This is a genomic window from Burkholderia sp. CpTa8-5 (assembly GCF_017815045.1).
Taxonomy (GTDB): domain Bacteria; phylum Pseudomonadota; class Gammaproteobacteria; order Burkholderiales; family Burkholderiaceae; genus Burkholderia; species Burkholderia sola.
Genome location: NZ_JAGIQD010000002.1, coordinates 536,732 through 642,763, shown reverse-complemented (window position 1 = coordinate 642,763; position 106,032 = coordinate 536,732). Strand labels below are relative to the sequence as shown.

The window sequence follows — 106,032 nt, the reverse complement described above, 5'->3', positions numbered from 1 at the left end:
TCCTCCTGACGTCTTTAAAGTCAGGCGTCAGATTACGCAATCCCCCTCAAACGCTCCACGGTTTCCCGCGATGAACCTTTTTTTTCGCCTGTGCGCCGGCGGGCGTCGTAGCGACGATCGCACGGCGGCGCCCCGCTTTCGCCGAACGTCACCCGCCGGTATGCGGCTCGCGCGTCACGCCGCCTTGCTGCTTCGCACCTTCGCGCCCGCGGAGGAACCCGAGCGCGCGTTCTTCTTCAGATGCGCGCGGTTGTAGTCGATCGCCGCGCGCACGAGGTGCTTCAGCGCTCGCTTGTCGATCTTGTCGCCTTCGACGAAATCGATCGCGCGCCGCGCATTGCCTTCGAGGCCCGCATTGAACAGCCCGTCGGGATCGGGCAGGTGCGCGCCGTGCATGAACGTCAGCTTCACCTTGCCCTTGTGCGCGTTCGCGACCGCGATCATCCCGTCGCACGACCACACGGGGCTGCCCATCCACTTCCATTCCTCGACGATGCCTTCGTCCGTCGCGAGGATCGTCTGGCGAAGCTCGGCGAACGTCTTGCCACGCCAGTCGGTGATGCCGGCGATCAGTGCGTCGATGCGCTCGGACGGTTGCAGCTCCGTTGCACTCATGCGCGGGCCTCCGTTTGCGTGTCAGGACGCGACAACACCTGTTCGAGCGATTCGAAGAACCGTACCCAGCCATACTGCGCGCCGCGGTACGCCTGCTCCTGGTCGGGGCGGAAGCCGACCTGTTCCATACGCAGGTGCGTGCCGGCCGGCGTCGGCGTGAGCGTCCACGTGACGACGCTTTCGAGGCCGTGCGCCGCCCACGTATAGGACAGCGTACGGTGCGGCTCGATCGCGAGGACCGTGCAGTCGACCGAGCCCCAGTCCGCCCGGAAACTGAACGCACGGCCCGCGACGGGCTCGAAGTCGCTCTTCATCAGCCACGCCTCGATCAGGTGCGGTTGCGTGAGCGCGCGCCAGATCTTCTCCGGCGAATGGGGCAGTTCCCGGTCGACGACGACGGAGCGCGTTTCGGTAGTGGCTTGCGTCATTACTGGTCCATCCTTTTGAGCAGATCTTCGAGGGCATCGAACCGGCGCTGCCAGAAGCCCGCCATCTGGCTCGTCCAGTCGATCAACGGGGCCAGCGCTTGCGGCTGCGCGCTGTAATGCGTCTGCCGGCCTTCGTGACGGTCGTTCACGAGCCCGGCCTGCTTCAGTACGCCGAGATGCTTCGACACGGCCGGCTGCGACACGCCCGCATGGGCGGTCAGCGCGGCAACCGTCAGCTCGCCCTCCGCGCAGAGCCGCTCGAAAAGCGCGCGGCGCGTGGGATCGGCGAGTGTCCTGAAAAGCGTGTCCTGAGCTTTTTGCATGTCGTCCAAAATCCATAACCAACGGGTTATGTATTGAAGGATATCCGCTGATCGGCGCGCGTCAAGGCGGGATTTCATGAATGACGTGGCTCGATCCCGCGCGACCGGCGGGTTCGTCACACCGGCTCTCGTCCACGCCCAATTCGAGCATCTCCTCTAATCCGCGATGGCGACGCGCGATCCGAAAGCGGCCTGCAAGACTGGCCGATGCGCTGTTCCACAGTTCGGGAAACGTTCGGGGTCCGCCTGCCCCGTTGTTGTGCCCGCGCGAAGCGGTTCCTGACGAGTCGCTTCCAATGACCACATAGTGCGATACGGCGCGCCGCCATTGACACGCAAACGCCATGCATCCACGCGGCGCTTCCTTCCACGCCCGCTCACATTCCGATGCTGCAACGAACGACTCGTGCGTGCGAGCGACGCGCATTGTCGCGCCGCCGTGCCGCAAACCGGTTCCGCTCACCGGCTCCGCCATTACCGTCGCGCACGACGCCACGCGTGCAGTGATGCCCCCGTTGTCAGAACTGACAGCTATGGAAAATGGCAGCTACCCGAACGGCATCGACGCCCTACGCTCGTCACCGCTCGCGGCCCCACAAGGGCCGGGGGTTCCAGTAACGTCGCCTCTCCTAAAAAAGGACTCCCGATGAAAAGGAACGCCTGGTTTGCCCTTCCCCATCCGTCGCCCCGCCGCCTGGCGTGCGTGGCCCCGCTCGTGTTCGCCGCCGCCGCGGCGCACGCAGCGACGGATTGGGTCGATACCCATACGAAGGCCTTTCTGACCGGCCCGCAGTTGATGGCGCGCAGTGCGGCGCCATCGCTCGAACTCACGGCCGGCGAGACGACCAACGTCGTCGTCAGCCTGAAGCTGCGCAACGCCGCGCAGCTCAAGCAACTGGCACGCGACGTGAACCGGCCCGGCAGCGCGCATTACCGCCAGTACCTGACGCACGAGCAGTTCCTCGCGAACTACGCGCCGACCGACGCGCAGGTAAAGTCGGTCGTCGATTATCTGCACAAGAGCGGCTTCACGAATGTCGAGGTCGCGCCGAACCGGCTGCTGATCTCCGCCAGCGGCACGGCCGGCACGGTGAAGGCCGCGTTCAACACGTCGCTCGTGCACTTCGAGTACGCGGGCCGCTCGGGGTTCGCCAACACGTCGACCGCGCAAGTGCCGCGCGCGCTCGGCGACGTGGTCGGCTCGGTGCTCGGGCTGCAAAGTGTCGCGCGTGCACGGCCGATGCTGCGCATCGGCAACGTGGCGAAACCGCAGGCGCTCGCGGCCGGCACGGCGACGGGCCACTATCCGAAGGAATTCCCGGGCCTCTACAACGCGACCGGCGTGCCGACCGCGGCCGGCGTGACCGTCGGCATCATCACGATCGGCGGCGTGTCGCAAACGCTGCAGGACCTGAAGCAGTTCACGTCGAGCAACGGCTACGGCACGGTCACGACGCAGACGGTCAAGACCAACGGCACGGGCGGCAGCTATAGCGACGACCAGGACGGCCAGGGCGAATGGGATCTCGACAGCCAGTCGATCGTCGGCTCGGCCGGCGGACAGGTCGGCAAGCTGGTGTTCTACATGGCGGACCTGAACGCCGCCGGCAACACGGGCCTCACGCAGGCGTTCAACCGCGCGGTGTCGGACAACACCGCGAAGGTGATCAACGTGTCGCTCGGCTGGTGCGAAACCGATGCGGACGCGGACGGCACGCTCGACGCCGAGGAGCAGATCTTCACGACGGCCGCCGCGCAGGGCCAGACGTTCTCGGTATCGTCGGGCGACGAAGGCGTGTACGAGTGCAACAACCGTGGCTATCCGGACGGCTCGAACTACACGGTGTCGTGGCCAGCTTCGTCGCCGCACGTGCTCGCGATCGGCGGCACGACGCTCTACACGACGTCGGCGGGTGCGTTCTCGAACGAGACGGTGTGGAACGAAGGGCTCGATTCGAACGGCAAGCTGTGGGCGACGGGCGGCGGCGTCAGCACGATTCTGCCCGCGCCGTCGTGGCAGTCGGGCAGCAATCGCCGGTTGCCGGACGTCGCGTTCGACGCCGCGCAAAGCACGGGCGCGTACATCTACAACTACGGCCAGTTGCAGCAGATCGGCGGCACGAGCCTCGCCGCGCCGATTTTCACGGGCTTCTGGGCGCGTCTGCTCGCGGCGAACGGCACGGGCCTCGGCTTCCCGGCCGGCAACTTCTATGCGGACATTCCGTCGCATCCGTCGCTCGTGCGCTATGACGTCGTGTCGGGCAACAACGGCTATCAGGGGTATGGCTATACGGCGGCCACCGGCTGGGATCTGACGACCGGCTTCGGCAGCCTGAACATCGCGAACCTCAACCAGTTGATCAAGTCGGGCGGGTTCTGAGCGATGCATGAAGACCGGCGCGCGGCGATGGCTTGCCGCGCGCCGGTTGTAACTGCCCCGCGCTACTCCGTCGCCGGCTCCTCCACGCGTTCCGACACGACCGGCGCGCCGGCCCGATGCGACGGCGCGAACAGCCGAAGCCCGCTCGCGACGCTCGCCGCACCCGCGAAACCCGCACCGAGCATCAACGCAAGCGTCGGCCCGTGGCGGCCCGCGATCCCGAACGACAGCGCAACCAGCGCCGCACCCGTCGCCTGCCCGATCAGCCGCGCGGTCGCGATGATCCCGCTCGCGCCGCCGCTGCGTTCGGGCGGCGCGCTCGACATCAGCGCTTTCAGGTTCGGCGACTGGAAGAAGCCGAAGCCCGCTCCGCACAGCATCATTCTCCAGCCGATATCGACGACGCCCGGCGACACCGGCAGCGCGGCAAGCGACACCATCCCCGCACTCAGCAACGCGAGGCCGATCGCGCCGAGCAGCCCGGGCGGATAACGATCCGACAGCCGCCCCGCGATCGGCGCGGCGAGCGCGACGATCGCCGACCACGGCGTCATCAGGAATCCCGTCTCGACCGCGTTGCGATGCAGGACGGTTTCGAAATAGAACGGCAGCGACACGAACGCGAGCCCTTGCGCGGCGAACGCGCAGACGGCAGTCAGCGCGGACAGCGTGAACACGGGCCGGCGGAACAGGTCGACCGGCAGCATCGGCGCCGGGTGCCCGGCCTGACGGCGGATCAGCAGCCAGCCGAACGCGAACGCCACCGCGGCCGCCGCGAACACGACGGAGAGCGGCCCGCGCTGCGCAAATTCGCCGAGCGCGAAGATCAGCGACGCGAACGTGATCACGTTGAACAGCGCGGCCACCGGATCGAATGCATGCTTGCCGCGCGCCGTCCGCGGCAGCGACGGAATCGCCACCGCGAGCGCGAACGCGCCGAGCGGCACGTTCACCGCGAACAGCCACGGCCACGCGGCCACCGACAGGATCAGCGACGCGATCGTCGGCCCCACCGCGAACGACACGCCGACGACGAGCGCGTTGAAGCCGACGCCGCGCCCGAGCCGGTGCGCGGGAAACAGACCGCGGATCAGCGCGACGTTGACGCTCATGATCGCGCTCGCGCCAAAGCCCTGCACGATGCGCGCGGCCGTCAGCATCGGCAGTGTCGACGCGAGCGAACAGCCGAGCGACGCCAGCGTGAACACCGCCAGCCCGGCGACATACACGCGCTTGTGGCCGACGATGTCGCCGAGCGACGCGAACGGCAGCAGCGTCGCGACCATCGCGAGTTGGTACGCGTTGATGATCCACACGGACGCGGCCGGCGACGCATGCAGGTCGGTCGCGATGGCGGGCAGCGCGGTGTTCGCGATCGCGGTGTCGAGCGTCGCGAGCGCGACGGCCAGCAGCACGGCGGACATCGCACGCCAGTTGACGGCCGGCTCGTGCGCGCCGGCAGGGGAAGCGAATTCGGACAAGATGGGCTCGGCTGACGAGCGACGCGCGGCGTCGCGGATTGAGCAGCGCGGCGGCGTGCGTGCCGGACGGCAAGACCGGCGCGCGCGTTGCCGCGATCCGTATTGTTGCAGAGCCGCATCGAACGTGCAGGCGGCCGCTTCGTCAGTCAGCGAAACGAAAGCTTGCGGGATGCCGTGCCTGGCGCGCGGCATCGTTGAGCGCACAACGATCGACGATCCGGCGGCTGCCGGGCGGCCTGTCGGGCTCGCGCGCAGCGTCGTCGTGCGGCGCCGGGGGCCGGCCCGGCCGCGGCTGCCGGCGACGCCGTCGCGCCATCACGTCAGGTCGACCAGGTCACGACACCGCACGCCGCGCATTGCGGCCGCGCAGCCATTCGAGCGCGAGCAGCAGGCTCGTCGAGAAGATGATCAGGATCGTGGCGAGCGCAGCGATCGTCGGACTGATGTTCTCGCGGATGCCCGTGAACATCTGGCGCGGCAGCGTCGTCTGGTCGGCGCCCGCGAGAAACAGCGTGACGACCACTTCGTCGAACGACGTCGCGAACGCGAACAGTGCGCCCGACATCACGCCCGGCGCGATCACCGGCAGCGTCACGCGGAAGAACGTCGTAACCGGGTTCGCGCCGAGCGACAGGCTCGCGCGCACGAGGTTATGGTTGAAGCCTTGCAGCGTCGCGGCCACCGTCGTCACGACGAACGGCACGCCGAGCGCCGCATGCGCGGCGATCAGCCCCGTGTAGGTATTCGCGAGCCCGAGCGGCGCGAAGAACAGGTACATGCCGACGCCGACCACGACGACCGGCACGATCATCGGCGACAGCAGCACGGCCATCAGCAGCCCCTTGCCGCGGAAGTCGGCTTTCGTCAGGCCGATGGCCGCGAGCGTGCCGAGCACCGTCGCGACGACGGTCGCCGACGGCGCGACGATGAAGCTGTTTTTCGCGGCCATCCGCCATTCGTCCGATGCGAGCAGGTTCTCGTACCAGCGCGTCGAGAAACCCGGGATCGGATAGACGAGGAACGTGCTCGACGAGAACGACAGCGGCACGATCGCGAGCACCGGCAGGATCAGGTACAGCAGCGTCAGCACGACGAGCACGCGCAGCGCGACGTACCACGCGCGCTCGACGAACGACATGTGCGGCGCGAACAGCGGCCTGGCGAGTTTCATGGTCGGCATCCCCTTCCCGTTTCCCTGTGCCCGGCGCTCAGCCGAGGCTCACGTTGGTGCGCGTGAAGCGCCCGTACACCGCATACAGCACGAGCGTCGCCGCGAGCAGCAGCCCGCCGAGCGCACACGCCATGCCCCAGTTGATCGTCACGTTCGTGAAGTACGCGACGTAGTAGCTGACCATCTGGTCGTTCGGCCCGCCGAGCAGCGCGGGCGTGATGTAGTAGCCGATCGCGAGGATGAACACGAGCAGCGCGCCCGCGCCGACGCCCGGATAGGTCTGCGGCACGTACACGCGCCAGAACGCGGCGAACGGATGGCTGCCGAGCGACACGGCCGCGCGCTGGTAGGTCGGCGGAATCGACTTCATCACGCTGTAGAGCGGCAGGATCATGAACGGCAGCAGGATGTGCGTCATCGAGATATACACGCCGACGCGATTGAACAGCAGCGTCAGCGGATGCGAGATCAGCCCGCTGCCGAGCAGCGCCGTGTTGATCAGCCCTTCGCTCTGCAGCAGCACGATCCATGCGGCGACGCGCACGAGCACCGACGTCCAGAACGGAATCAGCACGAGGATCATCACGAGGTTCGCGCGCCGTTCCGACAGCGTCGAGATCCAGTACGCGAGCGGATAGCCGAGCAGCAGCGCGAACAGCGTGACGGCCACGCCGATCACGAACGTGCGGCCGAAGATCGCGACGTAGATCGACTGGTCGGGGTCGGCCTGCACGATGTGGCCGAAGCCGTCCTGCTTGTGGTCGAGCGCGGCGAGCAGATAGAACGGCGACACCTGGCTGCCGTTCTTCGCAATCGACTGCCAGTACGCGACGTCGCCCCAGCGCGCATCGAGATCGAGGAATTTCGCGCGCGTCTGCGCGGGCGTCAGCGCCGCGTCATTGTCGCCCTTCAGCGGCATCGCGCGCGCCGTCTTCGCGACGAGCGAGCGATAGCCGGGAATCTCGGTGTTCAGGCGCCGTGCGAGCGCACCCATCGCTTCGCTGTCGGCCACCTTCGTCATGTCGGCCGCGAGCGCGACATAGGCCGCATCCGCCGGCGGCGTCTTGCGATCCCAGCCCGACAGCGCGGCGACCGTGTTCGGCAACGCGGTCGCGATCTCCGGGTTCTGCACCGCGCGCGTGAGCAGCGTGCCGATCGGCACGACGAAAATCAGCAGCAGGAAAATCGCGAGCGGCGCGATCAGCAGCAGCGCCATCGTGCGCTTGCGGGACTCGGCGGCCTTCAGCTCGCGCTTGAGCGCGGCGGTCGACGGCGAGGAAGGCGCGATCGTCATCGTATTCAAGAGTTCTCTCCGGCCGGGCACGTTCCGGCGGAATGCCGCGCGGCGCGATCGACGCGTCGCGCGGCCGGTTGCATCACGACACCCGTGAGGATGCCTGACCGCTTACTTCGTTGCCCACGCGGCGAAGCGCTGTTCGAGCTCGTCGCTGTGGTCGGTCCAGAAGCCGATGTCCTCCAGTACCGCATTCTTGCCGTTGGCCGGCGAGTTCGGCAGGTTCGCGAGCGTCTTCGCATCGAGCGCCTTGATCGCGGCGACGTTCGTCGGGCCGTACGCGATGTGCTGCGCATACGCCTGCTGCGGCTTCGGCGTCAGCGAATACGCGATGTACTGCTCGGCCAGCGCCTTGTTCGGCGAGCCCTTCGGAATCGCCCAGTAGTCGAGGTCGTAGATGCTGCCGTTCCACACGACCTTCAGGTTCTTGCCTTCCTTCTGCGCGGCGTCGATGCGGCCGTTGTACGCGGTCGACATCACGACGTCGCCGGCGACGAGGAACTGCGGCGGCTGCGCGCCCGCTTCCCACCACTGGATGTACGGCTTCAGCTCGTCGAGCTTCTTGAACGCGCGATCCTGGCCGGCCTTCGTGCCGAGCACCTTGTAGACGTCCTTCGTCGCGACGCCGTCGGCCATCAGCGCGAATTCGAGGTTGTACCGCGCGCCCTTGCGCATCCCGCGCTTGCCGGGGAATTTCTTCACGTTCCAGAAATCGGCCCAGCCGGTCGGCGCAGACTTCAGCTTGTCCGCGTTGTACGACAGCGCGGTCGACCACACGAAGAACCCGACGCCGCATACCTGCGGCGCTTCCGGAATCAGGTCGGATTTCTTCGCGATCTTCGACCAGTCGAGCTTCTCGTACAGCCCTTCGTCGCAGCCGCGGTTCAGGTCGCCCGATTCGACTTCGACCACGTCCCAGTTGACGTGCTTCGCCTCGACCATCGCCTTCACCTTCGCCTGCTCGCCGTTGTACTCGACGGCCGTGACCTTGTTACCGGTCGCCTTCTCGAACGGCTGGTTGAACGCGGCCTTCTGCGCGTCGCCGTTCGCGCCGCCGAAGTTGACGACCGTGAGTTCGGCAGCGCTGGCCGATGCGCCAAACGCGACCAGTGCCAGCGCGAGCGCCGTACGGCGCGCGGTAAAGCTTGCTCGTTTCATGATGGTTCCTCTCCTCTCGTGGTGGAAGTGGGCATTGTTGTTGACGACGTGCTGCGGAAAACCGGGTAAACCATGCTCACGCGAACACGCGCAGGTGTTCGGGCGAGAACGCAAGCGAGACCGGTGCGCCGGGCGAGAACGCGTCGAGCGCGCCGGTGCCGAGCGGCACCTTCACGAAACATTCGTCCTGGCCGGGCAGTGCGCAGCGCATGCGTACGTGATCGCCGAAATAGATGAGGCTGCGCGCCTCGCCGCTCACGCAATTGGCGGCGGCGCCATTCGCGCCGTTCGAGCCATGTGCGGCGAGGCTCATGCGCTCGGGGCGGATGCAGGCGACGGCCGGCGCGCCCTCGGCGGCTTCGCCGATATGGCGGCCGACGAGCTTCGTGCCGTCGTCGAGCCGGAATTCGCAGAATTCGCCGTCGACGCGCGCGATGGTGCCGCGCAGCCGGTTGCTGTCGCCGATGAAGTTCGCGACGAATTCGTTGCACGGCGATTCGTACAGGCGGTCGACGGTGTCGAGCTGCTGCACGATGCCCTTGTCGAACACGGCGACGCGATCGGACATCGTCAGCGCCTCGCCCTGGTCGTGCGTCACGTACACGAAGGTCACGCCGAGCTTTTCATGCAGCGCCTTCAGTTCGTACTGCATGTGTTCGCGCAGCTGCTTGTCGAGCGCGCCGAGCGGCTCGTCCATCAGCACCAGCTTCGGCTCGAACACGAGCGCGCGGGCCAGCGCGATGCGCTGCTGCTGGCCGCCCGACAGTTGCGCCGGATAGCGTTTCGCGAAGCGTTCCATCTGCACCATCTTCAGCGCATGCGCGACGCGCTCCGCGCGCTCGCCGGCCGGCAGCTTGCGCACCGTCAGCGGATACGCGACGTTCTGCTCGACCGTCAGATGCGGAAACAGCGCGTAGTTCTGGAACACCATGCCGATGTTGCGCTTGTGCGGCGGCACGGTGTTCAGCAGCTCGCCGTCGAGGCGGATCTCGCCGCCGGTCGGGAATTCGAAGCCGGCCAGCATCATCAGGCAGGTCGTCTTGCCCGAGCCGGACGGCCCGAGCAGCGTCAGGAATTCCCCTCGGTGGATGTCGAGGTCGAGCGATTTGACGACCAGCGTCTCGCCGTCGTAGGTCTTCCGCACGCCGCGAAAGCTGACGATCACATCATCGGACTTCATCGTGGCTGTCCCCTTGCTGCGCAACAAAACGTTTTTGAGATGGACCCACTATACGGCCCGCACGGTTCTATACTAGGGAACCATTTCAATATTCCTAGTAGGACCACTTTGGATACCGTGATCCTCGCCGACTGGCTGTCCGCCCGTCTGGACCGCAGCTCGCCCGAACCGATGTACCGGCAACTGCTGCAACTGATGCAGCAGGCCATCCTGACCGGCGAATTGGGGCCCGGCACAAAGCTGCCGAGTTCGCGCACGCTCGCGGGCGACCTGTCGATCGCGCGCAATACGGTGCTGCACGTATACGACCAGCTGACGGCCGAAGGCTACGTGCTGACGACGACCGGCAGCGGCACCTACGTGGCCGACACGCGGCCGGACGCCGCCGCGATCCGCGTGCCGGGCGCCGCGCCGCCGGCGTCGGCCACTGGCGAACCGCCGCCGCCCGACGCGCAGCGCAGCCTGTCGATGCGCGGGCGGCAACTGGTCGAGCATGCGGGCGTGTCGCGGCGCCAGTGGGGGGCGTTCATGCCGGGCGTGCCGGACGTGTCGGAATTCCCGAGCCGCACGTGGAGCCGGCTGCAGGCGCGACTGTGGAAGGAAGCCAATCCGGAGCTGCTGACCTATGCGCCGGGCGGCGGCTACCGGCCGCTGCGGCGCGCGCTCGCCGACTACCTGCGCGTCGCACGCTCGGTCAAATGCTCGCCGGACCAGGTGATCATCACGACCGGTATTCATCAGTCGATCGATCTCGCGGTGCGGCTGCTGTCCGACATCGGCGATCGCGCGTGGGTCGAGGAACCGTGCTACTGGGGCGTGCGCAGCGTGCTGCAGGCGGCCGGCCTCACGCTCGCGCCGGTGCCGGTCGACCAGGAAGGGCTCGACCCGCGCGCGAGCGACATGCAGCATCCGCCGCGGCTCGTGCTCGTCACGCCGTCGCACCAGTACCCGCTCGGGATGGTGATGAGCCTCGCGCGGCGCCGCATGCTGCTCGAATATGCGCGCCAGCACCGCTGCTGGATCATCGAGGACGATTACGACAGCGAATTCCGTTACGGCAGCCGCCCGCTCGCGTCGCTGCAGGGACTCGACGAGGGGGGCCGCGTGATCTACGTCGGCAGTCTCGGCAAGATGCTGTTCCCGGGGTTGCGGATGGGCTACATGGTCGTGCCCGAGCATCTGGTCGACACCTTCCGCACCGGGCTGTCGGAGCTGTATCGGGAAGGCCAGCTGATGCAGCAGGCCGTGCTCGCCGAATTCATCATGGACGGTCACCTCACTTCGCACGTCAGACGAATGCGCACGCTGTACGGCGAGCGCCGGCAACTGATGATCGACGCGATCCGCGCGCGCTTCGGCGACGCGCTGCCGGTAATGGGCGACGAGGCCGGCCTGCATCTGGTGCTCGGCCTGCCCGACGCGTGCGACGATCGCGCGGTCACGCAGAGCGCATTCGACGCGGGCGTGATCGTGCGCCCGCTCACCAGCTACTACAGCAGCCTCGACACCGCGCGGCAGGGTTTGCTGCTCGGCTATGCATGCGTCGCGCACGAAGGCATTCGCCCCGCGTTCGACACGCTCGCCGATACCATCGAGCAACATCTGCCGCGGAACATCACGCGCGCCGCGTGAAGCCTGCCGCACACGGCGGCGCGCGGTTCGTCAATGCGCGCTGCCCGCGCCGCGATCGAGCGACGCCGCGCGCACGGCTTCGCCGGGCTTCGTGAACACACGCTGCCGCAACGCGGCAATCTGTGCGTCGCGATCCTGCGGCGACAGGCCGGCCGATTCGATCTGCGCACGCTGCGCCGCATAGTCCGCGTAACGGCCCTGCCACGACGCGTCGTCCTGCTGCATCTGCGCGACGCGCGCGGCGGCCTCGGGGCCGAGCGTCTGCGTCAGTTGCGCGCGCATCGCGTCAGGCGTCGCGCCGCGCTTCTGCAATTGCGCGATCTGGTCGATCGCGGCGCGTTGTTGGTCCACCCGCTGCTGCGCCGCGCGTTCGTCGGCCGGCATCTGCTGCTCGAGCGCCGCGAGCCGCTCGGCCTTCTGCGCATCGGTCAATGAGCGATCCTGAGTGATCTTCAATCGTGCGAGGTCGTAGCGCTGCCGCCACTGCTCCGCGCCGAAGAACGGCTGGCTCCAGTCGCCGAGCGTGCGATACGCGATCGACGCGCGCTGGTCGAGCGCGAGCTGCAACGCGCCCAGGTCGGACTTGTCGACCGCGCCGGCATCGCTCAATTTGGCGAGCGCATCGAGATACGCGCGATACCGGTGCCACACGTCGAGCGCCTCGGCCTGCGCGACCGTGCCGTCGAGCTGCGCGGCGATCTCGCGCACGACGAACGCATCGAGCGCCACCGCGCTCAGGTCGCTCTGCGCGGTCAGGCAATAGTCGAAGAAATCGCGCACCGCGCGCGACTTCGCAAGATGGCCGCCTGCATCGAGCGGCAGGCGCGGCGCGCTGGAACCGGCGAGCGACGTCGGCAGGTCCGTACTCGCCGGTACGGCCGGCTGCGGCGCGGCGGCCGCCACGCGGCTCGTCGCGGGTGCATCCGGCACGTCACCCGCGGCGCCCGTGCCGCGATGCGATCCCGCCGCGCTCCACATCGCGACGCCGGCAATCGCCGCCAGCCCCACGACACCATAGATCGCCGCGCGCCGCGCCAGCGGCGCGCGCCCTTCACGTGCCGCCATCGATCACACGCCCGCGATTTTCAACCGGTTCGCATGCGTGCGGATCACCGCGACCGGATCTTCCGCATACGCGCCGCGCACGCCGAGCAACTGGTTGATCTCGTCGATGTGGTTCCACTTGTAGCTCGTGCTCAGCACCTTGCCGTACAGCGCGCTGCACTTCGATACGAGCCCGTCGTTCTGGCCCGAGCCGCGGTTGATCATCACCGTACCGGTTCCATACAGCGCAAGCGTCGACAGATCGAGCGCGTTCGCCGGATCGATCACCGGAATCGTGCTCGTGTCCGTCGCGCCCGTCGCGCCGAGCACGGAAAGCGTCGGTTGGATCGCCGTGCCGGCCCACGAATACAGCAGATGCGTGTTGCCGCCGACGGTTTCGGTCGGTGCACCGGTCTGGCAACTCCCTGGCGCGCCGAGGCCCGCGCTCGGATAGTTCTGGTTGTAGGCGGCGGCCTGCGCGGTCGTCAGCGTCTTCAGTGCAGCGAGGGCATCCTGGTTCGTGTTGTGGCTGCTGTTCGTCAGGATCCCGAATACATTGACGAACGCGGCGATCACCGTCGAAGACAACCCGGTCGGATCGTATGCGAGCACGCCCTGCACGAAGTCGGCGAACTCGGAGCCGCGATGCGGCGTGCCGATCGTCGTCACCGACGCGACGAGATCGGGTGCGACGGCCGCGACATAGCGCGACGTCAGCCCGCCCTGGCTGTGCCCGACGAGATTGACCTTGGTCGCGCCGGTCGCCGCGAGCACCGTCTTCACGTAAGCGAGCAGTTGTTCGCCGCGCCCGTTCGGGCCGTCGTCGCTCTGGAAGCCCGACAGGTTCGCGACGTAGACGGTCGCGCCATGCTGCTGCAGGTCTTCCTGGATGCCGTACCAGTAGTCGAGTACGCCCGCATACTTGTCGGTGCCGGTCAGCCCGTGCACGAGAATGATTGGATAGCGCGTCGTCGCATAGTCGTCGGCGGGCGCGGTTGCCGCCATCGCCGTCTGCGTCGTCGCGAGCGTCGTCAGCGCGGTCGACGCCGCGAACGGCGCGACGCTCATCGCGCATGCCACTGCCCCTGCCATTACCCTGGAACGCATCGATCTGGCCATGCATGTTCTCCTGATTATTGTGCTGCCGGTGCGAATGACACCGGATCGACACGCACGCCGCATTGCGCGCACCGCGCGGGTCGAATGCGGGAGTGAAGCACGACTCGCGAACGTTTGCGCCCCGACTAGATACGGTTCTCTAATCGGTTGACGCGCGCCGCCCGTTCGGGCGGTGCGGCGTCCAGGCACGCGCATGCTGCGACGCACACGCGCGATGCACGCTACAGCTTCGCGCTCACGCGCACCCATGCGGTACGCCCCGGCTCCATCACCGGCGCGTTCGCCGGATAGCCGAAACCGGCATTGCCGGCGAGGTTCAAATGCTCGGTGTAGGCCTTGTTCAGCACGTTGTCGACGCCGACCGAGATCTGCACGGTCTTGCTGACGTTGTACTGCGTATGCAGCGACAACACGCCGAATCCGGCGCTCGGGCCGAAGTCCTTGCCGACCACGTTGCCCTCGTTCAGCGCATAGCGATGCTGCGGCGCAACGATGCGCCACAGGCCGCCCGCCGACCATGCGCCGCGCGTGTATTCGAGCCCGATGCGCGCTTCGAGCGGCGGCATCTGCGGCAGCGGATCGCCGCTCGCCACGTTGCGCCCCCACGCATACGCGAGCGACGTCTCGACGCGCAGCGGCGCGACCGGCCGCCACGACACGCCGGCTTCGCCGCCCATGATCTGCGCGTTGACGTTGGTGGCCTGCGTGGTCGGGCCCATCATGCCGGCCGCATAGTTGAACAGGATGAAGTCCTGGACGTAGCCCGCGTACGCGGACACCCACGCATCGACGCGGTCGCCCTTGTATTGCGCGCCGACGTCGAGCTGGGTGGTTTTCTCCGGCTGCACCGCCGAAAACGCGTTGACCGAACCGGCCGGCCCGCGCGTCGCGGAAAACAATTCCCAGTAGTCCGGATAACGCTCTGCGTGGCCGATCCCCGCGTACCATGTGACGGGCAGCGACGCGAGATCGCGCTCGTAGCGCACGAAGCCGCTCGGCAGCACCTTCATCCGATCGTCGTCGAACGTCGGATTCGGCTTGCTCGTCATCATCCCGGGCGTCATCGCGCGCTTGTCGCCTGCGCTCGCATAGTCGACGCGCGCACCGCCGATCACGCGCGCGACGTCGCTCGCATACCACGTCAGTTCGCCGAACACGCCCGCGTTCCACATCGTCGCCTGCGCATCCCACGGCTGGTTTCGGTAGTTCTGCCGCCCCATCGACGAACGCGAATCGAGCCGGTTCGACTGCGCATCGACACCCGTGACGAGCTTGACGTCGTCGCCGAAGCGCAACGTCGCGGCCGCACGCGCGCCGACCGTGCGGCGCCGCACGTCCGCGGCCATCCGCATCGGCATGCTGCTCGTCGGATCGGGCTGCCGCAACGTATAGTTGTCCATCACGTGATCGGCTTCGTTGTAGTACACGCGCGCCTCGATCCGGTCGAGCACGTCGCCGAGATGTCGCTTGTCGAACGACAGCCCGAACGTCTCGCGGCGGAAATGCGCGCCGTCCATCCCGCGGCCCGCATAGCGCGCATAGCCGTCGCCGGTGCCGGCGGTCAGCTCGACACGCGTATGGTCGTCGGGCGTCCAGCCGAGCGCGGCATCGGCGTTCCATTTGTCCCACTGCGACGGCACGGTGTGGCCGTTGCCGTCCTGGTAGTCCTGCGAATGCGCGTGGTTCGCGGTGACGCGGCCATAGACGTCCGGCGTGCCGGCGGTCAGGTCGAGGTTCTGGTCGTTGCGGCCGAACGATCCGCCGACGAGGCTGCCGTCGAAGCGCATGCCGGGGCGCTCGAAACGCGGCGTCACGCGTTCGAACAGCACGGTGCCGGCCGACGCGCCCGGACCGTACAGCACGGTCTGCGGCCCCTTCACGACGGTGACCTTGTCATAGCTTTCCGGCGCGATGTACGACGTCGGCGCATCCATCCGGTTCGGGCACGCGCCGAGCGTCGGCATCCCGTTCGCGAGGATGTTCAGCCGCGATCCGAACATCCCGCGCAGCACGGGGTCGCCGTTCGTGCCGCCGCTGCGGATCGACGTGAAGCCCGGAATCGTCTTCAGGTAATCGGCGCCGTCGCTGGCGGGCAGCGGCTGGCGCGGCGCCTTCGGATCGGTGACGACGACGAGCGGCGTCGACAGCGGCGACGCGACGACTTCGACGGGCGGCAACAGCATGGCCGCATCGCCCGTCGGCGCACCGGCAGCATGCGCGGTGTCGGCTGCGGCAGGGCCCGCGGTCAGCGCGCCGACGGCCAGCGCGCGAACGGTGAGTTTCAGCATGCGCGGCAAAGGCCGCGCACCGGCATTGCGTGGCGCACGCGGCGCACGCAACTGGAAATTGGTCATGATCGAAAGCCCGAGTGACGCCCTCCACGCGGCCTCGACGGTCGCACGGATATCGGCGGTGATAAGAACGGAAGAAACGCGTCAGGCGCGCTCGGGCGGTGCGCGCGGATAGGCGCGCGGATAACGGTCGCCGCGCGCCGCGACGGCAGGCGACGCGACGGCGGAAACGGAAACGACGGGAAGGGAGTCGACCGACACGGCGGCAGGCGCGCCGATGGCCGGGCTATGCGCGAAGAAACCGCAGTAGCCGCACGCGTCGAGATGCAGCGCATGATCGTGCATGCCGCGCGCATCGGACGGACGATGCGCGCCATGCTCGGTACTGCACACGATCGCCTCGGGCGTGGCCGCATGGGCGATACGCCACTGCGACACCAGCGGCGCCGCGATCGCGATCCAGATCGCGAGCAGGCCAAGCCAGGCAGTCAGGTGACGATGTCGGTGCAGCATGTACGGCAACGAGTCAGCGGAATGTAAAAAACAGCCGCGATGTTACAGAATGTTCAACGTGATGACCAGTGCGGGCGCACGGTAAACGAACCGGGGGCGCATGGTTGTCAACACAACCATGCGCCCCCGCGTGCTGCGCGTGCCGGCGGCCGGACGATCAGGGCATCATGCGGCGCAGCACGTCGTCGCGCCGGATGAAATGATGGTAGAGCGCGGCCAGCGCATGCAGGCCGATCACGAAGTAGAACGCATTGCCGATCAGCTCGTGCACCTCCTTGATCGTCGGCCGCAGCGCCTTGTCGGGGCCGAACAGCGTGAACGACACGCCGAGCCAGTCGAGCGACACCGGCTTGCCGCCCATGTTGATCGTCATGATGCCGAGCAGCGGCTGCGCGATGACGAACGCGTAAAGCGCAAAATGTGCGAGCTTCGACAGCCAGCGCAGCAGCGTCGTCTGCGGAATCGGTTCCGGCACGCGGCTGACGACGCGCCACAGCACGCGCAGCACCGACAGCACGAGGACGAACGTACCGGCCGTCAGGTGCACGCTCATCCAGAACGCCCGGCTGTCGCTGCCCTTCGGTCCGCGGATCTCGATGGCCAGGTAGGCCAGCGCAACCAGCAGGAAGATGGCCCAGTGGAAGAAGATCGCGGGCGAGCTGTAGCGCGTCTGTTTCGCGAGGATGTTTTTCATGCTTCGTCTCGTGTCGTATTCGGGGAGGGGCGCCCATTGCAAACGGCCTGCGCCCGGCAAAGCTGTGGCGATTGTAGCCGCACGGGCGTCCAGTTTTGTACGGCGCGGTCAAATATCCGATGAATCGTCGGCGCGCGCCGCGTGACGGCTTGCCCTATGGAAAATCCGCATCGCGCGGGCGGGCAGCTGTGGCACGATGAAGCTTTGGTGCGGCGGCGCGCGGGCATCATGAGCAAAGCGTTCTTCGTTGCGGCCTACCGGCTGATCGCCGCATTGCTCGCGGTGTCCACCACGCTGCACAGCGTCGCCGACTACTGGCGCCTGCCAAGCTTCCATCTCGGCAACTACCTCAGCTACTTCACGCAACTGAGCAGCCTCTACGCGGCCGCGATACTGGCCGCGGGGCTGTGGCGCATCGCGCGCCCCGGCTCGGCCCGCTACGAATCGATGCGCGGCGCTGCCGTGCTGTACGTGCTGATCACCGCGATCGTCTACGAGCTGCTGCTTGCGCGGCTCGATGCGCTGCTCCACGTCACGCCGGCGTTCAACAACTGGGTATTGCACCGGATCGTACCGCTCGTGATGCTGTGCGACTGGCTGTATGTCGAACCGCGCTCGCCGATTCCGCGCCGCAGTGCGTTCGCGTGGCTCGGCTTTCCGGTCGTCTATCTCGGCTATACGCTCGTGCGCGGCGCGGCGGAGAACTGGTACCCCTACCCGTTCGTCGATCCGCGGCCGCACGGCTACCTGCCCGTCGCGATCCAGTGTTCGCTGATCGCGCTCGGCGCGGTGGCGCTCGCGTTGTGCATTTGCTGGCTCGGTAATCATGCGAGACAGTCTGGCAGCGCGACGCTTAAGGAAGGATGAAGGCGGAAAGGTGAAAGAGGCGGGGGAGAAAGGTGGGAACGTGTGCGCCGCCCGGCGCACACGTGGCGATGCCGACGATCAGCCGCCGTTGCGCGGCAGGAAGTTCATCGGATCGACGACCTTGCCGTTCTGGCGGACTTCGAATTCGAACGTCGAACGACCGCTCGCGTCGGCGCCCATTTCGGCGACCGGCTGGCCCTGACGCACCGCGTCGCCTTCGTTGACGAGCAGCTTGCCGTTGTGCCCGTAGGCCGTGATGAGCCCGTTGTCGTGCTTCAGGATCACGAGCGGACCGTATGCCTTGACGCCGGTGCCGGCGTACACGACGCGCCCGTTTGCCGCGGCCCGCACCGAATGGTCGGGCCCGGATGCGGCGATCACGACGCCGCGCGTCTTGCCGGCCGAGAACGGTGTCGCGACGACGCCCGTGGCCGGCCATGCGAGCGAGCCCGGCTGGGCGGCCGCCGCGGGCGGCTGCCCGTACGAGGTCGCGGCCTGCGGCGGCGCGACCCGCAATACCTGGCCCGGCGACACGGCGTCCGTGGGCGCCATGCGGTTCCAGTTGGCGACGTCCTGCACGCGCTGCCCGTAGGCGTTCGCGATGCCCGCCAGCGTATCGCCGGGGTTCACGCGGTAATAACCGGCAATCACGCCCGGCGTCGCCGCCGACGTGGACGCCGGCTGGCGCGTGGGCTGCCAGCTGTCGGTCCACGGCGTCATCGTGCAGCCCGTCAGCGCGATGGCCGCGGCGACGAGCGCCGCCTGCGGCAGCCAACGCGTGAGCGCGTCGTGGATGGGAATAGTTTCTCTCAAGGGTCCTCCCGGATTTGCGTCGTTGCGCCGCCCACCGCCCCCCGGCGCGCGACGCACGATGTCCGGCCGAACGGCCGGATCAATCAGTATCCGACCGCTTTCGCGGCCGTCAGTTTCCACAGCGGAACGTGGTGCGAAGCGCTCATCGGCCCTTTTTCGCATCGTCCCGATCGGCAAAGATACCATTTGTCGCGGTCAAGGCTCCGACAGTTGCCTGATCCGGAAACAATCTTGCGGCGTCGCACGGGCGCCGGCGGCCTGCTGGCCGGGCCGGGCGGGCCGCCCAGTGGCTGCTCGCGGTTTGTCGCGGAGGCGCACCGCCGCCTGCCGTATCGGCGGCGTCATATTGTCCGCTTCGATCGCCGCCTATACTCGGTGATGCGCAGCGCGATCCAACGACAACGAGGACCATGACAATGAATAACGCGACGTTTCTCTCCGTGCAGCTCGACGCCGACGATTTCGCCGGTTCCAGCGGTCTGGTCGAATTGCTCAACCGGCACCTGCTGTTCGCGACCGACGTCGCCGAAGCGGCCGATGCGCTCGTCCAGTTGGCGAGCGTCACGCACCTGACCGGCGCCGCGCGTCACAGCGTCGAGCTGCCGGTCCTCGCGATCGAACGGCTGCGCGACGCGCTCGACACGCTGAGCGGTTACGACGAAACGTGGCTGCAGGTGCTGGAACCGGCGGAAGCGCTGTTCCGCGATATCGGGCGCGGCAGACGCCCGCTGCACTGAACGACGGCGCATTGCGCGCCGCCAATGAAAAAGCCCGTCGTTCCGCTATGCGGAACGACGGGCTTTCGTACGACAGGGGGTCGGATGCGGTCGCCAGCGCGGCCGTACCATTAACGACCCTTGTAGACCGGCGCGCCGTCAGCGATGCGCTTGACTTGCCAGCCGGTTTTGGCAGCAGCCGGTACGCCCGATTCCTGGCCGGCGGCCGGTTGTGCGCCGTAGCCGGTCGTATCGGCGGCGGCGACGTTCTGTTGCGGGTTCACACGCGCTTCAGCGGCCTGGATGCCTTCCGGGTAGTTCGTACGGTCGCTGCCCAGCTTGTAGCCGGCCTGTTGCAGTTGAACCAGTTCGGCCTTCACCTGGGCACGGGTGACGGGCGCGTTCTGTTGAGCGAACGAGACGGCGGGGACAGCGAGGACGGCAGCAGCAGCGAACGTTGCGATCAGCGATTTCATGATTACCTCCGGGATTTTTTTGCTCCGCCGCACACACCATGTCTGCAGCGATGGAACAGAGTTTAGTCCCGGCAGCACCTAGGGAAAACCATGAAAGAACGAAAACACTGTTTCCCCGGAGCCAACAATGCTGGCATCCGGGATGGAAAAACCCTATTCAGAGCATAGATTTTCGCAACAATGCTGCCCCCGCTCGCCGGTCAGGCCCAGTTCGCGTGGAAGCTGCCCGGCTTGTCGGTGCGCTCGAACGTGTGCGCGCCGAAGAAGTCGCGCTGCGCCTGCACCAGGTTCGCCGGCAGCCGCTCGGAACGATAGCTGTCGAAGTACGCGACCGCCGACGCGAACGCCGGGACCGGCACGCCGGCCTTCACCGCGGCCACCACGACGTCGCGCAGCGCGGTCTGATAGTTCGCGGCGATGTCCTTGAAGTACGGATCGAGCAGCAGGTTCGCGAGCGCCGGATCCTTCGCGTAGGCGTCGGTGATCTTCTGCAGGAAGCGCGCGCGGATGATGCAGCCCGCGCGGAAGATCTTCGCGATCGTTCCGAGATCGAGGTTCCAGCCGTATTCTTCCGACGCCGTGCGCAGTTGCGCGAAGCCCTGTGCGTACGAGATCACCTTGCTCAGGTACAGCGCGCGGCGCACCGCTTCGACGAACGCGGCGCGATCGCCGTCGAACGGCGCGGCCGCCGGGCCCGACAGGATCTTGCTGGCGGCGACGCGCTCGGTCTTCAGCGACGACAGCACGCGCGCGAACACCGATTCGGTGATGAGCGGCAGCGGCACGCCGAGATCCAGCGCGTTCTGGCTCGTCCACTTGCCGGTGCCCTTCTGCGCGGCGCGATCGAGGATCACGTCGACGAGGTGCTTGCCGGTCTCTTCGTCCTTCTTGCCGAAGATCTTCGACGTGATCTCGATCAGGTAGCTGTCGAGCTCGCCCTGGTTCCATTCGGTGTACACCGCCCCGAGTTCGTCGTTGGTCAGGCCCGCGACGTCCTTCAGCACCGAGTAGCTTTCGGCGATCAGCTGCATGTCGCCGTATTCGATGCCGTTGTGGACCATCTTCACGTAGTGGCCCGCCCCGTCCGGGCCCATGTACGCGACGCACGGCTCGCCGTCCGACGGCGCCTTCGCGGCGATCTGCTTGAGGATCGGCTCGACGAGATCGTACGCGTCGCGCTGGCCGCCCGGCATGATCGACGGGCCGCGCAGCGCGCCCTCTTCGCCGCCCGACACGCCGGTGCCGATGAAATGCAGCCCCGATTGCGCGAGTTCCTGGTTGCGGCGGATCGTGTCGGTGAAATGCGTATTGCCGCCGTCGATCAGCACGTCGCCCTTCTCGAGCAGCGGCTTCAGCGATGCGATCGTCGCATCGGTGGCTTCCCCGGCCTTCACCATCATCAGGATCCGGCGCGGCGTTTCGAGCGACGCGACGAATTCCTCGAGCGTATAGGTCGGCACCAGATTGCGGCCGGGGAATTCGGCGATCAGTTCGTCGGTTTTCTCGCGACTGCGGTTGAACACCGACACCGCGTAACCGCGGCTCTCGATATTGAGTGCGAGATTGCGGCCCATCACCGCGAGCCCGATCACACCGATTGCTTGTTTGCCCATTAGTCAATTCTCCGGAAAAAACGGGGCGCGACCCGAGCCGGGCCGCGCGCACAGGCGAAAGGATAGTGGAAACCCGGCGGCGCTGCCCGCTTGCGTGTCATTGCTCCGCGTGCGGCAGGCGCCGGAATGCGACGCTCAGGTTGTTCGCCGGCATCTCGACGACCTCGATGCAGTCGAGCCCGCGATCGAGCCCGAGTGCGACGACGGTCTCGAGATCGCGCACGCCCCACGACGGGTCGCGGCTGCGCAACTGCCGGTCGAAGGCCTCGTTCGACGCCGCCGTATGGCGGCCTTCGCGACGGTACGGGCCGTACAGGAACAGCACGCCGCCCGGCCGCAGCACACGCGACGCGCCCGCGAACAGCGCTTCCGTACAGGCCCACGGCGAGATGTGGATCATGTTGATGCAGACGATCGCGTCGAGCGCCGCGACCGGCCACGGCGTGTCGCGCACGTCGAACGCCAGCGGCCCGGCGACGTTCGCGAGGCCCGCATGCGCGACCCACGCGGCGATCGAACGCCGCGCGTGCGCGTCGGGATCGCTCGGCTGCCAGTGCAGGCCCGGCAACGCCTGCGCGAAGTGAACGACGTGCTGCCCGGTGCCGCTCGCGATTTCGAGCACGCTGCCGGTCGCCGGCAGCACGCGGCGGAGCACGTCGAGGATCGGCCCGCGATTGCGTTCGGCCGCCGGCGCCGACAGCCGCGCGGACGGATCGTGAGAAGAAGCGGCGCCGGTCACGATGCACGCTCCGCAGTGTCGCTGTTGCTGTTGCGCCCGAGCCCCAGCCGCGTCACCAGTGCGTCGAGCGCGGGTGCGCAACGCGCCTCGACCTTCAGCGTCAGCATCGGGTCGGCGCGCGTATGGCCGAGATTGAGTGCGGCAACCGGCTTGTGCTGCGCCTGCGCCCACACGCAGAACCGGTAGCCGGAATACACCATCAGCGACGAGCCGACGACGAGCAGCGCGTCGGCTGCGTCGAGCGCCTGCGACGCCAGCGCCACGCGCTCGCGCGGCACGTTCTCGCCGAAGAACACCACCGCCGGCTTCAGCAGGCCGCCGCACGCGGGGCACGCCGGGATGCGGAACGTATCGAGCGCGGCCCATTCGAGATGCGCGTCGCCGTCCGCGGCCGGCTCGGCCTGCGCGCCCAGCAGCTCGGGATTGTCGGCTTCGAGCACGGTCTGGATCGTCGCCCGCGCATGATGCGCGCCGCAGTCGAGGCAGGTCACGCCGTTGATGCCGCCATGCAGCTCGATCACGTCGTCGCTGCCCGCGCGCTGATGCAGGCCGTCGACGTTCTGCGTGACGAGACGCTCGATCCGGCCCGCGCCGCCGAGCCGCGCCAGCGCGACATGGGACCCGTTCGGCCGCGCGCGGCCGACCACGGGCCAGCCGATCATGCTGCGCGCCCAGTAGCGGCGCCGCGCGGCATCGGAGCCGAGGAATTCCTGGAGTTGGATCGGCGGCGAGCGCATCCATTGGCCGTTGCGGTCGCGGTAGCCGGGAATGCCGGAATCGGTGCTGATGCCCGCGCCGGTCAGTACGAACAGGCGCGGATGACGCTCGACGAACGCGTGCAGCGCATCGAGCGCGGCCGGATCGACGTCGGCGATGGAGGAGTCGGGCAAGGCTGTGTCGTTCATGTTGGCAACGTGATCGGTCGCGCGGGCAGGTCGTGCGCCCGCACGGGCGGCCACGCGCGCCAGCACATGATACAGAACGCCGTGCGATCGGGCGGGCTGCCGCCGCGGCTAGCCGCGGCACGCAACAGCACGCAAAAAGACGCCCATCGCCGCTCGGCGACGGGCGCTTCAAACAATTGATCCATCGGGGTAGTGGATCAACTGACAGCACAATGTTGCGACGTCCGTCATACCGCGATCGACGGACGCTCCCCCGGGACTTCACGTGTTCCGCACTGCCGCGCCCATCGGCGCGTCATCGGCTTTCCCGACCCGATCCCGTTCGTCGCGCTCGTCACGCCGATGTCATGCGCGGCGTGCAAACGCATTCGCCGCGCGACGGGGTGCGTTGCGCCATGGCTTGACGATTCGGGAACCAGGCCGCGGCCATCCGCCAGCGTTCGCGGTTCATCCTGGACGGCCGACCGACATTGGTCGGACGCGCGCGTCACCCATGCACGCCGTCGTTCAGAACGAACCCGATCGTTCGGATGGAACGGAAAGCCGCTCGCTCACGTCGCCGCGATCAGCGGCGAAGCGAATACCCTGGCAGGTCGGCGATTCATGTTTGCAACACGGCATGTTGCGTTTCGGTCTTTTTTCATTCTCTTGTCCCCGTCTTCGATACATCCGACCCACTGAAGCGATTGCCGGGCCAACTGCACCTGCAATCGCGCTCACGGCGCATACAACCATGCAAGGAGCGCACCATGCTTCATGCCGCAAGGCCGCGCGGGCACATCAGGGGCCGCGGGCAGGCATCGTGCCCCGTCAGAAAGCGCGAATGTTTCGAAACTGAAACGCACCGGCGGTGACGTCGGTATCGTCGGGTTGGCGCGTTGCAGGGCGGCCAGTCGCCTTACAATCGCCCCACGATTGGCGGCGCGCGTGCGCCCGGACTTGCCCTTTCCCGCGGCGCACCACCGCCCGACCGGAACCCGCACTCGCTGCCTGTCCGACACGAAGCACGGGCCGGATATCGACTACCGCATGCTGTTCTACGGCACCGATCGCGACAACCGCGCGTCGCAATGCGCGGCGTTCCGCCCGGGTCTCGCGTTGCGAAGCGGATAGCGCGGGGTTTGCGCCGTCCCGCTCGTGCATCGCGCAAACACGCTAGCATTCGGACACGGAGCGCCCGCATGCTTCCGCTGCCTCGCCGCCAAGGACCCGACATGACCCCACCCGCTTCCGCCCCTCCCGACGTCGCGCATCGCGTGTTCTCGTCCGGGAGGCTGTCGATCGGCCTCACGCTTCCGCTGCTTCGCGGCGGCCACATCGTCGCGGACTTCAACGAGCAACTCGAACTCGCCGCGCTGGCCGATTCGCTCGGCTTTCGCGCGCTGTGGATTCGCGACGTGCCGCTGAACAGCGCCGACTATCCGGACCCGGTCGGCCACCTCGACCCGTGGGTACTGCTCGGCGCACTGGCGTCGCGCACCCGCCGGATCGCGCTCGCCAGCGGCGCGATCGTGCTGCCGCTGCGTCATCCGCTGCATATCGCGAAAGGTGCGCTGTCGGTCGCGACGCTGTCGGGCGGGCGCTTCATCCTCGGGCTCGGCTCCGGCGACCGGCCACCCGAATATGCGGCGTTCGGCGTCGACGCGGAAACCCGGCGCGACCGCTATCGCGCGCACTGGGACGTCGTCGCGGCCGCGCTCGGCATGCCGTCGCGCGTGCTGCCCGACCAGACGCCACCCGATGCGCCCGCCTTCACGCTGCTGCCGCGCGACGGCGACGCGGTGCCGATGCTGGCGGTCGGCTCGGGCGGACAGAGCGTCGACTGGATCGCACGGCATTCGATCGGCTGGATGACGTATCACCGCGATCCGGATACGCAGCGCGCCCGCTATTCGATGTGGCGCGCGGCGGTCGAGCGGCTCGCGTCGCCGCAATTTCGCGCGTTCGGCGTATCGATGCGGCTCGATCTCGCCGCGCATCCGGATACGCCCGCCACCGCGCTGCCGCTCGGTTATGCGACCGGGCGCCGCGCGTTGGTCGATATCCTGCGGGACATGCGCGCGGCCGGGACGCACCATGTCACGCTGAATCCGGGATCGGACCGGCCGGTGCGCGACGTCGTCGAGGAAATCGCCGAGCATGTGTTGCCGGTCTTTCACGACGAACAAGCGTGATTCATCAGGAATCCCAATTCACATGATGCGACGCGAGCGCTGATCGTGGCCGGGCGAATGCTCCCGCAACGGCGCATCCCTGACAGGAATCGGCAACGGCGCGTTACAGACGCCTTACGACCGGGCCAACATGACGTTCCTGTCGATATCGGACGGTCGACCGTCTGTATCCGGCACACGGCTTGCCGGCATGTGCCGCCGACGCCCGTGCCGGCGCCTTCATGCCCGATTCAACTCGTCGACGACGGAACTATTCGGTTTCGATCGCGATCATGTTAACTTCCGTCCATCGTTCAGCCTGGCGGGCCGCGTGACGAGACGCACCCGCATGCCCATTCCATGCGACATATCCTCCTCGGCTGGCTGCTCGCCGCCGTCGTCTCGGCCGCTCACGCGGCCGCTCCCGCACCGGCCGCCGCGTCGGCCGCCTCCGGCGCCGCGCCCGCACTGACGCCGCAAGAGGCGCGGCAGGCACTGAATGTGCTCGAAAACCCGCGCGAGCGTGCGCAGGTCGAAACGACGCTGCGCGCGATCGCGGCCGTCGGCGCGTTGAGCGCACCCGCCGTGCCGGCAAGCGCGGCGCCGGCAGCCAGCGGCGCATCGGCTGCCGCGGCGCCGGCCGCGCTCACGTCGAACGGGCTCGCCTCGATGCTCGTCCGTCAGGGCTCGCGATGGGCCGCGCAGATCGGCAACGCGCTGCAGGAGTCGCTGCGCTCGCTGCTCGATATCGGTTCGGTGGGAAGCTGGTGGCGCGACACGCTCGTGCGCGCCGACGAGCGTGCGAACCTGACGCGCACGCTCGGCATCCTCCTCGCGGTGCTGCTGCCTGCGCTCGTCGTCGAATGGCTCGCGAAGCGGCTGCTGCGACGCGCACTGGCCGCGGTGGCCGCGCGCCGCGCGGCGCCCGATGCCGCCGCATCGGACGAGGACCACGCGCCCCCGCCGTCGCAAAGCCGAGGCCACGCCCGCCGGCACACCACGCTGCTGAACCGGATGCCGCGCGCACTCATCAGTCTCGCGCTGCGCGCGGTACCGCTGCTCGTGTTCGTCGGCGTCGCGAGCCTGACGATGTCGTTGCTCGTCGAAGCCGACACGCCGATCGAAGCCGCGCTCGAAGCGTTGATCGACACCTACGTGATCTGCCGGCTCGTCACGATCGTCAGCCGGCTGTTCTTCCAGCCCGACGCGCGGCAGTTGCGGCTGCTGCATATCAGCGACGCATGGGCCGCGTTCGCGCAACGCTCGATCGCGCGGATCGTGATCGCGGTCGGTGCATGCACGGCGGCCGTCGAGATCGCCGCGAACTTCGGCCTGACCGAAGCCGGCCATGTCGCGCTGCTGAAGGCCGTCGCGCTCGTCGGGCACGTGATGATCTCGGTGCTGATCCTGCAGTGCCGCCGGCCGGTCGCGGCACGCATCCGCGCCGCCGGCGCGGATCGTCCGACCTTCACCGTCGTCGGCAACGCGCTCGCGGACGCGTGGGCGCCCGTATCGGTCTTCATCGTGATGGCGCTGTGGTTCGTGTGGGCGCTCGACGTCCACAACGGCTACCGCGTACTGATCGCGCTCGGCGGCCGGTCGATCGCCGTGATGATCGCGATGCGGATGGTGTCGATCGTCGTGTTCGGTGCGCTCGCGCGGCTGTTCCAGCGCCGCGACGACGATCGCACGCTCGTTCATCTGCACGCATACCGCTACTACCCGCTGCTGCGCCAGATCGTGTCGGGCGCGATCGGCGTCGTGACCGTCGTGCTGCTACTGCAGATCTGGGGCGTGCCGATCTTCCGCGCATTCGAGACGGGCACGATCGGCCACCGGCTCGCGTCCGCGCTGGTGACGATCGCGATCGCGGCGATCGTCGCGCTCGTCGTGTGGGAAGCGGCCAACATCGCGATCGAGCGCCGGCTGCAACGCTGGACGCGCGAAGGCAACCTGGTGCGCGCCGCGCGGCTGCGCACGCTGCTGCCGATGCTGCGCTCGCTGCTGTTCGTGATGATCGCGCTCGTCGTCGTGCTGACGGGCCTCAGCGAACTCGGCGTAAACGTCGGCCCGCTGCTGGCCGGCGCCAGCATCTTCGGCGTCGCGCTCGGTTTCGGCTCGCAGAAGCTCGTGCAGGATTTCATCACCGGGATCTTCCTGCTGATGGAAAACGCGATGCAGGTCGGCGACTGGGTCACGCTCGCCGGCGTGTCGGGGACGGTCGAATACCTGTCGATCCGCACCGTGCGGCTGCGCGCCGGCGACGGGTCGCTGTACACGATTCCGTTCAGCTCGGTGACGACCGTCAACAACACGAATCGCGGGCTCGGCAACGCGGCCGTCAAGGTCAGCATCGCGTACGGCGAGGACGTCGAGCGCGCGATCGCGACGCTGAAGGAAATCGGCGCCGCGTTGCGCGACGATCCGAAGTACCACGACGGCATCCTGTCGGATTTCAGCTACTGGGGCATCGACCAGGTCGACGGCGCGGCGCTCGCGCTGGCCGGTCAGATCCAGTGCACGGACTCGGCGCGCTGGAGCGTGCAGCGCGAATTCAACCGGCGGATCGCGGAGACGTTCCTCGAACGCGGGATCCGGATCGCCAATCCGCAGCGCAGCGTCGTGGCCTATGCGGACGGGTCGCGACCCGTCGGCAGCGATGACAACGACGCGCGCCCAGACGCGCAGAATACCGCCGAACCGGCGGCCCGGCCGCCGTCGCCCGACGCAGCGGAGCGCAAGCCGAGATGATCGCGATCGCCCGGGGCCGGTGACCGGCGGCGCTCAACGCGCGGCGGGCTTCTTCACGCGCGCCGTGCTTTTCGCGGCGGGCGGTGCGGCCCCCGGCTTCGCCGCACGTCGTTTCGCCGCGGCACCCTGCCCGCGCTTCGCGGCGGTTTCCGGACCAGCGGCCCCCGCATCGCGCTGCGCATGCCATTGCTCGAGCAGCACGCGCGTCTGGTCGGCAATCGTGTCGGTCACCAACGCCGCGCGTTCGCCCTCGAACGCGTCCCATTCGAGCAACTGCAGCGCCGAACGCTGCGCGATGTGGAACACCGTGATCTGCCCGAACAGGCTCAGCGCGCGCAACCGCGTGACGGGATCGTCGGCCGGCCGCCCCGAGATGCGGCCGATCAGCTCCGCGCTCACGTCGTTCAGCGGCTTGCGCATGCGCTTCATCAGGATTTCGCTCGCGCTCGCCGGTTCCTGGCCGCCTTGCTCGCGCGCGAAGAACATCCGCTGGTTCATCGTCTTCGGCGCGGTGAACATTCGGTCCGACAGCGCCCGCAGCAGCCCGATGAACGCATCGATCAGCGCATCGACGCTCGCGTGGGCGTCGAGCATCGCACGCGCATGGCCGACCGCCGGCGCGAACACCTGCCAGCCGTGCTCGGCGATCGTCTCGACGCACGCGCGGTACACGCCTTCCTTGTTCTCGAAGTAGTACTGGAGCGCCGGCGCGTTCACGCCCGCCATCGCGGCGATCTCGCGCGTCGACGCGCCCGCGAACCCGCGTTCGCCGAACAGTTCGATCGCCGCCTCGATGATCCGCTGGCGCGTTTCGTCGCCGCGCGCGTAGCCGCCCGCCGACGTGCGGCGCAGCTTCTTCGCTTCGTTCATGCCTTCCTCGTCATTCGCTCGATCGACATTCTACTTGACACAATTTTATCAACTGGAATAATTCTTCCACTTGGAATAAATTGGATCCCGCATGTCGTCGCCACAAGACCCGCCACAGAAAGCAGATCGTCAGGAAAACGGAACAAAACCTCGCAACGGCGGAACGAGGCGGCGCGTCCTGCTCGCGGTCGCCGTGCTCGCGACTGTCGGCGGCGCGGTGTGGCTCGGCCGCTGGTGGACGGTCGGCCGCTTCATCGAAAGCACCAACGACGCGTACCTGCAGGCGGACAGCATGACCGCCGCACCGAAGGTCGCCGGCTACGTGACCGACGTCTACGTGCGCGACAACCAGCCCGTGAAGGCCGGCGATCCGCTCGTGCGGCTCGATGTCCGCCAGTACCAGGTGGCGCTCGCGCAAGCGCAGGCGACCGTCGACGCCCGTCGCGCCGATATCGCGCGCGCCGAGGCCGACATCAGCCAGCAGCGCGCGAATCTCGACCAGGCCGACGCGCAGGCGAAGGTGTCGCGCATCAACGCGCAGCATGCGAGCGACGAATACACGCGCTATGCGCCGCTCGCGGCGACCGGCGCCGAAACGCACGAACGCGTGGCAGACCTGAAGAGCACGCGCGACCAGGCGGCGGCGACGCTCGCCGCGAACAACGCGTCCATCGCCGCCGCCCGCACGCAGATCGCGTCGTTCACCGCGCAACTCCAGCAGGCGCGCGCGCAGCTCGAGGCCGCGCAGGCCAGCGCCGCGCAGGCGCAGCTCGACCTCGACAATACGATCGTGCGCAGCACGCTCGCGGGCCGCGTCGGCGACCGGACGGTGCGCGTCGGCCAATACGTGCAGCCCGGCACGCGGCTGCTGACCGTCGTGCCGGTCGATTCGATCTATCTCGTCGCGAATTTCAAGGAAACGCAGATCGGCAACATGCGCATCGGCCAGTCCGTCGAGCTGCACGTCGACGCGCTGCCGGACGGCCCGCTGTCCGGTGTCGTCGACAGCTTCGCGCCCGGCACCGGCGCGCAGTTCGCGCTGCTGCCGCCGGAGAACGCGACCGGCAACTTCACGAAGATCGTCCAGCGCGTGCCGGTGCGCATCCGCCTCGCCGCGAACGCTCGCGCGCAACGCATGCTGTTGCCCGGGCTGTCGGTGACGGTCGACGTCGATACGCGCTCGGTGCGCGACGAGCAGCATCATGGCTGATACGCCCGCCACGATACCCATGCCGCCGCACGAAGGCCGCGCGAGCGTGACCGACTGGATCGCGGTCGCGGCCGGCGCGCTCGGCGCGCTGATGGCGACGCTCGACATCTCGATCACGAATTCCGCGCTGCCGCAGATCCAGGGCGAAATCGGCGCGACCGGCACCGAAGGCACGTGGATCTCGACCGGCTACCTGATGTCGGAAATCGTGATGATCCCGCTCGCCGCGTGGCTCACGCGCGTGTTCGGGCTGCGCAATTTCCTGCTGACGAACTCCGCGCTGTTCATCGCGTTCTCGATGATGTGCGGCTGGTCGCATTCGCTGCCGATGATGATCGCCGGCCGGATCGGCCAGGGCTTCACCGGCGGCGCGCTGATCCCGACCGCGCAGACGATCATCCGCACCCGCCTGCCGCTGTCGCAGTTGCCGGTCGGGATGACGCTGTTCGGCCTGATCGTGCTGCTCGGGCCGCTGTTCGGTCCGGTGCTCGGCGGCTGGCTCGCGGAAAACGTGAACTGGAGCTGGTGCTTCTTCCTGAACCTGCCCGTGTGCCTGCTGCTGATGGCGCTGCTGGTGTTCGGCCTGCCGTCGGACCGCCCGCAATGGAGTGCGTTCTTCAACGCGGACTGGCTCGGCATCCTCGGCCTCGCGATCGGCCTGAGCTCGCTGACCGTCGTGCTCGAGGAAGGTCAGCGCGAACGCTGGTTCGAATCGCAGATGATCGTCACGCTAAGCGTCGTGTCGTTCGTCGGGATGGTCCTGATCGCGCTGTCGCAGCGCTTCGCGAAGCGGCCGATCATGCGGCTGTCGCTGATGCGCAACCCGCGTTACGCGAGCGTGATCGTGATCGTGTCCGCGGTGGGCGCCGGGCTGTACGGCGTGTCCTACCTGCTGCCGCAGTTCCTCGCGATCGTCGCCGGCTACAACGCGGAACAGGCCGGCGCGATCATGCTGCTGTCGGGGCTGCCGGCCTTTCTGGTGATGCCGATCCTGCCGCGCCTGCTCGGCAAGGTCGATTTCCGCATCCTCGTGATCACCGGGCTGCTGCTGTTCTGCCTGAGCTGCATGCTCGACATCAGCCTGACCGCGCAGAGCGTCGGCCACGATTTCGTGTGGTCGCAACTGATCCGCGGCCTCGCGCAGATGCTCGCGATGATGCCGCTCAACCAGGCGTCGATGGCGGCCGTCGCGCGCGAAGACTCGGGCGACGCGGCCGGGCTCTACAACATGGCGCGCAATCTCGGCGGCTCGATCGGGCTCGCGATCATCGGCACCGTGATCGACCGCCGCACGACCTTCCATACGGCCGTGCTGCGCGAATCGGTGAGCGCGAACTCGCTGATCGGTCAGGATCGCCTGTCGGCCTATGCGGCCAACTGGTTCGCGCACACCGGCGATCTCGCGTATTCGAACATGCGCGCGCTCGGCCAGTTCGCGCGGCAGATCCAGATCCAGGCCGTCGTCATGACCTATTCAGAAACCTTCTATCTGCTGGGCCTCGCGCTGCTCGCCTGCGTGCCGCTCGCGCTGCTGCTGAGAACGCCGCCGCGCGGCCCGCAACCGATGTCGTCCGGCCATTGACCCGTCATACGCGATGAAATCCTTCTCCCTGCCCCGCCGCCCCGTGCTCACCCTGTGCGCGGCCGCGTGCCTGCTCGCCGGCTGCACGGTCGGCCCCGACTATCGCGGCGCGCCCGCCGCGCCGGATGCGCCGACCTTCGTGCGTGCGCCTGCCACCGGCGTCGACACCGCCGCGCCCGCGCCGAGCGCGTGGTGGCACGCGTTGAACGATCGCCAGCTCGACGAGCTGATCGTTGCCGCGCTCGTGTACAACCCCGACCTGCACGCCGCGCAAGCGCGCTTGCGCGCGGCGCGCGCGCAGCTCTCGCAACAGCGCGCCGCGCAGATGCCGAAATCGTCGGCCACCGTCGCGGCCATCCGCATGCGCGAACCGGACGTCGGCGCGCTCGGCTCGCTGCTGCCGTCGAACGGCTCGGAACAATCGGGCGGCACGTCGCCGTCGCTCGGCGGCGAGGGCCCGCTGCAACTCTATTCGGCGGGCTTCGACGCGACGTGGGAAATCGACCTGTTCGGCGGCACGCGCCGCGCGGTCGAAGCCGCGTCCGCGCAAGCCGAGGCCGTCGATGCCGATCTCGCCGACACGCAGGTGTCGATCGCGGCCGAAGTCGCGAATGCGTACGTCGACCTGCGCGACCAGCAGCAACGGCTCGCGTTGTCGCGGCGCACCGCGCAATTGCAGCAGCAGATGCTCGAACTCACGCGGCAGCGGCGCGCGCGCGGCGTCGCGGCCGATGCGGACATCGAGCGGCTGACCACGCAGGTCGAGAACACCCGCGCGTCGTTGATCCCGCTCGATGCCCAGGTGACCGAATCGCTCGACCGGCTCGCGATCCTGACGGGCCGCGCGCCGGGCGCGCTGGACGCCGCGCTGTCGACTCCGGACGCCGCATTGCCGACGCTGCCCGGCAGCGTCGCGATCGGCGATCCGGCCACGCTGCTGAAACAGCGCCCCGACATCCGCGCGGCCGAACGCCGGCTCGCATCGAGCAATGCGCAGATCGGCGAACACGTCGCCGACTATTTCCCGAAGGTGACGTTGCTCGGCGATCTCGGCTTCAGCGCGACCGACCCCGGCCATTTGTTCCGCAAGCAGAATTTCACCTGGGTGGGCGCACCCTACCTGCAATGGAACATTCTCGATTTCGGGCGTACGCGCGGCGCGGTGCGCGCAGCCGAAGCGTCGCGCGACGAAGCGGAAGCGAATTATCAGAAGGCCGTGCTCGGTGCGTTGCAGGACGCCAATACCGCACTGCAGCGTTACGGGCATCAGCGCGAGCACGTCGTCGCATTGACGAAGGTGCAGACGTCGGCCGTGCATTCGCGCACGCTGATGGACCAGCGCTATCGCGCGGGCGTCGCGTCGATGATCGACCTGCTCGATACGCAACGCGAAGCGCTGTCCGCGCAGCAGAACGTGATCGCCGGGCAGGCCGAACTGATCAAGGACTATGTGTCGGTGCAGAAGAGCCTCGGGCTCGGATGGCAGGCAAGCGCCGGTTGACTGCGCGGCCGAAAATCATGCACGGCCGATACATCATCCTCATCGAAACAATCCGGCAATAACTCATTGCGCGCGCAACAATACGGCTTGGTTTCTTGCGCAACAAACAGGCTCGCACCGCATCGCCCCACGGCTATCGAAAACATATCGAATATCAATTAGCCAATCGTCTGACGATCTCTTCTAATTCAGTCGGCTTCCCCACCACCGATCGGATTCAAGGAGTTCCATCGTCATGTCCTCATCTTCCCATCGCGTGCTGCGGCACGCAGTCGCCGCGATCTGCGTCGCACTCTCCGCCTCTCCGTACGCCGCCGAACTCACGCGCGACACCGGCGCGCCCGTCGGCGACAACCAGAATTCGCAAACGGCCGGCCCGGCCGGCCCGGTACTGCTGCAGGACTCCGCGCTGATCGAGAAACTGCAGCGCTTCGATCGCGAACGCATTCCGGAACGCGTCGTGCATGCGCGCGGCACCGGCGCGTTCGGCGAGTTCGTGCCGAGCGCCGACATCTCCGACCTGACGAAAGCGAAAGTCTTCACGCCGGGCACCCGCACGCCGGTGTTCGTGCGCTTCTCCACTGTGATGGGCTATCGCGGCTCGCCGGAGCAGGCGCGCGACCCGCGCGGCTTCGCGGTGAAGTTCTATACGCAGCAGGGCAACTGGGACATGGTCGGCATCAACTGGCCGGTGTTCTTCATTCGCGACGGCATCAAGTTCCCCGACTTCGTGCACGCGAACAAACCGAGCGCCGTGACCGGCGTGCAGGACCCGAACCTCGCGTTCGACTTCTTCGCGCACACGCCCGAAGCGACCCACATGCTGACGCGGCTGTACACGGACGAAGGCATGCCCGATTCGTATCGCCGCATGGACGGCTTCGCGGTGCATGCGTTCAAGTTCGTCAATGCGCAAGGCGACGTGCATTACGTGAAGTTCCACTGGAAGAGCCAGCAAGGCGTGCACGGCCTGCGCCCGCAAGAAATCGCCGCATCGATCGGTCGCGACTGGAACCTGATGACGAACGATCTGTACGGCGCGCTGAAACAGGGCGATTTCCCGAAGTGGGACCTGTACGTGCAGGTGCTCACGCCGAAAGACCTGAACCGCTTCGACTTCGACGCACTCGACGACACGAAGGTGTGGACCGGCGTACCTGAACGCAAGATCGGCACGATGACGCTCAACCGCGTGCCCGACAACTACTTCCAGTCGACCGAGGAATCGGCGTTCGCGCCGTCGCGGCTCGTGCCGGGGATCGAACCGTCCGAAGACCGGATGCTGCAGGATCGCCTGTTCGCGTACGCCGACACGCAGTTGTACCGGCTCGGCGCGAACTACATGGATCTGCCGATCAACCGCCCGGTCGTGCCGGTCGTCAACAACAACCAGGACGGCAAGATGAATGCCGGCGACCGCAAGGGCGAGGTCAATTACGAACCGTCGACGCTGAACGAACTCGCGCAGGATCCGCAGTACAAGTCGGTCCGCATGGCGCTGAGCGGCACGACGCAGCAGGAAGCGATCCGCAAGAAGCTGCCGTTCCGTCAGGCGGGCGAGTACTACCGCAGCCTGTCGCAGCAGGACAAGGACGACCTCGTCACCGCGCTGTCCGGCGACCTCGGCCAGGTGAAGAACGCGCAGAACCAGTACGCGATGCTGTCGTACTTCTACAAGGCCGACGCCGACTACGGCACGCGTCTCGCGCAGGCCGTTCACGCGAACGTCCAGCAAGTGCAGTCGCTCGCAGCGAAGCTGAGCGACAACTGATCTCGCGACACCGGCCGCGGTCGACGTGTGCGCTCACGCCGCGCACGTCGGCCCGATCCCTTCATCAGGACTTCCCCATGCGATCCAACCGCTTCACCCACGCGATCCGCGCGGCCGCGGCGGCGCTCGCGCTGGCCGCGCTCGCCGGCTGCGCGCACCTGCCCGACCGGCCGGCATACGGCAAGGCCGACCCTGCCGCGCTGCGCCGCTATGACGACGACTGGTTCGACGCGGCGCGCGTCGGCCGCGTCGATATCCTGCGCGCGTTGCACGACGCCGGCTATCCGGTCAACGCCACCGACAGCCACGGCTACACGGCCGTGATCCTCGCGTCGTACGACGGCCAGCCCGCGGCGCTCGACTACCTGTTGTCGGTCGGCGCCGATGCGTGCGCCGGCGATCGTCACGGCAACACCGCACTAATGGGTGCGCTGTTCAAGAACGAACCCGACATCGCGCGACGCCTGATCGACACGCGCTGCCCGATCGACCAGACGAACGGCGCCGGCGAAACCGCGCTGGGGTTCGCGACGCTGTTCAACCGCTTCGAGCTGATTCCGCTGCTCGTCGCGCATGGCGCGAATCCGAACCATGTCGACCGGCGCGGCCAGTCGCTGCTTCAGCTCGCGCTGACGCACGACAACATGTATGCCGCGGACGCACTGCGGAAGGCCGGCGCAAAACAGTAGCGCGACTACGCGTCAAATGGCGCGACCCATTCGCTGACCTCCATCCGCGTCGCCATCACGCGATGCCCACGCCCTGTCGCGCACGTGTGCGCCCAGCGGTCCCGTCGTCGCCAGCCAGCGCAGACGCACCGCCTCGTCGGCCAGTCCGCCCGGCCGCCCTGCCGGCTCGATCTTTAAACACCAACGCGAACCGACGCGCGCATCGAGCCGAAACACCGCGCGCATGAACACCGCGCCGCCCCCTGTTCGTCCGGGCGTTCCGCTTCGGCTCCCCCTCCTTTCGGCGCCTTTCGCCGCCTCCATCGAATCTCCATCTTTCCGCATCAAAGCCCCCAACTAATCCAAGCACACTCCGCCCCGTCAAAGCAGGCAGTGGGCTGCCTGCGCTTCCTGGAGTCGCTATGAAGAATCAGAAACGATGCTGCCACGGCGCCGTATGCGCGCTGGCGGCGGCGATGCTGGCGGGTTGCGGGCCGGCCGAGCAGCAGGCCGCCGCACCGGCCACTCCGGTCGCGGCCATGACCGTGACCGCCATGCGCGTCGACGTGACCGAAGACCTGCCGGGCCGCGTCGCGGCCGTGCGGGTGGCCGAGATCCGGCCGCAGGTGAGCGGCATCGTGCAGCGCAGGCTGTTCGAACAAGGCACCGAAGTGCGCGTGGGCCAGCCGCTGTTCCAGATCAATCCGGCGCCGTTCAAGGCCGAGATGGATACCGCCGCCGCGTCGCTGCAGCGGGCACAGGCCGCGCTCGAACGCGCGAAGGTGCAGACCGCACGCTTCAAGCCGCTCGTCGAGGCCGATGCGATCAGCCGCCAAGTGTACGACGACGCCGTATCGCAACGCGACCAGGCCGCGGCCGACGTCGCGCAGGCCCGCGCGACGCTCGCGCGCCGCCAGCTCGACCTGAAGTTCGCGACCGTGGAAGCGCCGATCGCCGGCCGCATCGACCAGGCGCTCGTGACCGAAGGCGCGCTGGTGTCGAGCGGCGACAGCCAGCCGATGGCGCGCATCCAGCAGATCGACCAGGTGTACGTGGACGTGCGCCAGCCGGCCGCGTCGCTCGAAGCGCTGCGCGGCGCGCTCGCGTCGCAGCCGCAAGCGTCGGACCGCAACGGCCTGCCGGTCGACGTGCTGCGCGACGACGACACCCGCTACGACGTGAAGGGCCGCATGCTGTTCTCGGGCGTCAACGTCGATCCGGGCACCGGCGACGTGCTGCTGCGCGTGCTGGTCGACAACCCGAAGCGCCAGTTGCTGCCGGGCATGTACGTGCGTGCCCGGATTCCGCGCGCGCACTACGCGAACGCGGTGATGGTGCCGCAGCAGGCCATCGTGCGCGCCGGCGGCAAGCCGCAGGTGTGGGTGCTCGACACAAAGGGCATCGCGCACCTGAAGGCGGTCGAGGTCGGCGAACTGACGAACCGCAGCTACCGCATCAAGTCGGGCCTGCAGGCCGGCCAGAAGATCGTCGTCGAAGGCATGGAACGCCTGACCGACGGCGCGCCGGCGGCCGCGACCGACTGGAAGTCGCCTGACGCGGCCGCCACCGCGTCCGCGCACTGAGTCACGAGGAGCCTCCAGCCATGGCTGAATTCTTTATCCGACGCCCGGTGTTTGCGTGGGTGATCGCGCTCTTCATCATCCTGACGGGGCTGATCGCGATCCCGCAATTGCCGGTCGCGCGCTATCCGTCGGTCGCGCCTCCGTCCGTCACGATCACCGCAACCTATCCCGGCGCCACGCCGCAGACGATGAACGACGGCGTGCTGAGCCTCATCGAGCGCGAACTGTCCGGCGTCAAGAACCTGCTGTACTTCGAATCGTCGGCCGACACGTCCGGCGGCGCGCAGATCACCGTCACGTTCAAGCCCGGCACTAATCCCGAGATGGCGCAGGTCGACGTGCAGAACAAGATCAAGTCGATCGAGCCGCGCCTGCCTGCCGCGGTGCGCCAGAACGGGCTGATCGTCGAATCCGCATCGTCCGGCTTCCTGATGCTGATCGGCCTGCGCTCCGACAGCGGCCGCTTCGACGAAGGCGCGCTCGCCGACTACATGGCGCGCAGCGTGTCCGAGGAGTTGCGGCGCATCGACGGCGTCGGGCGCGTGCTGCAATTCGGCTCCGAGCGCGCGATGCGCATCTGGGTCGATCCGCAGAAGCTGATCAATTTCGGCCTGTCGATGAACGACCTGACGACCGCGATCGGCCAGCAGAACGTGCAGATCGCGCCGGGCAGCCTCGGCGCGCTGCCCGCGCTGCCGGGCCAGCGCGTGACCGTGCCGCTGACCGCGCAAGGTCAGCTCGCGACGCCGGAGGAATTCGCAAAGGTCGTGCTGCGCGCGAACGCGAACGGCTCGAAGGTCGTGCTCGGCGACGTCGCGCGCGTCGAACTCGGTTCGCAAAACTACATGTTCGTGAGCCGCGAGAACAACAAGCCGGCCACCCTCGCCGGCATCCAGCTCGCACCGGGCGCCAACGCGGTGAAGACCGCAGACGCGATCCGCACGCGCATGGCTGAACTGAGCAAGTCGATGCCGTCTGGCATGAGCTATTCGATCCCGCTCGACACGTCGCCGTTCGTGAAGATCTCGATCGAGAAGGTGCTGGCCACGCTGTTCGAGGCGATGGTGCTCGTGTTCCTCGTGATGTACCTGTTCCTGCAGAACGTGCGCTATACGCTGATCCCGGCCATCGTCGCGCCGGTCGCGATGCTCGGCACCTTTGCGGTGATGCTGCTGACCGGCTTCTCGATCAACGTGCTGACGATGTTCGGCATGGTGCTCGCGATCGGCATCATCGTCGACGATGCGATCGTCGTCGTCGAGAACGTCGAGCGCCTGATGGCCGAGGAAGGACTGTCGCCGAAGGACGCGACGTCGAAGGCGATGAAGGAAATCACCGGCGCGATCATCGGCATCACGCTGGTGCTGACCGCGGTGTTCCTGCCGATGGCGATGGCGAGCGGCTCGGTCGGCGTGATCTACAAGCAGTTCACGCTGTCGATGGCCGTGTCGATCCTGTTCTCCGCGCTGCTGGCGCTGACGCTCACGCCGGCCCTGTGCGCGACGATGCTCAAGCCGCTCGCACCGGGCCATCACGAAAAGCGCGGCTTCTTCGGCTGGTTCAACCGCCGCTTCGATCGCCTGACGACCTGGTACGAGACGCGCGTCGGCCGCCTGGTCGGCCGCACCGGCCGCGTGATGCTCGTGTTCGTCGCAATCGCGGGCGCACTGGTGTTCGGTTTCCGCAGCCTGCCGTCGTCGTTCCTGCCGGACGAGGACCAGGGCTACTTCATCACCAGCTTTCTGCTGCCCGCGGACGCTACCGCCGAGCGCACGCATGACGTGGTCAACACGCTGGAGAAGCATCTTGCTTCGCGTCCGGCAATCCAGTCGAGCATTTCCGTGATCGGCTACGGCTTCTCGGGCCAGGGTCCGAACGCGGCGATCAACTGGTCCGTGATGAAGGACTGGAAGAACCGCGGCGGCGCATCGACGCTCGAGGAAGGCATGCTCGCGCAGCAGGCGATGGCCGGCGTGACCGAAGGCACGGTGATGAGCCTGCTGCCGCCGGCGATCGACGAGCTCGGCAACAGCTCGGGCTTCTCGATGCGCCTGGAAGACCGCGCGAACCAGGGCACGGCCGCGCTCAAGGCAGCGGAAGTCAAGCTGCTCGAACTCGCCGCGCAAAGCAAGGTCGTGACCGGCGTGTACCCGGACAGCCTGCCGGCCGGCACGAGCATCCGCCTCGAGATCGACCGCGCGAAGGCGCAGGCGCTCGGCGTGTCGTTCACGACGCTCAGCGACACGCTGTCGACCGCGATGGGCTCGACCTACGTGAACGACTTCCCGAACGCAGGCCGCATGCAGCAGGTGATCATCCAGGCCGACGCGCCGGCGCGCATGCAGATCGACAACGTGATGAAGCTGTACGTGCGCAACGCGGCCGGCGGCATGGTGCCGCTGTCCGAGGTGGTGCGCCCCGTGTGGGCCGACACGCCGCTGCAGATGGTGCGCTTCAAGGGCTATCCGTCCGCACGGATCTCGGGCACCGCCGCCCCCGGCCAGTCGAGCGGCGCGGCGATGGCCGAGATGGAACGGCTCGCCGCGCAACTGCCGCCGGGCTTCGCGGTCGAGTGGACCGGCCAGTCGCTGCAGGAACGCCAGTCGGCGTCGCAGGCGCCGATGCTGATGGTGCTGTCGATGATCGTCGTGTTCCTGGTGCTCGCCGCGCTGTACGAAAGCTGGTCGATTCCGCTGTCGGTGATGCTGGTGGTGCCGCTCGGCCTGATCGGCGCGATCGGCGCGGTGCTGCTGCGCGGCTTGCCGAACGACGTGTTCTTCAAGGTCGGGATGATCACCGTGATCGGTTTGTCCGCGAAAAACGCGATCCTGATCGTCGAGTTCGCGAAGCAGTTGCGCGAGGAAGGCAAGGGATTGATCGAGGCAGCCGTGCAGGCGTCGAAGCTGCGCCTGCGCCCGATCTTGATGACCTCGCTCGCGTTCGGCCTCGGCGTCGTGCCGCTGATGATCGCGACCGGCGCCAGCGCCGAGACGCAGCATGCGATCGGCACCGGCGTGTTCGGCGGCATGGTGACCGCGACGGTCCTGGCCATTTTCTTCGTCCCTGTTTTCTTTGTGTTCGTGATGAGCATCCAGGAGCGCATCGGCGCATGGCGTGCGTCCCGCAAGCAGCCGGCCGCCCCGACTCACGGACAGGAAGGTTGATGCCATGCGATTGCTTATTCTTCCCCTCGTCCTCGCGCTGTCGGCCTGCTCGCTCGCGCCGACGCTCGTCAAACCCTCGATGCCGGTGCCGACGGCCTACACCGCCGCCGCGGCCGCCGATCTCGACGCGAATGCCGCCGACCTCGGCTGGCGCACGATGTTCGGCGACCGCCGCCTGCAGCGCCTGATCGAGCTCGCGCTCGACAACAACCGCGACCTGCGCGTGGCGGCGCTGAACGTCGAGGCCGCCGAGGCGCAGTACGGCATCCAGCGCGCCGCGCGGCTGCCGTCGATCGGCGCCGGCGCGAACTTCACGCGCCAGCGTACGTCGGACGACACGCAGTCGAATCCGCCGCTGTTCGGCACGACGCAGAACCAGTACGGCGTGAACGTCGGCATCAGCGCGTTCGAGATCGACCTGTTCGGCCGCGTGAAGTCGCAGTCGGATGCCGCGTTCGCACGCTACCTCGCGACCGATCACGGCCGCCGCGCGGTGCAGATCTCGCTCGTCGGCGGCGTGGCCGACGCGTACTTCGCGGAACGCCTCGCGTACGAGCAACGCCAGTTGTCCGAGCGCACGCTCGCCGACTGGCAGCAGTCGCTCGATCTCGCGCGCCGCCTGAAGGAAGCGCATCAGGCGAGCGGCGTCGACATCGCGCAGGCCGAGGGCCAGGTCGCGAGCGCGACGGCCGATCTCGAAGCGCGCACGCGCGCCGTCGAGCAGGCGCGCAATGCGCTGCGCGTGCTGGTCGGCGCCGAACTGCCGAAGGATCTGCCCGAGCCGCTGCCGCTTCAGCAGCAACCGGTGATGACGCAATTGCCGGCCGGCCTGCCGTCCGAACTGCTGTTCCGTCGCCCGGATATCCAGCAGGCCGAACAAAACCTCGTCGCCGCGAATGCGGACATCGGCGCCGCGCGCGCCGCGTTCTTCCCGCGCCTGTCGCTGACGTCGTCGATCGGCTTCCTCAGCCCCGCGATGGGCAGCCTGTTCGACGGCGGGCAGCGCGTATGGAGCTTCGCGCCGCAGGTCACGGTGCCGATCTTCCAGGGCGGCCGGCTGCGTGCCGAGCTGCGCCTCGCGGAAGTGCGCAAGTCCGGCGCGGTCGCCGAATACGAACGCGCGATCCAGGCCGCGTTCCGCGAAGTGGCCGACGGCATCGCCGGACGCGAAACCTTCGGCCGCCAGATCGACGCGCAGACGCGCGTGGTCGGCTCGGCCGAGCGCCGCACCGACCTGTCGAACCTGCGCTATCGCGCCGGTGTCGAGGGGCGGCTGGAGTTGCTCGATTCGCAGCGGCAGCTCTATGCGGCACGGCAGGCGCTGCTCGACCTGCGCCGCAGCGAGCTCGGCAATGCCGTTGCGCTGTACAAGGCCCTCGGCGGCGGCCTGACGGACCAGGACGTCGCACCGTCGAAGCACGTGGTGCAGAACTGAACGAACGGCGCCGCTCCGCCCGCGCAGCAGCGTGGCAGAACGGCGCGCCCCGCGCCCGGCAATGGGCCGCCCCGATTGCTCGACATCGCACGGCACACTCCATGACGAATTCCCTGATACTGATTGCAGAAGACGAGCCCGACATCTCGGACATCCTCGATGCGTACCTGAAACGCGACGGCTTTCGCACCTGCCGCGTCGCCCACGGCCAAGCGGTGCTCGACATGCAGCCGCACCTGAAGCCCGACCTGATCCTGCTCGACGTGAAGATGCCGCAGAAAAACGGCTGGGACGTGCTCGCCGAGCTGCGGCGGCGCGACAACACGCCCGTCGTCATCGTCACCGCGTTCGATCGCGACCTCGACCGGCTGCAGGCGCTGCACGCCGGCGCGGACGACTACATCGTCAAGCCGTTCAACCCGGCCGAGGTCGTCGCGCGGTTGCGCGCGATCCTGCGCCGGTCCGCCGCGCCGCCGGCCCTGCGCATGCTGCGCGTCGGCGACCTGGAGATCGATACCGACAGCTATCTGGCCCGCGTGCGCACGGCTGACACCGAGGTGCCGATCACGCTGACGCTGACGGAGTTCCGGCTGCTCGCGCACATGGCGAGATCGCCGAGCCGCGTGTTCACGCGCGGCGAGTTGCTCGATGCGTGCATGGCCGACGTGAGCGCGCTGGAACGCACGGTCGACAGCCACATCTGCAGGCTGCGCAAGAAACTCGAACAGGCCGGCGCACCGGGCATGCCGGAAGTGATGCGCGGCGTCGGCTACCGGCTGCGGGGCGCGCAGTGATCGTGGCCGGCGATCGGTCGGCGCGCACGGTTTCCCGCGACGGCTGCCCGGCCGACCTCGCGCGCTTCATCGAGCACTTCAATGAGATGACTCATCCAATGCAATCGACGAATCCACCTGATGCGGCAGCCCCCGTCGCCGGCCGCAACCGCGTCACGCGCACCCAGCTCACTGAACTCCAAACCCGGCTCGACGCCATCAAGGTGCTCGCCACCGATGCGCACGCTGCCTCTCACGACGCGCTGCTTCAGCACGTCGACGCGCTGTTCCGGTGCGTCGAAGACCTTCAGGTAGCCGAACGACAGGCGCCGGCGATTCGAACATTTCCTCGATAACGAACGGCCGTTTCAACACGCATCGGAAAGGATCGGCGAGTCGCTTTCGGCATTACCTGCGTTACCGGTTTCGAACATTACAAAATGCCGCCGATCTTTCAAAATTATTGCGCCTTATTCGATTTAATTTTGTTTCATATAATCAGAAAAAGTTTGACATCGCGCTTTCGTTCTTGATACCGTCCGATGCAAGCAATCCGACGGATTGCCCGCCACGCAATCGATTCCGCTCTACATTTTTTCGCTTCCGCTGCACCGAAGTACGCGCCGCCGAATGATTCGTTCGTCCGCCGGCGCGTGCAGTATCCCGATGCATTTCACTGGACGGCTGCCATCCGGCAGCGGGCCGAAGGACCGAATCAAATGAGCAGGACAACGAAGCTGTTGCTCTAGCAATCCCGCCCGCGCCGACTCCGGCGCGACTGCCCCGCCCTGCGGCGCAGCCTTCCCGTTACCGCGTTTTCCGTATTTCGCCTCCGGAGAAAACCCGCTTTCCGGATCGGGCGAAAGGCCCTGTCGCGTCCGTGCCATCCGCCCGTATGCGACAGAAAACGGCGGTGCATGACCCGCGCCGCTGTCGACCGTTGTTGTTCGTGCCGTTCGTTGTTCAACCGGAGGGGTAATTCAAATGAATCAGGTTGCAAACAAGAAACAAAAGCACATTCGCGCCGTCAATCTCGCACTCGCCGCCGCGGCCGCCGCCGCTTCGTTCGGCATGGCGACCGCCCATGCCGCGCCTGCGGCCGGCTGGACGGAAACGCGCACCAAAGGGTTCCTGCCGCTCGTGCAGCAGAACGAAGCCGGCACGGCCGGCGCGCCCGCCGCGAGCACGGCAGCCGCTGCCGCGTCGGCTATCGACATGGCGCCCGGCGAATCGGTGGACATCGTGCTCGGGCTGAACCTGCGCAACGAAGCCCAGCTCGACCAATACCTGCGCGACCTGCACACGCCCGGCTCGCCGCACTACCGGCAGTTCCTCACGCCTGCGCAATTCGCCGCGCAATACGCACCGACCGACCAGCAGGTCGCGTCCGTCGTCGCCCACCTGCGCAAGGCCGGCTTCGTGAATATCGTGGTCGCGCCGAACCGGCTGCTGGTCTCCGCGTCCGGCACCGCGGGGACCGTCCAGTCCGCATTCCGCACGACCCTCAAGCGCTTCACGCGCAACGGCCGCAGCGTCTATGCGAACACCGACGCCGCGCAAGTGCCGAACGCGATCGGCAACGTCGTCGGCGCGGTGCTCGGCCTGCAGAACGTCGAGCTCGTGCATACGGGCGCGGGCGGCACGCCGCAAGGCAACACCAGCAACCTGACGATCCCGGCCGGCGCGTCCGCGGTGCCGCACAACCCTACCGAGTTCTCGTCGATCTACGGCGGCGACGGCACGCCGACGGCTTCGCAGACCACGGTCGGCATCATCTCCGAAGGCGATCTGTCGCAGACGGTGAGCGACCTCAATACGTTCGCCGCGAACAACGGCCTCGGCACGATCAGCAGCAGCATCGTGAAGACGGGCCCGGCCGGCAGCTCGTACACCGACACCGACGGCACCGTCGAGTGGAACCTCGACAGCCAGTCAATCGTCGGCACGGCCGGCGGCAGCGTGAAGCAGGTCGTGTTCTACGTCGCGCCGTCGATGACGCTCACCGCGATCACCGCCGCGTACAACAAGGCCGTGACCGACAACGTCGCGAAGGTGATCAACGTATCGCTCGGCGTGTGCGAATCGTCCGCGTACAGCACCGGCTCGCAGGCGACCGACGACACCATCTTCAAGCAGGCGGTCGCGCAAGGGCAGACCTTCTCGGTGTCCGCCGGCGATCACGGCGCGTACGAATGCGCGAGCGGCAAGCCGTCGCGCTCGACCTACACGGTGAGCGAGCCGGCCACGTCGCCGTATGTGATCGCCGTCGGCGGCACGACGCTGTTCACGAATACGTCGACCAATGCGTACAACAGCGAAATCGTCTGGAACGATCCGAGCTGGCAGTCGGGCACCGTGTGGTCGACGGGCGGCGGGTACAGCAAGTACGAGGCCGCGCCGACGTGGCAATCGTCGACCCTCACCGGCTCGACCAAGCGTGCGCTGCCCGACGTCGGCTTCGACGCCGACCTGCGCACGGGTGCGATTCTCGTCGTGAACGGTCAGACGTCCGACACGCTGTGGGGCTCGGGGTACCTGAACAACGAAGGCGGCACGAGCCTCGCCGCGCCGATCTTCACGGGCATCTGGGCGCGGCTGCAGTCGGCCAACAACAATGCGCTCGGGTTCCCCGCATCGAGCATCTACAAGTACTTCCCGACCAACGCGGCGCTGCTGCACGACGTCACGTCCGGCAACAACGGCAGCGGCACCTACGGCTACAAGGCGAAGGCCGGCTGGGATGCGACGACGGGCTTCGGCAGCGTGAACATCTCGAAGCTGAACGCGTTCATCCAGACCACGTCGGATTTCGCGCGCTGATGAGTCGCTGACCGTTGCGGTTGCGCAAGCGCGACGTATCGTACGCAACCGCGTCTGACGACCCGCGAAGGCTGCGAAGCCATCGCGGGTTTTCTGCATGCGGCGTCATCTCGCCTCTCCGATGCGAGCCCCGCCGCGTCGCTCAATCGGCCCAGTCCCGGACATAATCCGGCACCGGCACGGTGCCGCCCGCATGCACCGGCGCGCCGCGTATCGTCTTCAGCGGCAGGATCCCGGCCCACACCGCCAGCCCGAGATCCTCTTCCTTGTCGGACGGCAGCGAATCGCTGATTTTCACGGCCGCTTCCGCCATCGAAATCCGCAGCACGCTGGTCGCATTGATTTCCTTCGAATTGCCCGGCCGCGCTTCATGCTTGCGGCCCGGCGCGATCTTGTCCATCAACGCATCCAGCGCGGCGAGTTTTTCCTCACTGCCTTCGACCACGTCGAACGGCCCGTAGATCACCGCCGATCGATAATTCATCGAATGGTTGAAGGCGGACCTGGCCAGCACGAGACCGTCCAGCAGCGTCATCGCGACGCAAGCCTGCGCGCCGACCGACAGCGCCTTGATCATTCGGCTGCCGTTGGACCCGTGGATATAGAGCGCATCGCCCGTCCTCCAGTGTGCGGTCGGGATGCAGTGCGTGTTCTGCCCGTCGCCGAACGCGATGTGACAGACGTACGCGTCGTCCACGATGCGGTAGAGCATCGTGCGATCGCGACTCGCCAGTTCAGGCAGACGGCGAATGGTCGTGCGCGGCGTGGAAGAGAGAGTGGTCTGGTTGCTCATATATATCTGTACTGCGAAATGAATTGTATCGGCATCGTGCCGTATCCGTGTCTCAGCGCGTGGTTGCCCCGCCCATCGACAGTCGCGCGCCGAATCGAGCAAAATACGCGCACACCGCGAGTTGCGCCGATCGCCAGCCATGTGTGCGAACCGGCCTGCGCCGCGCAAGCATGAACGATACGACGCGCGACGCGTCTTCGAAAGAACCAGCACAAGGAAAATTTCTGGAACCAGCCCATGGATCTCGCGCTGCTCATCTCATCGCTTGCCAGACAGGACGGCGCGACAACCCATAGCCAGCAGGAAGCGCTCTACCGGAGCCTGCGCGACATGCTGCTGGACGGGCAGCTTCCGCCCGGCACGCGGCTCGCGTCGACGCGCGTGCTCGCGGCCGAGCTGGGCATCGCGCGCAATTCCGCGGTCTATGCGTATGAGCGCCTGGCCGAGGAAGGCTTCGTGGCGGCCACGCGCAATGGCACGATCACGCGATGGGACGGATGCGGCCGCCCGGGCGCCGGACAGCAAGACGGCCCTGCGCCGGTTCACCTGTCGGCGCGCGTGCAAGGGTTGGAGAACGCCGATCCCGAGCCCGAACGCATGTTGCCGTTCGTTCCCGGCCTCCCGTCCCTCGACGAATTCCCGGTTGCCCAGTGGCGCCGTTGCATCGAGCGCGCGTGGAAGACCATCACGCCCGCCCGGCTGGCGTACGGACCGGTCGAAGGACTGCCCGAACTGCGGCGCGCGGCGGCCGCGTATATCCGCGTGTCGCGCGGCGTGCGCTGCGACACGGACCAGGTATTCATCACCGACGGCACGCAGGGCAGCCTCGAACTGTGCGCGCGGATGCTGGCGAATCCCGGCGAATACGGCTGGCTCGAGAACCCTTGCTACAACGGCGCGAGGACTGCGTTCCGCTCGACCGGCCTGACTCCCGTGCCGATCGAGGTCGATCGCGAGGGCATGGCGCCAACCGACGCGCAGTGGCGCACCCACCCGCCCCGGCTGATCTATACGACACCATCGCACCAGTACCCGCTCGGCACGCTGATGAGCCCCCGGCGGCGCGCGGCGCTCGTCGAGCATGCCCGTGCATGCGGCGCGTGGATCATCGAGGACGACTACGACAGCGAGTTCCGTCGCGGCGGCCAGCCGCTGCCCGCGATCCAGGGCCTACAGGCGGACGCGCCGGTGTGCTATCTCGGCACGTTCAGCAAGACGATGTTTCCGGCGCTGCGGCTCGGTTTCATGGTGGTGCCGCCGGTGCTGGTCGAACGCTTCACCCGAACGCTGCGCGAACTCGTCCATCGCGGTCACCCGGCCGACCAGCTGGCGATGGCTGAATTCATCGATACCGGCCTATTTGCGCGGCATCTGCGGAAGATGCGGGCGCGCTATGCGGACCGGCGCAGCAGCCTCGAAGCGGCGCTCGCCCGCCATCTCGGCACGTCGCTGAGCGTGCGGGAAAGCCCGGGCGGCATGCATCTTTCCGCGGATCTCGCGATGCCGCTGCACGATACCGACGTCGCGCGCACTGCCGCCGCCCATGGCTTGCTGCTGCAACCGCTGAGCAGCTACTGCATCGGCGACGGCCGCCGCGGCAACGGCCGCCGCTACAACGGCTTCGTGCTCGGCTATTCAGGGCTGAGCGACGCGACGATCGAGACAGCCGCGATGCAGTTCGCAGCCATCATCGACCAGCACCGCCGCGCGCGGCGCTGAGCATCGCTCACAGTTGCGATTCGATCGGAAACAGCCCGAGGAACCACACTTCCATCCGCCGCCCGGCGGATACCTCCGGCTCGTGGTCGATCTCGGTGACCTTCCCGTCCGCGTCCGTCTGAACCCACGTGAGCCGCCCTTTGCCAGCCGCGTCGGTTCTCGCTTCCACGCGCCATGCGATCTGGTCGAGCCGCGCTTCCAGATCGTTGGCCACCTGGGATGCGATCGCCGGGCTCTCGCAGTAAAGGCCGATCTCCGTATTGAGGTTCAGCGAGCGTGGATCGAGATTCATCGACCCGATGAAAATGCTCGTGTGATCGAACACGTAGGTCTTCGCATGCAGCGACGCACGCGACGAGCCGATGATGACCTGCTTCGAAATGCTCTTGTCGCCCGACGGCCGGCGCTCGTAAAGCCGCACGCCCGCGTTCACCAGATCGCTTCGATAGCGGCGGTAGCCGGCATGCACGGCCGCCACGTCGGTCGACGCGAGCGAATTGGTCAGCACCGTCACGCGCACGCCGCGCGCCACGAGCGCGCGCAGCCGTTCTACGGCATCCTTGCCCGGCACGAAATACGGCGACACGATCAGCAGGTCGTGCTGCGGCTGCAACGCGAGCGCACGCAACTGCGGCATCAGGTGCCCGTCGCGGTCCTTCGGCGGGTGCGCGATCTTCGACGGATCGTCGTACAGCACCGTCGCATGCCCCCACGACAATTCGGTGCCCTGCCCGTGAACGATCCGGTCGAGCCGCTGCCGGGCCTCGAGCACGTACGGATTGTCTTCCATCGCCCTCAGGTAGTCGCGCAACCGTTCGCGCTCGCGGTCGAGCCCGCCCGGCGCCGCATCGTGCCCGACCAGCGTATCGACCGGATACGCATACGGCGAATTCCAGAACGTATCGAATTCGGTCGAGATGTCCTTCACGACCGGGCCGTGAACGACGACGTCGAGATCGCCGAATTCCAGCATCGACGATGCGCCGAAATATTCATCGCCGATATTGCGACCGCCGACGATCGCCGCCTGGTTGTCCGCGATCATCGCCTTGTTGTGCATGCGCCGGTTGACGCGCGAGAACTCGAATACGGTGCCGATCTTCTTGAACCGGCGCGTGGCCACTGGATTGAACAGCCGGATCTCGATGTTCGGATGCGCGCTGATCTCGAGCAGCTTGCGGTCGTCCGCGTTGGTGCCGAGATCGTCGAGCAGCGCGCGCACGCGCACGCCGCGATCGGCCGCGCGCATGACCGCATCGGCCAGTTCGTGGCCGGTCAGGTCGTCGTGCCAGATGTAGTACTGAAGGTCCAGCGAGCGATCGGCGCGGTCGGCGAGCAGCACGCGCGCGTCCAGCGCGTCGACCGGATCGGTCAGCAAATGAAACGCGTCCTGCCCCGGATGCGCGGCAGCCTGCTGGCGAAATGCCGCGCCGAGGCGCGTATCGTCGGTATCGCTGAATGCATGCGTCGGCGCACGGTCGGCCTGCGGCGGCAGGCTCGCGCACGCGACAAGCATCAACAACGACAGAATCGCACCCCACGAACGCAGCATGATCATGTTGGCCGCCCCCACTGTCGGGCGAAGTCGGATTGTGTTTGTTCTGGCTGCCGGACGGAGCGCGGCGCGGGTCATCGGTGCGCGCGCGACGGAGCAGCGTGCGACCGGATCGCGCCACAGCATACTTCGATTGATATCGGGGCCGCACGCTTTCCGTGTTTCCGCGGTGGCGAAGATGCGACAGGCGGCGCCGGCGCGAACGCGTTCAATACGGTCGACACATGCGTCCCGCGCCCCAAAAGAAAAACCCGCGACGCCGTGCGGCATCGCGGGTTTCGCGGCTTCCCCCGGACAACCGTGGAAGCGAATCTGGTGGGCCCCCCGGGAGTCGAACCCGGCACCAACGAATTATGAGTTCGCTGCTCTAACCAAGCATGAGCTAGGGGCCCAGACGAGAAGCAAAGCGTGCTACACGCCACCCCGGCAACGAGGCCGGGCCGGCATTGTAACAACAAAGACGACAGAGGGAACAAACGCCACCGGCATCATGCGGACACCGGCGGCGTTCGTGGCAGAGACGCTGGAAATCAGTTCCCTTCGAGGAACGACTTCAGCTTGTCGGAACGGCTCGGGTGACGCAGCTTGCGCAGCGCCTTGGCCTCGATCTGACGGATCCGCTCGCGCGTGACGTCGAACTGCTTGCCGACTTCCTCGAGCGTGTGATCGGTGCTCATCTCGATACCGAAACGCATCCGCAGCACCTTCGCCTCGCGCGGCGTCAGCGAATCGAGCACGTCCTTCACGACGTCGCGCATGCTGGCATGCAGCGCGGCATCCGCCGGCGCGACCGTGTTGGTGTCCTCGATGAAGTCGCCGAGATGGGAATCGTCGTCGTCGCCGATCGGCGTTTCCATCGAGATCGGCTCCTTCGCGATCTTCATGATCTTGCGGATCTTGTCTTCCGGCATCTCCATCTTCTCGGCGAGCGTGGCCGGATCCGGCTCGAGACCGGTTTCCTGCAGGATCTGCCGCGAGATGCGGTTCATCTTGTTGATCGTTTCGATCATGTGAACCGGAATACGGATCGTGCGCGCCTGGTCCGCGATCGAGCGCGTGATGGCCTGACGGATCCACCACGTCGCATAGGTCGAGAACTTGTAGCCGCGACGGTATTCGAACTTGTCCACTGCCTTCATCAGGCCGATGTTGCCTTCCTGGATCAGGTCGAGGAACTGCAGGCCGCGGTTCGTGTACTTCTTCGCGATCGAGATCACGAGACGCAGGTTCGCCTCGGTCATTTCGCGCTTCGCCTGACGTGCCTTCAGTTCGCCGGCCGCCATCTGGCGGTTGGTTTCCTTCAGGTCCTTCAGCGGCAGCACGACGCGCGCCTGCAGGTCGAGCAGGCGCTGCTGCTGTTCGCGGATCGCCGGGACGTTACGCGACAGCACCGCGCTGTACGAATGGCCTTCCGCGGTGATCTTCTCCGCCCAGTCGAGATCCGTCTCGTTGCCCGGGAAGCGTGCGATGAATTCCGAACGCGGCATGCCGCACTTGTCGACGACGATGTGCAGGATCTGACGCTCGACCTGACGCACTTCGTCCACTTGCGCACGCAGCGTGTCGCACAGACGCTCGACGGTACGCGCGGTGAAGCGGATCGTCATCAGTTCGGTCTGGATCGTTTCCTGCGCCTTCAGGTAGGCCTTCGACTTGTAGCCTTCCTTCTCGAACGCGCGGCGCATCTTGTCGAACCACTCGCTGATCTGCGAGAACTTCTCGAGCGACGCACGCTTGAGGGCTTCGAGTTGGGCGGCGTTCGCCGATGCCTGCGCGGCGCCGTCGTCTTCCTCCTCTTCCTCTTCTTCCTCTTCCTCTTCGGCTTCCTCATCCTCGTTCTCGATGGCTTCCGCTTCCTTCGCGGAGAAGCCGTCCGTATCGGCGGAGTCCGAAGCATTCGGATCGAGCAGGCCGTCGACGAGCTCGTCGACGCGGATCTCTTCGTTCGCGACGCGTTCGGCCATCGCGAGGATGTCGGCGATCGTCGTCGGGCACGCGGAGATGGCCATCACCATGTGGCGCAGGCCGTCCTCGATCCGCTTCGCGATCTCGATTTCGCCTTCGCGCGTGAGCAGTTCGACCGTGCCCATCTCGCGCATGTACATCCGGACCGGATCGGTCGTGCGGCCGAATTCCGAATCGACGGTGGACAGCGCGACTTCCGCTTCCTCCTCGACTTCATCGTCCGACGACGCGGCGGGCGCGTTGTCGTTCAGGAGCAGCGTTTCCGCGTCCGGCGCCTGCTCGTAAACCGCCACGCCCATGTCGTTGAACGTGCCGATGATGCCCTCGAGGGCTTCGGTCTCGGTGAAGTTGTCCGGCAGGTGGTCGTTGATTTCGGCGTACGTGAGGAAGCCGCGCTCCTTGCCGAGCTTGATCAGCGCGCGCAGTTTCACGCGGCGCTCTTCGAGCTCCTCGGCCGTGCCCGGCGTGCTCGTCGCGAACGCTTCCTTCAGCAGCGCCTTTTCCTTGGCGCGACGATCGCGCACCTTGGACTTGCCCGGTGCAGCCGCGGCTGCGGGCTGCTCGTCGCTCTGATTTGCGTCGTCTTCGACGGATACTTCGTTCAGCTTTTTGGTCATGGAGTTCGCCGTACCGGCTATATCGACTCGCGGCTGCTGGACGACAGCCGGTTGAACCGTGGGTGCATGAGTAGTACGTACTGCCGTTTCGTCCGCGTCGGCAGTCGTGTCCCTTGCGCTTTTCGCACTTGCCCGCTTCGCCGCCGGCTTGGCCGGCCCGGAGTCGGGTCTGGCGGCAGCCCGTGTTCTGGCTGCCGGCGCCGGCGCAGCCTGAGCAGTGCCGGCCGCGGTTTTCTTTCCTGCAGGGGCTGACGTGGCTGAAGACGTTGTCCTGGTGGAAGAAGCAGACTTGGCCGCTGTGACCTTTTTGGTCGGCTCCGTCGAGCCCTTGCCCGTTGCTTTCTTTCCGCCTGTCGTCTTTGCCATCGCGATTCTCGCCTCTGCTTGGAAAACAAACCGCTGGAAACCTTATATTATAGCACGCTGGGGAGCCCTCTCTAAGCGCCCCGGCCGCCTACAGCCCGAGCCGACGCTTCATGTCGGTTCGCTGCTGGTTCAATTCCGTCAATTCGGCCAGTTCCTCGGGGGTGAAGGTGGATTGCCGCGCCAGCCTGTCCAGCCGGTCGCAGCAGGCGTCGTAGCGCATCTTGAGCACAGCTGCCTGCAGCTCCTCCCCCGCAATCCGCTCCTGCTCACGCTGCCGTTCGGGCACCGTCTCGTCTTCCGGATTCTGTAACAGCAAATCGCGGACGTTTTCATCATAGTCCAGAATTTCGCGGAAGATTTCCTCGTAAGTCGCCCCATTCGAGGACGTCCTCAGGACATCCGACAGCAGCCGGAACTCCGCGCCGTCGCCCAGCGCACGCGCATGATCGACGACTTCCGCGAACAATTCGCCGATGCGCGGCAGCGCGCGCAGGGTCGCAATCTGTTCGTCGTCGAGCTGCGATGCGATGCGCGGATGCATCACCAGCGTGCGCAGCGCGCGCTTTTCGCTGTCCGTCACGCGACGCCGCTCGCTGCGCGCGGGCGCCTGACGCGGCGGCGCCGCGATACGCGTATCGACGTCCGACAGCGCCGCGACCTCCTCGAACGGGATATCGAGGCGATCGGCGAACATGTGCATGATCTGCGCGCGCAACGCGTTCGCGGGCAGCGCCTGCAACAGCGGCTTCGCATCGAACAGGGCCTTCGCGCGGCCTTCCGGCTGATCGAGCGCCTTGCCGGCAATGGCTTCGTTCAACAGAAATTGCGACAGCGGCATTGCGCGTTCGACCTGCTCGGAGAACGCGTCCGCGCCGAACTCGCGCACGTAGCTGTCCGGATCGTGCTCGGTCGGCAGAAAAAGGAACCGGATCGTCCGGTTGTCGCCCGCATGCGGCAGGCACGCCTCGAGCGCGCGCCGGGCCGCGCGCCGCCCGGCCGAATCGCCGTCGAAACTGAAAATGACGGTGTCGGTCTGTCGCAGCAGCTTCTGCACGTGAATCGGCGTGCACGCGGTACCGAGCGTCGCGACCGCGTTCGGAAAGCCGAGCTGCGCGAGCGCGACGACGTCCATGTAGCCTTCGACGACCAGCACGTACTTGCGCTCGCGAATCGCGAGCCGCGCCTCGAACAGCCCGTACAGCTCGCTGCCCTTGTTGAACAGCGGCGTTTCCGGCGAGTTCAGGTACTTCGGCTCGCCGCTGCCGAGCACGCGGCCGCCGAAACCGATCACCTGCCCCTTCACGTTGCGGATCGGGAACATGATCCGCTCGCGGAACCGGTCGTAGCGGCGCGCGACGCCCTGCGCGTCGGTTTTCTCGCTGACGATCACGAGCCCCGCCTCGACGAGCGACTCGTCGCGATAGTCGGGGAACGCGGCTTCGAGGTTCTGCCAGCCGTCCGGCGCATAGCCGAGACCGAAGCGCGCGGCGATCTCGCCGGTCAGGCCCCGGTTCTTCAGGTACTGGATCGCGACGGTCGCGCCGCGCAACTGCTTGCGGTAGTAGTCGCACGCCGCGGTCATCGCGTCGGACAGCGCGGTCGCCACCGATTTCGACACGGGCGCCAGATAGTCGCCGCCCCCGCCTCCGCCCCCACCGCCGCGCATCGACGGCTCGTGCGGCACGGTCAGCCCGACGGATTGCGCGAGTTCCTGCACGGCTTCCGGGAACGTGAGCCCCGCGTGTTCCATCAGGAAGCCGATCGCCGTGCCGTGCGCACCGCAACCGAAGCAGTGATAGAACTGCTTGGTCGGGCTGACGGTAAACGACGGACTCTTCTCGTTATGGAACGGGCACAGCCCCATGAAGTTGGCGCCGCCCTTCTTGAGCTGCACGTACCGGCCCACCACGTCGACGATATCGACGCGGTTCAGCAAATCCTGCAGGAACGAATGCGGAATCACCGTGGGATCGAGCGAAAAAAGACAATACGACGCCCGGCGCACGCATCGCTGGGCGCGCCGGGAACGGGTTTTACTTCGTGAGCGCGGCCTTGACCTGCGCGGAAACGGCCGTCATGTCGGCACGGCCGGCGAGCTTGCCCTTCAGCACGCCCATCACCTTGCCCATGTCCTGCGGGCCGGCTGCGCCGGTTTGCGCGACCGCCGCCTGGACCTCGGCCGCCACTTCGGCGTCCGACAGTTGCGCGGGCATGTAGCCGCCCAGCACGGCCAGCTCGGCCTGCTCCTTCGCAACCAGATCGTCGCGGCCGGCCGCCTGGAACTGGCTGATCGAATCCTTGCGCTGCTTGATCATCTTGTCGATCACGGCCGTGATGCCCGCGTCGTCGAGCGTGACCCGGTCATCGACTTCGCGCTGCTTGATCGCGGCCATCAGCAGGCGAATCGTTGCCAGGCGCTCGCTTTCCTTCGCGCGCATCGCGGCCTTCATGTCTTCGCTGATCTGCTCTTTCAAACTCATCTTTCACCCGGGATGGAAACGTGAAACCGACGCCCGCAAATGGGCGTCAACACAAAAACCCGCTTGGGACAGTGTCTCAAGCGGGTTGCTCGAATCCGGCATCGGCGACTCGCCGCCTGATCGGCTGCGCGACCGGACCCGATCGCACGGAGTCGCCGGTGCGCCGCTCAGTGAACCGCGCGGCGCCCAATCGTTCAGTACAGCTTCTTCGGCAGCGTCTGGCTGCGAATACGCTTGTAATGACGCTTCACCGCAGCGGCCTTCTTGCGCTTGCGTTCTGCGGTCGGCTTCTCGTAAAACTCACGCGCACGAAGCTCGGTCAACAGACCATTCTTCTCGATCGTGCGCTTGAAGCGACGCATTGCAACTTCGAACGGCTCGTTCTCTTTAACGCGAATGATCGTCATGATCCGACACGAATAAAGGTTTGCAGGGAAAGACTACCGAGTATAGCAGAGCGATGGGTCAAAGGCACGGACCCCACCCCCGCCAGAACCGTGCCGGCCGGCGCGTCAGGCGCCTCGCGCATACTCGGCCGCGGCCTGCCCGGCCGCCGTGCCGGACGCCCACGCCCACTGGAAGTTGTAGCCGCCGAGCCAGCCCGTCACGTCCACCGCCTCGCCGACGAAGAACAGCCCAGGCACGCGCGCGCTCATCATCGTCGCCGACGACAGCTCGCGCGTATCGACTCCGCCCTTCGTCACTTCGGCCTTCTTGTAGCCCTCGGTGCCGTTCGGCGTCAGCGTCCAGCCGGACAGCGCGTCGCCGATCTGGCGCAGCGTCTTGTCGGGCAGGTCCGCGAGCCGCGCGTCGGCCGCGACGCGATGCGTGTCGAGCCACGCATGCGCGAGGCGCGACGGCACCCAGTCGGCGAGCAGCGAACCGATCTGGCGCTTCGACGTGCGTTTCGCGTCGAGCAGGTCGGCCACCGTGTCGCGCTGCGGCAGCAGGTCGACGCGGATCGGATCGCCGGGCTGCCAGTAGCTCGAGATCTGCAGGATGCCGGGCCCGGACAGCCCGCGATGGGTCAGCAGCAGGTCCTCGACGAATTCGCCGCCGCGCTTTTTGTCGCCGGTCGATACGCGTACTTCGAGCGATACGCCGGACAGCGGCGCGAACGGCGCCCAGTCCTGCGGCGCGAACGTCAGCGGCACGAGCGCGGGCCGCGTATCGACGAGCTTGTGGCCGAACTGCTTCGCGAGCCGGTAGCCGAAGTCGGTCGCGCCGATCTTCGGGATCGACAGGCCGCCGGTCGCGACGATCAGTGCGCGTGCGCCGATCGGGCCGGCCTGCTGCGTGTCGAGCGTAAAGCCGTCGGCCGGCGCATGGCGCACCGCGTCGACGACGACGGGCCGGCGCCACGCGATGCCGCCCGCGTCGCACTCGTGCTTCAGCACGTCGATGATCGCGTCGCTGCCGTGGTCGCAAAAGAGCTGGCCCTTGTGCTTTTCGTGCCAGGTCACGTGATGGCGCTTGAGCAGCCCGAGAAAGTCGCGCGGCGTATAGCGCGCCAACGCCGAGCGCGCGAAATGCGGATTCGACGACAGGTAGTTGTCGGGGCCAGCGTACAGGTTCGTGAAGTTGCAGCGGCCGCCGCCCGAGATGCGGATTTTCTCGGCGAGCCGCGGCGCGTGATCGATCAGCACGACGCGGCGGCCGAGCTGCCCGGCGACCGCGGCGCTCATCATGCCGGCGGCGCCCGCGCCGATCACGGCGATGTCATAAGTTTCCATGGCGCGGATTGTACCTGCCCGGCCTCGGGCCCGGGCCGCCCGCGGCGGCGGCGAGCCCCCGCCTGCTATAATTTCGGGTTACGTCGACCTACCCGCGGCGCGTCCGAATCGGCGCGCCCTGCCCTCACCCATGCTCGTTCTCGGCATCGAAAGCTCCTGCGACGAAACCGGCCTCGCGCTCTACGACACGCAGCGCGGCCTGCTCGCGCACGCGCTCCATTCGCAGATCGCGATGCATCGCGAATACGGCGGCGTCGTGCCCGAACTCGCGTCGCGCGACCATATCCGCCGCGCGCTGCCGCTGCTCGAGGAAGTCATGGCGCAAAGCGGCACGCGCCGCGACGACATCGACGCGATCGCGTTCACGCAGGGCCCCGGCCTCGCGGGCGCGCTGCTGGTCGGCGCGAGCATCGCGAATGCGCTCGCGCTCGCGTGGAACAAGCCGACCGTCGGCATCCATCATCTCGAAGGCCACCTGCTGTCGCCGTTGCTGGTCGACGCGCCGCCGCCGTTCCCGTTCGTCGCGCTGCTGGTTTCCGGCGGCCACACGCAGTTGATGCGCGTGACCGACGTCGGCGTGTACGAGACGCTCGGCGAAACGCTCGACGACGCGGCCGGCGAAGCGTTCGACAAGACCGCGAAACTGATCGGCCTCGGCTACCCGGGCGGCCCGGAAGTCTCGAAGCTCGCCGAAACGGGCACGCCGGGCGCGGTCGTGCTGCCGCGCCCGATGCTGCATTCGGGCGATCTCGACTTCAGCTTCAGCGGCCTGAAGACGGCCGTGCTCACGCAGATGAAGAAATTCGAAGCGGCGAAGCTCGACGGCGAAGCACTCGAACGCGCGAAGGCCGATCTGGCACGCGGCTTCGTCGATGCGGCCGTCGACGTGCTCGTCGCGAAGTCGCTCGCCGCGCTGAAGCGGACGAAGCTCAAGCGCCTCGTGGTCGCGGGCGGCGTCGGCGCGAACCGCCAGTTGCGCGCGGCACTGTCGGCGGCCGCGGCCAAGCGCGGCTTCGACGTGCACTACCCCGATCTCGCACTGTGCACCGACAACGGCGCGATGATCGCGCTCGCGGGCGCGCTGCGGCTCGGCCGCTGGCCTGAACAGGCGAATGCCGATTACGCATTCACGGTGAAACCGCGCTGGGATCTCGCGTCGCTCGCAAGCTGAATCGCGCCACGCAACGCCCCAGGCAGGAAAACGAAAAGGCCGCTCGGTTTCGAGCGGCCTTCGTCATTGGCGCGACATAACGCCGCGGCGTTATGCAGCGTGCCGCTTGTCGCGCTCGATCAGCGCATACGCGCTGTGATTGTGGATCGACTCGAAGTTCTCGGCTTCGAGCACGTACGCGATCACGCGCTCGTCCGCATCGAGACGTTGCGCGACGTCACGCACGAGATCCTCGACGAACTTCGGGTTCTCGTACGCACGCTCGGTGACGAACTTCTCGTCCGGACGCTTCAGCAGCCCCCACAGTTCGCACGACGCTTCCTCTTCCGCGATGCGGATCAGCGCCTCGACCGGCAGATCGGCGGCCAGCTCCGCATCGATCGTCACGTGCGAGCGCTGGTTGTGCGCGCCGTACTGCGAGATCTTCTTCGAGCACGGGCACAGGCTCGTCACCGGCACGAGCACCTTCAGGAACACGCGCGTGTCGCCGTTGCGGCTTTCGCCCGTGAGCGTCACTTCATAGTCGAGCAGGCTCTGCACGCCGGACACCGGCGCCGTCTTGTTCACGAAGTACGGGAACGTGACTTCGATGCGGCCGGCCTCGGCTTCGAGCTTCACGAGCATCGATGCGAGCATCGCGCGGAAGCGCTCGACCGTCAGCGGCGCGCGATTCTCTTCGAGCAGCGCGACGAAGCGCGACATGTGCGTGCCCTTCTGATCGGCCGGCAGACGGACGTCGAGGTTCCAGACACCGACCGTCGGTTGCACGTCGCCGCTTTCGGTACGCACCGTCAACGGATGCCGAACCGCCTTCACGCCCACGCGCTGAATCGGGATCTGACGGATATCCACCGTGCTCTGCACGTCGGGCATCACGAAGGCGGGATTCATCTGGTTCATTTGTTCAATCCTTGTAAGCCGCGCGTCCGACGACGCGCACGCCGCATCATGCGGCGGCCGGAAAAGCAACATGGGCCCGCAGGCCCATGTTTTCCGCATCAATGAAGACCGGTTGCGCCAGTCGCACCGACGCCGCCCGCGGGCGGCGTCAGCTTACGCGACGCGCTTCGCCTGACCGGCGACATCGGCCGCCGGATTCAGAAAGCGTTCGCGAATCGATTTCGCGATGCCCGCGCCGTCGAGGCCGCATTGCGACAGCAGCTTCGCGGGGTCGCCATGATCGATGAACAGGTCAGGGAGGCCCAATTGTAGTACGGGTCGGATAACCCCACTCTCCATCAGGGCTTCGACGCAGGCCGAGCCCGCGCCACCCATCACGCAGCCTTCCTCGACCGTGACGACGTAGTCGTGCGTTTCGGCGAGCTCGCGCACGAGCGCCGCGTCGATCGGCTTCACGAAGCGCATGTTCGCGACCGTTGCATCGAGCTCCTCGGCAGCGGCGAGCGACGGCGCCACCATCGTGCCGAACGCGAGGATCGCGACGCGCTTGCCTTCCGGCTGCGACGTGTGGCGCCGCACTTCGCCCTTGCCGAGCCGGATCTCGGTGAATTCCTTCACCGTTGCCACGCCCGTGCCCGCGCCGCGCGGATAGCGCACCGCGGTCGGGTTCGGCTGCTGCAGCGCCGTGTGCAGCATCTGGCGGCATTCGTTCTCGTCGGATGCGGCCATGATCGTCATGTTCGGGATGCAGCGCATGAACGCGAGATCGTACGCGCCCGCATGCGTCGCGCCGTCCGCGCCGACGAGGCCCGCGCGGTCGATCGCGAACACGACCGGCAGGTTCTGCAGCGCGACGTCGTGGATCAGCTGGTCGTACGCACGTTGCAGGAACGTCGAGTAGATCGCGACGACGGGCTTCAGCCCTTCGGTCGCGAGACCGCCGGCGAACGTCACCGCATGCTGCTCGGCGATGCCGACGTCGTAGTAGCGATCCTTGAAGCGCTTCTCGAATTCGACCATGCCCGAGCCTTCGCGCATCGCGGGCGTGATGCCGACCACGCGCGTATCGCGCTCGGCTTCGTCGCACAACCACTCGCCGAACACCTGCGTATACGTCTTCTTCGCAGGCGTGGTCGACGGCTTGATGCCTTCGGCCGGATTGAACTTGCCGGGGCCGTGATAGAGCACGGGATCGGCTTCGGCGAGCTTGTAGCCCTGGCCTTTCTTCGTCACCACGTGCAGGAACTGCGGGCCGCGCAGTTCGCGGATGTTCTGCAGCGTCGGGATCAGCGAATCGAGATCGTGACCGTCGATCGGGCCGATGTAGTTGAAGCCGAATTCCTCGAACAGCGTGGCCGGCACGACCATGCCCTTCGCGTGCTCCTCGAGCTTGCGCGCGAGTTCGAGCACCGGCGGCGCCACGCTCAGCACGCGCTCGACGCCCGCGCGCGCGGCCGCATAGAAGCGGCCCGACATCAGGCGCGCGAGATGGCGATTCAGCGCGCCGACCGGCGGCGAGATCGACATGTCGTTGTCGTTCAGGATCACGAGCACTTTCGCATCTTCCGACACGCCCGCGTTGTTCATCGCCTCGAACGCCATGCCGGCCGTCATCGCGCCGTCGCCGATCACGGCGATCGAGAAGCGGTCGTCGCCATTCAGCTGGCTGCCGATCGCCATCCCGAGCGCGGCCGAGATCGACGTGCTCGAGTGCGCGGTGCCGAACGTGTCGTATTCCGACTCCGAACGGCGCGGGAAACCCGAGATGCCGTCCTGCTGACGCAGCGAGTGCATCTGGTCGCGGCGGCCCGTCAGGATCTTGTGCGGGTAGGTCTGGTGACCCACGTCCCAGACGATGCGATCGTTCGGCGTGTTGAACACGTAGTGCAACGCGATCGTCAGCTCGACCGTCCCGAGGTTGGACGACAAATGGCCGCCCGTCTTCGACACGCTGTCGAGCACGAACGCGCGCAGTTCATCCGCGAGCGGTTGCAGTTGGCGACGATCGAGGCGGCGCAAATCCGCCGGGTCGTCGATGGTTTTCAGCAAGTCGTACATCGTCGTTCCATTGTAGGAAATCAAACGCGCCCGCATTCTTTTGCACGCACCGTAGCGTGTGCGCGGCGGCGGGCTTTCGCGTCAGCTGACCCGGTTCACTACCAGGTCGGCAAGTTCGGCGAGACGCTGTGCGCGTGCGCCGAACGGTTTCAGCGCGTCGTGCGCTTCGGCGCGCAGCTGCGCTGCCAGCTCGCGCGACGCCTCGAGACCGAGGATCGATACATAGGTCGGCTTGTCGTTCGCCGCGTCCTTGCCGGCCGTCTTGCCGAGCGTCGCCGAATCGGTCGTGACGTCGAGAATGTCGTCGACGACCTGAAAGGCCAGGCCCACGGCGCCCGCGTAAACATCCAGCGCGGCCATCGTTTCCGCCGACGGCGTCTCGCCGGCCAGCGCGCCCATCCGCACGGCCGCGCGCAGCAAAGCGCCCGTCTTCATCCGGTGCATCGTCTCGAGCTGTTCGCGCGTCAGCTTCAGGCCGACGCTCGCCAGGTCGATCGCCTGCCCGCCGGCCATGCCGATCGAGCCGCTCGCGAGCGCCAGCTCGCGCACCAGCGCCGCTTGCTGCACCGGCGACAGCGCATCGGCGTCGGTCAGCGCGACGAACGCCTGCGACTGCAGCGCGTCGCCGACCAGCAGCGCCGTCGGTTCGTCGTACTGTACGTGCACGGTCGGCTTGCCGCGACGCAGCGCGTCGTCGTCCATGCACGGCATGTCGTCGTGCACGAGCGAGTAGACGTGGATCATCTCCAGCGCCGCCGCCGCCGCGTTGCGCGCCGCTTCGGTCGCGCCGGTCAGTTCGCCTGCTGCATGGCACAGCAGCGGGCGAACGCGTTTGCCGCCACCGAGGACCGCATAGCGCATCGCCTCGTGAAGTTTCGCGGGCGTCGCGGTTTCAGCCGGCAGATAGTGGCCGAGTGCGTCCTCGACACGGTCAAGCACGGACCGCATCCATTGTTCGAATGTCATAGATCGTCGTCTTCGCCGTCCGTGGCGGCCGTTCCGGACGAAAGCGGCTTCAGCGTCGCGCCGTCGAGCACGCGAACCTGCTGCTCCACTTTCTCGAGCTGCTGTTGGCAAAACGCAACGAGGGTCGCACCGCGGCGATACGCCGCCAGCGAATCCTCGAGGCTCAACGCGCCGCCTTCCATCCGGGCAACCAGCGTCTCGAGTTCCGCGAGCGCCATCTCGTAATTGTCCGGCAACGGTTCGGTGCCGTTGCCGGGCGGCGTGGCGCCTGGGGATGCGGTTTTCGCCATGGACGAGGTGTCAAATTTCAAAACAAGTCGGACATTCTACGGCAAAAGAGAATTTTCCGACCTGCCGTCGTGGGCGCCCGCGCACAATTCCGGCCCCATCTACGACGCACAGTGTGCGCCTTGGGACGGTCGCCCGACAAAAAATTGACACAAATCAGGCACTTAATCCTAGCCTTGCGGGGCGAACCGGGTATAATTGTCCGTTTCCCTAAATCGATTTTTCGATGGTTGGGTTGTTCACTGCTTTCACGCTAACACCGGGAGTGGGAATGTCCAATCTGAGCGATGCGCTTCAGTTGAAGTCGGCCCACAGCCAGCTTCCAGTCACTGCATATTTCGATGAGGCGCTACTCGAGCGCGAGATCGAAACCCTCTTCAAGAAAGGTCCTCGTTACGTCGGGCACGAGTTGATGGTGCCCGAGGCGGGAGACTATTTTGCGCTGCCGTCCGAGAAGGAAGGCCGCGTGCTGGTCCGCAACCAGACGAACCAGATCGAGCTGCTGTCGAACGTGTGCCGCCACCGGCAGGCGATCATGCTCAACGGGCGCGGCCATGCGCAGAACATCGTGTGTCCGCTGCACCGCTGGACGTACGACCTCGAAGGCCAGTTGCTCGGCGCGCCGCACTTCCCCGACAAGCCGTGCCTGAACCTCGGCAAGAGCCCGCTGCAGAACTGGCAGGGGCTGCTGTTCGAGGCCGAGGGCCGCAACGTCGCGCGCGATCTCGCGAACCTCGGCACGAAGCATCACTTCGACTTCGCCGAGTACCAGTTCGATCACGTCGAAGTGCACGAGTGCGACTACAACTGGAAGACGTTCATCGAGGTCTACCTCGAGGATTACCACGTCGTCCCGTTCCACCCCGGCCTCGGCAGCTTCGTGTCGTGCGACGATCTCAAATGGGAGTTCGGCGACTGGTACAGCGTGCAGACGGTCGGCGTGCACAACGCCCTCGCGAAACCGGGCAGCACGACTTACCAGAAATGGCACGAGCAGGTGCTGAAGTTCCGCAACGGCGTGCCGCCGGAGTTCGGCGCGATCTGGATGGTCTACTACCCGGGCCTGATGATCGAGTGGTATCCGCACGTGCTGGTCGTGTCGTGGCTGATTCCGCGCGGGCCGCAGAAGACGACCAACATCGTCGAGTTCTATTACCCCGAGGAAATCGCGCTGTTCGAACGCGAATTCGTCGAGGCCGAGCGTGCCGCCTATATGGAAACGGCCGTCGAGGACGACGAGATCGCGATGCGGATGGACGCGGGCCGCCGTGCGCTGATGGCCCGCGGCGAGTCGCAGGTCGGCCCGTACCAGAGCCCGATGGAAGACGGGATGCAGCACTTCCACGAGTTCCTGCGCCGCCACCTCGGCGGCCTCTGACAGCGGCTGCGGCGCGTTGACGCCGCGCGGCATCCGGCAAACGAAAAGACGGGCTTCGGCCCGTCTTTTTTTGTTTAGACTTGGAGTGTCAGGCCATTTGCACTCCAGGGAGTCGTCATGCCACACACTCATTACACCACGCTCATCTCCGCCGCCAATCTCGCCGAGCGCCTGGCCGCGGCGCCCGGCAGCGTCGCGCTGTTCGACTGCCGCTTCGATCTCGCCGATCCCGGCGCCGGCGAAGCCGCCTACGCGGCCGGTCACCTCCCCGGCGCGCACTATCTTCATCTCGATCGCGACCTGTCAGGCCGCAAGACGGGCACCAACGGCCGCCATCCGCTGCCGACCCGCGACGCGCTCGCGACGCTGCTCGCCAGCCGCGGCCTCAAGCAGGGTCAGCAGGTCGTCGCGTACGACGCGCAAGGCGGCGCCTATGCGGCGCGCCTGTGGTGGCTGCTGCGCTGGCTCGGCCACGATTCGGTCGCCGTGCTCGATGGCGGCCTGCAGGCCTGGGAAGCGGCCGGCCAGCCGCTGACGACCGACGTGCCGCACCCGGCCGCCGGCGACTTCCGCTCGGCCACGCCGCTCGAATCGACCGTCGATGCGGCGGCCGTGCTCGCGAACGTGTCGTCGCCCGCGCGCGTCGTGATCGATGCCCGCGCACCGGATCGCTATCGCGGCGAAAACGAAACGATCGATCGGGTGGGCGGCCACATTCCGGGCGCGCGCAACCGCTTCTTCAAGGACAACCTGACCGCCGACGGCCGCTTCAAGACCGGCCATGAATTGCGCGAGGCATTCACCACCGTGCTGGCCGGCACCGAGCCGAACCGCGTGATCCTGCAATGCGGCTCCGGCGTCACCGCATGCCACAACGCGCTGGCGCTGGAAGTGGCCGGCCTGCACGGCGCGTCGCTGTACCCGGGCTCGTGGAGCGAATGGAGCGCCGATCCGTCGCGGCCGATCGCGACCGGCCCGAATCCTTGAGCCCCCGCGCGGCGCGACGACGATGATGCGGCGGCCATTGCCGCCGCTCGTCGCTTACATCACGCCGTACTTGTGGAACCATTCGATCGCGCGCTTCCAGCCGTCCTCGGCATCGCCCTTCACGTAACTCGGCCGGTAGTCGGCGAAGAACGCGTGACCGGCATCCGGATACACGACGATCTCCGATTCGCGCGCGCGCTTCGAGTCGCTCGCCTGGATCGCCTTGCGCATGTCCGCGAGCGACGCCTGCGTGATGTTCTGATCCTTCTCGCCATACAGCCCGAGCACCGGCACCTTCAGCAACGACGCATGGTCGACCGGATTGAACGGCGTCATCTCGTCGGTCTTGCCTTCGACGAACCCGTACCACGCGACGGCGGCCAGCACGTGCGGATTGTGTTCCGCATACAGCCATGCCTGGCGGCCACCCCAGCAGAACCCCGTCACGCCGAGACGCGACAGGTCGCCGCCGTTCTTGCCGGCCCATGCGGCGGTCGCATCGAGATCCTCCGTCACCTGCCGGTCCGGCACCTTGCTGATGATGTGGTCGTACAGCTCCTTCATCGTCGGATACTTCGCCGCATTGCCCTGCCTGGCGAACAGGTCGGGCGCGATCGCGAGATAGCCGAGCTTCGCGAAGCGCCGGCACACGTCGGCGATATGCGCGTGGACGCCGAAGATCTCGTGGATCACGATCACGACCGGCAGGTTCGTCTTGTCGATCGGCTGGGCGCGATACGCCGGAATACTCGCATCGCCCGAGCGGATCTCGATGGTGTCGACGTCCAGCCCGGCGCTGTCGGTCGTGACCGTCTGCGCCGACACGGGCAGCACGGCCGCCGCGAAGGTGCCGCCGAGCGCAGCCTGCATGAACTTGCGGCGCGAAAACGGGACGTGGGGGACCAGGCTGTCGACTTCGGGTTTCAACATGAATGCACTCCTCGATTGGGCGCCGCCGTCACGATCGCGGATACGGCATGACGGGGCATCGCACCGGCGCGCGGCGCGGAAGTCGCGGCGGTTGGCACCCCGCCGCAAACGAAAACCCGGACAAGATGCCCAATAATCCGTTGTCGCGTCAACTGTCGGATGTGTAAGACTCGATTACGACGCGCGGCGGCACGTCTCGCGCTTCGGCGCGCGACCGAATCCTCGCGAATCGAAAAGAAAAACGGGCGGCGAACACGCACGACATGCGCATTCCCCGCCCGCTCCGCGCGACGACGCGATCAGTGCAGCTTGACGCGCGGCAGCGTCGTGCGCCGCAGCCAGTGCGCGACCGTGTCGAGCATCATCCGCGGATAACCGTGCAGCGCCGCGATGTGCAGCCGGTACAGCGACATGTACATGAAGCGTGCGAACAGCCCTTCGATCAGCATGTTGCCGCCGATCAGCCCGCCCATCAGGTTGCCGACCGCGCTGAAGTGACCGAGCGATACGAGCGAACCGAAATCGCGATACGTGAACTCCGGCTGCGGGCGCCCTTCGAGCCGGCAACCGATCGCCTTGAGCAGGAAACTCGCCTGCTGGTGCGCCGCCTGCGCGCGCGGCGGCACGTTGCGTTCGTTGCCCGGCCATGCACAGGCCGCACAATCGCCGAGTGCGAACACGTTGTCGTCGGTGAAGGTCTGCAGTGTGCGGCGCACGTCGAGCTGACCGAGCTTGTTGACCTGAAGGCCGTCGAGGTGCGACAGCACGGACGGCGCCTTGATGCCGGCCGCCCAGACCGTCAGGTCCGCGCGCACCGCCTTGCCGCTCGCGGTATGCACGAGCCCGGGCGCCACCTCGGTCACGCGCTCGCCGAGCATCAGCCGCACGCCGAGCTTTTCGAGCAGTTCGGCCGTCGCCGTCGACACGCGCTCCTGCAGTGCCGGCAGGATCCGCGGCCCCGACTCGATCAGCACGATGCCGACGTCATGGCGCGGATCGAGCTTGTGCAGCCCGTACACGGACAGCACCTGCGCGGTATTGCGCAGCTCCGCGGACAGCTCGACGCCCGTCGCGCCGCCGCCGACGATCACGACCTGGATACGCGGCTCGGCCGACTCGCCGGGCACGGTGGGCGCCGGTGCCTGGTGCTCGGCGCGCATGCATGCCGCGATCAGCCGCTTGCGGAAGCGTTCGGCCTCCCCGACCGTGTCGAGTGCGATCGCGTTTTCCGGCGCGCCCTGCACGCCGAAGAAGTGGGTCGTGCTGCCGATCGCGATCACGAGCGTGTCGTATTCCAGCTCGCGCGCCGGCAACAGTTCCTCGCCGTCGCTGTCGTTGAGCGGCGACAGCGTCACGCGCTTCGCCGCGCGGTCGAGCCCGGTCAACTCGCCCTGCTGGAACTCGAAGCCGTGCCAGCGCGCCTGCGCCGCATATTCGAGTTCCTGCGTGAACGGGTCCATGCTGCCGGCCGCGACCTCGTGCAGCAGCGGTTTCCAGATGTGAGTCGGATTGCGGTCGACGAGCGTGACGAGCGCACGCGCGGGACGATTGCCGCGCGCACCGTAACGGTCGCCGAGCCGCGTCGCCAGTTCCAGGCCGCCCGCGCCTCCGCCTACGATGATGATCCGATGCATCTGATTCTCCCTTTGCGAGTCGAAACGGCTGCCGCCGGATGAAGCAAACGCGATGCACGCGCGCCGCCCGGTGGATTAACCGGTTCGGACATCATCGATGTGCAGTTCGAAGCACTACGATGCGACCGATCCGGCACGCGGGGCGCGCCGCCCCGCGTCAATGACATGACTGACATGCATTGTCCGGGAGCTTGCGCGTTGACCACAAGCAAACCATCTCGATATTTGGCATCCCTGCAACAATATGCCGCGGGAAGCGGGGAATCGCACGGGGTGCGTCAGTGTGCCTCTTCCCAGTTCGCGCCGGCGCCCACTTCGGCGACCAGCGGCACCTTCAGCTTCGCGACGCCGCACATCATTTCCGGCAGTTTCTCGCGCACGAGCGACAGCTCGCTGTCGGGCACCTCGAGCACCAGTTCATCGTGCACCTGCATGATCATCCGCGACGCAAGCCGGTCGCGCGTGAGCCAGTCGTCCACCGCGATCATCGACAGCTTGATCAGGTCGGCCGCCGTGCCCTGCATCGGTGCATTGATGGCCGCGCGCTCGGCCGCCTGGCGGCGCGGACCGTTGCCGCCGTTGATCTCCGGCAGCCACAGGCGGCGACCGAACACGGTTTCGACGTAGCCCTTCTCCTTCGCGATCGCGCGCGTGTCTTCCATGTACTGCGCGACGCCCGGATAGCGCGTGAAATAGCGGTCGATATAGAGCTTCGCCGCGTCGCGCGTGATGCCGAGATTCGATGCGAGCCCGAACGCGCTCATCCCGTAGATGAGCCCGAAGTTGATCACCTTCGCAATCCGGCGCTGGTCGGAATTGACCTCCAGCGGCGTCACGCCGAACACCTCGGCGGCCGTCGCGCGGTGGATGTCCTCGCCTTGCGAGAACGCGCGCAGCAGCGACGCGTCGCCCGAGATGTGCGCCATGATCCGCAGTTCGATCTGCGAATAGTCGGCCGACACGATCCGGTGGCCCGGCGACGCGATGAACGCCTCGCGGATGCGCCGGCCTTCGGCCGTGCGCACCGGAATGTTCTGAAGATTGGGGTCGTTCGACGCAAGGCGGCCCGTCACCGCGACTGCCTGCGCATAATTCGTGTGCACGCGGCCGGTGCTGGGGTTCACCATCCGCGGCAGCTTGTCGGTATAGGTCGACTTCAGCTTCGACAGCCCGCGATGCTCGAGCAGCAGCTTCGGCAACGGGTAGTCCTCGGCGAGCTTCTGCAGCACTTCCTCGTCGGTCGACGGCGCGCCGCTCGGCGTCTTCTTCACGACCGGCAACTGCAGCTTCTCGAAGAAGATCTGCCCGATCTGCTTCGGCGAGCCGAGATTGAATTCGCCGCCCGCCAGTTCGTACGCCTCGCCCTCGAGTTCGATCAGGCGCGTCGCGATTTCGGTGCTTTGCGCCTGCAGCAGTACGTCGTCGATCAGCACGCCGGTGCGCTCCATCTTGCGCAGCACGAGCGACACCGGCATCTCGATCTCGCGGTACACGCGCTCGAGGCCCGGCTCGCGCGCGACCTGCGGATACAGCGCCTGGTGAAGCTGCAGCGTGATGTCCGCATCTTCGGCTGCATACGCGGCGGCCTGCTCAAGCGCCACTTCGTCGAAACCGATTTGCTTCGCGCCCTTGCCGGCCACGTCCTCGTACTTGATCGTCTTGACGCCGAGATGCCGCAGCGCGAGGCTGTCCATGTCGTGCGTGCGGTGCGATTCGAGCACGTACGATTCGAGCAGCGTGTCGTGCTCGATGCCGTTCAGCGCGATGTCGTAGTTCGCGAGCACCTGTGCGTCGTACTTCAGGTGCTGGCCGACCTTCTTGCGATCGGCCGATTCGAGCCACGGCTTCAGGCGCGCGAGCACTTCGTCGAGCGGAAGCTGCTCGGGCATGTCGGGGCCGCGGTGCGCGACCGGCAGGTAGGCCGCCTTGCCCGGCTCGATCGAGAACGACAGGCCGACGAGCCGCGCGAGCATCGGATCGAGCGCGGTCGTCTCGGTGTCGAACGCGGTCAGCGCGGCCGCATCGATCTTCGCGAACCACGCATCGAACTGTTCCCAAGTCTGGATCGTGTCGTATTCGCGCACGACGTCGGCTGCGATCACCGGAGCCGGCTCGCCTTCCGGCGCGTCGGCGCCGCCGCCTTCGGCCGGTGCGCTCTCGACTTCGCGCAGCCAGGTCTTGAAGCCGTAGCGCGCGAAGATGTCGCGCAGCAGGTCGCGCGCCTCGCCGTCGCTCTTCAGCGACGCTTCGATCGAGTCGAGATGCGGTGCGAGATCGCACGCGGTGTCGACCGTCACGAGCTTGCGGCCGAGCGGCAGGAAGTCGAGCGCGCGGCGCAGGTTGTCGCCAACCACGCCCTTGATGTCGGCCGCGTGTTCGATGACGCCATCGAGGCTGTCGTATTGCGACAGCCATTTCACGGCCGTCTTCGGCCCGCATTTCTCGACGCCCGGCACGTTGTCGACGGTGTCGCCGATCAGCGCGAGGTAGTCGATGATGCGCTCGGGCGGCACGCCGAACTTCGCGAGCACACCGTCGCGGTCGAGCGTCTCGTTGGTCATCGTGTTGACGAGCGTGACGCGGTCGGTCACGAGCTGCGCGAGATCCTTGTCGCCCGTCGACACGATCACGTTCATCCTGTGCCGTTCGGCTTCGCGCGCGAGCGTGCCGATCACGTCGTCGGCCTCGACGCCTTCGACCATCAGCAGCGGCCAGCCGAGCGCGCGCACCGCGTCGTGGATCGGCTCGACCTGCAACGCGAGGTCGGGCGGCATCGACGGACGGTTTGCCTTATAGTCGGCATAAAGGTCGTCGCGGAACGTCTTGCCCTTTGCATCGAACACGCAAGCGCTATACTCTGCACTGACTTCCTTGCGCATACGGCGCAGCATGTTGATGATTCCGTAGAGCGCTCCGGTCGGCTCCCCGCCAGGGCCACGCAAATCAGGCATCGCATGGTAAGCCCGATACAGATAGCTCGAACCGTCAACCAATAGCAGGGTCTTACCTTCCAGATTTCGTTCTTCAGGCATTATGAACAAGAGAAAAGTGATTCCGAGTCTGCGTTCGCTCGCAGATCAAGAGCGCGCGACGGCCAAGAAGGCGCGCGCATCGTGGCAGATGTTCACGATTATGGCAGAGTTTATCGAGGCGACCGAGTACCTGTCGGAGATCCGCCCGGCTGTCAGCATCTACGGTTCTGCCCGCCTCAAACCCGACACGCCGCACTACAAGCTCGCCGCGCAGATCGCGCGCAAGCTGTCGGACGCCGGCTTCGCGGTGATCTCCGGCGGCGGCCCCGGCATCATGGAAGCCGCGAACAAGGGTGCGCACGCCGGCAAGGCGCCGTCGGTCGGCCTGAACATCGAGCTGCCGCACGAGCAGGCCGGCAACCACTATCAGGACATCTCGCTGCGCTTCCGCCACTTCTTCACGCGCAAGGTCACGTTCGTGAAGAATTCGGATGCGGTGATCGTGATGCCGGGCGGCTTCGGCACGCTCGACGAGCTGTCCGAAGTGCTCACGCTGATCCAGACGAAAAAATCGCGCCTCGTGCCGATCATCCTCGTCGGCAGCGAGTTCTGGAAGGGGCTGCTGCAATGGTTCCGCGATCAACTGATTCCGATGGGCCTGATCAATCCGGAAGACATGGATCTGATGCAGGTGATCGACGACCCCGACCAGGTGCTCGACGCGGTGCTCGCGTTCTACGAGGACAGCGGCGAGGAAGAAGGTTCGGACGAAGACGGCCATCCGCCGCGCCCCGAAGAAGACCGGATGTTCTATCTGTAATCCATCCGTGACGTCCACCGGCCCGACGGACGGCGGACGGCGGACGGCTTCCCGCACGGCACGCGTGGCGATCCCGCCACCTGCCGTGTGTCACTTTGTAACGCGCTGTTAATCCCGCGCCGCAGCCGCGCGCCGCCGAATGTCAAATTCGCGCAGCCGGCGCCGTGCGACACAGCGCGGCCCGCCCTGCCCGCAGCCCGCCATTGTCAAACGGTTCGGCGTGGTATCCGCTCCCATGCGCCTGCCGGCCGCCAATCCGCCGTAACAAACACGCCTCGCCTTTTTCGTCGCGTACCAGCACACTGCATTGTGTCGGCGCGGCGTTCCCCCCGGTGGAACGGTCCCCCTCGCTTCCATCGTGTCGCGCCGGCCTCTTATAACGACCTCACGGAAAAGAACATGCAACGCTCGCTGATCGCCCTTGCCTTCGCCGGCCTCGGCCTTTCGCTGTCCGGCCTCGCCCACGCCGTCAACGTCGACGTCAACATCGGCACGCCCGCACCGGTCGTCGTCGCGCCCGCGCCCGTCGTGGTCGCCCCGGCGCCCGCGATCATTATCGGCTGGCATGGCGACCGCTACTGGGACGGCCGCCGCTACTGGGAACGCCGCGAGTGGGAGGATCACCAGCGCTATCGCGGCCGTGACGATCGCCGCGGCTATCACTGCCCGCCGGGACATGCGAAGAAAGGCGAGTGCTGACCGGCACGGCGCGGTCGCTCGATGCACGCAAGGCCGCCCGGGCGCTTCGGCGCCGGGCGGCCTTTTGATCGTCGAGCGCCGACCGCATGAATCGACGGCCTGACGACCCGCGAAATCGCTCGGCACCGGGTGGTAGTATCGCCCTTCTCCGAGGCCATTTCCGCCACTCATGCCGCTCATCCGAATCTGGGTCGTCGATCAGGCCCTTGCATCCGGCGTCGCCGCGCCGACTGACATGCTCGCGGCGGCCAACCATCTCGCCTCGACGACTTCGCAGGGCCGCACGAGCGCACCGTTTCGCTGGCGCGTCGAATCGATCGGCGGACGGCCGGTGCGAACGACCTCCGGCCTGATCATCCCGGTCGATGGCGCGATCGACGGCAGCAGTCCCGCCGACGCGATCTGGCTGACCAGCCCGTTCGTCGCGGATCTCGAGCGGCTGCTCGATCGGCCCGCAACGCTCGCGCCACTGTTCGACGCGCTGCGCCGGCAACACGCACGCGGCACGCTGATCGCGACGTACTGCACCGGCACATTCCTGCTCGCGGAGGCCGGCCTGCTCGACGGCCGCCTTGCCACGACGCACTGGTCGAAAGCATCGAGCTTCCGCGCACGCTATCCGGACGTAGCGCTGCGTGCGTCGGACATCCTGACCGAGCAGGACGGCATCCTGTGCGGCGGCGCCGTCACCTCGTACCAGAATCTCGCGCTGCGACTCATCGACAAACTGGCGAATGCGCGCCTTGCCGCGTCGGTCGCCAGGCTCATGCTGATCGACATGAACCGCGTCTCGCAGGATTCGTTCATCGACCTCGACCGGATGGGCCATCGCGGGCACGACGATCCAACCATCGCGCGCGCCCAGCGCTGGATGGAAAAGCACCTGCGGGAACCCTTCAGCCTCGCCCGGCTGAGCGATCACGTCGCGATGAGCGAACGCTCGCTCCACCGCCGCTTCAGAGACGCCGTGGGCGCGCCGCCGCTCAGGTATCTGCAGACACTCAGGATCGAAGTCGCGAAGCGGCTGCTCGCGGAAACGAAGCTCGCGATCGACACGGTCTGCGAGCGCGTCGGCTACGCGGACATCAGCGGCTTTCGGCAATTGTTCAAGCGCGAGACCGGCATCTCCCCCGGCGAATATCGCCGTCGCTTCACGCCCTAACCTCGCGCAACCGGCATCGGAAACGATGGCGGAAATGGCATCGTCGAATGGCAGTTTCGCCACTCTGCGCGTCAGCATGAGGTTCGTACACTGGATTCACGTCGCCCCGCCTCGGAGCGGCACCCTCTCCACCGAACCAGGACACCATCATGCCGATGATCGACGTATACATTCCCGAAGGCGCGCTCGCACCGGATGCCGAAGCACAACTGATGGAAGAACTGACGGACACGCTGATCCGCCACGAGGGACTCGATCCCGACAATCCGCGCGTGCGGGACGTGACATGGATCTTCGTCCATCGGCCGGCGGCCGTGTATCGCGCCGGGGCGGTCGCGCCCGCGCCGATCTATCGGATCGTGCCGACCGTGCCGGAAGGGCAGTACACGGACGCCGCGCGTGCTGGGCTGATTGCGGACGTGACCGCCGCTGTGGCTCGCGCGGAAGGCGTGCCGATCGCCACCATCGCGGCGCGTGTGTGGGTCTTTCCATCGGAAATCGACGACGGCTGTTGGGGCAGCCGCGGCGTCGTGCGCCGCCTGCCCGACATCATGGACTATTTCGGCGGCGCATCGCTGCGGGCGCTCGGAGAACAGCGGCTGGCGATCAAGCGGCGCACGGATGCGATCGCGATGCTCGAAGCCGCACTCGCCGCGATGCGCGAGACGCATCAAGACCTGTCGCTCGCTCGCACCGCCGAGCTCGCGAACTGATGCTCGGCGAGCGCGTACCGCCTCCCGATGCCCGAACCCGGCTTCAGGTGATGCGGGCATCTGCGGCGCACGCAACGGCGCGGCGACCTCGCCCGACTCGCCACCAGGGTTCGCATTGGCCGTGACGACGTCGCACGGCCCGACGAACGCGCCGATCGCGACCATGACGACTGTCATTGCCAGCCGGGGCTCTTGAAGATGGGCGAGCGCGGAGCGACGACGCGCAGCCGCACGGAGGCTCGCCCGCGATCACGCGTGTGTCATGCCGACACCTCCGCAAACGAAAGCGGTGCGAGATCCGGATGCGCGCCAAGCCGGGCGGCGAGGAAATCCATCAGCAAACGGCTCCTCCGCGGCAGATGCATGCGCTGCGGCATGCACAGGTGCAGGCCGTAACGGCAGGTCACGTGCCGGATCAGCAGCGGCACGAGACGCCCCTCGCGAATGTGCGCGTGAACCGAATAGCCGAAGAACTGGCCGATCGCGGCGCCGCTCAGTACCGTGTCGAGTTCCGCATCGATGTCGTTGGTCGCGATGAACGGGGCGATCTGTCGTGTGTCGACCCGACCATCAACCAGGAATTCCCACGGAAACGGCTTGCCGGTGCGCGGATACAGGAACGCGGTGCAACGATGATCGCGCAGCGCGTCGATCGTCTGCGGCTCGCCGTGTCGACGCAGATACGCGGGCGCCGCGCAGACGATCAATTGCAGATCGGCGATGCGTCGTGCAACGAGCCCGCTGTCGGGCAGATTGCCGGTCCGCACGGCGATGTCGATCCGCTGCTCGACGATGTCGGCCATGTCGTCGCTGACGATCAGCTCGGCCGTGACGCCCGGCTGCCGGTCGCAGAATTCGCCGAGCAGTGGCGCGAGAAAGCGCCGAGCCAGCGAATACGGCGCCGCAACACGGATCGTGCCGGCCGCGTGCGCCCGATCGTCGTCGAGCATGCGCAGCGCGCTCTCCAGTTCCCCGACAGCGCCGCGGCACTGTGCAAGCAAACGCTCACCCTCGAGCGTCAGCACGATCCCGCGCGTCGAGCGCTGGAGCAGCCGCACGTTCAACAGCGCTTCCAGCGCCGCGACCTGCTTGCTGGCCGCTTGCGGCGTCATGCCCAGCTCGCGGGCGCCCGCGCTGATACCGCCCGCGGCCGCGATACGGACGAATACCGTCAGCGCCTTCAACCGATCCATTCGCAGCTCCCGTCAAGCCCGGAACGCCCGGGCGATCGTCCCTGGCATCGTAACGCCTGTCCGATCGGTTGAATCGGTTTCAACCGGTCAGGTGCTATTCGCGCGGCACCCTGCTTCGCACAATGGCGCTGTCTGGATACCCGGGGCCAAACGGCCCGTCGCCATGAACACATTTTCATTTTCAGTCGTTTCGCGAACCGTCTTCGCGGCCGCATTGATCGTCGCCGGTTCGCCGCGAGCAATCGCACAGGAAGCGGACGCGGGCAGCCGCGTGACCGAGACGGTACTGCTGCGAACCACGCATGCGTGGGACGGCTCGCGATATCGCACCTATCCGTCAGGACAACCGGAAATCACGGTCGTACGCTACACGATTCCGCCGCACGCGGTATTGCCGTGGCATACGCATCCGTCGATCAACATCGGCTACGTGCTGTCGGGCCACCTCACCGCCGTGCGCCGCAGCGACGGCAAGCGGCTGGCGCTCGGTCCCGGCGACGTGGTGCCGGAAATGATCGACGGCGCCCATCGCGGCGAGACCGGCGACGAGCGCGCCGAACTGATCGTGTTCTACGCCGGTACGCCTGGCGCGCCCCTGACGGTGCCCGACCGCCAGGACTAAGCACCTCGACCCTGCCCCCGGCCAGTCGGCCGGCTCGTTTCCCTTCACATGGAGCAACTCGTCATGTCCGATTCACGGAGCCTGTCAACCTCTTCCGCCGCGACGCGGCCCCGGCTCGACGGACGCGTCGCGCTCGTCACCGGCGGCGGCACCGGCATCGGCCGGGCGGCCGCGCTCGCATTCGCGCGTGAAGGCGCCCGCGTCGTCGTTGCCGGACGGCGCGCGGCGCCGCTCGACGAAACCGTGCGCGCGATTACCGGGCGCGGCGGCGAAGCCTTCGCGATAACCATCGACGTCGCCTCCGCCGATGGCGTGCGTGCGCTCGTCGACGCAACGATCGGACGCTACGGCGCATTGCATGCGGCATTCAACAATGCGGGTACGGAAGGGGCGTTCGCGCCGATCGTGGAACAGACCGAGGCCGATTTCGACACGGTGATCGCCACCAATCTCAAGGGTACGTGGCTGTCGATCAAATACGAAATGGAGGCAATGCTCGCGCACGGCGGCGGTGCGATCGTCAATACGTCGTCGTGGCTCGCGAAAGGCGCGCTTGCCGGCTCGTCGACCTATTCGGCCAGCAAGGGCGCGCTCGATGCGCTGGTGCGCGCGGTGGCGCTCGAAGGCGGCCCGCACGGCATCCGGATCAACAACGTGAACCCCGGCATCATCGATACGCCGATGGCGCGCCGTTTCGGCGACGACGAGATGTTCCGCCCGTTCGCCGCATTCACGCCCGCCCGGCGGATCGGCACGCCCGAAGACGTGGCCGACGCGGCCGTCTGGCTTTGCAGCGACGAAGCGCGCTTCGTGACGGGCGAATCGCTCCTGGTCGACGGCGGCTACACGATCGGCGGCATGCGCTGACCGGCACTGCCACGGAGGAAGAACCGATGGAATACGTGAGACTGGGAGCGTCCGGGCTGAAGGTGTCGACGCTGTGCCTGGGCTGCATGACCTACGGCGACCCGTCATGGCGCCCGTGGGTCGCGACCGAAGAGGTGGCTCGCCCTTTCATTCGCACGGCACTCGATGCGGGGGTGAATTTCTTCGACACGGCCGACATCTACTCGGGCGGCGAGAGCGAGCGCATTCTCGGGCGCGCGCTGCGCGATTTCGCGACGCGCGACGACGTGGTGATCGCAACCAAGGCGTTCTTTCCGACCGGCGACGGGCCGAATGCGCGCGGGCTGTCGCGCAAGCATCTGCTCGCCAGCATCGATGCGTCGCTGCAGCGCCTCGGGACGGATTACGTCGATCTCTACGTGATCCACCGGTTCGATCCGGACACGCCGATCGAAGAAACGCTCGATGCGCTCGATACCCTCGTGAGGAGCGGCAAGGTCCGCTACCTCGGCGCGTCGTCGATGCATGCATGGCAATTCATGAAGATGCTCGCGTTTCAACGGCATCACGGACTCGCCCGATTCGTGTCGATGCAGAGCCAGTACAGCCTGATCTGCCGCGACGACGAGCGCGACATGCTGCCGCTTTGCATCGCAGAAGGGATGGCCTACACGCCGTGGTCCCCGCTCGGCCGCGGGCTACTGGCCGGCTCGCGTGATGCGGCGACGACGCGGGCCGCAACCGACCGGCAAATGGTGTCCTGGTACGACGGGCGCGACGCGGTCGCGGCGACCGTCGATGCGGTCAGGCAGGTGGCGCAGGCGCATGGGCTACCGCCCGCGCGGATTGCCCTGGCGTGGGCGCTGCACCGGCCCGGCGTCACCGCGCCGATCGTCGGGCTGTCGAAGCCGCATCACTTGGACGATGCGCTCGCGGCGCTCGATCTGACGCTCGACGATGCTGAAAACGCGTTGCTCGAGGTCGCGTTCAATCGAACGGTCGAACCGGTGCAGTGGTAACGGCGATGCGGGGAGCTGACCCGGTTGAAGGCGTGCGCTGCGCGAAGACAACGGAACGTGCGGCCCGCGCCACTGGAGCACATGCAGTTCAACGCACCCAACTGACGCCGCCGACGGCGACGCAGACGAATACCGTCACCGCCTTCAATCGATCCTCCGTGCCGGGCACGCCTTCATGACGCCGCTCAGAACGGAGACCGGAGCGATCACAATGACGGGAAAAAGCCGACGGCTGATGAACGATGAAATCTCCAGGCTGCCGGTGTCTCCCCCGGGCTTGCGCAGTAGAGGCCGCTCCGTCGCGCCATCGACGCGTTCCCTTCCCTGTCGCGCTTCAACCTGCGAACGAGGCGCACCCAAGGATGGGCGCGCCTGTTTCACGGCTTACTTAACGATGTAGCACCAACACGGTTTGGGTTTGCTCGGGCCGACCACTGCGACAGGTTTGCAAGGATCGGACGGGCCGAGCACCGCTTCTCTTTCGCAAGGCGGCTGCGGCTTGGATGGACCGATCACCGCTTGAGCCATGGCCGATAGCGAAGCAGTGAGCATCAGGGAAGCCAGCAGGATTTTGATTTTCATCGGATATGTCTACTCTCAATATTATAGGAATCAATTGGATCGGCTGTTCGCCGTTCCTTCGTGCGGGCGTCGGAGAACGCCACGCAGGAGAGCATATTCTCGATGACAAGGACAAAACTATAGGACAACTTCCAAATTGGAGAAAATGGTCGCGTCCGAGTACGAAGGCCACATTGCGGCCACGACGAGTGTCCCGGCGACCGGATGGGTGACGCAGGGCAGGCGCGCGCCGGCCGCCGCAAAGCCCGGCAGCACATCGCCCCGCCTGCCAGTCATGCGCGTTACTGGAACGCCACTTCCGCGAAGCTCCGCAGCTTCCGGCTATGCAGCTTGTCGAGCCCGTTCGTGCGCAGGATCTCCATCGCCTTCACCCCGATCTGCAGATGCTGGTCGACCTGTCCGCGATAGAACGTGTCGGCCATACCCGGCAGCTTCAGCTCGCCGTGCAGCGGCTTGTCCGACACGCACAGCAGCGTGCCGTACGGCACGCGGAAGCGGAAACCGTTCGCGGCGATCGTCGCGCTTTCCATGTCGAGCGCGATCGCGCGGCTCTGCGACAGCCGCTGCACGGGCTCCCGATGGTCGCGCAGCTCCCAGTTGCGGTTGTCGACGCTCGCGACCGTGCCCGTGCGCATCACGCGCTTCAGTTCCACGCCCTCGAGCCGCGTGACCTCGGCCACGCCGCGCTCGAGCGCGAGCTGCACTTCGGCCAGCGCCGGGATCGGCACCCATAGCGGCAGGTCGGCGTCGAGCACGTGATCTTCCCGCACGTAGCCGTGCGCGAGCACGTAGTCGCCCAGGCGCTGCGTGTTGCGCAGCCCCGCGCAGTGGCCGAGCATCACCCACGCGTGCGGGCGCAGCACCGCGATGTGATCGGTGATCGTCTTCGCGTTCGACGGGCCGACGCCGATGTTGACCATCGTGATCCCGCTGCCGTCCGCGCGCTTCAGGTGATACGCAGGCATCTGCGGCAGACGCGGCGGCGCGGTGCCCTCGGCCGGCTCGCCGCCGAGGTTCGCGTTGTACGTGACGACGTCGCCCGGCTCGACGAACGCGCTGTACTCGCTGCGGTACGCGCGCACCTCGGGATCGTCGCTTTCCGTCATCATCGTGCGGCCGAGCTTCACGAACTCGTCGATGTAGAACTGGTAGTTCGTGTAGAGCACGTAGTTCTGGAAATGCGTGGGCGACGTCGCCGTGTAGTGGCGCAGCCGATGCAGCGAGAAGTCGACGCGCGCGGCCGTGAACAGCGCGAGCGGATGCGGCTCGCCCGGCGCCGGCTCGAACGTGCCGTTGACGATGCGGTCGTCGAGATACGACAGGTCGGGCGTGTCGAAGATGTCGCGCATCGCGAGCAGGCGGTCGCGATCGAGCTCGCCCTCGAGATGGATGCCTTCCGGAAACGCGAAATGGATCGGAATCGGCTGCGACGACACGCCGATCTCGATCTTGACATGGTGGTTCTTCGCCAGCAGGCGCAGTTGCTCGCGGTAGTAGTTCGCGAAGAGATCGGGGCGCGTGACCGTCGTCTCGAATACGCCCGGCCCCGCGACGAAGCCGTACGAGCGGCGCGAATCGACGTGCGTGTTGACGTCGGTGCGGATCCGCACGAACGGATAGCATGCGCGCACGTGCTCGGTAATCGCTTCGTGGCGGCGATAACGCGCGAACGCATCGCGCAGGAAGCCCGTATTCGTGTCGTAAATGGCGGACAGCCGCGCGACGGCAGCGATCGGATCGTCGAAAGCCTCGATCGACGGGCTTTCGGGCGACAGCACACGGTGCCGGCGGCTCAAATCGTTCTTCATCGTCATTACCTCGTCTGATCCGACGACATTACCACGGAACCCGGTCGCGCTTATGGCCGCCCCTGCGCACGCCGGGGCCGGATGGCGCGCAGTATTTGCTAAAATCGGTAGGTTCACTGGAGACTCATCATGAAGCCGCTCATTTTCGTCGCCGCTGCCGTCGCGTTTGCCGCCGCCAGCGTCGCTCATGCCGCCGGCGGCACGCCTGACGCCGACGCGCCGGGCGCCGCTGCGCAGGCCCGGGCCGAGGCCAACGAAGCCGCCGGCCTGCCCGATCTCCGCAAGATCAACCGGCCGGGCGCCGAAGTCACGTCGAAAGTCGACTTCGCCGACATCCGCCGCACGCCGAGCTTCCACGAAAAGAGCAAGAACGGCACCGAAGTCACCGAGTACCGCGACCGCGGCAAGCCGGTCGAGATCGACGTGAAGTCGAACTTCGGCACGCGCTACCAGATGAGCTCGACGCCCGACACGTCGCCGAAGCCGCACGACGCGGGCATCCCGATCACGCGCCTGCCGTCGCTGAACCTGCGCTACTGATTCCGAGGCGCCGCGCCCCGACCGCGCCGCCCCGCCCCTTCACCCGCTGTCGCGCCGCACGCCGCCCGCGTGCCGACACCCTGACCTGACGCATCCCGCATGGCCGTTTTCACCGCTGTTTCCGACTCCGATCTCGCGCAATGGATGCGCCACTACGAACTGGGCGACGTGCTTGCGTTCCGCGGCATTCCGTCCGGTATCGAAAACAGCAATTTCTTCCTGACGACGACGCGCGGCGAATACGTCCTCACGATCTTCGAAAAGCTCACGGCGCAGCAGTTGCCGTTCTACCTCGACCTGATGCGCCACCTGGCCGCCCACGGCGTGCCGGTGCCGGACCCGGTCCCGCGTGACGACGGCGCGTTGTTCGGCGAGCTGCACGGCAAGCCGGCCGCGATCGTCACGAAACTCGACGGCGCGGCCGAACTCGCGCCCGGAGTCGAACACTGCATCGAGGTCGGGCAGATGCTCGCGCGCCTGCACCTCGCGGGCCGCGACTATCCGCGCAGCCAGCCGAACCTGCGCAGCCTGCCGTGGTGGCAGGAGAACGTGCCGGCGATCGTGCCGTTCATCACGGACGCGCAACGCACGCTGCTCGAAGGCGAGCTCGCGCACCAGGCCGGCTTCTTCGCGTCGGACGACTATGCGGCGCTGCCGGCCGGCCCATGCCATTGCGACCTGTTCCGCGACAACGTGCTGTTCGCGCACGCGGCGCCCGGCACCGGCCACGACGTGCGGCTCGGCGGCTTCTTCGACTTCTATTTCGCAGGCTGCGACAAGTGGCTGTTCGACGTCGCGGTCACCGTCAACGACTGGTGCGTCGACCTCGCGACCGGCGTGCTCGACGTCGCGCGCGCCGATGCGCTGCTGCGCGCGTACCAGACGGTCCGGCCGTTCACGGCCGAGGAACGCCGCCACTGGAGCGACATGCTGCGCGCGGGCGCGTACCGCTTCTGGGTGTCGCGCCTGTACGACTTCTACCTGCCGCGCGCGGCCGAGATGCTCAAGCCGCACGACCCCGGCCATTTCGAACGCATCCTGCGTGAGCGTATCGCGCATACGCCCGCGCTTCCCGAGATCCAAACCGCATGCAACTGATCGAAGTGCCCGCGAAAACGGGCTATGTCTGGTTCCGTCAAGGCATCTGGCTGTTCCGCCGGAATCCGCTCGCGTTCATCACGCTGTTCTTCACGTATCTGCTCGCGATCACGCTGGTGTCGATGGTGCCCGTGATCGGCTCCGCGCTGCCGCTGGTGTTCATTCCCGGCATCGCGGTCGGCTTCATGGCCGCGTGCCGCGACACGGTGGCCGGCAAGACCGTGATGCCGACGATCCTCGTCGACGGCTTTCGCTCGTACGGCACCGTCGCGACCCAGCGGCTGCTCGTGCTCGGCGTGATCTACGTCGCGTCGATGGTGCTGGTGTTCGCCGCGTCGTCGCTCGTGGACGGCGGCGCGCTGTTCCACGTGATGATGGGCGCGGCCGACGAAGCGAACACGACGCCCGAGACGCTCGCCGCGCAAGGCACGCTGGGCGCGCTGTTCTTCGCGACGCTGCTCTATCTGCCGGTCGCGATGCTGTTCTGGTTCGCGCCGGTGCTGGTCGCGTGGCATGACGTTCCGCCCGCGAAGGCGCTGTTCTTCAGCGTCGTCAGTTGCTGGCGCAATCGCGGCGCGTTCGTCGTGTACGGCGTGCTGTGGTTCGCCGTCGCGCTCGGCACGTCGCTCGCGCTGTCGCTGCTGCTGCAGGCGCTCGGCGCCGGCGCGTACGCGCTGACGATCATGATGCCGGTGACGATCATCATCGTCACGATGCTGTACTGCTCGTTCTACGCGACCTATCGCGGCTGCTTCGGCGTACAGGAACCGGGCGCGACGACGACGATGTCGGGCCGCTGACCCTCTCCCGGCCGGCGCGCGTCGTCAGCGCCGCCGCGCTGTTTCCAGCACCGGGTCGTCGCCCCGCGCGCTTCTGATCTCTCCCTTTTCCGGTATCCAAAGCTTCGGGCGCCTCTGTTCAACCCGATCTTTTGCGCGCAAAATAATTTGCGTACAAATCGTTCGCGCATCCGACGCGCTTCCCGAATCATGGATCGCCCGCCTTCCCTGCCCCAGACGCTCGACGAGCAACTCTGCTTCGCGCTTTACTCGACTTCGCACGCGATGACGAAGGCGTACAAGCCGCTGCTCGACAAGCTGTCGCTGACCTATCCCCAATATCTCGCGATGCTCGTGCTGTGGGAGCGCGACGACCTGGCCGTAAAGGACATCGCCGCGCGGCTCGACCTCGATCCGGCCACGGTCACGCCGCTGCTCAAGCGGCTGGAAGCGCTCGGCTACGTCGAGCGCGTGCGCAGCGCGGCGGACGAACGCGTCGTCAACGTGCGCGTGACGTCGGAAGGCCGTGCGCTGAAGGACCGCGCGCGCTCGGTGCCCGCCGACCTCTTTTGCGCGATGCAACAGACACCCGACTTCCTGATCAGGCTGCGCGCCGATCTCCAGCAGTTGCGCGACGCGTTGTCGGTGGCCAACGAACGCTGACGCTCGCACGCTGAAACTCGGACCGACCTACCCGGCGCCGCCGGTTTTTTTAAAAATTTGATTTGCACACTAATCATTTGTGTTCTATATTCTGGTCATGGCCGGCGACATCCCGTCCAACCGGACCGCTTTCTCCCTCTCTTCCCGACAGGAGCTGCACGATGAACATTCTGTACAAGACCAGCGCCACGAGCACGGGCGGCCGCGACGGCCGCGCGGTATCCGCCGACCACAAGCTGGAAGTGAAGCTGGCCGCGCCGCGCGAACTCGGCGGCACGGGTGCGGAAGGCACGAATCCGGAGCAACTGTTTGCCGCAGGTTACTCGGCCTGTTTCCTGAGCGCGATGAAATTCGTCGCGGGCCAGAACAAACAGACGCTGCCGGCCGATACGCAAGTCACCGCGGAAGTGGGCATCGGCCCGAACGACGCAGGCGGCTTCGGGCTCGACATCGAGCTGCGCGTGTCGCTGCCGGGGCTGGACAAGAACGACGCGCAAACGCTGGTCGACAAGGCGCACCACGTGTGCCCGTATTCGAACGCCACGCGCAACAACGTGCCGGTGCGCCTGACGGTCGTCTGACGCAACGCAGGTTGCGGCTTCAGTAGAGTACAAAAAGGGCGCGTGCGGCTCCATGCCGCACGCACCCTTTTGCGCGATTCGTCGAAATGGCGGGCCGGCAGGCCCGCGTGCGCCGCTTAGCGCGCGCCGATCGAATACGGACGGTTCATTGCCGCGTCGCGATCGATCTTGCGCATGCGGAATTCGAGATCGTAGATGTCGGTGGCTTCGGCCAGGTACGCGTCGGCGCGCTCTTTCGCGGCCTTTTCAGCGTTCTTGGTCAGCATCAGGAAGAGGTGGCTCAGCAGGTACATGGTCGATCTCGCTGTTCAAAGGTTCTGGACTAGGGTTTTCCCGAATTATAGGGAAAACCCTAGTCTTTGACCAGCGTCGATCAAACGGTGCGTCGTTCGGTCGCCACAGTGCGGCGATGGGCTTCGAAAAAAGCCCAGATCATCGCGCTGGCGTCGGGGCCGACCGCCGCGTGAAACGGCACGGCTTCGTCGCCGCCGGCCCACGCGTGATCGAGCCCTTTCACGTGGCACAGCCGCACGACCGGCTCGCCGTCGCGGCACACGTCGGTAATCTGGACGCCCGTTTTGCGCGTCTCGACGCGCTCGCCGCCGCGCAGCGCGCCCCGGCTGTCGGCGAGCCCGTTCAGGCGCATGAACTGGACGGTCAGCTGATCGGCATTCTTCGGCGCGACGACATGATCGCCGTCGCCCTGGACGATCAGCGCGGGCATGCCCGGATACGTACCGGCATCGACCAGCGCGTCGACCGCCGCGGCCGGGTTCTGCCGCAGCCCGCGGCGCATCACGTCCATCGCGGTGATGCCGGAATTCGCTTCGCCGAACGCGGGGCCCGAGTGCAACGCGACCGCCGCGAAACGGTCCGGGTGGTGCAGCGCAAGCAGCGACGCAAGCCCCGCGCCGGCCGACAGCCCCGCGACGTAGACGCGCGACGCGTCGAAGCCGTGCGCGTCGACCAGCGCGTCGACCAGCGCCGCCACCGTGTCCGCCTCGCCGCGCCCCGCGCGGTCGGTGTCTTCATACCAGTGCCAGCATCCATGCGCGTGCGCGCGCGGCGACTGTTCCGGGTACAGCACCGCGAAGCCGTGCTTGTCGGCCAGCAGGTTCATTCGCGTGCCCTGCGCGAATTCGTCCGCCGACTGCTGGCACCCGTGCAGCATCACGACGAGCGGCATCGCGCCACGCCGGCGGCCGGGCGGTACGTAAAGCCCGTACGCGAGATTCTGGACGAGGCGGCCGAGCGCGGGCGCCATCGGATGTTCGCCGCGCGTCCACTCGCCCGCCGCCCACGCGGCCGCGCGCGGCCGCACGCGCGATTCGCGTGGCGGGGACGGATCGGACACGGCGGGAGAGGCCGCGGCCTCGAGTGCGTCGCGCGTGATGCGCTGCGCGTCGCGCGCCGCGCGCTTGGCGACCGGGGACAGCATGCGTTTCATGCCGCCCAGCCACACCTTGGTCAGACTTTTGGTCATCGATCGGGCTCGCAGTCAGGAAAAATAGGGGCGCGATGAAGGCGCCGCAACGGATGCATCGTTTGACTTTGTGCAATGCACCATAACATTGTTTCCAGGATTTTTCCTGCTCGCCGAGCGTGCCCGGCAGCGCAAAAAACGGGCCTCATGCGGACGCGGCGCTATACTGGGGTTTGGTCGCTTGTATCCGTTGTAGTCGTTCTTCCCGGCTCGCGCGTTGATTTAAGCATTGTCCCGCCTTCGTTCGTCCCCTTCCCGATGTTCGACCTGCCCGCTCACCTGTGGATCATGATCACCGCGTTCGGCGGCGCCGGCCTGACGTTGCCGCTCGCGATCACGATAGCCGTCTGGCTCGCGCTCGGCTACTCGTGGCAGCGCGCGGCCGCGTGGCTCGGCGTGCTCGCGGCCGCGATCGGCGTGGTGGCGCTCACGAAGATCGCGTTCCTCGGCTGGGGCATCGGCATCCGCGCGTGGGATTTCACCGGGTTCAGCGGCCATGCGATGCTGTCGACGTCGGTGTATCCGGTCGCAATTTTCCTCGCGCTGATCCGCACGCGCACGCCGGTGCGAATCGCCGGCATCGCGCTCGGGCTGGCGGCCGGCGTCGCGGTCGGCGTGTCGCGGGTCGCGCTCGACGCGCATTCGCCGTCCGAATCGATCACCGGCTGCATCGTCGGCGCGATCGCCGCGCTCGCGTTCATCGCCGGCTCGTGGCGCGCGGCGCCGCACCGCTGGTCGGTGCCGGCGGTCGTCGCGAGCCTCGCGCTCGTCACCGTCGCGCTCCACGGCCTCACGGTGCCGTCGCATCGCTGGGTCACCAAGGTCGCGCTGGAACTGTCGGGCCACGAGCGCCCGTTCGTCCGCGCGCGCTGGAAGGCCAATCCGAACTACCATCCCGCGTCGCAGCCGTCGTCGCTGCAGCGCACCGAATCGGCGCCGCCTGTGCTTCACGCGTGACCGGCCGCCCGGCCGCCCGTTTTCACCGCCTGTTTTCACCGCCTGTTTTCACCGCCTGTTTTCACGTCTGATCTTCACGTCTGATCATTTCATGCGCACCGCCGCATGAGCAGTATGTCGAGCGTTATAACCCGCCCTATATTACGATGACGGTTTCCACCCATTCACGACGAACTCCCATGCGCTCAACCGTCCGTCCGCTTCGCCGCGCCCTGCTTCGCTTACTGCCGATCGCCACGCTCGCCGCCGGGATCGCGCTCAGCGCGCCCGCTTGCGCCGCCGACGAACTGGTCGTGTCGGCGGCCGCCAGCCTGACGAACGCGTTCAAGGCCGTCGGCGACGCGTACGAGAAGCAGCATCCGGACACCAGGGTGCTGTTCAACTTCGGCGCATCGGACGTGCTGATGCAGCAGATCGCCAAGGGCGCGCCGGCCGACGTGTTCGCGTCGGCCGACCAGAAGGCGATGGATCGGGCGGTGAACGAGAAGGTGATCGTGCCCGGCACGCGCCGCGATTTCGCAGCGAACTCGCTCGTGCTGATCGTGCCGGCGGACAGCCGCGCGGCCGCGCCGACGTCGCTGAACGACCTGACCGCGCCGGGCGTGAAGCGCATCGCGTACGGCGACCCGGCGTCGGTACCGGTCGGCCGCTACACCGAGGGCGCGCTGCGCGCGGCCGGGGTGTGGGATGCGGTCAGCGCGAAGGGCGTGCTGGCCGCCAACGTGCGCCAGAGCCTCGACTACGTCGCGCGCGGCGAGGTCGACGCAGGCTTCGTGTTCGGCACCGACGCGGCGATCATGCCGGGCCGCGTGAAAATCGCGCTGACGGTGCCGACCCAGACGGCCATCACCTACCCGATCGCCGTGGTCAAGGACAGCCGCCACGCCGCGCAGGCGCAGTCGTTCATCGATTTCGTCGCGTCGCCGCAGGGCCAGGCCGTGCTGTCGACGTTCGGCTTCAAGCCCGCCAAGTGAGCGAATCGCGATGCAAGACGCCTGGGTCCCGCTACTGCTGTCGCTGAAGGTTGCCGGCTGGGCGACCGCGCTCGACATCGTGCTCGGCGTCGCGGCCGCGTTCATGCTCGCGCGCTGGCGCTCGCCGCTGCGCGACGTCGTCGATTCCGTGCTGACGCTGCCGCTCGTGCTGCCGCCGACGGTGCTCGGCTATTACCTGCTCGTGCTGCTCGGCCGGCGCGGCGTGTTCGGCGCGTGGCTCGACACGTTCGGCATCGAACTGGTGTTCACGTGGCAAGGCGCGGTGATCGCGTCGATGGTCGTCGCGTTTCCGCTGATCCTGAAATCGGCGCGCGCGGCGTTCGAGGGCGTCGATCCGCATCTCGAGCGCGCCGCGCGCACGCTCGGGCTCGGCGAAGCCGCGGTGTTCTTCCGCGTCACGCTGCCGCTCGCTACGCGCGGGATTCTCGCCGGGGCGCTGCTCGCGTTCGCGCGCGCGCTCGGCGAATTCGGCGCGACGCTGATGATCGCCGGCAACCTGCCCGGCCGCACGCAGACGCTGTCGGTCGCGATCTACGCGGCCGTGCAGGCCGGCGACGACAACACGGCCAACTTCCTCGTGCTGGTGACGTCGATCACCTGCGTGCTCGTGCTGCTCGCGACCGGCTGGCTCGTGCCGTCGCGCGCCCGGCGGAGCAAGTTGACTTGACGTCCTCCTCCGCCTAAAGGGAGAGGATTCCCACACCTGGCGATGCACGTCCGCATCGGAGAATGTTCAGCGCAGCGTTGATATCACGATCATGCTCGACACCACAGTCACTGCAGACCCACTCTCTTATTCTCAGTCCCGCGATACCTTTCGGCCGCGTCGTGCTGGCTTGCGACCCGCACGCCGAACAGGACTGGGTCGAACCGGTTTCGTCGACTTCCTCGAACGTGGCGCCGTGCGCGATCGCTTTGTAGCGGAGCTTGTTTCGGAAGGACGACCAGGATGCGTCGTAGACGCTTTTCGCCATTCTGGTTCTGGCGAATTTTGCGGCCGACACGTTGCCGACCGCGATGTAATCGAAGCGCCGCACCAGATCGAGCGCGAGCTGGTGCTGGAAGTCGGCGCGGACATTCGCCACCTTCGCGTGCAGCTTCGCGATATGCCGTTTGTGCTTTCGCGCTCGTTGCGCTTTCGCCAGCTTTTCCGCCGCTCGTCGACCGAACTGGTCATTGGGCAGCTTCTCGCCCGTCGAAAGTGTGGCGAAGTCTTTCAGGCCGAGATCGATGCCGACGCCCGAACGGATCGGTCGAGCCTGAACATCGGATATCTCGATCACGATGTTGAGGAACCAGTTGCCACGCGCATCCTGCGCAAAGTTGCTCCCGTCCTTGATCTTGCCTTCGGGAAGCGGGCGGCTGTTGAACACGCGAAACGTGTTGCCAGCGAAACGGAACGCGTCACCCTCGCGCTTCAAGTCACGGCCCTTCAGCGGCACCCATCCCAGGGATTTTCTGCCGCGATAGCGCAGGTAGGGCCGACGGTGCTGGCTGCGCGACTTCGCATATTGCTCGCATGTTGCGTTGATCGTGCCGGAGTGAATACCGAGTTCCTTGCTGCTGCCGGTTGTCAGCACGTTCAGGTCGAATCCGGCCGGCCACTTCTTGCTCCACTTGAGCGCGTGCTTCTGCGTGTCGTTGCAGAAGTTCCAGACGTAGTTCACCGCGCGGCTCTGCTTGTTGAGCAGTCCGTTGAGCGATTTCACCCGGTAGCGATAGACAAGGATCATGCAGGTGATCCTAACCCGTGGAAGAAGCTGTCTGTCAACAGCACGCCTCTCCTCCCCGTCCTGAAGGACGGGGTTTCTCGGAGCAAATTCTGATGAAGCACCTGCGCTGCCCGTATCACGTCTGTCGTCCGGCAGCCGGCCCGCTTCGGCGGAGGCCCGCATGAGCGTCGTCGTCGATATCCGCAAGACCTACGCGAACGCCGAGCGCCGCTTCACGCTCGACGTGTCGTTCACGGCGACGACGCAGCGCGTCGTGCTGTTCGGGCCGTCGGGCGCGGGCAAGAGCATGACGCTGCAGGCGATCGCCGGGCTGCTGACGCCCGACGCAGGCGCGATCACGCTGAACGGCGAGCCGCTGTTCGACGCCGCGCGCCGCATCGACGTGCCGACCCGCGAACGCCGTGTCGCGTACCTGTTCCAGGACTACGCGCTGTTCCCGCATCTGAACGTGCGGCAGAACATCGCGTTCGGGCTCACGGCCGGCCTGCGCAACCCGCGCGCGAAGACGGCGCCGCCGGAGGTCGCGTACTGGCTGCGCGCGTTCGATCTCGAATCGCTCGCGGGGCAATATCCGTCGCAACTGTCGGGCGGGCAGAAGCAGCGCGTGGCGCTCGCCCGTGCGCTGGTCGCGCAGCCGCGCATCCTGCTGCTCGACGAACCGTTCGCGGCGCTCGACGGCGCCATGCGCCAGCGCATGCGCCACGAGCTCGCCGAGCTGCAGGCGCGGCTCGACATCCCGATGGTGCTGATCTCGCACGACCCCGACGACGTCGCCGCGTTCGGCGATCAGGTCGTGCAGTTGAGCGAAGGACGCGTGCAGGCGAGTTCGCCGCATGCCGAGTGGCCGACGCGCGTCACCTGAGCGCGCGACGCCGTGGTCGTGAGCGTGGCGCCGGTCGCCATGTTGGAGCCTGGGAGCAGCCGCGTCGCGGCACATGCTGAACGCGGAAACGAAGCCGGTGCGATGCGCACGCATGCTGCACCGGCTTCGCCGCGCCCCGCACGACGGCCGCCGGCCAACGCGAGCCGCGCTACCGCGCGGGTCAGCCCGTCACCGCCAGAATCACGCTCGACGCCTTGAACAGCGCGATCGCGCGCCGACCGGCGTCGAGCTGCAACGCATCGACGCTGTCGTTGGTTACGACGGCCGTCAGCGTCCCGCCGCCGTCGAGCGCCAGCGTCACCTCGCTGTTGACCGCGCCCGCCGTGACGGCTTCGACGCCGCCGCGCAGCCGGTTGCGCGCGGACACCTTCAGGTCGGGTCCGCCCTCGTCGACCGCGAGCACGACCCACGACGCCTTCACCAGCGCGCACGCGTCCGCGCCTTCCCGCAACCCGAGCGCCTCGGCGCTTTCGTGCGTCAGCACGGCGACGACGGCTTGCCCGCCCGGCAGCGCAAGCGTGACCTCGTCGTTGACGGTGCCGCGCACGATCGATGCGACCTTGCCGAACAACTGGTTGCGCGCGCTCGTCTTCATCCCGATCCGCCCGATCAGCGCCCAGTCGACGTCGAAGCCGGCAACGGCCGCGCTCGCGGCCTCGATGAAACGGCGATGCTCGCGCTCGATCGCGCGGAACGCGGCGATCAGCGACGTCGCGCGCGGCGTCAGCGTGGTGCCGCCGCCACCCTTGCCGCCGGTCGAACGCGCGACGAGCGGTTCGCCGGCGAGATTGTTCATCGTGTCGACCGCGTCCCACGCGGCCTTGTAGCTGAGGCCCACCGCCTTCGCCGCACGCGTGATCGAACCGGTGTCGCCGATCGCCGCGAGCAGCGCGATGCGCGTCGCGCCGCCGAGCGTCTGTTCGCCGGCGCGCAGCCACAGCTCGCCGCCCAGTTCGAGCGGTTCGGCGGACGAGGAAGAATGCGGTGCGTCGGTCATCATCGGCATGCGTGCGGGGAAACGGGCGGCCATTATAGGGTCCGGCGCGTGGCGCTCAGCCCGACTTGCCGTCGAGCTTCGGCGGCCGCAGGCTGGCGAGCAGCGTCTCGGCGTCGCGCGCGGCCCGCTGTTCGAGCGCGGCGCCGTAGCCGCGCACGAAACCGAGCTGGTACGGCGGCGCCGACAGTTGCTCGAGATGGTGCAGCGCGACCATCGCGTCGTTCGCTTCGCCGAGCACGCTCTGCACGCGCGCCAACGTCTTGACCGTCTCGGTGCGCGTGCGGCGCGACGCCAGCGACGCGAAGAATTCGAGCGCGTAGCGCAGCCGCTTCGCATCGATCCGCACCTGGTGGCGCGCCGCCGTGTCGAGCGACGTGAGCGACGGCGATCCGTAGAGATGACCGAACAGCCGCCGCACGCGCTTGGTCGCGTGACGCCGCAGCGACGGCGCGTCGTCGCCGTCGGCCGCCGGCAGCACGAGCGCGCTCAGCCATTCGAGCCAGCCGAGCGTCAGCCGCGCATAGCGGGCCGAATGCAGCGCCTGCCGCAGTTCGACGCGCGCGGCCATCGACTGCGCACGGGCGGCGTCGAGCGTGCCGTCCCAGTCGCTGCCGCCGCCGTCGGCCGCGATCAGCGCGGGCAGGCTCTCGGTCGCGAACACGTCCCAGTCACGCACCGTGCCGAGCAGCTTGGCGAGCCAGCGCAGGTCGACGCCGAGCGTGTCCTTCCATTGACGGTCGGTGAAGCGCGGGAAGAAGCGCATCAGCGTGCGCAGGCGGCGCAGCGCGACGCGCATCTGGTGCACGAATTCGGGATCGTCGCGATCGAGCACGCCGCATTCATTGCCGAGCCATTGCGCGGTGATGTCGCCGGCCAGCGCGAACAGCGCGGCGCGCTGCGTGCGGATGCCGGTCAGGTCGACGGGCTGCGCCTTGACCAGCGCGGCGGCCACCGGCCCGCCCGCACAGGCGCGGTCGATCACGCTCGTCAGTTGCACGAACGCGGGCCACGCGCCGCTCAGTTCGCGCGCCGCGGCAAACAGCGCGTGCAACGCGGCCGTGCGCGCGGCCACGGTTTCCCAGTCGGGCGCGGCCAGACGCAGCTCGACGTAGCGGCGCGGCGGCTCGCCGCCGCCATGCAGCATGATGTCGTCGAGCGTCATCTCGACCACGACGCCGCTGTCGTCGGCCCAGCGCCCGCGCCGCCGTTCGCTGACGATGCGCAGCGCCGACGCCTGGGCCCGCGCTTCGTCGGTGTCCGGCGCAATGCCCTCGGCGTCGGCGGCCGGCGCGTCGGCGGCCGGCGCGTCGGCATCGGCTGCGCCGGCCGTCGTGGGCACCGGCAGCGGCGCCGCGACGACGATGCCCGCGTGCTCCGCGTCGAACAGCTCACGCTGCGTGACGCCGGGGGCGAACGTCTCGGTGCGCGATGCGACGACCCGCGTGCCATGCGCGTTCGATTCCACCCAGGTCCACCAGTTCGCGCCGGGGCTCCGCTCGGCCTCCTCGATCTGGCACGGCTCGATCGTCACGCGCTCGTGGCCGCGCCGCATCCGGACCTGCGGGCAGATCCGCCACGCACGCACGAGTTCGGCGCCGAAATCGCGCTGCGCGCCACGGGTGCGGCTTGCGCCCTGGACCGGCCACCCTTCCAGCGACAACGACAACACGATTTCCAGCACACGCGACATGGAGGCTCCTGCACATGAAGGATCGCCGGCGCATCGACCGCGCCGGCGTCGCTCGTGAAGCAGCTTCCATAGTACACGCCGCCCCCACGCGCAGGCGCCGATCCGGCACCGACGCGCTGTGGCAGGTCAAGCCGGCACATCAGACCGCGTATTGCGCGATGCCGTTGCCGAACGACCAGTTCTCCTTCAGCACCTCGACCAGACTGATGAATACGTCTTCCTGCCGCACACCCGGCTGCTGCGACAGATTGTCGGCGATCGTCCGGTACAGCGAGCGCTTCTGCTCGAGCGTGCGCGTGTTGTTCGCGGTGATCTGGATGATCACGAGATCGTCGCTGCGTTCGATATCGAGGTAATGGCGGCCGAACACGAAGTTCTCGGCCGCATGCTCGGTCACGACCATGAAGATGTCGTCCTCGGGGACGTTGAACGTCTGGATCAGCGCGCGTTGCACGCCGTCGACGAGGGCCTTGCGGTAGGCGGCCGGTTTGCCTTCGCGTACGGCGATACGGGTGAATGGCATGGTGCTGCTCCTGTCGGTGAGTGACGTTGAAGAACGAAAACACAGCATCAGGTTAGGCGCGCGCACCTATAATAAACAGTCATTGATGAATATTTCATCAATTTTCATTTGAAATGAAAGTACTCGATCTCGATGCCGTCCGCGCGTTCGTGCTGGTCGCCGACCTCGCCAGCTTCACGCGCGCCGCCGATGCGCTCGGCACCACGCAATCGGCCGTCAGCCTGAAGCTGAAGCGGCTGGAAGCCCATCTCGGCAAGCCGCTGCTCGCGCGCACGCCGCGCGTCGTCAAGCTGGCCGCCGACGGCGAGACTTTCCTGCCGGCCGCCCGCGCGCTGCTCGACGCGCACGAGCGTGCGCTCGGCGCGATCTCGACCGGCACGGTGCGCCTGTCGCTCGGCGTCAGCGAGCACGTCGCGGTGCCCGACCTGCCGGCCGTGCTGACGAGCCTCCACCGGCAGGATCCGGGGCTGTCGCTGGAAATGCATCTCGGGGCGTCGACGAGCCTGCTCCCGCAATACGACGAACGGCGGTTCGACGCGGTCATCGCGCGGCACGAGCCCGGCGAGGATCCGCCGCGCGACGACGCCACGCCGCTCTTCACCGAGCCGCTGGCCTGGCTCGCCGCGCCCGACTGGGCACCGCGCGCCGGCGAGCCGCTGCCGCTCGCGGTGCTGGCCGGCCCCTGCGGCGTGCGGGCCGCCGCGCTGCGCGCGCTCGACCGCGCGGGGCTGCCATGGCGCGAGCGCTTCACGGGCGGCGGGGTCGCGGCGGTCGCGGCCGCCGCCGCGGCGGGGCTGGCCGTCTGTCCGCTCGCGCGGCGCGTCGCCCCGCGCACGCTGGTCGACGTCGGCGCGAAATTCGGGCTGCCGGCGCTGCCGCAATCGCAGGTCGTGCTGTATTCGCGGGTACGCGACGCCCGCGCCGCCGCCGCGCTGCGCAGGTTCGCCGACAGTCTTGCAATCTCGGCGTAAACTAGCGGGCTCCACCGCAATCTCCAGACGAATCCCAATGAAGCCCGACGCCCGCCAGCACCTCCGCGCCAACCTGCTGATGCTCGGCGCCGCCGCGATCTGGGGCTCCGCTTTCGTCGCGCAACGCCTGAGCCTCGACGTGATCGGCCCGTTCCTGTTCACCGGGCTGCGCTTCCTGCTCGGCGCGCTCGTGCTGGTGCCGCTGCTGATGCTGAATCCGGCGTCGCGCGCGCAGCTCGCGGCGATCCGGCGCGACTCCGCGCTGCTGCTGCCGGGCGCCGCGCTCGGCGGCCTGCTCGCCGTGTCGATCTCGCTGCAGCAGGTCGGCCTGCAATACACGCGGATCGCGAATGCCGGCTTCATCAGCTCGCTGTACGTCGTGATCGTGCCGCTGATGGGCGTGTTCACGCGCCACCGGATCGGCGCGGGCACGTGGTTCGGCGCGCTGCTGGCCGCGATCGGCCTGTATTTCCTCAGCATCGACGAGCACTTCTCGGTGCTCTACGGCGACTGGTTCCAGCTCGCGGGCGCCGTCATCATCGCCGCGCACGTGATGGCGGTCGGCCATCTCGCGAAGCGCCACGATCCGCTCGTGCTCGCGTTCCTGCAGTTCGCCGTATGCGGCGTCGCGTGTCTCGCGGTCGGCCTCGCCGTCGAACCGGTCAGCGTCGCGATGCTGCGCGGGGCGCTGCCGACGCTGCTGTACGGCGGGCTGCTCTCGGTCGGGGTCGGCTATACGCTGCAGGTCGTCGCGCAACGCGACGCGGCGCCCGCGCACGCGGCGGTGATCTTCAGCATGGAAGGCGTATTCGCGGCGATCGCCGGCTGGGCCGCGCTCGGCGAAACGCTGACGCTGCGCGCGCTCGTCGGCTGCGCGCTGATGCTGGCCGGCCTGCTCGCGTGCCAGTTGCTGCCGAACGGCGACGCGCGGAAAAAGGACGAGGACGCGCTGCCGGCGTGACGCCCACCGTCCCTATAATGGCGATTCGCGTGACTTCCACGCCAACCGCTTCCGACAGGCCAGCTCCGTGACGTCCACTTCCGTCGATCCCGCCGCCGACCTGCTGCGCGAACGCGCAGCGCACTACGCCGCCCAGGCGGCGCTGTTCCTGCGCGACCAGGCGCTCTCCACCGCGTCGCACGACCTGCGCAGCCCGCTGAATGCGATGCACAGCTGGGCCTACGTGCTCGAGCGCCAGCTCGCGAATGCCGACCCGAACCTGCAGCGCGCGCTCGCGGGCATCCGCACGGGCATCGACCAGCAGGTCGCGCTGATCGATGGCGTGCTCGACGCGCCGCGCGCGGAAACGCGCACGCTCGCGCTCGCGCCTCGGCCGTTCGCGCTGCGCGCACTGCTCGACGAAACGATCGCGCTCGTGCGTTTCGCGCTCGCGGACGCCCGCCAGGTCGCGCTCGACACGACGCTGCCGGACGGCGAGCCGTCGCTCACCGTCGATCGCGAACGCGTCGCGCAGGCGCTCTGGACGCTGCTGACGACGGCCGTCGAGGCCAGCGCCGCGGGCAGCCGCGTCGCGTTCGCCTGCACGCGCGACGGTGTGCAGTTCACCGCGCACGCCACCTGCACCGTCAACGCCGGCGTGCTCGTCGATCCCGCGCAGCCGCACGCGTTCGAATCGTTCGCGCGGCGCGAGATGCTGCACGAGCGCGACGCGAAACGCAGCGCATGGGCGCTCGCGCTGTGCCAGCGCGTCGCCCTCGCGCACGGCGGCACGTTCGCGCACGACGTGTTCGTCGACGGCGCGAGCGCCACCCTCACGTTCTCGATTCCGTGCGAGGCGCCGGTGTAAGCAAGCGCCCGCCCGACACATTACGAATTCCTTTCTGGCTCTATACTGACGGGCCTGTCATAACCGGAGCGATTCTTTGTTACAGATCTTCGCGCTCATCGGCGCGTTGTTCCTGGTGGCCCTGAACGGGTTCTTCGTTGCGGCCGAATTCGGCCTCGTCAAACTCCGCGCGACGCGCGTCAAGACCCTCGCCCGCAAGCACGGCCTGCGCGGGCGCATCCTCGCCATCGTGCACGGCCGGCTCGACGCGTATCTTTCCGCGTGCCAGCTCGGCATCACGCTCGCGTCGCTCGGCCTCGGCTGGGTCGGCGAACCGGCGTTCGCGGAACTGATCGGCCCGCTGCTCGACCTGATCGGCGTCGAGTCCGAACGCGTCGTGCACCTGATCTCGCTCGTGTTCGCGTTCTCGCTGATCTCGTTCCTGCACATCGTCGTCGGCGAACTCGCGCCGAAATCGATGGCGATCCGTCAGCCGGAGAAGGTCGGCCTGTGGGTCGCGCTGCCGCTCTACGCGTTCTACTGGGCGATGTATCCGGCGATCTGGGTGCTCAACACCAGCGCGAACGCGGTGCTGCGCCTTGCGGGGCTGTCGGCCGACCACGGCGGCGATGCGCACTATTCGACCGACGAGCTGAAGCTGATCCTGCGCAGCCGCCGCAGCGCGGCCGGCAATGCGGCCCAGCCGGCGCGCGGCACGTACAGCAACGACGAGTGGAATACGCTCGCGCATTCGCTGGATTTTTCGTCGATGACCGTGTCGGACCTGATGCGGCCGGCCCATGAAATGATCGGCCTGCGGCGCGACCTGCCGCTGCCCGACAACATGGAGATCGTCGCGCGGCACCGCTTCAGCCGCTATCCGCTGTTCGAGGATGCGTCGCGCGAACAGGTGAGCGGGCTGATCCACCTGAAGGACCTGCTGCTCGCGCGTCACGCGGGCGCCGCGCTCGAGGATCTGTCCGACTACGTGCGCCCGGTCCAGTACGTGAAGCCCGACACGCCGGCGCTGGAGCTGTTCCGCCGCTTCCGCAAGGGCGCGCCGCACTTCGCGCTGGTCGGCAACAAGGGCGAGAAGCCGATCGGCTTCCTGACGCTCGACAACCTGCTCGGCGCGCTGGTCGGCCAGATCCACGACGAATTCCGCCAGGGAGACGCCGACTGGAGCCGCCTCGACGACGGCACGCTGATGGGCAAGGGCAGCCTGCCCGTCGTGTCGCTCGAGCAGGCGCTCGGCATCGACATCGACGAAGGCCGCGCGGAATCGGTCGGCGGCCTCGTGATCCAGGCGTTGAGCGACCTGCCGACCGAAGGGCAGCGCGTGTCGTTCGACCGCTTCGACGTCGTCGTGAAGAAGATGAACGGGCCGCGCATCGTGCTCGTGCGCGTCTATCCGAAGATCGCGAAAGAGGCCGACGAATGACGGCCGCGCGCTGCATCGCGCGATGAATGGGCCGCTGCCGCGCTGCTGCGTGATCACGCCGGAACCGGCGTCCGCGTCGGCGGCCGATCGGGCCGCGTTCCTCGACCGGCTGTCGGCCGTGCTCGCGCGCGGCGAAACGCTCGTGCAACTGCGCGTGAAATCGTTCGACGCGGCCGCGTTCGCGTCGCTGGCCGCCGCGGCGCTCGCGCGCTGCGACGCGGCCGGCGCGCATCTGATGCTGAACGGCCCGATCGAGGCAGCCGGCGTGATGCGGCTCGACGGCGCCGGCTGGCATCTCGACGGCGCCGCGTTGCGCGCCGCCGTGCAGCGGCCGCTGCCGGCCGGACGCTGGGTGTCCGCGGCGTGCCACTCGGAAGACGATCTGCTGCTGGCCGCGCGCGCCGGCGCGGATTTCGTCACGCTGTCGCCGGTGCTGCCGACGCTCAGCCACCCCGGTGCGCCAGCGCTCGGCTGGGCGCGATTCGACGCGCTGGCCGCACAGGCCGCGATGCCCGTGTTCGCGCTCGGCGGCATGACGCGCGCGCACCTCGACGATGCGCGCCGTCACGGCGCGTACGGCATCGCGGGCATTCGCGGGTTCTGGTAATTCGGCGCTTTCCGGCAGCGCGGCCGCGCACGATCGCTTACCGCCCCGCCACGCCGCCTCACGCGTTCATCGGCTCATGCGTTCAGGTTCGGACGCCTGCCGCGCCATGAACCGTCGTCGAGGCGACGCACGTCGTGCGTCAGCGCGTAGCGATTGACGTCGCCCGTCAGCCACGCGACGAGCGAATACGGCGGCAACTCCCCTTCCTCGACCCGGTCGCGCGCGCGTGCCGGCGTCTCGAACACCACCCGCCCGACCGGTGCGTCGAACGGCACCGCATCGGGCGACAGGTTCAACGCGATCGTCAACGTCTCGTCGTCGGCGAGCCGCCATGATGCGCACAGCGCGTCGGCATCGCCGTCGCCGTCCGCCTTGAGCGCATGGGCTGCCTGTGGCCGGCAATCGGACAGCCTCGGCGCGATCAGCTTCGCGCGCACCGCGAGCGCCGACTGCACGAAATGCGCACGGTCGATGTCGCGCGCGGTTTCGTCGAAGATCAGCGGGATCTGCGGCGTGAGCAGCGACAGCGCGAGCGCGGCCAAGCCGGCCGCCTGCCCATAATCGCCCGGGCCGCTGTCGCGCCATGCGCCGTCGGACAGTACGAGCGACGTCAGCGACAGTCCGCTGTCGGCGGCCATCCCGTCCGCCGATGCGGCCGGCTGGTACGCCGCGCCGGCCGCGGTCAGCGCGCGGGCGAGCGTGTGAATCGACTGGTGCGTGGAAATGCCTTCATGAGCCGACGTGTCGCGCCCGGTGAGCCGGTGCAGCGCGCGTTCGCCGCAGCCGTTCCACTGCGCATCGAAATGGGTATCGGCGAGATGCGCCGGATGCCGCTCGCTGCCGAGCACGAGGTGGATCAGCCGGTCGGCCGGCACGGCGGCGCGCACGCGATCCGCGATCTCGCGCAGCCACGACACGCCGATCCGGTCGGCTTCGCGCAGGCGCAGCCCGTCGCAGCGGTATTCGTCGATCCAGTACAGCGCGTTGTCGCAGAAGAAATCGCAGACTTCCGGATGATCGAGCGCGAGCGGCGCGGCCTGCAGCGGATCGTCGCGCGTATGGAAGAACGGCCCCGCGTAGTGGCGCAGCGCGTCGGTGCCGCTGCCGAAGCGTGCGTAGTCGAGTTCCAGCAGCACCGCGAGACCGTAGCCGTGCGCAGCGTCGATCAGTGCCTTCAGCGCGTCGGGGCCGCCTTCGGCCGCGAGCGGCGCGAACGGCAGGCTGTCGTGCGGCGACGCGAGCAGCTCCAGCGCGGTCACGCCGAGGCGCGCGAGTTGCGGCAGCCGGCGGCGCACGCCGTCGAAGCCGCCCACCGCGTGCGGGCGGATCGCGTAGAGCGCGATGTCTTCCCACGCGCGCCCGTGCCAGAACGTATTGCGCCACGTGAACGCGCGCGGATCGACGACCTCGCTCGGGCCGTCGAGCCCGTCGGGCTGCGAGCGCGACGCGGGATCGGGAATCGACACGGTATCGTCGAGACGATAGCGGTAACGTGCGCCCGCGCCGCAGTCGACGAAGACCTCGAACCAGTTCGGGCCGGCGCTCGTCATCGGGACGAGCATCGGGCCGTAGCCGGTATCGAGTTCGAGCTCGACGTGGGTGCTGCCGGGCGCCCACACGCGGAAATGCGTGCGCGGCGTCGTGCACAGCGCGCCGCAGGGCTGCGCGCCAAACGGCAAACAATGGATGTAGTGCTGCGCGTACGGATCGTGCGGACAATCGGACATCATGCGCTCCTCGTGCGTACCGAGCGGCATGGCCGCGCCGATGGCGCAGCGCATCGGGGCCCGGCATGCGAAGGCCAGGCGGGGGGAGAGCACCGAGTATGCGCCGGATTCGCCACGCCGATGCATCGTAGTCAGACATTTTTAAATGCGAATCGACCCTTGGAAAATCGCACGGGAAACCGGCCGGCACGCGCCGACGAGTCGGGTAGTCTGCATACCGGAATGATTGCTCGTCTTGTTGCGCCGGCCGCGCGCACATACGCTCTGCGTCCTGTTCGCGGACATGTCGTCCGCCCCGATCCGAGGACCTGCCATGTCGCTTCCCGCCAGCGCCGCGAAATTCGATCCGTCACGCGCACACGAATACGCCGAGCAATCGCGCATCGCGCTCGCCGGCTACGACGCGTGCCACGAACTCACCGCATGCATGCTCGCGTCGGCGATCGGTGCGGCCGATGCGCGGATGCTCGTCGCCGGCGCGGGCGGCACGGGCCAGGAAATCTGCGTCGCGGCCGCGCTCGAACCGGGCTGGCGGTTCACGGCCGTCGACCCGTCCGCGCCGATGCTCGCGCTTGCGCGCTCGAACGTCGAAGCCGCGGGTTTCGGCGCGCGTACGACGTTCGTCGAGGACGGCGTCGACGCGTTGCCCGACGTGCCCGCGTTCGACGGCGCGACGCTGATCGGCGTGCTGCATCACGTGCCGGGCGACGACGCGAAGGCCGCGCTGCTGCACGCGATCGCGCGACGTTTGAAGCCCGGCGCGCCGCTCGTGCTCGCCGGCAACCATCGCCGCTACGCGGACCACCCGCGCCTGCTCGACGCGTGGCAGCAGCGCTGGCGCATGAAAAGCGCCACGCCCGACGCCGTGCGTGCGCAACTCGCGAAGATCCTGCAGGGCGCCGATCCGCCCGCGTCCGAGGAAGCCGTGTTCGCGCTGCTGCGCGACGCGGGGTTCGACGCGCCGCTGCGTTTTTTCGCGAGCCTGTTCTGGGGCGCGTGGATCGCGGTGCGGCGCGCATGACGGTTCGGCGCGGCACGAAACGGCGCGCGCGACGCTATTTGCGTGCGCAACGGATGCGCTCGGTATGATGTCGTTCCCGCCCCCTTCCGGCCTCGACATGCTCACCGTCCATCACCTGAACAACTCGCGTTCGCAGCGCGTGCTCTGGCTGCTCGAAGAACTGGATGTGCCGTACGAGATCGTGCGCTATGAACGCGATCCGAAAACGATGCTCGCGCCGGCCGAATTGCGCGCGATCCATCCGCTCGGCAAGTCGCCCGTCGTGACCGACGACGGCCGCACCTTCGCCGAATCGGGCGCGATCATCGAATACCTGGTCGACCGCTACGGCGACGGGCGTCTCGCGCCGCCGCCCGGCTCGCCCGAGCGGCACGACTACACGTACTGGCTGCACTACGCGGAAGGGTCGGCGATGCCGCCGCTGCTGCTCAAGCTCGTCGCGCTGCGGATCGCGCATGCGCCGATGCCGTTCTTCGCGCGGCCGATCGCGCGCAAGATCGCCGCGACGCTGCAGTCGGGATTCGTCGATCCGCAGATCGACCTGCATCTCGGCCATGTCGACGGCACGCTGGCGCGCAGCGGCTGGTTCGTCGGCGACGGCTTCAGCGCGGCCGACATCCAGATGAGCTTTCCGCTCGAAGCCGCGACCGCGCGCGGCGGCGGCAGCCGGTATCCGGCGATCGCGCGCTTTCTCGACACGATCCATGCGCGGCCTGCGTACCAGCGGGCGCTGGAACGCGGCGGCCGGTACGATCTGCTCAAATAACCGGCGTCAGCTCAGCAGCCCCGCCGCGACGTTGATCGACAAGCCGAGCACAGCCATGTTGAAGTAGAACGACAGGATCGATTGCGCGAGCACCGAGCGCCGCGCGGAACGATTCGCGAGCGACACGTCGGCCGTCTGCGACGCGACCGCGATCGTGAACGCGAAATACAGGAAATCCCAGTAATCGGGCTCCGGGTTCCGGTCCGGGAAACGGAGCGCGCGGTCGCTGCTCGGCGAGCCGTAATAGAGCCGCGCGTAGTGCAGCGTGAAGATCGTCGGGATCAGGAACCACGCGCCGAACAGCGTCGCGCCCGTAATCGCGTAGTGGCTGAGCCCCGCGCGAAAGCCGACGCTCTTGGCGGTCGCGAGTTCGATCGCGATCGCGGCCACGCTCGCGACGGTCGCAAGGCACACGACGGTCAGCACGGTCGTCGCGTTTTCGTCCTCGCGGATCGCAACTTCGCGCACCTTGTGATGATGCGCGGTGACCATGCGCACCCACATCAACACCAGATACAACCAGACCGCGCAATCCCAGCCGATCAGTGCCCGCGCGGTGGCTCGCAGCGGAAGCGGCAGCAGCACCGCGCACAGCACGCCGGCGACGAACGCCGCGACCATGCGCGGCCGGTTGCGTAATACCTGCGGATAAAGCGTCATCGTGTGATTCCGAAAGCGGATGGAAAGGGTTCGGCCGCGCGCGCGGCAGCGCCGGCGCGCAACGCGCCCCGATTATCCTCATTCCGTCGTGACGTGGCGATGGGCGCGCGCGCCCAAGGAGCGCCTAAGATAACGGAATGACCGCCACCGCCCTGCTCTGCCGCCATCCCGCGAACACGGCCGGCCGCGACTTCGTCGTCGGCGACCTGCACGGCTGCGTCGACGTGCTGCGCGCGCTGCTGCACGACGTCCGCTTCGATCCGGCCCACGACCGGCTGTTCTCGGTCGGCGATCTCGTCGACCGCGGCCCGGCCTCCGACACCGCGCTCGACCTGCTCGACCGGCCGTGGTGCCACGTCGTGCGCGGCAATCACGAGGAAGTGCTGAGCCTCGTCGCGCGCGGCAAGCTGCCGCCCGACGCATGGCGCGGGATCGGCGGCGACTGGGGCGCCGACCTGCCGCCGGAACGGCTGCGCGCGCATGCGGCGCGCGTCGACGCACTGCCGCTCGTGCGCGTGATCGGCGACGGCCCCGCGCGCTTCAACGTGCTGCATGCGGAATTCTTCGGCTCGGACGCGGATCTCGATACCGGCAGCTATCCGCACGACGTGCGCGAGCGGCTGATCTGGGGCCGCGATCTCGTCCAGGGGCTCGCCGATCCGGCGCTGCAGGCCGGGCTGTCGCTGACCTGCACCGGACACACGCCGGTGCGTGAGCCGCAGCGGATCGGCGCGCAATGGTTCATCGACACGGGTGCGTTCGCGCCGGCCGGGCGGCTCACGCTCGCCGAGCCGCGCACCGGCCGCACGTGGTCGATGACGCAGGCCGAAGCGCGCGAGCGCCACGCGGGCGACTGGGCGCTGCCCTGACGCGCCGGCCAAGCGAACGCTAGCCGACCTGATTCAGTTCGAACACCGCATCGACGGCCGAGCCGTTCCAGTTGTATTCGAGATAAGCCGCATGCTGGCAGTCGCGCAGCAGCGTCGTGCGGAACGCGGCCAGACACTCGCCGCGCGGATCGCGCACCGACGGATAGACGATCCCCGCGCCGCCGGCATGGCGCACCGCGCGGCCGAACGCCTGCCCCGCGCCGTAGTCGACCGGGTCCAGCAACGCGGGATCGCGCTGCGGCCACGTGCGCACGTCGGCGACGTCGCCATGCGCGAACACGGTATAGAGCCGCATCTGCTGGCGCATCGGCGGCTCCTTCGTCGCGGCGAGGAACAACCCGCTGTGATAGCGCGTTTCAGCGATCGCCGTGTCGCGCGAGCGCGTGCAGTAGAACACGCCGTAGCTGCCGTCCGAAAAACGGCTGCCCAGCGGATTCAGGTGCGTGAACGCGGCCATGATCGGCCCCCAGCCCTGCCCGTAGCGGCGCTCGGCCGGCGGCACGAGGTCGAGCGTGCCGACTTCGTTGCGGATGCGGTCGTTGGTCAGCGATTCGAGTGCGTAGAGCGCGTCGAAATCGTCCGCCGACGCGACGCGGTCGAACAGGTTGATGGCCGGAAAACGGGTGGGAATCACGCGATAGGCTGGCGCCCAGTCGACGGTGGTCATGGGCCACCGGGTGACTTCGATCGGTGTCGTCACGCCCAGCCACCCCGCATCGCGTCGAGATATTGCCGGACGGCCACCAGATCGCCGACGTTGCCGGCCAGCATCCGGTCGAGCGCGCGCTTGCCGCCGAACGGCGCCGCGTCGTTGGGCCGCTTGACCCATGCATCGGCCGCGGCCGGCTGCGGCAGCAGGATCTGCAACGCCTTGTAGATGCCGAGCAACAGCGATAGCCGCTCGAGCGTATCGCGCGGCAGGCGGGCCGATTCCGGCGCGGCCTTCCACTTGAAGAACGTCGAGCGGCCAGGCGACCCGAGCAGCACGATCTGCTCGTCGATCGTCAGGTCCCAGTCGCGCGCGATGTTGAAAAACGCGCGCAGGCCGGCGGCCGACATCTGCGCGACCGAAGCGTGCGGCACGGCGGAATGCGACTCGTACGCGGGCTGTGACATGATCGTTAGTCTCGAAACGAATTTACTAACAAGATTAGTCCATTCTCGTATTTTTGCAAGGGTCGCACCCATCGATCGTCACACCGATCCGCTCAATCGATATTTTTTGTCCATTCTGGACTCTTATTTTATTTTCTGCGTTAATGGCCGTGCGGACACCGCGTCACGGCGCGGGTCGTGTCCGTGGAAACCGTGTCGCCCAGAACCCGGATGCACCACGCCAAGGAACGCACCATGAAGAGACTGATTGCCGCCGTTTCGATCGCCCTGCTCGCGGTATCCGCAGGCCCCGCCGTCGCGAAGGACTGGACCACGATCCGCTTCGGCACCGACGCCAGCTACGCGCCGTTCGAGTCGAAGGCGCCGGACGGCAAGCTCGTCGGCTTCGACATCGATCTCGGCAACGAGATCTGCGCGCGCCTGAAAGCGAAATGCGTGTGGCTCGAGAACGATTTCGACGGGATGATTCCGGCGCTGAAAGCGAAGAAGTTCGACGCGGTGCTGTCGTCGATGTCGATCACGCCGCAGCGCGCGCAGCAGATCGGCTTCACGACGAAGATCTACAACCAGCCGACGCGGCTCGTCGTGAAGAAAGGCTCGTCGCTGCTGCCGACCGCCGAATCGCTGAAGGGCAAATCGATCGGCGTCGAGCAGGGCACGACGCAGGAGACGTATGCGAAGGCGTACTGGGGCAAGCAAGGCGCGAACGTCGTGTCGTACCAGAACCAGGACGGCGTGTATGCCGACCTGATCGCCGGGCGCCTCGACGCGGCGCTCCAGGATGAAGTGCAGGCCGCGATCGGATTCCTGAAATCGCCGCGCGGCGCGAACTACACGTTCGTCGGGCCCGAGCTCGTCGACGAAAAGGTGCTCGGCATCGGCGCCGGCATCGGCCTGCGCCAGGAGGACACCGACCTGAAGGCGAAGATCGACCGCGCGATCGCCGACATGGTCAAGGACGGCACCTACAAGCGGCTCGCGTCGAAGTACTTCGACTTCGACATCTACGGCGGTTGAAAAACGGCGTCGCGCGCGCACGGATTACTGCTTCCGTCGCGCGCGTCCGACCGCCCCTCCCCTTCAACCGGATGGCAACGGCGGCGCGTGGTTCGCCGTTGCATCGAATGCCTGTCTTCCTGCATCGCGTGCAGCACGATGCGTCGACCATCGTTCGGATAACGGATCAATCGTTCGCGGAAATGATGGCCGTGCGAACGAACGTCGTGCCGCTCGCGTCAATAGGCGAAGATCGGACGTCGCGGTATCGGCGCCCGTGTGCACATGCCCATGCGGATCGGATTCGCGTGCAGGAAAGTGCCGACCCGGCGCGGATGACCGGCAAGCAGCCGGATCCGCCTCGCACCGGGCGCGGAGAGATGGCCTGTCGTCGCATGCCGGTCGGCCGCAAGCGCGACGTTCGAGCGGCGATGTCCCGAATCACTGCGATCGCGGCCTGCGGACCGCGGCGTGTGATGATCGATCATTTTTCTACCCCGTTTGCTGTCTGATGTTTGTTCCGGCAACCGGACGATGCCGATGCCCCGGCGATCGGGCGACGACGCTTCCTGCTCGCCGTGACGCGGCCCGCTGCACCGCGCCCGGCCGCCGCATCCCCGCGGACTGCATCCTGGTCGATCGCGGCGGCTTTCGCTGCCTGACCGGACGGATCTCGCGCCGTCGACTCTCGCATGCCCTTCATCGCAAGGAGCGGGCCAGCGCTGCGCAAGCCCGGCCGGACAAGGCGGTGACCGAACCGGCTGGCGGCCGGAGCGGGCGTGGAATGCCGGAAGTTACGAAACTGAAACATCGGCGCCGCGGCACGCGCCGGCCGCGCAACGGCGGGGCCTTGCGGAATAAGGCTGAACAATGGAGCGCGGAATTTTTACCGGCGGCGGACTGGCCGATCGACCCGGTTCGTCGCGGAAATTCGCGTGGGGGCCAACGCGAAATGTTTCATGCGCTTTACATGCCCGGCTGCGGCAAGACGCACCGCCCGTCGCTGCCGGACGCTGGACGCGGCGGCCGATCGCATGGCTATACTGCGACACCGCTTCACGCGATTTCACGCAACCTCGCGCCCCCCGCCCACGATGATCCGTACCTTCCATGCCGCCGAGCGCGCGAGACTGATCCGCTTCGGCGTGTCGGGCCTGGGCTCGACCGCGCTGCATGCGCTGATCGCCGCCGCGATGTTCGCGCTGTTCGACGCGACGCCCGTCATCGCGAACGCGACCGCGTTCGTCTGTTCGACCGCGTTCTCGTATCTCGCCAACACGCTGTGGAGTTTTTCGTCGCCGGTGACTTGGGGCAACTTCGTGCGCTTTCTCGCGGTCGCGATGGCCGGCCTCGCCGCGACGATGCTGCTGGCGCACGCAACCGACGCGCTCGGGCTCGCCCGCGCATGGAGCATCGTCG

The 106,032-nt window shown here is 67.4% G+C and carries 93 protein-coding genes and 1 tRNA gene (1 of these 94 running past the window's edge); 48 read left to right on the top strand and 46 right to left on the bottom strand.

All coding sequences use genetic code 11. The features are described from left to right. Positions 1-174: 174 nt before the first annotated feature. From J8I35_RS06240 to J8I35_RS06230, 3 genes are read right to left on the bottom strand one after another with little or no spacing between them, the layout of a single operon-like run. The gene (locus J8I35_RS06240) at positions 175-615 is read right to left on the bottom strand and encodes a DUF1801 domain-containing protein (protein WP_209924778.1); all 441 of its coding nucleotides are present in this window, start codon (positions 613-615) and stop codon (positions 175-177) included. Beyond that, entirely contained in the window at positions 612-1,043 is a 432-nt protein-coding gene (locus J8I35_RS06235) for an SRPBCC domain-containing protein (protein ID WP_209924777.1), read from the bottom strand. The genes J8I35_RS06240 and J8I35_RS06235 overlap by 4 nt, the downstream gene beginning before the upstream one ends. Then, positions 1,043-1,366, bottom strand: a complete 324-nt coding sequence (locus tag J8I35_RS06230; RefSeq protein WP_050011403.1) for a metalloregulator ArsR/SmtB family transcription factor — start codon at positions 1,364-1,366, stop codon at positions 1,043-1,045. Before J8I35_RS06230 ends, J8I35_RS06235 begins: the two co-directional genes overlap by 1 nt. 646 nt (positions 1,367-2,012) lie before the next feature. Between J8I35_RS06230 and J8I35_RS06225 the strand changes: the two genes are divergently transcribed. After that, a complete protein-coding gene (locus tag J8I35_RS06225) occupies positions 2,013-3,746 on the top strand; it encodes a S53 family peptidase (RefSeq protein ID WP_209924776.1) in 1,734 nt (577 codons plus the stop codon). A 62-nt stretch (positions 3,747-3,808) separates the two neighbouring features. Here the strand turns inward: J8I35_RS06225 and J8I35_RS06220 are convergent, their stop codons facing one another. From J8I35_RS06220 to J8I35_RS06200, 5 genes are all read right to left on the bottom strand, one after another. Further along, positions 3,809-5,227, bottom strand: coding sequence for an MFS transporter (locus J8I35_RS06220; protein ID WP_209924775.1), 1,419 nt, complete (start codon positions 5,225-5,227; stop codon positions 3,809-3,811). A gap of 334 nt (positions 5,228-5,561) precedes the next feature. Beyond that, positions 5,562-6,398, bottom strand: a complete 837-nt coding sequence (locus J8I35_RS06215) for an ABC transporter permease (RefSeq protein WP_050011405.1) — start codon at positions 6,396-6,398, stop codon at positions 5,562-5,564. 37 nt (positions 6,399-6,435) lie between these two features. After that, positions 6,436-7,692, bottom strand: coding sequence for an ABC transporter permease (locus J8I35_RS06210; protein ID WP_209924790.1), 1,257 nt, complete (start codon positions 7,690-7,692; stop codon positions 6,436-6,438). A 111-nt stretch (positions 7,693-7,803) separates the two neighbouring features. Then, complete coding sequence (locus J8I35_RS06205; protein ID WP_050011301.1) at positions 7,804-8,850, bottom strand: ABC transporter substrate-binding protein; 1,047 nt, start codon at positions 8,848-8,850, stop codon at positions 7,804-7,806. Positions 8,851-8,926: 76 nt separating this feature from the next. Further along, positions 8,927-10,030 carry an ABC transporter ATP-binding protein gene (locus J8I35_RS06200; RefSeq protein WP_209924774.1) on the bottom strand — a complete coding sequence of 368 codons (1,104 nt, stop codon included), beginning with the start codon at positions 10,028-10,030 and terminating at the stop codon, positions 8,927-8,929. Between the two features lie 108 nt (positions 10,031-10,138). Between J8I35_RS06200 and J8I35_RS06195 the strand changes: the two genes are divergently transcribed. Beyond that, complete coding sequence (locus J8I35_RS06195; RefSeq protein ID WP_050011303.1) at positions 10,139-11,662, top strand: PLP-dependent aminotransferase family protein; 1,524 nt, start codon at positions 10,139-10,141, stop codon at positions 11,660-11,662. A gap of 30 nt (positions 11,663-11,692) precedes the next feature. Here J8I35_RS06195 and J8I35_RS06190 read toward each other — a convergent pair whose 3' ends face one another. From J8I35_RS06190 to J8I35_RS06170, 5 genes are all read right to left on the bottom strand, one after another. After that, on the bottom strand, positions 11,693-12,727 hold the full coding sequence (locus J8I35_RS06190; RefSeq protein WP_209924773.1) for a lipase secretion chaperone: 1,035 nt from the start codon (positions 12,725-12,727) through the stop codon (positions 11,693-11,695). Positions 12,728-12,730: 3 nt separating this feature from the next. Further along, positions 12,731-13,825, bottom strand: a complete 1,095-nt coding sequence (locus tag J8I35_RS06185; RefSeq protein ID WP_209924772.1) for a triacylglycerol lipase — start codon at positions 13,823-13,825, stop codon at positions 12,731-12,733. A gap of 221 nt (positions 13,826-14,046) precedes the next feature. Further along, positions 14,047-16,179 (bottom strand): TonB-dependent copper receptor, encoded by a 2,133-nt coding sequence (locus J8I35_RS06180; RefSeq protein WP_209924771.1) that lies wholly within the window; start codon positions 16,177-16,179, stop codon positions 14,047-14,049. A gap of 81 nt (positions 16,180-16,260) precedes the next feature. Beyond that, on the bottom strand, positions 16,261-16,629 hold the full coding sequence (locus tag J8I35_RS06175; protein ID WP_209924770.1) for a DUF2946 domain-containing protein: 369 nt from the start codon (positions 16,627-16,629) through the stop codon (positions 16,261-16,263). A 157-nt stretch (positions 16,630-16,786) separates the two neighbouring features. After that, positions 16,787-17,323: a cytochrome b gene (locus J8I35_RS06170; protein ID WP_050011307.1), complete on the bottom strand. Its 537-nt coding sequence runs from the start codon at positions 17,321-17,323 to the stop codon at positions 16,787-16,789. A gap of 228 nt (positions 17,324-17,551) precedes the next feature. Here J8I35_RS06170 and J8I35_RS06165 point away from each other — a divergent pair, with 228 nt between their 5' ends. Beyond that, positions 17,552-18,190, top strand: coding sequence for a Pr6Pr family membrane protein (locus tag J8I35_RS06165; protein WP_124638283.1), 639 nt, complete (start codon positions 17,552-17,554; stop codon positions 18,188-18,190). A gap of 78 nt (positions 18,191-18,268) precedes the next feature. Here the strand turns inward: J8I35_RS06165 and J8I35_RS06160 are convergent, their stop codons facing one another. Then, positions 18,269-19,003, bottom strand: coding sequence for a M23 family metallopeptidase (locus tag J8I35_RS06160; RefSeq protein ID WP_209924769.1), 735 nt, complete (start codon positions 19,001-19,003; stop codon positions 18,269-18,271). A 416-nt stretch (positions 19,004-19,419) separates the two neighbouring features. Here J8I35_RS06160 and J8I35_RS06155 point away from each other — a divergent pair, with 416 nt between their 5' ends. Beyond that, positions 19,420-19,740, top strand: a complete 321-nt coding sequence (locus J8I35_RS06155) for a hypothetical protein (protein WP_124593291.1) — start codon at positions 19,420-19,422, stop codon at positions 19,738-19,740. Positions 19,741-19,850: 110 nt separating this feature from the next. Here J8I35_RS06155 and J8I35_RS06150 read toward each other — a convergent pair whose 3' ends face one another. From J8I35_RS06150 to J8I35_RS06135, 4 genes are all read right to left on the bottom strand, one after another. Beyond that, positions 19,851-20,195, bottom strand: a complete 345-nt coding sequence (locus J8I35_RS06150) for a DUF4148 domain-containing protein (RefSeq protein ID WP_069618486.1) — start codon at positions 20,193-20,195, stop codon at positions 19,851-19,853. A 200-nt stretch (positions 20,196-20,395) separates the two neighbouring features. Then, complete coding sequence (gene gndA, locus J8I35_RS06145; RefSeq protein WP_089489151.1) at positions 20,396-21,808, bottom strand: NADP-dependent phosphogluconate dehydrogenase; 1,413 nt, start codon at positions 21,806-21,808, stop codon at positions 20,396-20,398. Positions 21,809-21,905: 97 nt separating this feature from the next. Further along, positions 21,906-22,547, bottom strand: coding sequence for a DUF938 domain-containing protein (locus tag J8I35_RS06140; RefSeq protein WP_050011311.1), 642 nt, complete (start codon positions 22,545-22,547; stop codon positions 21,906-21,908). Then, positions 22,544-23,452 carry an NAD-dependent protein deacetylase gene (locus tag J8I35_RS06135; protein WP_124553993.1) on the bottom strand — a complete coding sequence of 303 codons (909 nt, stop codon included), beginning with the start codon at positions 23,450-23,452 and terminating at the stop codon, positions 22,544-22,546. The genes J8I35_RS06140 and J8I35_RS06135 overlap by 4 nt, the downstream gene beginning before the upstream one ends. 1,214 nt (positions 23,453-24,666) lie before the next feature. Between J8I35_RS06135 and J8I35_RS06130 the strand changes: the two genes are divergently transcribed. Beyond that, entirely contained in the window at positions 24,667-25,626 is a 960-nt protein-coding gene (locus J8I35_RS06130; RefSeq protein WP_050011313.1) for an LLM class oxidoreductase, read from the top strand. A 339-nt stretch (positions 25,627-25,965) separates the two neighbouring features. Then, on the top strand, positions 25,966-28,356 hold the full coding sequence (locus J8I35_RS06125) for a mechanosensitive ion channel domain-containing protein (RefSeq protein WP_209924768.1): 2,391 nt from the start codon (positions 25,966-25,968) through the stop codon (positions 28,354-28,356). Between the two features lie 33 nt (positions 28,357-28,389). Here J8I35_RS06125 and J8I35_RS06120 read toward each other — a convergent pair whose 3' ends face one another. After that, entirely contained in the window at positions 28,390-29,226 is an 837-nt protein-coding gene (locus J8I35_RS06120) for a CerR family C-terminal domain-containing protein (RefSeq protein WP_050011315.1), read from the bottom strand. A 91-nt stretch (positions 29,227-29,317) separates the two neighbouring features. Here J8I35_RS06120 and J8I35_RS06115 point away from each other — a divergent pair, with 91 nt between their 5' ends. From J8I35_RS06115 to J8I35_RS06065, 11 genes are all read left to right on the top strand, one after another. After that, entirely contained in the window at positions 29,318-30,436 is a 1,119-nt protein-coding gene (locus J8I35_RS06115) for an HlyD family secretion protein (protein ID WP_209924767.1), read from the top strand. Then, a complete protein-coding gene (locus J8I35_RS06110) occupies positions 30,429-32,018 on the top strand; it encodes an MDR family MFS transporter (protein ID WP_050011317.1) in 1,590 nt (529 codons plus the stop codon). The genes J8I35_RS06115 and J8I35_RS06110 overlap by 8 nt, the downstream gene beginning before the upstream one ends. A 13-nt stretch (positions 32,019-32,031) precedes the next feature. Further along, the gene (locus tag J8I35_RS06105; protein ID WP_209924766.1) at positions 32,032-33,519 is read left to right on the top strand and encodes an efflux transporter outer membrane subunit; all 1,488 of its coding nucleotides are present in this window, start codon (positions 32,032-32,034) and stop codon (positions 33,517-33,519) included. Between the two features lie 235 nt (positions 33,520-33,754). After that, complete coding sequence (locus tag J8I35_RS06100; protein WP_050011319.1) at positions 33,755-35,290, top strand: catalase; 1,536 nt, start codon at positions 33,755-33,757, stop codon at positions 35,288-35,290. A gap of 77 nt (positions 35,291-35,367) precedes the next feature. After that, entirely contained in the window at positions 35,368-35,979 is a 612-nt protein-coding gene (locus tag J8I35_RS06095; RefSeq protein WP_209924765.1) for an ankyrin repeat domain-containing protein, read from the top strand. A gap of 401 nt (positions 35,980-36,380) precedes the next feature. After that, on the top strand, positions 36,381-37,541 hold the full coding sequence (locus J8I35_RS06090) for an efflux RND transporter periplasmic adaptor subunit (RefSeq protein WP_209924764.1): 1,161 nt from the start codon (positions 36,381-36,383) through the stop codon (positions 37,539-37,541). A 20-nt stretch (positions 37,542-37,561) separates the two neighbouring features. Further along, positions 37,562-40,705, top strand: coding sequence for a multidrug efflux RND transporter permease subunit (locus tag J8I35_RS06085; RefSeq protein ID WP_209924763.1), 3,144 nt, complete (start codon positions 37,562-37,564; stop codon positions 40,703-40,705). 4 nt (positions 40,706-40,709) lie between these two features. Beyond that, on the top strand, positions 40,710-42,140 hold the full coding sequence (locus tag J8I35_RS06080) for an efflux transporter outer membrane subunit (protein WP_124593236.1): 1,431 nt from the start codon (positions 40,710-40,712) through the stop codon (positions 42,138-42,140). Between the two features lie 101 nt (positions 42,141-42,241). Then, complete coding sequence (locus tag J8I35_RS06075; RefSeq protein WP_209924762.1) at positions 42,242-42,934, top strand: response regulator; 693 nt, start codon at positions 42,242-42,244, stop codon at positions 42,932-42,934. Continuing rightward, on the top strand, positions 42,931-43,269 hold the full coding sequence (locus tag J8I35_RS06070; protein WP_235356134.1) for a hypothetical protein: 339 nt from the start codon (positions 42,931-42,933) through the stop codon (positions 43,267-43,269). Before J8I35_RS06075 ends, J8I35_RS06070 begins: the two co-directional genes overlap by 4 nt. A 628-nt stretch (positions 43,270-43,897) precedes the next feature. Continuing rightward, positions 43,898-45,733 carry a S53 family peptidase gene (locus J8I35_RS06065; RefSeq protein WP_124651285.1) on the top strand — a complete coding sequence of 612 codons (1,836 nt, stop codon included), beginning with the start codon at positions 43,898-43,900 and terminating at the stop codon, positions 45,731-45,733. 142 nt (positions 45,734-45,875) lie between these two features. Here J8I35_RS06065 and J8I35_RS06060 read toward each other — a convergent pair whose 3' ends face one another. After that, the gene (locus J8I35_RS06060; RefSeq protein ID WP_089489141.1) at positions 45,876-46,526 is read right to left on the bottom strand and encodes a pyridoxamine 5'-phosphate oxidase family protein; all 651 of its coding nucleotides are present in this window, start codon (positions 46,524-46,526) and stop codon (positions 45,876-45,878) included. A gap of 237 nt (positions 46,527-46,763) precedes the next feature. Here J8I35_RS06060 and J8I35_RS06050 point away from each other — a divergent pair, with 237 nt between their 5' ends. Further along, entirely contained in the window at positions 46,764-48,245 is a 1,482-nt protein-coding gene (locus J8I35_RS06050; RefSeq protein ID WP_209924761.1) for a PLP-dependent aminotransferase family protein, read from the top strand. Positions 48,246-48,252: 7 nt separating this feature from the next. Here the strand turns inward: J8I35_RS06050 and J8I35_RS06045 are convergent, their stop codons facing one another. The 7 genes from J8I35_RS06045 to J8I35_RS06015 all read right to left on the bottom strand — a co-directional run bounded on the left by J8I35_RS06045 (position 48,253) and on the right by J8I35_RS06015 (position 56,970). After that, on the bottom strand, positions 48,253-49,803 hold the full coding sequence (locus tag J8I35_RS06045; protein ID WP_209924760.1) for a phospholipase D family protein: 1,551 nt from the start codon (positions 49,801-49,803) through the stop codon (positions 48,253-48,255). A gap of 310 nt (positions 49,804-50,113) precedes the next feature. Next, positions 50,114-50,192 (bottom strand) — tRNA-Ile (locus J8I35_RS06040). 138 nt (positions 50,193-50,330) lie between these two features. Next, on the bottom strand, positions 50,331-52,748 hold the full coding sequence (gene rpoD / locus J8I35_RS06035) for an RNA polymerase sigma factor RpoD (RefSeq protein ID WP_080334133.1): 2,418 nt from the start codon (positions 52,746-52,748) through the stop codon (positions 50,331-50,333). An 88-nt stretch (positions 52,749-52,836) separates the two neighbouring features. Next, positions 52,837-54,711, bottom strand: coding sequence for a DNA primase (dnaG, locus tag J8I35_RS06030; RefSeq protein ID WP_209924759.1), 1,875 nt, complete (start codon positions 54,709-54,711; stop codon positions 52,837-52,839). 70 nt (positions 54,712-54,781) lie between these two features. Continuing rightward, the gene (locus J8I35_RS06025) at positions 54,782-55,228 is read right to left on the bottom strand and encodes a GatB/YqeY domain-containing protein (RefSeq protein ID WP_050011331.1); all 447 of its coding nucleotides are present in this window, start codon (positions 55,226-55,228) and stop codon (positions 54,782-54,784) included. Positions 55,229-55,422: 194 nt separating this feature from the next. After that, entirely contained in the window at positions 55,423-55,635 is a 213-nt protein-coding gene (gene rpsU / locus J8I35_RS06020) for a 30S ribosomal protein S21 (protein ID WP_006479415.1), read from the bottom strand. Between the two features lie 105 nt (positions 55,636-55,740). Next, entirely contained in the window at positions 55,741-56,970 is a 1,230-nt protein-coding gene (locus tag J8I35_RS06015; protein ID WP_256975831.1) for an NAD(P)/FAD-dependent oxidoreductase, read from the bottom strand. Positions 56,971-57,091: 121 nt separating this feature from the next. Between J8I35_RS06015 and tsaD the strand changes: the two genes are divergently transcribed. Further along, a complete protein-coding gene (gene tsaD / locus J8I35_RS06010; RefSeq protein ID WP_050011333.1) occupies positions 57,092-58,132 on the top strand; it encodes a tRNA (adenosine(37)-N6)-threonylcarbamoyltransferase complex transferase subunit TsaD in 1,041 nt (346 codons plus the stop codon). Positions 58,133-58,222: 90 nt separating this feature from the next. Here tsaD and folE2 read toward each other — a convergent pair whose 3' ends face one another. The 4 genes from folE2 to J8I35_RS05990 all read right to left on the bottom strand — a co-directional run bounded on the left by folE2 (position 58,223) and on the right by J8I35_RS05990 (position 62,346). Beyond that, entirely contained in the window at positions 58,223-59,032 is an 810-nt protein-coding gene (folE2, locus tag J8I35_RS06005; RefSeq protein ID WP_050011334.1) for a GTP cyclohydrolase FolE2, read from the bottom strand. A gap of 153 nt (positions 59,033-59,185) precedes the next feature. Next, a complete protein-coding gene (gene dxs / locus J8I35_RS06000) occupies positions 59,186-61,090 on the bottom strand; it encodes a 1-deoxy-D-xylulose-5-phosphate synthase (RefSeq protein ID WP_209924758.1) in 1,905 nt (634 codons plus the stop codon). Positions 61,091-61,171: 81 nt separating this feature from the next. Next, positions 61,172-62,056 (bottom strand): polyprenyl synthetase family protein, encoded by an 885-nt coding sequence (locus J8I35_RS05995; RefSeq protein ID WP_050011336.1) that lies wholly within the window; start codon positions 62,054-62,056, stop codon positions 61,172-61,174. Beyond that, on the bottom strand, positions 62,053-62,346 hold the full coding sequence (locus J8I35_RS05990) for an exodeoxyribonuclease VII small subunit (RefSeq protein ID WP_006479428.1): 294 nt from the start codon (positions 62,344-62,346) through the stop codon (positions 62,053-62,055). The genes J8I35_RS05995 and J8I35_RS05990 overlap by 4 nt, the downstream gene beginning before the upstream one ends. Before the next feature lie 269 nt (positions 62,347-62,615). Here J8I35_RS05990 and J8I35_RS05985 point away from each other — a divergent pair, with 269 nt between their 5' ends. Both J8I35_RS05985 and J8I35_RS05980 read left to right on the top strand, forming a co-directional pair. Then, positions 62,616-63,722: an aromatic ring-hydroxylating dioxygenase subunit alpha gene (locus J8I35_RS05985; RefSeq protein ID WP_050011337.1), complete on the top strand. Its 1,107-nt coding sequence runs from the start codon at positions 62,616-62,618 to the stop codon at positions 63,720-63,722. 117 nt (positions 63,723-63,839) lie between these two features. After that, the gene (locus J8I35_RS05980; protein WP_050011338.1) at positions 63,840-64,709 is read left to right on the top strand and encodes a sulfurtransferase; all 870 of its coding nucleotides are present in this window, start codon (positions 63,840-63,842) and stop codon (positions 64,707-64,709) included. Between the two features lie 54 nt (positions 64,710-64,763). Here J8I35_RS05980 and J8I35_RS05975 read toward each other — a convergent pair whose 3' ends face one another. The 3 genes from J8I35_RS05975 to polA all read right to left on the bottom strand — a co-directional run bounded on the left by J8I35_RS05975 (position 64,764) and on the right by polA (position 70,305). Further along, positions 64,764-65,639, bottom strand: coding sequence for a dienelactone hydrolase family protein (locus J8I35_RS05975; protein WP_050011339.1), 876 nt, complete (start codon positions 65,637-65,639; stop codon positions 64,764-64,766). Positions 65,640-65,938: 299 nt separating this feature from the next. After that, the gene (locus tag J8I35_RS05970; protein ID WP_050011340.1) at positions 65,939-67,273 is read right to left on the bottom strand and encodes an NAD(P)/FAD-dependent oxidoreductase; all 1,335 of its coding nucleotides are present in this window, start codon (positions 67,271-67,273) and stop codon (positions 65,939-65,941) included. 278 nt (positions 67,274-67,551) lie between these two features. Further along, positions 67,552-70,305, bottom strand: coding sequence for a DNA polymerase I (polA, locus tag J8I35_RS05965; RefSeq protein ID WP_209924757.1), 2,754 nt, complete (start codon positions 70,303-70,305; stop codon positions 67,552-67,554). Between the two features lies 1 nt (position 70,306). Here polA and J8I35_RS05960 point away from each other — a divergent pair, with 1 nt between their 5' ends. From J8I35_RS05960 to J8I35_RS05945, 4 genes are all read left to right on the top strand, one after another. Next, positions 70,307-71,065: a TIGR00730 family Rossman fold protein gene (locus tag J8I35_RS05960; protein WP_050011342.1), complete on the top strand. Its 759-nt coding sequence runs from the start codon at positions 70,307-70,309 to the stop codon at positions 71,063-71,065. 399 nt (positions 71,066-71,464) lie between these two features. Further along, positions 71,465-71,764, top strand: a complete 300-nt coding sequence (locus J8I35_RS05955; protein WP_124593241.1) for a hypothetical protein — start codon at positions 71,465-71,467, stop codon at positions 71,762-71,764. A 169-nt stretch (positions 71,765-71,933) separates the two neighbouring features. Beyond that, complete coding sequence (locus tag J8I35_RS05950; RefSeq protein WP_050011344.1) at positions 71,934-72,926, top strand: helix-turn-helix domain-containing protein; 993 nt, start codon at positions 71,934-71,936, stop codon at positions 72,924-72,926. A gap of 149 nt (positions 72,927-73,075) precedes the next feature. Continuing rightward, the gene (locus J8I35_RS05945) at positions 73,076-73,639 is read left to right on the top strand and encodes a Tautomerase enzyme (protein WP_209924756.1); all 564 of its coding nucleotides are present in this window, start codon (positions 73,076-73,078) and stop codon (positions 73,637-73,639) included. A gap of 260 nt (positions 73,640-73,899) precedes the next feature. Here J8I35_RS05945 and J8I35_RS05940 read toward each other — a convergent pair whose 3' ends face one another. Continuing rightward, positions 73,900-74,832 carry a LysR family transcriptional regulator gene (locus tag J8I35_RS05940; protein ID WP_050011346.1) on the bottom strand — a complete coding sequence of 311 codons (933 nt, stop codon included), beginning with the start codon at positions 74,830-74,832 and terminating at the stop codon, positions 73,900-73,902. Positions 74,833-74,995: 163 nt separating this feature from the next. Between J8I35_RS05940 and J8I35_RS05935 the strand changes: the two genes are divergently transcribed. The 3 genes from J8I35_RS05935 to J8I35_RS05925 all read left to right on the top strand — a co-directional run bounded on the left by J8I35_RS05935 (position 74,996) and on the right by J8I35_RS05925 (position 77,319). Then, positions 74,996-75,454 carry a cupin domain-containing protein gene (locus J8I35_RS05935; protein WP_089489135.1) on the top strand — a complete coding sequence of 153 codons (459 nt, stop codon included), beginning with the start codon at positions 74,996-74,998 and terminating at the stop codon, positions 75,452-75,454. A 63-nt stretch (positions 75,455-75,517) separates the two neighbouring features. After that, a complete protein-coding gene (locus tag J8I35_RS05930) occupies positions 75,518-76,321 on the top strand; it encodes a glucose 1-dehydrogenase (RefSeq protein ID WP_050011348.1) in 804 nt (267 codons plus the stop codon). 26 nt (positions 76,322-76,347) lie between these two features. Then, positions 76,348-77,319, top strand: a complete 972-nt coding sequence (locus J8I35_RS05925; protein ID WP_124593244.1) for an aldo/keto reductase — start codon at positions 76,348-76,350, stop codon at positions 77,317-77,319. Positions 77,320-78,182: 863 nt separating this feature from the next. Here J8I35_RS05925 and J8I35_RS05920 read toward each other — a convergent pair. Next, positions 78,183-79,709, bottom strand: coding sequence for an AMP nucleosidase (locus J8I35_RS05920; protein ID WP_050011350.1), 1,527 nt, complete (start codon positions 79,707-79,709; stop codon positions 78,183-78,185). 129 nt (positions 79,710-79,838) lie between these two features. Here J8I35_RS05920 and J8I35_RS05915 point away from each other — a divergent pair, with 129 nt between their 5' ends. From J8I35_RS05915 to J8I35_RS05895, 5 genes are all read left to right on the top strand, one after another. Next, positions 79,839-80,249, top strand: a complete 411-nt coding sequence (locus J8I35_RS05915) for a hypothetical protein (RefSeq protein WP_209924755.1) — start codon at positions 79,839-79,841, stop codon at positions 80,247-80,249. 99 nt (positions 80,250-80,348) lie between these two features. Then, positions 80,349-81,347, top strand: a complete 999-nt coding sequence (locus J8I35_RS05910; RefSeq protein WP_050011351.1) for a homoserine kinase — start codon at positions 80,349-80,351, stop codon at positions 81,345-81,347. Further along, on the top strand, positions 81,338-82,147 hold the full coding sequence (locus J8I35_RS05905) for a BPSS1780 family membrane protein (protein ID WP_050011352.1): 810 nt from the start codon (positions 81,338-81,340) through the stop codon (positions 82,145-82,147). The genes J8I35_RS05910 and J8I35_RS05905 overlap by 10 nt, the downstream gene beginning before the upstream one ends. Positions 82,148-82,336: 189 nt before the next feature. After that, positions 82,337-82,789, top strand: a complete 453-nt coding sequence (locus tag J8I35_RS05900) for a MarR family transcriptional regulator (protein ID WP_050011353.1) — start codon at positions 82,337-82,339, stop codon at positions 82,787-82,789. A 161-nt stretch (positions 82,790-82,950) separates the two neighbouring features. After that, positions 82,951-83,370, top strand: a complete 420-nt coding sequence (locus tag J8I35_RS05895) for an organic hydroperoxide resistance protein (RefSeq protein ID WP_050011354.1) — start codon at positions 82,951-82,953, stop codon at positions 83,368-83,370. Positions 83,371-83,486: 116 nt separating this feature from the next. Here the strand turns inward: J8I35_RS05895 and J8I35_RS05890 are convergent, their stop codons facing one another. Next, entirely contained in the window at positions 83,487-83,663 is a 177-nt protein-coding gene (locus J8I35_RS05890) for a DUF3563 family protein (RefSeq protein WP_069618521.1), read from the bottom strand. An 80-nt stretch (positions 83,664-83,743) separates the two neighbouring features. Beyond that, positions 83,744-84,853 carry a PHB depolymerase family esterase gene (locus tag J8I35_RS05885; protein ID WP_209924754.1) on the bottom strand — a complete coding sequence of 370 codons (1,110 nt, stop codon included), beginning with the start codon at positions 84,851-84,853 and terminating at the stop codon, positions 83,744-83,746. A 258-nt stretch (positions 84,854-85,111) separates the two neighbouring features. Here J8I35_RS05885 and J8I35_RS05880 point away from each other — a divergent pair, with 258 nt between their 5' ends. The 3 genes from J8I35_RS05880 to modB all read left to right on the top strand — a co-directional run bounded on the left by J8I35_RS05880 (position 85,112) and on the right by modB (position 87,472). Then, entirely contained in the window at positions 85,112-85,810 is a 699-nt protein-coding gene (locus J8I35_RS05880; protein WP_050011356.1) for a phosphatase PAP2 family protein, read from the top strand. A gap of 179 nt (positions 85,811-85,989) precedes the next feature. Further along, positions 85,990-86,784 carry a molybdate ABC transporter substrate-binding protein gene (gene modA, locus J8I35_RS05875; RefSeq protein ID WP_209924753.1) on the top strand — a complete coding sequence of 265 codons (795 nt, stop codon included), beginning with the start codon at positions 85,990-85,992 and terminating at the stop codon, positions 86,782-86,784. A 10-nt stretch (positions 86,785-86,794) separates the two neighbouring features. Further along, positions 86,795-87,472 carry a molybdate ABC transporter permease subunit gene (modB, locus tag J8I35_RS05870; RefSeq protein ID WP_209924752.1) on the top strand — a complete coding sequence of 226 codons (678 nt, stop codon included), beginning with the start codon at positions 86,795-86,797 and terminating at the stop codon, positions 87,470-87,472. A gap of 13 nt (positions 87,473-87,485) precedes the next feature. Here modB and J8I35_RS05865 read toward each other — a convergent pair whose 3' ends face one another. Beyond that, a complete protein-coding gene (locus tag J8I35_RS05865; protein ID WP_209924751.1) occupies positions 87,486-88,538 on the bottom strand; it encodes an RNA-guided endonuclease TnpB family protein in 1,053 nt (350 codons plus the stop codon). Between the two features lie 160 nt (positions 88,539-88,698). Here J8I35_RS05865 and J8I35_RS05860 point away from each other — a divergent pair, with 160 nt between their 5' ends. Beyond that, on the top strand, positions 88,699-89,400 hold the full coding sequence (locus tag J8I35_RS05860; protein WP_050018279.1) for an ATP-binding cassette domain-containing protein: 702 nt from the start codon (positions 88,699-88,701) through the stop codon (positions 89,398-89,400). A 181-nt stretch (positions 89,401-89,581) separates the two neighbouring features. Here J8I35_RS05860 and J8I35_RS05855 read toward each other — a convergent pair whose 3' ends face one another. From J8I35_RS05855 to J8I35_RS05845, 3 genes are all read right to left on the bottom strand, one after another. Next, complete coding sequence (locus J8I35_RS05855) at positions 89,582-90,418, bottom strand: TOBE domain-containing protein (protein ID WP_050018282.1); 837 nt, start codon at positions 90,416-90,418, stop codon at positions 89,582-89,584. 55 nt (positions 90,419-90,473) lie between these two features. Beyond that, positions 90,474-92,108 carry a CHAD domain-containing protein gene (locus J8I35_RS05850; RefSeq protein WP_209924750.1) on the bottom strand — a complete coding sequence of 545 codons (1,635 nt, stop codon included), beginning with the start codon at positions 92,106-92,108 and terminating at the stop codon, positions 90,474-90,476. Positions 92,109-92,247: 139 nt separating this feature from the next. Beyond that, the gene (locus tag J8I35_RS05845) at positions 92,248-92,631 is read right to left on the bottom strand and encodes a tautomerase family protein (RefSeq protein ID WP_124553969.1); all 384 of its coding nucleotides are present in this window, start codon (positions 92,629-92,631) and stop codon (positions 92,248-92,250) included. A 113-nt stretch (positions 92,632-92,744) separates the two neighbouring features. Between J8I35_RS05845 and J8I35_RS05840 the strand changes: the two genes are divergently transcribed. From J8I35_RS05840 to J8I35_RS05820, 5 genes are all read left to right on the top strand, one after another. Further along, the gene (locus J8I35_RS05840; protein ID WP_124631286.1) at positions 92,745-93,602 is read left to right on the top strand and encodes a LysR family transcriptional regulator; all 858 of its coding nucleotides are present in this window, start codon (positions 92,745-92,747) and stop codon (positions 93,600-93,602) included. 37 nt (positions 93,603-93,639) lie between these two features. Further along, positions 93,640-94,563, top strand: coding sequence for a DMT family transporter (locus J8I35_RS05835; RefSeq protein WP_209924749.1), 924 nt, complete (start codon positions 93,640-93,642; stop codon positions 94,561-94,563). 67 nt (positions 94,564-94,630) lie between these two features. Beyond that, positions 94,631-95,410, top strand: a complete 780-nt coding sequence (locus tag J8I35_RS05830) for a HAMP domain-containing sensor histidine kinase (protein ID WP_050017975.1) — start codon at positions 94,631-94,633, stop codon at positions 95,408-95,410. Between the two features lie 76 nt (positions 95,411-95,486). Continuing rightward, the gene (locus tag J8I35_RS05825; protein ID WP_050017974.1) at positions 95,487-96,830 is read left to right on the top strand and encodes a hemolysin family protein; all 1,344 of its coding nucleotides are present in this window, start codon (positions 95,487-95,489) and stop codon (positions 96,828-96,830) included. Positions 96,831-96,852: 22 nt separating this feature from the next. Next, positions 96,853-97,437 carry a thiamine phosphate synthase gene (locus tag J8I35_RS05820; RefSeq protein ID WP_050017973.1) on the top strand — a complete coding sequence of 195 codons (585 nt, stop codon included), beginning with the start codon at positions 96,853-96,855 and terminating at the stop codon, positions 97,435-97,437. A gap of 74 nt (positions 97,438-97,511) precedes the next feature. On the opposite strand, the gene J8I35_RS05815 is transcribed toward J8I35_RS05820, so the two are convergent. After that, positions 97,512-99,164, bottom strand: a complete 1,653-nt coding sequence (locus J8I35_RS05815) for a DUF3459 domain-containing protein (protein ID WP_050017980.1) — start codon at positions 99,162-99,164, stop codon at positions 97,512-97,514. Positions 99,165-99,477: 313 nt separating this feature from the next. On the opposite strand from J8I35_RS05815, the gene J8I35_RS05810 reads away from it, so the two are divergent. Next, on the top strand, positions 99,478-100,185 hold the full coding sequence (locus tag J8I35_RS05810) for a class I SAM-dependent methyltransferase (protein ID WP_209924748.1): 708 nt from the start codon (positions 99,478-99,480) through the stop codon (positions 100,183-100,185). 97 nt (positions 100,186-100,282) lie between these two features. Further along, complete coding sequence (locus J8I35_RS05805; RefSeq protein ID WP_124680562.1) at positions 100,283-100,951, top strand: glutathione S-transferase; 669 nt, start codon at positions 100,283-100,285, stop codon at positions 100,949-100,951. A gap of 6 nt (positions 100,952-100,957) precedes the next feature. Here the strand turns inward: J8I35_RS05805 and J8I35_RS05800 are convergent, their stop codons facing one another. After that, positions 100,958-101,611, bottom strand: a complete 654-nt coding sequence (locus tag J8I35_RS05800; protein WP_050017971.1) for a DUF1345 domain-containing protein — start codon at positions 101,609-101,611, stop codon at positions 100,958-100,960. Positions 101,612-101,748: 137 nt separating this feature from the next. On the opposite strand from J8I35_RS05800, the gene J8I35_RS05795 reads away from it, so the two are divergent. After that, positions 101,749-102,480, top strand: coding sequence for a metallophosphoesterase (locus J8I35_RS05795; protein ID WP_050017970.1), 732 nt, complete (start codon positions 101,749-101,751; stop codon positions 102,478-102,480). Positions 102,481-102,499: 19 nt separating this feature from the next. Here the strand turns inward: J8I35_RS05795 and J8I35_RS05790 are convergent, their stop codons facing one another. Next, positions 102,500-103,168, bottom strand: coding sequence for an RES family NAD+ phosphorylase (locus tag J8I35_RS05790; protein WP_089489125.1), 669 nt, complete (start codon positions 103,166-103,168; stop codon positions 102,500-102,502). Between the two features lie 29 nt (positions 103,169-103,197). Continuing rightward, positions 103,198-103,617 carry an MbcA/ParS/Xre antitoxin family protein gene (locus J8I35_RS05785; protein WP_124593257.1) on the bottom strand — a complete coding sequence of 140 codons (420 nt, stop codon included), beginning with the start codon at positions 103,615-103,617 and terminating at the stop codon, positions 103,198-103,200. 234 nt (positions 103,618-103,851) lie between these two features. On the opposite strand from J8I35_RS05785, the gene J8I35_RS05780 reads away from it, so the two are divergent. The 3 genes from J8I35_RS05780 to J8I35_RS05770 form a co-directional block, all read left to right on the top strand. Then, on the top strand, positions 103,852-104,634 hold the full coding sequence (locus tag J8I35_RS05780) for an ABC transporter substrate-binding protein (RefSeq protein WP_050017967.1): 783 nt from the start codon (positions 103,852-103,854) through the stop codon (positions 104,632-104,634). A gap of 107 nt (positions 104,635-104,741) precedes the next feature. Next, entirely contained in the window at positions 104,742-105,125 is a 384-nt protein-coding gene (locus J8I35_RS05775) for a hypothetical protein (protein ID WP_160300535.1), read from the top strand. 582 nt (positions 105,126-105,707) lie between these two features. After that, positions 105,708-106,032, top strand: partial view of a GtrA family protein gene (locus J8I35_RS05770; RefSeq protein WP_089489124.1) — the 5' portion only. 62 nt of this gene lie beyond the right edge of the window; 325 of the gene's 387 nt are visible here — the first part of the coding sequence; its start codon is at positions 105,708-105,710; its stop codon lies beyond the right edge, outside the window.

Coding starts and splice junctions, on each gene's coding strand:
- J8I35_RS06240 (WP_209924778.1), bottom strand. CDS start 615: ATGAGTGCAACGGAGCTGCAACCGTCCGAGCGCATCGACGCACTGATC.
- J8I35_RS06235 (WP_209924777.1), bottom strand. CDS start 1,043: ATGACGCAAGCCACTACCGAAACGCGCTCCGTCGTCGTCGACCGGGAA.
- J8I35_RS06230 (WP_050011403.1), bottom strand. CDS start 1,366: ATGCAAAAAGCTCAGGACACGCTTTTCAGGACACTCGCCGATCCCACG.
- J8I35_RS06225 (WP_209924776.1), top strand. CDS start 2,013: ATGAAAAGGAACGCCTGGTTTGCCCTTCCCCATCCGTCGCCCCGCCGC.
- J8I35_RS06215 (WP_050011405.1), bottom strand. CDS start 6,398: ATGAAACTCGCCAGGCCGCTGTTCGCGCCGCACATGTCGTTCGTCGAG.
- J8I35_RS06210 (WP_209924790.1), bottom strand. CDS start 7,692: ATGACGATCGCGCCTTCCTCGCCGTCGACCGCCGCGCTCAAGCGCGAG.
- J8I35_RS06205 (WP_050011301.1), bottom strand. CDS start 8,850: ATGAAACGAGCAAGCTTTACCGCGCGCCGTACGGCGCTCGCGCTGGCA.
- J8I35_RS06200 (WP_209924774.1), bottom strand. CDS start 10,030: ATGAAGTCCGATGATGTGATCGTCAGCTTTCGCGGCGTGCGGAAGACC.
- J8I35_RS06190 (WP_209924773.1), bottom strand. CDS start 12,727: ATGGCGGCACGTGAAGGGCGCGCGCCGCTGGCGCGGCGCGCGGCGATC.
- J8I35_RS06185 (WP_209924772.1), bottom strand. CDS start 13,825: ATGGCCAGATCGATGCGTTCCAGGGTAATGGCAGGGGCAGTGGCATGC.
- J8I35_RS06180 (WP_209924771.1), bottom strand. CDS start 16,179: ATGACCAATTTCCAGTTGCGTGCGCCGCGTGCGCCACGCAATGCCGGT.
- J8I35_RS06175 (WP_209924770.1), bottom strand. CDS start 16,629: ATGCTGCACCGACATCGTCACCTGACTGCCTGGCTTGGCCTGCTCGCG.
- J8I35_RS06170 (WP_050011307.1), bottom strand. CDS start 17,323: ATGAAAAACATCCTCGCGAAACAGACGCGCTACAGCTCGCCCGCGATC.
- J8I35_RS06165 (WP_124638283.1), top strand. CDS start 17,552: ATGAGCAAAGCGTTCTTCGTTGCGGCCTACCGGCTGATCGCCGCATTG.
- J8I35_RS06155 (WP_124593291.1), top strand. CDS start 19,420: ATGAATAACGCGACGTTTCTCTCCGTGCAGCTCGACGCCGACGATTTC.
- J8I35_RS06150 (WP_069618486.1), bottom strand. CDS start 20,195: ATGAAATCGCTGATCGCAACGTTCGCTGCTGCTGCCGTCCTCGCTGTC.
- gndA (WP_089489151.1), bottom strand. CDS start 21,808: ATGGGCAAACAAGCAATCGGTGTGATCGGGCTCGCGGTGATGGGCCGC.
- J8I35_RS06135 (WP_124553993.1), bottom strand. CDS start 23,452: ATGAACGACACAGCCTTGCCCGACTCCTCCATCGCCGACGTCGATCCG.
- J8I35_RS06130 (WP_050011313.1), top strand. CDS start 24,667: ATGACCCCACCCGCTTCCGCCCCTCCCGACGTCGCGCATCGCGTGTTC.
- J8I35_RS06125 (WP_209924768.1), top strand. CDS start 25,966: ATGCGACATATCCTCCTCGGCTGGCTGCTCGCCGCCGTCGTCTCGGCC.
- J8I35_RS06120 (WP_050011315.1), bottom strand. CDS start 29,226: ATGAACGAAGCGAAGAAGCTGCGCCGCACGTCGGCGGGCGGCTACGCG.
- J8I35_RS06115 (WP_209924767.1), top strand. CDS start 29,318: ATGTCGTCGCCACAAGACCCGCCACAGAAAGCAGATCGTCAGGAAAAC.
- J8I35_RS06110 (WP_050011317.1), top strand. CDS start 30,429: ATGGCTGATACGCCCGCCACGATACCCATGCCGCCGCACGAAGGCCGC.
- J8I35_RS06105 (WP_209924766.1), top strand. CDS start 32,032: ATGAAATCCTTCTCCCTGCCCCGCCGCCCCGTGCTCACCCTGTGCGCG.
- J8I35_RS06100 (WP_050011319.1), top strand. CDS start 33,755: ATGTCCTCATCTTCCCATCGCGTGCTGCGGCACGCAGTCGCCGCGATC.
- J8I35_RS06095 (WP_209924765.1), top strand. CDS start 35,368: ATGCGATCCAACCGCTTCACCCACGCGATCCGCGCGGCCGCGGCGGCG.
- J8I35_RS06090 (WP_209924764.1), top strand. CDS start 36,381: ATGAAGAATCAGAAACGATGCTGCCACGGCGCCGTATGCGCGCTGGCG.
- J8I35_RS06085 (WP_209924763.1), top strand. CDS start 37,562: ATGGCTGAATTCTTTATCCGACGCCCGGTGTTTGCGTGGGTGATCGCG.
- J8I35_RS06080 (WP_124593236.1), top strand. CDS start 40,710: ATGCGATTGCTTATTCTTCCCCTCGTCCTCGCGCTGTCGGCCTGCTCG.
- J8I35_RS06075 (WP_209924762.1), top strand. CDS start 42,242: ATGACGAATTCCCTGATACTGATTGCAGAAGACGAGCCCGACATCTCG.
- J8I35_RS06065 (WP_124651285.1), top strand. CDS start 43,898: ATGAATCAGGTTGCAAACAAGAAACAAAAGCACATTCGCGCCGTCAAT.
- J8I35_RS06060 (WP_089489141.1), bottom strand. CDS start 46,526: ATGAGCAACCAGACCACTCTCTCTTCCACGCCGCGCACGACCATTCGC.
- J8I35_RS06050 (WP_209924761.1), top strand. CDS start 46,764: ATGGATCTCGCGCTGCTCATCTCATCGCTTGCCAGACAGGACGGCGCG.
- J8I35_RS06045 (WP_209924760.1), bottom strand. CDS start 49,803: ATGATCATGCTGCGTTCGTGGGGTGCGATTCTGTCGTTGTTGATGCTT.
- rpoD (WP_080334133.1), bottom strand. CDS start 52,748: ATGGCAAAGACGACAGGCGGAAAGAAAGCAACGGGCAAGGGCTCGACG.
- J8I35_RS06025 (WP_050011331.1), bottom strand. CDS start 55,228: ATGAGTTTGAAAGAGCAGATCAGCGAAGACATGAAGGCCGCGATGCGC.
- rpsU (WP_006479415.1), bottom strand. CDS start 55,635: ATGACGATCATTCGCGTTAAAGAGAACGAGCCGTTCGAAGTTGCAATG.
- tsaD (WP_050011333.1), top strand. CDS start 57,092: ATGCTCGTTCTCGGCATCGAAAGCTCCTGCGACGAAACCGGCCTCGCG.
- folE2 (WP_050011334.1), bottom strand. CDS start 59,032: ATGAACCAGATGAATCCCGCCTTCGTGATGCCCGACGTGCAGAGCACG.
- dxs (WP_209924758.1), bottom strand. CDS start 61,090: ATGTACGACTTGCTGAAAACCATCGACGACCCGGCGGATTTGCGCCGC.
- J8I35_RS05995 (WP_050011336.1), bottom strand. CDS start 62,056: ATGACATTCGAACAATGGATGCGGTCCGTGCTTGACCGTGTCGAGGAC.
- J8I35_RS05990 (WP_006479428.1), bottom strand. CDS start 62,346: ATGGCGAAAACCGCATCCCCAGGCGCCACGCCGCCCGGCAACGGCACC.
- J8I35_RS05985 (WP_050011337.1), top strand. CDS start 62,616: ATGTCCAATCTGAGCGATGCGCTTCAGTTGAAGTCGGCCCACAGCCAG.
- J8I35_RS05980 (WP_050011338.1), top strand. CDS start 63,840: ATGCCACACACTCATTACACCACGCTCATCTCCGCCGCCAATCTCGCC.
- J8I35_RS05975 (WP_050011339.1), bottom strand. CDS start 65,639: ATGTTGAAACCCGAAGTCGACAGCCTGGTCCCCCACGTCCCGTTTTCG.
- J8I35_RS05970 (WP_050011340.1), bottom strand. CDS start 67,273: ATGCATCGGATCATCATCGTAGGCGGAGGCGCGGGCGGCCTGGAACTG.
- polA (WP_209924757.1), bottom strand. CDS start 70,305: ATGCCTGAAGAACGAAATCTGGAAGGTAAGACCCTGCTATTGGTTGAC.
- J8I35_RS05960 (WP_050011342.1), top strand. CDS start 70,307: ATGAACAAGAGAAAAGTGATTCCGAGTCTGCGTTCGCTCGCAGATCAA.
- J8I35_RS05955 (WP_124593241.1), top strand. CDS start 71,465: ATGCAACGCTCGCTGATCGCCCTTGCCTTCGCCGGCCTCGGCCTTTCG.
- J8I35_RS05950 (WP_050011344.1), top strand. CDS start 71,934: ATGCCGCTCATCCGAATCTGGGTCGTCGATCAGGCCCTTGCATCCGGC.
- J8I35_RS05945 (WP_209924756.1), top strand. CDS start 73,076: ATGCCGATGATCGACGTATACATTCCCGAAGGCGCGCTCGCACCGGAT.
- J8I35_RS05940 (WP_050011346.1), bottom strand. CDS start 74,832: ATGGATCGGTTGAAGGCGCTGACGGTATTCGTCCGTATCGCGGCCGCG.
- J8I35_RS05935 (WP_089489135.1), top strand. CDS start 74,996: ATGAACACATTTTCATTTTCAGTCGTTTCGCGAACCGTCTTCGCGGCC.
- J8I35_RS05930 (WP_050011348.1), top strand. CDS start 75,518: ATGTCCGATTCACGGAGCCTGTCAACCTCTTCCGCCGCGACGCGGCCC.
- J8I35_RS05925 (WP_124593244.1), top strand. CDS start 76,348: ATGGAATACGTGAGACTGGGAGCGTCCGGGCTGAAGGTGTCGACGCTG.
- J8I35_RS05920 (WP_050011350.1), bottom strand. CDS start 79,709: ATGAAGAACGATTTGAGCCGCCGGCACCGTGTGCTGTCGCCCGAAAGC.
- J8I35_RS05915 (WP_209924755.1), top strand. CDS start 79,839: ATGAAGCCGCTCATTTTCGTCGCCGCTGCCGTCGCGTTTGCCGCCGCC.
- J8I35_RS05910 (WP_050011351.1), top strand. CDS start 80,349: ATGGCCGTTTTCACCGCTGTTTCCGACTCCGATCTCGCGCAATGGATG.
- J8I35_RS05905 (WP_050011352.1), top strand. CDS start 81,338: ATGCAACTGATCGAAGTGCCCGCGAAAACGGGCTATGTCTGGTTCCGT.
- J8I35_RS05900 (WP_050011353.1), top strand. CDS start 82,337: ATGGATCGCCCGCCTTCCCTGCCCCAGACGCTCGACGAGCAACTCTGC.
- J8I35_RS05895 (WP_050011354.1), top strand. CDS start 82,951: ATGAACATTCTGTACAAGACCAGCGCCACGAGCACGGGCGGCCGCGAC.
- J8I35_RS05890 (WP_069618521.1), bottom strand. CDS start 83,663: ATGTACCTGCTGAGCCACCTCTTCCTGATGCTGACCAAGAACGCTGAA.
- J8I35_RS05885 (WP_209924754.1), bottom strand. CDS start 84,853: ATGACCAAAAGTCTGACCAAGGTGTGGCTGGGCGGCATGAAACGCATG.
- J8I35_RS05880 (WP_050011356.1), top strand. CDS start 85,112: ATGTTCGACCTGCCCGCTCACCTGTGGATCATGATCACCGCGTTCGGC.
- modA (WP_209924753.1), top strand. CDS start 85,990: ATGCGCTCAACCGTCCGTCCGCTTCGCCGCGCCCTGCTTCGCTTACTG.
- modB (WP_209924752.1), top strand. CDS start 86,795: ATGCAAGACGCCTGGGTCCCGCTACTGCTGTCGCTGAAGGTTGCCGGC.
- J8I35_RS05865 (WP_209924751.1), bottom strand. CDS start 88,538: ATGATCCTTGTCTATCGCTACCGGGTGAAATCGCTCAACGGACTGCTC.
- J8I35_RS05860 (WP_050018279.1), top strand. CDS start 88,699: ATGAGCGTCGTCGTCGATATCCGCAAGACCTACGCGAACGCCGAGCGC.
- J8I35_RS05855 (WP_050018282.1), bottom strand. CDS start 90,418: ATGACCGACGCACCGCATTCTTCCTCGTCCGCCGAACCGCTCGAACTG.
- J8I35_RS05850 (WP_209924750.1), bottom strand. CDS start 92,108: ATGTCGCGTGTGCTGGAAATCGTGTTGTCGTTGTCGCTGGAAGGGTGG.
- J8I35_RS05845 (WP_124553969.1), bottom strand. CDS start 92,631: ATGCCATTCACCCGTATCGCCGTACGCGAAGGCAAACCGGCCGCCTAC.
- J8I35_RS05840 (WP_124631286.1), top strand. CDS start 92,745: ATGAAAGTACTCGATCTCGATGCCGTCCGCGCGTTCGTGCTGGTCGCC.
- J8I35_RS05835 (WP_209924749.1), top strand. CDS start 93,640: ATGAAGCCCGACGCCCGCCAGCACCTCCGCGCCAACCTGCTGATGCTC.
- J8I35_RS05820 (WP_050017973.1), top strand. CDS start 96,853: ATGAATGGGCCGCTGCCGCGCTGCTGCGTGATCACGCCGGAACCGGCG.
- J8I35_RS05815 (WP_050017980.1), bottom strand. CDS start 99,164: ATGTCCGATTGTCCGCACGATCCGTACGCGCAGCACTACATCCATTGT.
- J8I35_RS05810 (WP_209924748.1), top strand. CDS start 99,478: ATGTCGCTTCCCGCCAGCGCCGCGAAATTCGATCCGTCACGCGCACAC.
- J8I35_RS05805 (WP_124680562.1), top strand. CDS start 100,283: ATGCTCACCGTCCATCACCTGAACAACTCGCGTTCGCAGCGCGTGCTC.
- J8I35_RS05800 (WP_050017971.1), bottom strand. CDS start 101,611: ATGACGCTTTATCCGCAGGTATTACGCAACCGGCCGCGCATGGTCGCG.
- J8I35_RS05795 (WP_050017970.1), top strand. CDS start 101,749: ATGACCGCCACCGCCCTGCTCTGCCGCCATCCCGCGAACACGGCCGGC.
- J8I35_RS05790 (WP_089489125.1), bottom strand. CDS start 103,168: ATGACCACCGTCGACTGGGCGCCAGCCTATCGCGTGATTCCCACCCGT.
- J8I35_RS05785 (WP_124593257.1), bottom strand. CDS start 103,617: ATGTCACAGCCCGCGTACGAGTCGCATTCCGCCGTGCCGCACGCTTCG.
- J8I35_RS05780 (WP_050017967.1), top strand. CDS start 103,852: ATGAAGAGACTGATTGCCGCCGTTTCGATCGCCCTGCTCGCGGTATCC.
- J8I35_RS05775 (WP_160300535.1), top strand. CDS start 104,742: ATGCCTGTCTTCCTGCATCGCGTGCAGCACGATGCGTCGACCATCGTT.